General features: G+C 71.9%; 112 protein-coding genes (2 of these 112 running past the window's edge). 55 read left to right on the top strand and 57 right to left on the bottom strand.

Features of this window, described 5'->3' with window-relative positions; all coding sequences use genetic code 11:
- The 4 genes in view from EUA06_RS15900 to EUA06_RS15885 are tightly spaced (at most 48 nt apart) and all read right to left on the bottom strand, a layout consistent with a single transcriptional unit that may run on beyond the window.
- Window positions 1-328 carry the 5' end (the start) of a TIGR03084 family metal-binding protein gene (locus EUA06_RS15900; protein ID WP_129477547.1) on the bottom strand. It extends 452 nt beyond the left edge of the window, so 328 of the gene's 780 nt are visible here — the first part of the coding sequence; its start codon is at window positions 326-328; its stop codon lies off the left edge, out of view.
- Window positions 325-936, bottom strand: coding sequence for a TetR/AcrR family transcriptional regulator (locus EUA06_RS15895; protein WP_340640793.1), 612 nt, complete (start codon window positions 934-936; stop codon window positions 325-327). Before EUA06_RS15895 ends, EUA06_RS15900 begins: the two co-directional genes overlap by 4 nt.
- Before the next feature lie 48 nt (window positions 937-984).
- Complete coding sequence (locus EUA06_RS15890) at window positions 985-2,502, bottom strand: Ig-like domain-containing protein (protein ID WP_129477545.1); 1,518 nt, start codon at window positions 2,500-2,502, stop codon at window positions 985-987.
- Window positions 2,503-2,512: 10 nt separating this feature from the next.
- The gene (locus EUA06_RS15885; protein WP_129477543.1) at window positions 2,513-4,045 is read right to left on the bottom strand and encodes an AfsR/SARP family transcriptional regulator; all 1,533 of its coding nucleotides are present in this window, start codon (window positions 4,043-4,045) and stop codon (window positions 2,513-2,515) included.
- Window positions 4,046-4,300: 255 nt separating this feature from the next.
- Between EUA06_RS15885 and EUA06_RS15880 the strand changes: the two genes are divergently transcribed.
- From EUA06_RS15880 to EUA06_RS15865, 4 genes are all read left to right on the top strand, one after another.
- A complete protein-coding gene (locus EUA06_RS15880; protein WP_129477542.1) occupies window positions 4,301-4,498 on the top strand; it encodes a hypothetical protein in 198 nt (65 codons plus the stop codon).
- 112 nt (window positions 4,499-4,610) lie between these two features.
- Window positions 4,611-4,799 carry a hypothetical protein gene (locus EUA06_RS15875; RefSeq protein WP_129477540.1) on the top strand — a complete coding sequence of 63 codons (189 nt, stop codon included), beginning with the start codon at window positions 4,611-4,613 and terminating at the stop codon, window positions 4,797-4,799.
- 100 nt (window positions 4,800-4,899) lie between these two features.
- Complete coding sequence (locus tag EUA06_RS15870; protein ID WP_129477538.1) at window positions 4,900-7,194, top strand: nucleotide-binding protein; 2,295 nt, start codon at window positions 4,900-4,902, stop codon at window positions 7,192-7,194.
- On the top strand, window positions 7,191-8,030 hold the full coding sequence (locus EUA06_RS15865; RefSeq protein ID WP_129477536.1) for a hypothetical protein: 840 nt from the start codon (window positions 7,191-7,193) through the stop codon (window positions 8,028-8,030). Before EUA06_RS15870 ends, EUA06_RS15865 begins: the two co-directional genes overlap by 4 nt.
- A gap of 6 nt (window positions 8,031-8,036) precedes the next feature.
- Here the strand turns inward: EUA06_RS15865 and EUA06_RS15860 are convergent, their stop codons facing one another.
- The 7 genes from EUA06_RS15860 to EUA06_RS15830 all read right to left on the bottom strand — a co-directional run bounded on the left by EUA06_RS15860 (window position 8,037) and on the right by EUA06_RS15830 (window position 18,124).
- Window positions 8,037-10,685 (bottom strand): ABC transporter permease, encoded by a 2,649-nt coding sequence (locus EUA06_RS15860; RefSeq protein ID WP_129477534.1) that lies wholly within the window; start codon window positions 10,683-10,685, stop codon window positions 8,037-8,039.
- Window positions 10,682-11,404 (bottom strand): ABC transporter ATP-binding protein, encoded by a 723-nt coding sequence (locus tag EUA06_RS15855; RefSeq protein WP_129477532.1) that lies wholly within the window; start codon window positions 11,402-11,404, stop codon window positions 10,682-10,684. The genes EUA06_RS15860 and EUA06_RS15855 overlap by 4 nt, the downstream gene beginning before the upstream one ends.
- Window positions 11,401-12,042, bottom strand: a complete 642-nt coding sequence (locus tag EUA06_RS15850) for a PadR family transcriptional regulator (RefSeq protein ID WP_129477822.1) — start codon at window positions 12,040-12,042, stop codon at window positions 11,401-11,403. The genes EUA06_RS15855 and EUA06_RS15850 overlap by 4 nt, the downstream gene beginning before the upstream one ends.
- Window positions 12,043-12,235: 193 nt before the next feature.
- A complete protein-coding gene (locus tag EUA06_RS15845) occupies window positions 12,236-13,774 on the bottom strand; it encodes a hypothetical protein (protein WP_129477530.1) in 1,539 nt (512 codons plus the stop codon).
- Window positions 13,758-14,456 (bottom strand): ABC transporter ATP-binding protein, encoded by a 699-nt coding sequence (locus tag EUA06_RS15840; protein ID WP_242498189.1) that lies wholly within the window; start codon window positions 14,454-14,456, stop codon window positions 13,758-13,760. The genes EUA06_RS15845 and EUA06_RS15840 overlap by 17 nt, the downstream gene beginning before the upstream one ends.
- 225 nt (window positions 14,457-14,681) lie before the next feature.
- On the bottom strand, window positions 14,682-16,901 hold the full coding sequence (locus EUA06_RS15835) for a 3-hydroxyacyl-CoA dehydrogenase NAD-binding domain-containing protein (RefSeq protein ID WP_129477526.1): 2,220 nt from the start codon (window positions 16,899-16,901) through the stop codon (window positions 14,682-14,684).
- An 11-nt stretch (window positions 16,902-16,912) separates the two neighbouring features.
- Window positions 16,913-18,124, bottom strand: coding sequence for an acetyl-CoA C-acetyltransferase (locus EUA06_RS15830; protein WP_129477524.1), 1,212 nt, complete (start codon window positions 18,122-18,124; stop codon window positions 16,913-16,915).
- Window positions 18,125-18,190: 66 nt separating this feature from the next.
- Here EUA06_RS15830 and EUA06_RS15825 point away from each other — a divergent pair, with 66 nt between their 5' ends.
- Window positions 18,191-18,778 (top strand): helix-turn-helix domain-containing protein, encoded by a 588-nt coding sequence (locus EUA06_RS15825; protein ID WP_242498188.1) that lies wholly within the window; start codon window positions 18,191-18,193, stop codon window positions 18,776-18,778.
- Here the strand turns inward: EUA06_RS15825 and EUA06_RS15820 are convergent.
- On the bottom strand, window positions 18,775-19,482 hold the full coding sequence (locus tag EUA06_RS15820) for a hypothetical protein (RefSeq protein ID WP_129477522.1): 708 nt from the start codon (window positions 19,480-19,482) through the stop codon (window positions 18,775-18,777). The genes EUA06_RS15825 and EUA06_RS15820 overlap by 4 nt on opposite strands.
- A gap of 113 nt (window positions 19,483-19,595) precedes the next feature.
- Here EUA06_RS15820 and EUA06_RS15815 point away from each other — a divergent pair, with 113 nt between their 5' ends.
- Window positions 19,596-20,939, top strand: a complete 1,344-nt coding sequence (locus EUA06_RS15815; protein ID WP_242498187.1) for a cation:proton antiporter — start codon at window positions 19,596-19,598, stop codon at window positions 20,937-20,939.
- 103 nt (window positions 20,940-21,042) lie between these two features.
- Window positions 21,043-21,939 (top strand): NAD(P)H-binding protein, encoded by an 897-nt coding sequence (locus EUA06_RS15810; RefSeq protein ID WP_129477520.1) that lies wholly within the window; start codon window positions 21,043-21,045, stop codon window positions 21,937-21,939.
- Here EUA06_RS15810 and EUA06_RS15805 read toward each other — a convergent pair.
- The 4 genes from EUA06_RS15805 to EUA06_RS15790 all read right to left on the bottom strand — a co-directional run bounded on the left by EUA06_RS15805 (window position 21,936) and on the right by EUA06_RS15790 (window position 26,148).
- On the bottom strand, window positions 21,936-22,622 hold the full coding sequence (locus tag EUA06_RS15805) for a CPBP family intramembrane glutamic endopeptidase (protein WP_129477518.1): 687 nt from the start codon (window positions 22,620-22,622) through the stop codon (window positions 21,936-21,938). The two genes, EUA06_RS15810 and EUA06_RS15805, sit on opposite strands and share 4 nt — an antisense overlap.
- Before the next feature lie 10 nt (window positions 22,623-22,632).
- Window positions 22,633-23,709, bottom strand: coding sequence for an LLM class flavin-dependent oxidoreductase (locus tag EUA06_RS15800; RefSeq protein WP_129477516.1), 1,077 nt, complete (start codon window positions 23,707-23,709; stop codon window positions 22,633-22,635).
- 224 nt (window positions 23,710-23,933) lie between these two features.
- Window positions 23,934-25,481, bottom strand: a complete 1,548-nt coding sequence (locus EUA06_RS15795; protein WP_129477514.1) for a DEAD/DEAH box helicase — start codon at window positions 25,479-25,481, stop codon at window positions 23,934-23,936.
- Between the two features lie 226 nt (window positions 25,482-25,707).
- Window positions 25,708-26,148 carry an ArsI/CadI family heavy metal resistance metalloenzyme gene (locus tag EUA06_RS15790; protein WP_129477512.1) on the bottom strand — a complete coding sequence of 147 codons (441 nt, stop codon included), beginning with the start codon at window positions 26,146-26,148 and terminating at the stop codon, window positions 25,708-25,710.
- Between the two features lie 73 nt (window positions 26,149-26,221).
- Between EUA06_RS15790 and EUA06_RS15785 the strand changes: the two genes are divergently transcribed.
- The 3 genes from EUA06_RS15785 to EUA06_RS15775 are packed head-to-tail and all read left to right on the top strand — an operon-like array spanning window position 26,222 to window position 28,073.
- Window positions 26,222-26,590, top strand: coding sequence for an ArsR/SmtB family transcription factor (locus tag EUA06_RS15785; RefSeq protein ID WP_242498186.1), 369 nt, complete (start codon window positions 26,222-26,224; stop codon window positions 26,588-26,590).
- 23 nt (window positions 26,591-26,613) lie between these two features.
- Window positions 26,614-27,675: an ACR3 family arsenite efflux transporter gene (arsB, locus tag EUA06_RS15780; protein WP_129477814.1), complete on the top strand. Its 1,062-nt coding sequence runs from the start codon at window positions 26,614-26,616 to the stop codon at window positions 27,673-27,675.
- Window positions 27,672-28,073: an arsenate reductase ArsC gene (locus tag EUA06_RS15775; protein WP_129477510.1), complete on the top strand. Its 402-nt coding sequence runs from the start codon at window positions 27,672-27,674 to the stop codon at window positions 28,071-28,073. The genes arsB and EUA06_RS15775 overlap by 4 nt, the downstream gene beginning before the upstream one ends.
- A 33-nt stretch (window positions 28,074-28,106) precedes the next feature.
- Here EUA06_RS15775 and EUA06_RS15770 read toward each other — a convergent pair whose 3' ends face one another.
- The 8 genes from EUA06_RS15770 to EUA06_RS15735 form a co-directional block, all read right to left on the bottom strand.
- A complete protein-coding gene (locus EUA06_RS15770) occupies window positions 28,107-29,132 on the bottom strand; it encodes a LacI family DNA-binding transcriptional regulator (RefSeq protein ID WP_165354417.1) in 1,026 nt (341 codons plus the stop codon).
- A gap of 10 nt (window positions 29,133-29,142) precedes the next feature.
- The gene (locus EUA06_RS15765; RefSeq protein WP_129477506.1) at window positions 29,143-30,615 is read right to left on the bottom strand and encodes a GH1 family beta-glucosidase; all 1,473 of its coding nucleotides are present in this window, start codon (window positions 30,613-30,615) and stop codon (window positions 29,143-29,145) included.
- On the bottom strand, window positions 30,612-31,430 hold the full coding sequence (locus EUA06_RS15760) for a carbohydrate ABC transporter permease (protein WP_129477504.1): 819 nt from the start codon (window positions 31,428-31,430) through the stop codon (window positions 30,612-30,614). The genes EUA06_RS15765 and EUA06_RS15760 overlap by 4 nt, the downstream gene beginning before the upstream one ends.
- Window positions 31,427-32,425 (bottom strand): carbohydrate ABC transporter permease, encoded by a 999-nt coding sequence (locus tag EUA06_RS15755; protein ID WP_129477502.1) that lies wholly within the window; start codon window positions 32,423-32,425, stop codon window positions 31,427-31,429. The genes EUA06_RS15760 and EUA06_RS15755 overlap by 4 nt, the downstream gene beginning before the upstream one ends.
- A gap of 29 nt (window positions 32,426-32,454) precedes the next feature.
- Window positions 32,455-33,735: an extracellular solute-binding protein gene (locus EUA06_RS15750; protein WP_242498185.1), complete on the bottom strand. Its 1,281-nt coding sequence runs from the start codon at window positions 33,733-33,735 to the stop codon at window positions 32,455-32,457.
- Window positions 33,736-33,922: 187 nt separating this feature from the next.
- Window positions 33,923-35,383 carry a flavin-containing monooxygenase gene (locus tag EUA06_RS15745; protein ID WP_129477498.1) on the bottom strand — a complete coding sequence of 487 codons (1,461 nt, stop codon included), beginning with the start codon at window positions 35,381-35,383 and terminating at the stop codon, window positions 33,923-33,925.
- A 49-nt stretch (window positions 35,384-35,432) separates the two neighbouring features.
- Window positions 35,433-36,167 (bottom strand): glutamine amidotransferase, encoded by a 735-nt coding sequence (locus tag EUA06_RS15740; protein ID WP_129477497.1) that lies wholly within the window; start codon window positions 36,165-36,167, stop codon window positions 35,433-35,435.
- 3 nt (window positions 36,168-36,170) lie between these two features.
- On the bottom strand, window positions 36,171-37,319 hold the full coding sequence (locus EUA06_RS15735) for a CaiB/BaiF CoA transferase family protein (RefSeq protein WP_129477495.1): 1,149 nt from the start codon (window positions 37,317-37,319) through the stop codon (window positions 36,171-36,173).
- 198 nt (window positions 37,320-37,517) lie between these two features.
- On the opposite strand from EUA06_RS15735, the gene EUA06_RS15730 reads away from it, so the two are divergent.
- From EUA06_RS15730 to heR, 3 genes are read left to right on the top strand one after another with little or no spacing between them, the layout of a single operon-like run.
- A complete protein-coding gene (locus tag EUA06_RS15730; RefSeq protein WP_129477493.1) occupies window positions 37,518-38,093 on the top strand; it encodes a PadR family transcriptional regulator in 576 nt (191 codons plus the stop codon).
- Between the two features lie 3 nt (window positions 38,094-38,096).
- Entirely contained in the window at window positions 38,097-40,109 is a 2,013-nt protein-coding gene (locus EUA06_RS15725; protein ID WP_129477492.1) for an NADPH-dependent 2,4-dienoyl-CoA reductase, read from the top strand.
- A gap of 27 nt (window positions 40,110-40,136) precedes the next feature.
- Window positions 40,137-40,913, top strand: coding sequence for a heliorhodopsin HeR (gene heR / locus EUA06_RS15720; RefSeq protein WP_129477490.1), 777 nt, complete (start codon window positions 40,137-40,139; stop codon window positions 40,911-40,913).
- A gap of 21 nt (window positions 40,914-40,934) precedes the next feature.
- On the opposite strand, the gene EUA06_RS15715 is transcribed toward heR, so the two are convergent.
- Complete coding sequence (locus EUA06_RS15715; RefSeq protein WP_129477488.1) at window positions 40,935-41,330, bottom strand: hypothetical protein; 396 nt, start codon at window positions 41,328-41,330, stop codon at window positions 40,935-40,937.
- 155 nt (window positions 41,331-41,485) lie between these two features.
- Here EUA06_RS15715 and EUA06_RS15710 point away from each other — a divergent pair, with 155 nt between their 5' ends.
- From EUA06_RS15710 to EUA06_RS15695, 4 genes are all read left to right on the top strand, one after another.
- On the top strand, window positions 41,486-42,130 hold the full coding sequence (locus EUA06_RS15710) for a response regulator (RefSeq protein ID WP_129477486.1): 645 nt from the start codon (window positions 41,486-41,488) through the stop codon (window positions 42,128-42,130).
- Window positions 42,127-43,890, top strand: coding sequence for a sensor histidine kinase (locus EUA06_RS15705; protein WP_129477484.1), 1,764 nt, complete (start codon window positions 42,127-42,129; stop codon window positions 43,888-43,890). The genes EUA06_RS15710 and EUA06_RS15705 overlap by 4 nt, the downstream gene beginning before the upstream one ends.
- Before the next feature lie 112 nt (window positions 43,891-44,002).
- Window positions 44,003-44,770 carry an alpha/beta fold hydrolase gene (locus EUA06_RS15700; RefSeq protein WP_129477482.1) on the top strand — a complete coding sequence of 256 codons (768 nt, stop codon included), beginning with the start codon at window positions 44,003-44,005 and terminating at the stop codon, window positions 44,768-44,770.
- 97 nt (window positions 44,771-44,867) lie between these two features.
- Window positions 44,868-45,227: a hypothetical protein gene (locus EUA06_RS15695; RefSeq protein WP_129477480.1), complete on the top strand. Its 360-nt coding sequence runs from the start codon at window positions 44,868-44,870 to the stop codon at window positions 45,225-45,227.
- Window positions 45,228-45,230: 3 nt separating this feature from the next.
- Here EUA06_RS15695 and EUA06_RS15690 read toward each other — a convergent pair whose 3' ends face one another.
- The 3 genes from EUA06_RS15690 to EUA06_RS15685 all read right to left on the bottom strand — a co-directional run bounded on the left by EUA06_RS15690 (window position 45,231) and on the right by EUA06_RS15685 (window position 46,879).
- Window positions 45,231-46,235 carry a beta-ketoacyl-ACP synthase III gene (locus EUA06_RS15690; protein ID WP_129477478.1) on the bottom strand — a complete coding sequence of 335 codons (1,005 nt, stop codon included), beginning with the start codon at window positions 46,233-46,235 and terminating at the stop codon, window positions 45,231-45,233.
- Between the two features lie 30 nt (window positions 46,236-46,265).
- Window positions 46,266-46,403: a hypothetical protein gene (locus tag EUA06_RS22515; RefSeq protein WP_165354416.1), complete on the bottom strand. Its 138-nt coding sequence runs from the start codon at window positions 46,401-46,403 to the stop codon at window positions 46,266-46,268.
- A gap of 65 nt (window positions 46,404-46,468) precedes the next feature.
- On the bottom strand, window positions 46,469-46,879 hold the full coding sequence (locus tag EUA06_RS15685) for a DUF1810 domain-containing protein (protein ID WP_129477476.1): 411 nt from the start codon (window positions 46,877-46,879) through the stop codon (window positions 46,469-46,471).
- 23 nt (window positions 46,880-46,902) lie between these two features.
- Between EUA06_RS15685 and EUA06_RS15680 the strand changes: the two genes are divergently transcribed.
- Window positions 46,903-47,508, top strand: a complete 606-nt coding sequence (locus EUA06_RS15680) for a DUF998 domain-containing protein (RefSeq protein WP_129477474.1) — start codon at window positions 46,903-46,905, stop codon at window positions 47,506-47,508.
- Window positions 47,509-47,514: 6 nt separating this feature from the next.
- Here EUA06_RS15680 and EUA06_RS23245 read toward each other — a convergent pair whose 3' ends face one another.
- Window positions 47,515-47,649 (bottom strand): hypothetical protein, encoded by a 135-nt coding sequence (locus tag EUA06_RS23245; RefSeq protein ID WP_268928838.1) that lies wholly within the window; start codon window positions 47,647-47,649, stop codon window positions 47,515-47,517.
- 140 nt (window positions 47,650-47,789) lie between these two features.
- On the opposite strand from EUA06_RS23245, the gene EUA06_RS15675 reads away from it, so the two are divergent.
- Window positions 47,790-48,491 (top strand): hypothetical protein, encoded by a 702-nt coding sequence (locus EUA06_RS15675; protein WP_129477472.1) that lies wholly within the window; start codon window positions 47,790-47,792, stop codon window positions 48,489-48,491.
- Between the two features lie 87 nt (window positions 48,492-48,578).
- Window positions 48,579-49,751 carry a nucleotide sugar dehydrogenase gene (locus EUA06_RS15670; protein WP_277985677.1) on the top strand — a complete coding sequence of 391 codons (1,173 nt, stop codon included), beginning with the start codon at window positions 48,579-48,581 and terminating at the stop codon, window positions 49,749-49,751.
- Between the two features lie 4 nt (window positions 49,752-49,755).
- On the opposite strand, the gene EUA06_RS15665 is transcribed toward EUA06_RS15670, so the two are convergent.
- From EUA06_RS15665 to EUA06_RS15645, 5 genes are read right to left on the bottom strand one after another with little or no spacing between them, the layout of a single operon-like run.
- Complete coding sequence (locus tag EUA06_RS15665) at window positions 49,756-51,369, bottom strand: glycosyltransferase family 2 protein (protein ID WP_129477470.1); 1,614 nt, start codon at window positions 51,367-51,369, stop codon at window positions 49,756-49,758.
- Entirely contained in the window at window positions 51,369-53,138 is a 1,770-nt protein-coding gene (locus tag EUA06_RS15660) for a glycosyltransferase (RefSeq protein WP_129477468.1), read from the bottom strand. Before EUA06_RS15660 ends, EUA06_RS15665 begins: the two co-directional genes overlap by 1 nt.
- Window positions 53,135-54,073: a glycosyltransferase family protein gene (locus EUA06_RS15655; RefSeq protein ID WP_129477466.1), complete on the bottom strand. Its 939-nt coding sequence runs from the start codon at window positions 54,071-54,073 to the stop codon at window positions 53,135-53,137. Before EUA06_RS15655 ends, EUA06_RS15660 begins: the two co-directional genes overlap by 4 nt.
- Window positions 54,073-55,116, bottom strand: coding sequence for a sulfotransferase family protein (locus tag EUA06_RS15650; RefSeq protein ID WP_129477464.1), 1,044 nt, complete (start codon window positions 55,114-55,116; stop codon window positions 54,073-54,075). Before EUA06_RS15650 ends, EUA06_RS15655 begins: the two co-directional genes overlap by 1 nt.
- Window positions 55,117-55,138: 22 nt before the next feature.
- On the bottom strand, window positions 55,139-56,485 hold the full coding sequence (locus EUA06_RS15645; protein WP_129477462.1) for a GH1 family beta-glucosidase: 1,347 nt from the start codon (window positions 56,483-56,485) through the stop codon (window positions 55,139-55,141).
- An 18-nt stretch (window positions 56,486-56,503) separates the two neighbouring features.
- Between EUA06_RS15645 and EUA06_RS15640 the strand changes: the two genes are divergently transcribed.
- Complete coding sequence (locus EUA06_RS15640) at window positions 56,504-57,187, top strand: pirin family protein (protein ID WP_129477460.1); 684 nt, start codon at window positions 56,504-56,506, stop codon at window positions 57,185-57,187.
- Between the two features lie 62 nt (window positions 57,188-57,249).
- Here the strand turns inward: EUA06_RS15640 and EUA06_RS15635 are convergent, their stop codons facing one another.
- On the bottom strand, window positions 57,250-58,830 hold the full coding sequence (locus EUA06_RS15635) for an FAD-binding oxidoreductase (protein ID WP_242498184.1): 1,581 nt from the start codon (window positions 58,828-58,830) through the stop codon (window positions 57,250-57,252).
- A gap of 17 nt (window positions 58,831-58,847) precedes the next feature.
- Here EUA06_RS15635 and EUA06_RS15630 point away from each other — a divergent pair, with 17 nt between their 5' ends.
- Complete coding sequence (locus tag EUA06_RS15630) at window positions 58,848-59,450, top strand: TetR/AcrR family transcriptional regulator (protein ID WP_129477458.1); 603 nt, start codon at window positions 58,848-58,850, stop codon at window positions 59,448-59,450.
- Entirely contained in the window at window positions 59,450-60,976 is a 1,527-nt protein-coding gene (locus EUA06_RS15625; protein WP_129477456.1) for a glycerol-3-phosphate dehydrogenase/oxidase, read from the top strand. The genes EUA06_RS15630 and EUA06_RS15625 overlap by 1 nt, the downstream gene beginning before the upstream one ends.
- 103 nt (window positions 60,977-61,079) lie before the next feature.
- Here the strand turns inward: EUA06_RS15625 and glmS are convergent, their stop codons facing one another.
- Together glmS and EUA06_RS15615 are read right to left on the bottom strand one after the other, a co-directional pair.
- Window positions 61,080-62,903 carry a glutamine--fructose-6-phosphate transaminase (isomerizing) gene (gene glmS / locus EUA06_RS15620; RefSeq protein ID WP_129477454.1) on the bottom strand — a complete coding sequence of 608 codons (1,824 nt, stop codon included), beginning with the start codon at window positions 62,901-62,903 and terminating at the stop codon, window positions 61,080-61,082.
- A 23-nt stretch (window positions 62,904-62,926) separates the two neighbouring features.
- Window positions 62,927-63,187, bottom strand: coding sequence for a hypothetical protein (locus EUA06_RS15615; RefSeq protein ID WP_129477452.1), 261 nt, complete (start codon window positions 63,185-63,187; stop codon window positions 62,927-62,929).
- 248 nt (window positions 63,188-63,435) lie between these two features.
- Here EUA06_RS15615 and EUA06_RS23240 point away from each other — a divergent pair, with 248 nt between their 5' ends.
- From EUA06_RS23240 to EUA06_RS15595, 5 genes are all read left to right on the top strand, one after another.
- Window positions 63,436-63,561, top strand: coding sequence for a hypothetical protein (locus EUA06_RS23240; protein WP_277985676.1), 126 nt, complete (start codon window positions 63,436-63,438; stop codon window positions 63,559-63,561).
- 161 nt (window positions 63,562-63,722) lie between these two features.
- Window positions 63,723-64,292, top strand: coding sequence for a YceI family protein (locus tag EUA06_RS15610; protein ID WP_129477450.1), 570 nt, complete (start codon window positions 63,723-63,725; stop codon window positions 64,290-64,292).
- A 144-nt stretch (window positions 64,293-64,436) separates the two neighbouring features.
- Window positions 64,437-64,994 carry a TetR/AcrR family transcriptional regulator gene (locus EUA06_RS15605; protein ID WP_207208383.1) on the top strand — a complete coding sequence of 186 codons (558 nt, stop codon included), beginning with the start codon at window positions 64,437-64,439 and terminating at the stop codon, window positions 64,992-64,994.
- Window positions 64,987-65,331 carry a DMT family transporter gene (locus EUA06_RS15600; protein ID WP_129477448.1) on the top strand — a complete coding sequence of 115 codons (345 nt, stop codon included), beginning with the start codon at window positions 64,987-64,989 and terminating at the stop codon, window positions 65,329-65,331. Before EUA06_RS15605 ends, EUA06_RS15600 begins: the two co-directional genes overlap by 8 nt.
- Window positions 65,328-65,648, top strand: a complete 321-nt coding sequence (locus EUA06_RS15595) for a DMT family transporter (RefSeq protein WP_129477447.1) — start codon at window positions 65,328-65,330, stop codon at window positions 65,646-65,648. Before EUA06_RS15600 ends, EUA06_RS15595 begins: the two co-directional genes overlap by 4 nt.
- Before the next feature lie 16 nt (window positions 65,649-65,664).
- Here EUA06_RS15595 and EUA06_RS15590 read toward each other — a convergent pair whose 3' ends face one another.
- A complete protein-coding gene (locus EUA06_RS15590) occupies window positions 65,665-67,410 on the bottom strand; it encodes a DEAD/DEAH box helicase (protein WP_242498183.1) in 1,746 nt (581 codons plus the stop codon).
- Between the two features lie 106 nt (window positions 67,411-67,516).
- Between EUA06_RS15590 and EUA06_RS15585 the strand changes: the two genes are divergently transcribed.
- The 3 genes from EUA06_RS15585 to EUA06_RS15575 all read left to right on the top strand — a co-directional run bounded on the left by EUA06_RS15585 (window position 67,517) and on the right by EUA06_RS15575 (window position 70,379).
- On the top strand, window positions 67,517-68,425 hold the full coding sequence (locus EUA06_RS15585) for a GNAT family N-acetyltransferase (RefSeq protein WP_129477443.1): 909 nt from the start codon (window positions 67,517-67,519) through the stop codon (window positions 68,423-68,425).
- Window positions 68,426-68,608: 183 nt separating this feature from the next.
- Window positions 68,609-69,454: a response regulator transcription factor gene (locus EUA06_RS15580; protein ID WP_129477807.1), complete on the top strand. Its 846-nt coding sequence runs from the start codon at window positions 68,609-68,611 to the stop codon at window positions 69,452-69,454.
- 166 nt (window positions 69,455-69,620) lie between these two features.
- A complete protein-coding gene (locus EUA06_RS15575) occupies window positions 69,621-70,379 on the top strand; it encodes a response regulator transcription factor (protein WP_129477441.1) in 759 nt (252 codons plus the stop codon).
- Window positions 70,380-70,473: 94 nt separating this feature from the next.
- Here the strand turns inward: EUA06_RS15575 and EUA06_RS15570 are convergent, their stop codons facing one another.
- Genes EUA06_RS15570 through EUA06_RS15555 form a run of 4 tightly spaced genes read right to left on the bottom strand, consistent with a single transcriptional unit; the run spans window position 70,474 to window position 77,534 of the window.
- Entirely contained in the window at window positions 70,474-73,548 is a 3,075-nt protein-coding gene (locus EUA06_RS15570) for an FtsX-like permease family protein (protein ID WP_340640795.1), read from the bottom strand.
- A gap of 5 nt (window positions 73,549-73,553) precedes the next feature.
- Window positions 73,554-75,938, bottom strand: coding sequence for a hypothetical protein (locus tag EUA06_RS15565; RefSeq protein ID WP_129477437.1), 2,385 nt, complete (start codon window positions 75,936-75,938; stop codon window positions 73,554-73,556).
- A 25-nt stretch (window positions 75,939-75,963) separates the two neighbouring features.
- Window positions 75,964-76,650 (bottom strand): ABC transporter ATP-binding protein, encoded by a 687-nt coding sequence (locus EUA06_RS15560; protein WP_165354415.1) that lies wholly within the window; start codon window positions 76,648-76,650, stop codon window positions 75,964-75,966.
- Entirely contained in the window at window positions 76,647-77,534 is an 888-nt protein-coding gene (locus tag EUA06_RS15555) for an ABC transporter ATP-binding protein (RefSeq protein ID WP_242498182.1), read from the bottom strand. The genes EUA06_RS15560 and EUA06_RS15555 overlap by 4 nt, the downstream gene beginning before the upstream one ends.
- A gap of 63 nt (window positions 77,535-77,597) precedes the next feature.
- Between EUA06_RS15555 and EUA06_RS15550 the strand changes: the two genes are divergently transcribed.
- From EUA06_RS15550 to EUA06_RS15535, 4 genes are all read left to right on the top strand, one after another.
- On the top strand, window positions 77,598-78,245 hold the full coding sequence (locus EUA06_RS15550; protein WP_129477431.1) for a response regulator transcription factor: 648 nt from the start codon (window positions 77,598-77,600) through the stop codon (window positions 78,243-78,245).
- Between the two features lie 118 nt (window positions 78,246-78,363).
- Complete coding sequence (locus EUA06_RS15545) at window positions 78,364-79,875, top strand: SDR family NAD(P)-dependent oxidoreductase (protein WP_242498181.1); 1,512 nt, start codon at window positions 78,364-78,366, stop codon at window positions 79,873-79,875.
- A 12-nt stretch (window positions 79,876-79,887) separates the two neighbouring features.
- Entirely contained in the window at window positions 79,888-80,523 is a 636-nt protein-coding gene (locus EUA06_RS15540) for a hypothetical protein (protein ID WP_129477429.1), read from the top strand.
- Between the two features lie 4 nt (window positions 80,524-80,527).
- A complete protein-coding gene (locus EUA06_RS15535) occupies window positions 80,528-80,986 on the top strand; it encodes a GNAT family N-acetyltransferase (protein WP_165354414.1) in 459 nt (152 codons plus the stop codon).
- A 55-nt stretch (window positions 80,987-81,041) separates the two neighbouring features.
- Here the strand turns inward: EUA06_RS15535 and EUA06_RS15530 are convergent, their stop codons facing one another.
- Entirely contained in the window at window positions 81,042-82,769 is a 1,728-nt protein-coding gene (locus tag EUA06_RS15530; RefSeq protein ID WP_129477425.1) for a sulfatase-like hydrolase/transferase, read from the bottom strand.
- Between the two features lie 89 nt (window positions 82,770-82,858).
- On the opposite strand from EUA06_RS15530, the gene EUA06_RS15525 reads away from it, so the two are divergent.
- From EUA06_RS15525 to EUA06_RS15510, 3 genes are read left to right on the top strand one after another with little or no spacing between them, the layout of a single operon-like run.
- Complete coding sequence (locus tag EUA06_RS15525; protein ID WP_129477423.1) at window positions 82,859-83,827, top strand: formylglycine-generating enzyme family protein; 969 nt, start codon at window positions 82,859-82,861, stop codon at window positions 83,825-83,827.
- A 33-nt stretch (window positions 83,828-83,860) separates the two neighbouring features.
- Complete coding sequence (locus EUA06_RS15520) at window positions 83,861-84,667, top strand: hypothetical protein (protein WP_165354413.1); 807 nt, start codon at window positions 83,861-83,863, stop codon at window positions 84,665-84,667.
- Window positions 84,668-84,679: 12 nt separating this feature from the next.
- Window positions 84,680-85,270, top strand: coding sequence for a DUF1349 domain-containing protein (locus tag EUA06_RS15510; protein WP_129477421.1), 591 nt, complete (start codon window positions 84,680-84,682; stop codon window positions 85,268-85,270).
- Between the two features lie 180 nt (window positions 85,271-85,450).
- On the opposite strand, the gene EUA06_RS15505 is transcribed toward EUA06_RS15510, so the two are convergent.
- The 7 genes from EUA06_RS15505 to EUA06_RS15475 form a co-directional block, all read right to left on the bottom strand.
- A complete protein-coding gene (locus tag EUA06_RS15505; RefSeq protein WP_242498180.1) occupies window positions 85,451-86,731 on the bottom strand; it encodes an HNH endonuclease signature motif containing protein in 1,281 nt (426 codons plus the stop codon).
- 191 nt (window positions 86,732-86,922) lie between these two features.
- The gene (msrB, locus tag EUA06_RS15500) at window positions 86,923-87,360 is read right to left on the bottom strand and encodes a peptide-methionine (R)-S-oxide reductase MsrB (protein WP_129477418.1); all 438 of its coding nucleotides are present in this window, start codon (window positions 87,358-87,360) and stop codon (window positions 86,923-86,925) included.
- Between the two features lie 29 nt (window positions 87,361-87,389).
- Complete coding sequence (locus tag EUA06_RS15495) at window positions 87,390-87,710, bottom strand: hypothetical protein (RefSeq protein ID WP_129477416.1); 321 nt, start codon at window positions 87,708-87,710, stop codon at window positions 87,390-87,392.
- A gap of 40 nt (window positions 87,711-87,750) precedes the next feature.
- Window positions 87,751-88,176 (bottom strand): VOC family protein, encoded by a 426-nt coding sequence (locus EUA06_RS15490; RefSeq protein WP_129477414.1) that lies wholly within the window; start codon window positions 88,174-88,176, stop codon window positions 87,751-87,753.
- 299 nt (window positions 88,177-88,475) lie between these two features.
- Window positions 88,476-90,326 carry a serine/threonine-protein kinase gene (locus tag EUA06_RS15485; RefSeq protein ID WP_129477412.1) on the bottom strand — a complete coding sequence of 617 codons (1,851 nt, stop codon included), beginning with the start codon at window positions 90,324-90,326 and terminating at the stop codon, window positions 88,476-88,478.
- Window positions 90,327-90,445: 119 nt separating this feature from the next.
- Window positions 90,446-91,108: an FMN reductase gene (locus tag EUA06_RS15480; protein ID WP_129477410.1), complete on the bottom strand. Its 663-nt coding sequence runs from the start codon at window positions 91,106-91,108 to the stop codon at window positions 90,446-90,448.
- A complete protein-coding gene (locus EUA06_RS15475) occupies window positions 91,105-92,253 on the bottom strand; it encodes an LLM class flavin-dependent oxidoreductase (RefSeq protein ID WP_129477408.1) in 1,149 nt (382 codons plus the stop codon). Before EUA06_RS15475 ends, EUA06_RS15480 begins: the two co-directional genes overlap by 4 nt.
- 160 nt (window positions 92,254-92,413) lie before the next feature.
- Here EUA06_RS15475 and EUA06_RS15470 point away from each other — a divergent pair, with 160 nt between their 5' ends.
- Together EUA06_RS15470 and EUA06_RS15465 are read left to right on the top strand one after the other, a co-directional pair.
- Window positions 92,414-92,809 (top strand): tetratricopeptide repeat protein, encoded by a 396-nt coding sequence (locus EUA06_RS15470; protein ID WP_207208380.1) that lies wholly within the window; start codon window positions 92,414-92,416, stop codon window positions 92,807-92,809.
- Between the two features lie 101 nt (window positions 92,810-92,910).
- Window positions 92,911-93,720, top strand: a complete 810-nt coding sequence (locus tag EUA06_RS15465; protein WP_242498179.1) for a glycerophosphodiester phosphodiesterase family protein — start codon at window positions 92,911-92,913, stop codon at window positions 93,718-93,720.
- On the opposite strand, the gene EUA06_RS15460 is transcribed toward EUA06_RS15465, so the two are convergent.
- The gene (locus EUA06_RS15460; RefSeq protein WP_129477406.1) at window positions 93,680-94,297 is read right to left on the bottom strand and encodes a response regulator transcription factor; all 618 of its coding nucleotides are present in this window, start codon (window positions 94,295-94,297) and stop codon (window positions 93,680-93,682) included. The genes EUA06_RS15465 and EUA06_RS15460 overlap by 41 nt on opposite strands.
- Before the next feature lie 202 nt (window positions 94,298-94,499).
- Here EUA06_RS15460 and EUA06_RS15455 point away from each other — a divergent pair, with 202 nt between their 5' ends.
- The 5 genes from EUA06_RS15455 to EUA06_RS15435 all read left to right on the top strand — a co-directional run bounded on the left by EUA06_RS15455 (window position 94,500) and on the right by EUA06_RS15435 (window position 99,109).
- Complete coding sequence (locus EUA06_RS15455) at window positions 94,500-94,802, top strand: metal-sensitive transcriptional regulator (RefSeq protein ID WP_129477404.1); 303 nt, start codon at window positions 94,500-94,502, stop codon at window positions 94,800-94,802.
- Between the two features lie 28 nt (window positions 94,803-94,830).
- Window positions 94,831-95,037, top strand: coding sequence for a heavy-metal-associated domain-containing protein (locus EUA06_RS15450; protein WP_129477402.1), 207 nt, complete (start codon window positions 94,831-94,833; stop codon window positions 95,035-95,037).
- Window positions 95,034-95,966 (top strand): hypothetical protein, encoded by a 933-nt coding sequence (locus tag EUA06_RS15445; RefSeq protein ID WP_129477400.1) that lies wholly within the window; start codon window positions 95,034-95,036, stop codon window positions 95,964-95,966. The genes EUA06_RS15450 and EUA06_RS15445 overlap by 4 nt, the downstream gene beginning before the upstream one ends.
- On the top strand, window positions 95,956-98,166 hold the full coding sequence (locus EUA06_RS15440; protein WP_129477398.1) for a heavy metal translocating P-type ATPase: 2,211 nt from the start codon (window positions 95,956-95,958) through the stop codon (window positions 98,164-98,166). Before EUA06_RS15445 ends, EUA06_RS15440 begins: the two co-directional genes overlap by 11 nt.
- Window positions 98,167-98,404: 238 nt before the next feature.
- Window positions 98,405-99,109 (top strand): EcsC family protein, encoded by a 705-nt coding sequence (locus EUA06_RS15435; RefSeq protein WP_129477396.1) that lies wholly within the window; start codon window positions 98,405-98,407, stop codon window positions 99,107-99,109.
- Here the strand turns inward: EUA06_RS15435 and EUA06_RS15430 are convergent.
- The 3 genes from EUA06_RS15430 to EUA06_RS15420 are packed head-to-tail and all read right to left on the bottom strand — an operon-like array spanning window position 99,102 to window position 101,802.
- Complete coding sequence (locus EUA06_RS15430) at window positions 99,102-100,436, bottom strand: CotH kinase family protein (protein WP_129477394.1); 1,335 nt, start codon at window positions 100,434-100,436, stop codon at window positions 99,102-99,104. The genes EUA06_RS15435 and EUA06_RS15430 overlap by 8 nt on opposite strands.
- Window positions 100,433-101,209 (bottom strand): polyphosphate polymerase domain-containing protein, encoded by a 777-nt coding sequence (locus tag EUA06_RS15425; RefSeq protein WP_129477392.1) that lies wholly within the window; start codon window positions 101,207-101,209, stop codon window positions 100,433-100,435. Before EUA06_RS15425 ends, EUA06_RS15430 begins: the two co-directional genes overlap by 4 nt.
- Window positions 101,206-101,802, bottom strand: coding sequence for a DUF4956 domain-containing protein (locus tag EUA06_RS15420; RefSeq protein ID WP_129477390.1), 597 nt, complete (start codon window positions 101,800-101,802; stop codon window positions 101,206-101,208). The genes EUA06_RS15425 and EUA06_RS15420 overlap by 4 nt, the downstream gene beginning before the upstream one ends.
- A gap of 86 nt (window positions 101,803-101,888) precedes the next feature.
- On the opposite strand from EUA06_RS15420, the gene EUA06_RS15415 reads away from it, so the two are divergent.
- The 4 genes from EUA06_RS15415 to EUA06_RS15405 are packed head-to-tail and all read left to right on the top strand — an operon-like array spanning window position 101,889 to window position 103,116.
- Window positions 101,889-102,248, top strand: coding sequence for a hypothetical protein (locus EUA06_RS15415; protein WP_129477388.1), 360 nt, complete (start codon window positions 101,889-101,891; stop codon window positions 102,246-102,248).
- Window positions 102,245-102,637, top strand: coding sequence for a hypothetical protein (locus EUA06_RS15410; RefSeq protein ID WP_129477386.1), 393 nt, complete (start codon window positions 102,245-102,247; stop codon window positions 102,635-102,637). The genes EUA06_RS15415 and EUA06_RS15410 overlap by 4 nt, the downstream gene beginning before the upstream one ends.
- A gap of 56 nt (window positions 102,638-102,693) precedes the next feature.
- Entirely contained in the window at window positions 102,694-102,855 is a 162-nt protein-coding gene (locus EUA06_RS22510; RefSeq protein ID WP_165354412.1) for a hypothetical protein, read from the top strand.
- A gap of 6 nt (window positions 102,856-102,861) precedes the next feature.
- Entirely contained in the window at window positions 102,862-103,116 is a 255-nt protein-coding gene (locus EUA06_RS15405) for a CHRD domain-containing protein (protein WP_129477384.1), read from the top strand.
- 60 nt (window positions 103,117-103,176) lie between these two features.
- Here EUA06_RS15405 and EUA06_RS15400 read toward each other — a convergent pair whose 3' ends face one another.
- Window positions 103,177-104,367, bottom strand: coding sequence for a RimK family alpha-L-glutamate ligase (locus EUA06_RS15400; protein WP_129477383.1), 1,191 nt, complete (start codon window positions 104,365-104,367; stop codon window positions 103,177-103,179).
- Between the two features lie 41 nt (window positions 104,368-104,408).
- Here EUA06_RS15400 and EUA06_RS15395 point away from each other — a divergent pair, with 41 nt between their 5' ends.
- Entirely contained in the window at window positions 104,409-104,909 is a 501-nt protein-coding gene (locus tag EUA06_RS15395) for an ATP-dependent zinc protease family protein (protein WP_129477381.1), read from the top strand.
- Here the strand turns inward: EUA06_RS15395 and EUA06_RS15390 are convergent.
- The gene (locus tag EUA06_RS15390; RefSeq protein WP_129477379.1) at window positions 104,896-106,209 is read right to left on the bottom strand and encodes a hypothetical protein; all 1,314 of its coding nucleotides are present in this window, start codon (window positions 106,207-106,209) and stop codon (window positions 104,896-104,898) included. The two genes, EUA06_RS15395 and EUA06_RS15390, sit on opposite strands and share 14 nt — an antisense overlap.
- A gap of 157 nt (window positions 106,210-106,366) precedes the next feature.
- Between EUA06_RS15390 and EUA06_RS15385 the strand changes: the two genes are divergently transcribed.
- The 4 genes from EUA06_RS15385 (at window position 106,367) to EUA06_RS15370 (ending at window position 110,639) form a co-directional block, all read left to right on the top strand.
- Entirely contained in the window at window positions 106,367-107,881 is a 1,515-nt protein-coding gene (locus EUA06_RS15385) for a carbohydrate-binding domain-containing protein (protein WP_129477377.1), read from the top strand.
- Window positions 107,882-107,930: 49 nt separating this feature from the next.
- Window positions 107,931-108,347: a hypothetical protein gene (locus tag EUA06_RS15380; RefSeq protein WP_129477375.1), complete on the top strand. Its 417-nt coding sequence runs from the start codon at window positions 107,931-107,933 to the stop codon at window positions 108,345-108,347.
- Window positions 108,348-108,481: 134 nt separating this feature from the next.
- Complete coding sequence (locus tag EUA06_RS15375) at window positions 108,482-109,429, top strand: succinylglutamate desuccinylase/aspartoacylase family protein (RefSeq protein WP_129477373.1); 948 nt, start codon at window positions 108,482-108,484, stop codon at window positions 109,427-109,429.
- 10 nt (window positions 109,430-109,439) lie between these two features.
- Complete coding sequence (locus EUA06_RS15370) at window positions 109,440-110,639, top strand: cysteine desulfurase-like protein (RefSeq protein ID WP_129477371.1); 1,200 nt, start codon at window positions 109,440-109,442, stop codon at window positions 110,637-110,639.
- A gap of 70 nt (window positions 110,640-110,709) precedes the next feature.
- Here the strand turns inward: EUA06_RS15370 and EUA06_RS15365 are convergent, their stop codons facing one another.
- Window positions 110,710-110,934, bottom strand: a complete 225-nt coding sequence (locus EUA06_RS15365) for a hypothetical protein (RefSeq protein WP_129477370.1) — start codon at window positions 110,932-110,934, stop codon at window positions 110,710-110,712.
- Between the two features lie 223 nt (window positions 110,935-111,157).
- Between EUA06_RS15365 and EUA06_RS15360 the strand changes: the two genes are divergently transcribed.
- Window positions 111,158-111,604: the 5' end (the start) of a DNA polymerase IV gene (locus EUA06_RS15360; RefSeq protein WP_129477368.1), read on the top strand. 594 nt of this gene lie beyond the right edge of the window; the window shows 447 of its 1,041 coding nt (coding positions 1-447); the start codon lies at window positions 111,158-111,160; its stop codon lies off the right edge, out of view.

Genomic DNA, 111,604 nt, shown 5'->3' with positions numbered 1-111,604 from the left:
TCAGCGCCTCGTGCAGTGCCGCGCGGGTGTCGCGCCAGCGCGTCATCAGGTCGGGGTCGCGCGAGACCTCGTGGGCCTGCTGGTCGACGAAATCCTCGGGATCGTTGATCGCGCCGAGCACGACGGTGTCCCAGGCCTCCTTGTCCGTCGCCGCCTTCAGCGCCACCTCGTCGGTCCACGCGAGGTGGGCGACCTGCGTCGCGACGTCCCAGCCGGGTGCGGGCGTCGGGGTCTGCCAGCCGGCGGGGTCGAGGTCGCGGACCAGCGCCTCGAGCCGGTCGCCCTCCGCGGTGAGGTCGGCGAGGACCTGCGTCAGCACGGCGTTCATCGGACCATCTCCTTGTCGAGCACGTCGGCCCACTCGCGCAGGATCCGGCGACGGCGGGCGGAGTCGTCGGAGATGGTGGACGCCAGGCCGAGCCCGCGGACCAGGTCGAGGGTGGCCTGCACGAGCTCGCGCACGCCCGGCTTCGACTCGTCGGCCCCCAGCGCCGTGACGGTGAGCCGGTGCGTCTCGCGGCCCACGCGCTGCTCGAGCGGACCGACTGCCGCCCGGAGCGCCTCGTCGGTGCGGGCGGCCACCCAGAGCTCGAGGGCCGCGGAGAAGACCGGGGACGAGAAGTGGTCGCCGAGCATCTCGAGCACGGCACGGGTGCGCCGCTGCCCCTCAGGCAGCCGCGTCGCCGCCTCGCCGAGCTCGTCCCCGCGCCGCTGCGCCAGGTGCTCGACCGCGGCCACGACGAGGTCGTTCTTGGTAGGGAAGTGGTGCAGCTGCGCGCCCCGGCTCACGCCCGCCCGCTCGGAGACGAGGGTCGTCGACGTCCCGGCGAATCCGCGCTCGACCAGCAGCTCGACCGTCGCCTCCAGCAGCCGGGCCCGCATCGCCCGGGTCCGGTCGGCCTGCGGCACGCGGGCGGGGCTGTCGACGGAGGGCACGGCCACAGCCTGCCGTCGTACAAACAAACAGTCAAGCCTGACTTTTTGTTACTGGACCTGGGTCAGCGTCCCCACACCGCCGCAGGCCGACGTCGCGCCGACCCACAGGTCACCCTCGGGCATCGATGCGCGCCACGCGTACCACCCCGGCTGGTCGACCTGGAAGCTCTGCGACGTGAACGAGCCGTTGCCGGGACGACGCTGGGTGACATCGCGGTGCGTGCCCGTGCATGCGTCCGCCGCGTTCGGGAAAGGCCCGTAGAGGGTGGTGGTGACATCGACCGGACCACCGAACGGAAGACCCGAGACGGTGACCTGGGCCGCGATGACGTCGAAGGGTGCCGCAGCGGCCGGAGCCGTCAGTCCCAACGCCGTCCGCGCGCGCACCGTGACCGGGGCGCCGCAGGACGACACAGGCATCGCGGTGTCGGTGCCCTCGACGCTCACCCTCCACTGGTAGTGACCACCGCCGGCCGGGACGAGGGACGGCATCGCGTAGGTCCCGTCGCCTGCGACTGCGGCCGACACCTGGCCGACCGACGGCCCGGCGCAGTGGACGGCGGCCGCGGAGGCGAAGGGACCATGGAGCGCTGCCGTGGCCGTGCGCCCCACACCGTCACCGGCGATCGTGGCGAGGACCCGTGCCGACGCACCGGCCAGCAGCTGGGCCGGGTCCGCGGTCAGGCCCAGTGTCTGCGGTCCACGTACGGCGGTGCGTCCCGCGACGGCGAACGTGCGACGGACACCGCCCTGGGCCGCCGAGGCCTGGGAGTCACGCTCCGCCGGCAGCAGGTGGAGCCGGTGGTCGGGCACCCGGCTGACGGTCGCGGTGACGTCCTGCCAGCCGCGGGCGTCCGCGGCGAACCTCGCCATCGCCCGGCCGTCGTCGCCGGTGACCGTCGGCGGTGAGGCGACCCCCGCCACCGACAGTGAGACCGGGAGACCGCTTGCGGGCCTTCCGTGACCGTCCGTGACCGCCAGCGTGATCGCCACGGTGCCGTCCACGTCGGCGGTCGTCGCGGTGAGCGCAGCGGTGTAGGCCCCGGCGCTCGCCCGCGACTGGCGCAGCATGATCCTGGCGAACCGCTCGACCGCGGGCCCGTTGCCCGACTGGCGGATCCGACGGGCTCCGCGCGCCCGCGTGATCCGCCAGGCTCCGCCCGCCAGCAGGTGGTAGACGCTCGCGTCGACGGCAGCCGCCTGGGTGGCGTCGCGGTAGCCGCCGTACTTGGACAGGATCCACGCTGCCCGCTCCGTCTCGGCCCGGGAAGCCGAGCGGCCGGGCACGTCGCCGACCTCGTCCGGTGACGCGTAGCCCGCACGGTTGGGCAACTTGTCCGGGGTCGTCAGGAAGACGGGCGTCCCGTCGACCCGGTAGCCGCCGATCCAGCCGCCGGCCGCCCGGCCGGTCGCGGGAATGACATAGCCCGACCACCGCCGGGAGGCCGCGACGCCCGCATCCCCGGTGGCGGGGAGGGGCACGACACCCACCAGGCAGGCGGCTGCGACGAGGAGCGTGACGACCAGCGCGATCGGCCGGTGGAGCGATCGGGCGGACGACTGCATGACGACCTCCTCATCCCACCGGGGTCGGAGCGACGGTGCCGGGATCCGTCGGGGACCCGGTGGGGCTGGACGTCGGCGTGGGACTGGGCGTGGGACTGGGCGTAGGACTGGGCGACGGGGTGGACGTCGAGGACGGGGTCTGGACGACGGGCTGCGGGGAGGGGCTCGGGGCCTGCGACGGCGTCTCGACCGCCGGCGCCACGGTGGTCGAACCGATGGGCGCGTCATCGCGGACGGCCTCCTCCTTCGGGGGCGGTGTCACGGACACCTCGCCGCTGATCTGACCGGCCGCGGGGGCCGAAGCGGACCACTGGTAGGTCCCGCCGTCGAGTCCGTCGACGACGACCTGACGACCGTCCGCGGCTCGGACGACCACGTCGCGTACGACGCGGAGGCCTGCCGGACCACGCACCACGAGGTGCACCTCGGCGGGCAGCGGCGTCGCGCGGACGGCGAACGCGGCGGAGCCGTCGGTGGAGTCGACGAGGCGCACCCGCACGGTCCGGGCCAGCTGCGGACCGGAGAGAGGGCCCGACGGAGCGACCAGCGCGGCGCGGTCACCAGGGTCCGTCGTCGCGGGGAGCCGCGGGTCGGGTCCGGTCGTCGCCATCGCGAGCGCCACGGTCGCTGCGATGCCGGCAGCACCTCCGAGCGCGACCAGCACCCGGCGTACGCCGTGGCCACGCCGCCCTTGCTCGAGCCACTCGTCGATGCGCATGGGGGGTGGCAGCACCGGGATCGACTCGACGACCGGGGACGTGCGCTGCCGCGGCACCGTGACCACTCCCCGCTGCTCCGACGGTGCCGCCGACCTTGCGACCGACCGTGCGACCGACGGCTCGAGCAGGGCGCGGATGCGGTCCGACGGCTCGATACCGAGCTCGTCCTCCAGCACCACGGCGTAGCGCTGGAGCTCGTGCGCGGCGTGGGCGACGTCGCCCCGCCCGAGGTGGCCCCTGATCGCCAGCTCGCGTGCCGACTCGCGCAACGGCTCGATCGCGCTGGCGATCCCGGACGCGTCGACGGCGAGGGCGTGGTCGCCCTGGCGCAGCCCATGTTCGGCGATGCGCTCGAGAGCCTCGACACGCAGGAGCTCGAGCGCGGCTCGCTCATCGACGACCCCGTCGTCGAACCAGCCGGGCAACAGCTCCGGGCCGCGCAGGGAGTCGAGCAGCTCGCGAGCCACCGCGTCGGTCATCGGCAGCCGGGTCAGCCCGGCGGCCCGCCGCAGGTCGTCGACGTCGACGCGCACGCCCGGGTCGAGGGCGACGGTCAGCCGCTTGGCGACCAGCACACCGGGGGACTTCGTACGGCACTGGCGCACGGCCCGGCGGAGGCTGCCCAGTGCGTGCTCGTCGGTGCTCTCGGGCCACAGCACGCTGGCGACCTGCCCGCGACCGGTGAGGTCCGTGAGTCCCAGCAGGGCGACCAGCCGCTGCTCGCGGTGGCCGAGCCCGACCTCCACCCCGTCGACGATCAGCTGCCAGCCGCCCAGCAACCGCAGGCAGGCCGGAGCGACAGCAACTGCGCTGTGCTGGTTCATGACGGCACCCTCCCCCGGAGGAAGACCCACGGCGCCGACGAGACCGCCGGAGCCACTGCAACTCAGCTTTCGACGGTCCTCCTCCTGTGCGCGAACCGGAAGCCCGGTGCCCCGACATCCCCCAAATTCGCGCGCCGGGTCTAGACCGCCGTCGCGCCCGCTCCTCCGATCACGTCGGTGTCACGCAGGAGTCACGGCGTCCCGCGTCCACTGCTCCGGCAAGCACTCGCGCACCACGTGGGGAGGTGAAACACCATGCGCAACGCACTTTCCATCGCCGAGCTCGACTCCGAGCGCACCGAGCTGCTCCCGATCCGGGAGACGCTCACATTCGGCAACACCAACTGGGCCAACGTCTTCGCGTCGAACAGCTCGATGGCCCTCAACGCCGCATCGCTGGGCTCGCTGGCCAACAGCGCCGCCTACCAGGCCATCACGGTCACGCAGGGCTGATGCTCCAGGCGCGTGGTCCCACCGCGGGGGGCCACGCGCACCTGCCGGTCCTCCGGGCCGGCGCCTCGTCCAGGAAAGGGGGTGAACCGGAATGTTCGGACCAGTAGTCACAGTGGCCGATCTCGACGCGGAGGTGGCAACACCCCTTCCCCGCCGCGAGACCCTCAGCTGTCAGTTCGCCTGCGTCAACGTCGCCAACGTGGTGGGCGTCAACCTCGCGATCTCCGTCAATGCCGCCACGATCAACTCGCAGGCACAGGCCCTGGCGATGCAGTACCTCGCCTCGGTCCAGATGCCGTGACCGACCAGGCGGCGGGTGTGTTTGCTCTGGCGCACCCGCCGTCCTGAACCACCCACCACCACCAGAGCAGACCCAGAGCAGACCAGAGCAGGCCGGAGCAATGAGCACCCAGAGCGCACACCAGAGGGACGTCGCACTGCCCACCACAGGGTCGCGGTGGCGACGGGCCCTGGGCGTGCGCCTGCTGGGTCCCGTGCAGGGCTCGGGCCTGCGCGACCCCTCTTTCCTGGTCCGCAGGATCGACGACCAGGTGGTCCAGCTCTCGGAGCTCCTCCACCTGGTCGTCGTGCACGCCGACCCGCCGCGCACCTCCGCCCAGATCGCCGACGCCGTCAGTGCGGCGTACGGCCGGACCCTCACGGCCGAGGGCGTCGAGCACCTGATCGCCACCCGGCTCGAGGGCCTGGGCCTCGTGGTCGCCGACGAGGCCGACGAGCCGCTGCGGCCCACGCGTGCGCGCCCGCTGCTGGCGCTCACCCTCAAGGCCACGCTGCTCCCGGCCCGTCGTACGCGCGTCGTCGCCGGGCTCCTCACGCCGCTGTGGTGGCCGCCGATCGTCCTCGCCGCCGTGGTCGGCATGGTCACCGCCGACGTCGCGCTGCTCGCCGGCGGCGGCTTCTGGCGCGCGGTGAACGAGGTCTTCGCGACCCCGACGACGGCGCTGGTGATCTACGGACTGCTCGTCGTCTCCGCGCTCGTCCACGAGCTGGGCCACGCGTCGGCCTGCCACTACGGGGGCGCCGAGCCCGGTGAGATCGGCGTCGGTGTCTACATCGTGTTCCCGGCGTTCTACACCGACGTCACCGACTCCTACCGCCTCGGCCGCGGCGGCCGGATCCGCACCGACCTCGGCGGGCTCTACTTCAACGTCCTGACGGTGCTGGCACTCGCGCTCGGGTACGTCGCGACCGGGAGCGGGGTGCTGCTGCTCACCGCACTGGCGCTGCAGATCCAGATGGTGCAGCAGCTCATCCCGGTCGTGCGGTTCGACGGCTACTTCATCCTCTCCGACCTCGCCGGGGTCCCCGACCTCTTCGCCCGCGTCGGTCCGGTGCTGCGCAGCCTGCGACCCGGCCACCCCGCGGACCCCCGCGTCACCGAGCTCCGACCCCGCGCCCGGCGGTTCGTGACCGCGTGGGTGGTGCTCGTCGTGCCGCTGCTGGCCGCCGCGGTCGTCTGGTTCGTCTGGGCGACGCCTGAGTTCGTCGCCCGCGGTCGGGCCGGCATCGCGCTGCAGCAGCTCGTCTTCGACGTGGCCTGGGACCGACGGGACTGGCCCGCGATGTTCCTGTCCGTCATCTCGATCGCCCTGATCCTCGTGCCGCTGGCCGGCCTGGCGGTGGTGCTGTGGCGCCTCGTCGTGACCCTGGCCACCGCCGTACGCCAGGCCGCAGCGGTGCGGGTCCGCACCCTGGAGGACCGTGTGCACCGCCTCGACGAACCCCCCGCTCCAGACCCTCCCGTGCTCTCCGCCGCCGACTTCACCGACGCGGTGATGTACGCCCCGCGCGTGCCGGTGCCGCGCCGAGGTTGGCGGCGGGCCGTCTACGAGGGGAGCGGCCACACCGTGAACCTCGGCCCCGGTCCGACCGAGCTGAGCCTGAAGGAGCTCGAGCGCCGCCTGCGGACGCCCATCGAGGGCTCGCGCCGCGTGGTCGTGCTGAGCCGCAAGGGCGGGGTCGGCAAGACCACCATCGCGCTGGCGCTCGGCAGCACCTTCGCGATGCTGCGGGGGGACCGCGTGATCGCCGTCGACGCCAACCCCGATGCCGGCAACCTCGCGCACCGGGTCGCGGCGCCGCACGACCGCACGATCACCGACGTGCTGCGCGACCTCGACACGATCAGCAGCTATGCCGACCTGCGGCGCTACACCTCGCAGGCCGTCGAGTCGCGGCTCGAGGTACTCGGTTCGGACGACGACCCACGGATCGGGATGGCGCTGGACCGCGAGGACTACCACCGCCTCGTCGGCCTGCTCGACCACTTCTACAACCTGATCCTGCTCGACACCGGGACCGGGATCCTCGACAGCGCCAACCAGGGGCTGCTCAGCGAGGCCGACCAGATCGTGCTCGTGGTGCGCGCCGGCCTCGACGGCGGCCGCGCCGGCGCGCTGACCCTGGACTGGATGGACGAGCACGGCTTCGGCGACCTCGTCGCCCGCGCCGTCGTCGTCGTCAACGCCGAACGCCACGGTGCCGCACCTCCCGAGAAGATGCGGCGTCACTTCGAGAAACGATGCCAACGCGTGGTCACCGTCCCCTGGGACGGCGCCCTCGAGCAAGGAGCCCTGACCGACATGTCCTCCCTGAACCGCAAGACCCGGGACAGCCTCGTCGACATCGCCGCGGCGGTCGCCGACACCTTCGTCCAGGTCGGGGCCCGGCCGTGAAACCCCGGTCCGCCGTCGTACCCGTCGTGGTGGCGGCGCTCGTCCTCGTGGCGTCGATCGGCGGTTCCGCACCGGCCGCCCACCCCGGCCCGACCCAGGGCGCCCTGGACCTGCTCGCCAGCGCCCACCCGACCGCGGTCGAACCGGCGGTCACCGACGCCGTGCACGACGTCGGCCGCGCGCGCGGCCGTGAGGTCGAGGCCGACACCGCCGCCCTCACCTCGACCACCTGCGACGGGTGCACCGGCGAGAGCACGGCCCTCCACGTCGTCTACCTGTCCCGGCCCCAGCGGGCCGACCTCGACAACGTCGCCACCGCCTGGGCGCAGGCATGCACGGGCTGCACGAGCACGGCGCTCTCGGTCCAGGTCGTGGTGGTGCGCGGCGCCCCGACGCTCGCTCCCAACAACCGCGCGCTGTCGTTGACCGCCGCCTGCCAGGGCTGTCGTACGTCCGCGCTGGCCTTCCAGGTGGTGCTGGTGGCCGACCGCGCCACGCCGCTCAGCGACGACGCGCTCGGTGAGCTGCGGGCATGGTTCGACGAGCAGGCGGCTGTACTGCGCGCATCGGTGGTCGTGGCTCCTCCGCCGAGCGCCACACCCACGCCTTCGCCGACTCCGACGACCGAGCCGACGACCGGGCCGGTCGAGACGCCCACGCCGTACGCGCTGCCGTCCGACGGCGCGACCACCGAGCCGCCCCCGGCGCAGGCCCGGCCGACGAGTGCCCGGAGGCTGCGCCGCGACGCCACGAGTGCGCTCGGGGTGCTCGAGCAGCTCCTGGCCGACGATCTCGGCGGCGAGACCTTCTCGGCGGACGTCGAGGTGGGCAGCTGACCGAGGTCAGTCGAGGCGCGCCACCAGCGGCAGCCGGGCGCGGGCCGACAGCCCGACGACCGCGGCGGTCAGCAGCGGGAGCGCGACCACGATCGCGACGATCAGCAGCCACGGGATGTCGAGGAACGGCCCGTCGGGGCCCGGGCCGGAGCTCCCGAAGCTCGCCGTCAGCGGCCGCGAGATCGCGATGCCGGGGATGAAGCCCACCCCCGCACCGAGCAGCGCGCCGACGAAGCCGATCACCAGGGCGTACGACCCCGCGACCCGACGGCGGGTCCGTGGAGCCGCGCCGACCGCGGACAACGTGGCGAGGTCGGGCTTCGCATCGGAGAGCGCGAGGAACGTCGCGGTGAGGGTGCCTCCCAGCATCAGCACGCCACCGAGAGCGCCCAGCACGAGCAGGATGATCACCGCGTGGTCCGGGCGCTGGTAGCCGCGCTCGACGTAGACGTATGTGCCCTCGACGGCTCCCTGCACGGCCTCCTTGATCCGAGTCTCGGTGGTGGGGTCGAGGTCGCCGGTGAGGCGGAGGCTGGCGATCTCGAGGTCGAGCCCCAGCCGCTCGGCCATCGCGGGTGGCACCACCGCCTGCGCCGGAGCGGCGCCTGCGGTCGACGTGTCCCACGGCACCAGCCGAGCCCCGACGACCTCGCTCGACTCGACCTGTGGCTCGGTGCCGTCCTCGAGCCACGTCTCCTGGCGGACGGTGACGTCGGCGACGGTGTCGGCGACCGTGGTGAACAGGACGGCCCGCCCGTCGCCCAGCGCGGCATCCACGGCCGCGGCGGTCCCTCCGTCGATGCCGAGCTCGTCCGCGCCGTCGGCCACGGCGACCGTGGGGCCGTAGGTCATGACACCGAAGACCTGGGACTCCAGCTCACGCGGCGGTTCGACCGTGGTCGTCGTGTAGCCGGCCGGGTCGTAGAAGTCCTGCACCCCGCGCAGCGGGCGGACCCCGACGCCCGGAGCGGTCGAACGGACCGTCTCCTCGACGCGTGCCCACGTCGCCGTCGGATCGGGCGGCTCCTCCCCCTCCAGCACCTCCGGCCCCCAGGTGACGTAGCCGGTGCCCAACGCCGCCTGCGGGGTGTACGTCATCTCGTTCTGCCGCTCGTCACTCGCGTTGCCGATGCCGAGCGCGACGACTCCCGCCACCGTCGCGGCGACGGCGGCCACCGCCGGCACGGTCCGCGTGCGGTGCCGTGCCGCGTCGCGGGCGGCGTACCTCGCCGTCAGCGGCAGCCGGCTGGAGAGCCGGGCCACGGTGGACACGACGACCGGCACCACGAGGATCATGCCGAGCACCGAGATGACCGCGGAGGCGGCGATCCAGAGGGAGCCGCCGCCGCCGTCGGAGGTCACCGCGCCGTACGCCGACGCCGCGATGCCGACACCGAGCAGCACCAGCCCGAGAACCGGGGTCGACACACGGGGCCGGCGGTCGCCTCGGCGTCCGGCGAGCACGGCCACGACGTCCTGGCGGCTGGCGAGCCAGGCAGGCACGACCGATGCCAGGAGTGCCGAGACGAGCCCGAAGGCAGCGATGGCGGCAAGGACGGGCCAGGGCAGGTCGAACGGGCCGAACCACTCGCCCTGGAACCGCTGCACCACGGGCAGGAGTGCCCAGCCAGCGACGATGCCGAGCACGAGACCGAGGGCCGAGGCGACGAGGCCGAGGACGACCCCGCTGCCGAGGATCACGCGGCGCGACTGGGCGGGCGTGCCCCCGGACGCGGCGATCAGGGCCAGCGTCCGTGCGTGCCGACGCGCGCCCACGGCGAACGCCGGACCGGCCAGCAGGACGACCTCGATCAGGGCCATCACGACGATGAGCGCGAGGATCGCCAGAGTCTGGTCCTGGCCTTCGTCGTAGCCCAGCTGCTCGGCCACCGACGCGACATCGGGAGGGTCGGCCAGCACCGCGCGTGAGGTGACCACGCCGCCGATCTCGTTGAGGTCGCGCACCGTCGACCACGACACCGGGCCGCCGGCGTCCACCAGCCACTCGCGCCGGTTCGTCGCCTCGTCGGCGAGGTCGGCAGCGGAGCCCAGCACTGTCGGCATCGCGCGGTTGGTCGCGTCCCGACCGGCGCCCGCGATGACCAGAGTGCGGTCGGCGACCTCGATCTCGTCGCCGACGCTGAACCCCTTCTCGAGCATCGCGCCGTTGACCACGACCTCGCCGCGGGCCTCGGGCAGACGGCCGGCCTCGAGCTCGAACAGTCCGGCGGCGAGCGGGTCGGACAGGTCGATGCCGGTCGTGGAGAACTCCACCACCCGGTCGTCGAGCCGGGCGCGCGACCACCCGCTCGTGATCGGGAGCAGGCGGACGTCCCGGCCCAGCACCGCGCGTACGGCCGCCTCGCCGGGCGGGTCCTCGTAGTCGGACTCGCCGTCGAACGCCCAGTCCCCGTCGGTCGGGTCGGGTGCCTGGATGATGCGCCCGCTGCCCTCCGTCAGCACCCGGGCGTCAGCAGCGCCGAGGTGGCGCTCCGCCCCCTCGAGCCCGGTGACCTCGACGGTCCTGATCACCACCGCCGCCGCGCTGACCGCCAGCACCGGCAGGCTGATCATCACCAGGACCAGGATGCTGCGGCCCTTGTGGCGCAGGGCGTCTCGCCACGCGATGCGCAGCGCGGGGCGCCAGCCGTTCACCTCGCCGCCTCGTCGGCGAGCAGCGCCTCGGGCTCATCGGCGCCGGTCTCGTCGACGATGACCCCGTCGCGCAGGAAGACGACGCGGTCGGCCCAGGCGGCGTGCCGTGCCTCGTGGGTGACCATCACCCCGGCCGCACCGGCGTCACAGCGCGCGCGGAGCAGCCGGAGGATCTCCTCGCCGGTGTCGGTGTCGAGGGCACCGGTGGGCTCGTCGGCCAGGATCAGCCGGCGCTCGCCGACGATCGCGCGGGCGATCGCGACGCGCTGCTGCTGGCCGCCCGACATCTCGTCGGGGAAGCGGTCGGCGAGGTCGGCGATGCCGACCTCCTCGAGGGCGGTGATCGCGAGTCGGCGCGCGATCCTCGACTTCTCGCCGTCGAGCTCCCGGGGCAGGGCGACGTTCTCGGCGGCGGTCAGGGCGGGGATCAGGTTGAAGTCCTGGAACACGTAGCCCACCGACGTACGCCGGATGCGCGCGCGCCCGGCGTTGTCGAGCGAGGCGAGGTCGGTGCCCTCGATCCAGACCGAGCCGGACGTCGGGGCGTCGAGGCCGCCGGCCAGGGTCAGGAGCGTCGACTTGCCGGAGCCGGACGGACCCATGACGGCGACGAGCTCGCCGGGGTGGGCGCGGAAGGTGACACTGCGGAGCGCGTGCACCTCGGTGGCACCCTCGCCGTGGACGCGCGAGGCGGCGGCGAGGTGGAGGACGGCGTTCATCGGGTGGCCCCCTCGGACGTCGTCGCGCTCGCGGCCCCCGTGCGTACTTCTCCGCGCTCCATCGCGGCACGCCGCAACCGCGCCTCGCAGTGGTCGAGCCAGCGCACCTCGGCCTCGGCGTCGAAGACGAGCGAGTCAAGGACCAGGCTCCACGCGAGATCGGCGGGGTCCTGGGGTGTCGCGGCGCGACCGGTCCGCTTGAGGCGGGTGTAGTCCTGGAGCGAGGCCATGGTGGCGCTGCGCTGGCGCTGGATGATCGTGCCGACGTCGACGCCGGGCAGCGTCACGGCGATCGCGAGCTTGATGGCGAGCTCGTCGCGCGGGGGCTGGGAGCGAGGCACCGGCGTGGCGAACCACTCCGACACCTCGCTCCGCCCGGCCTCGGTCGCGCGGTAGACGTGCGTGCGATCGGATCCGAGCGGTTCGCCGACACCCCCGTGCCCGGCGTTCCCGCTCCCTGTCTCGTCAACGACGACCTCGACCAGTCCGTCACGCTCGAGCCGGGTGAGGGTCGTGTAGACCTGCCCGACGTTGAGCGGCCAGGTCTCCCCCGTCCGCTGCTCGAACTCCGCCCTCAGCTGGTAGCCGTACATCGGCCCCTGCTCGAGGATCGCCAGCATTGCCTGCCGGATCGACATCCGCGCCTCCGTGGTCACGACCCACTGCCCCCCGTGGGCCGTAGATACCGGGTATGTATACCACGTATGCACGGGCTTGGCTCACCTTCGTGATCCCCGGTCAGCCGGGGATCGCTGAACTTGTCGGCCCGCGCAAGGCCTGACAACTTCAGGAAGAGCCGGTCAGCCGGGGATCACGAAATGGCGCTGCCCGTCAGACAGCGGCGACGGTCAGCACGACACGAGCCCGCTCGGCGGGCGCGAGCCACCGACGGCGGGCCCGGCGCAGCTTCCAGACGGAGTACGTCAGGAACGGGACCGCCATGGCCGGCGGCAGCCAGGCCCACGGGCCGGTCGAGATGGTCGTGAAGACCATCCCGGTCAGCGTGGTGACGAGCGAGAGCTTGCCGGCGTACGCCGCCATCGACGCGTGCGGCGCGGGGGTCGCGCGCGGCGAGGACAGGTCGACGGCGTAGGGGGATCGGACCGACCACGTCATCACGATGGCGAGGACCTGCACGAGCACGACCGCCCAGCACGACAGCACCGCGGCGCCGACGACGAGCGGCGGCATCCCGTTGCGCAGGAGGGCGAGGACGATGGTCACGCCTGACACCATCGCCAGGCACTCCGCGACGACGAGGGTGCGTACGCCGAACACGTCGGCGGCGGACACCGGGAGGGTCTCGCGCCACACCATGCCCTTGCCGTCGAGGCACCACGCGTTGACGCCGAAGAGCAGCGCGGCCCCGCTCGCGGTCAGGCCGGGGAGGAGCATCACCGAGCTCCACTGGAGACCGGCGACGAGCGCGACGAGCCCGGGACCGATGCCGAGCACCATCAGTCCGCGCCGCATCCCGACCGACCGCCAGACCGAACCACGGTCGAGCCGGTGCAGGAGCGCGCGGTCGGGCGAGCCCCAGCGCGGTTCGGGCGCGTGCCGCGCCTCGTGGACGCCGGACTGGACACGCAGCTCCTCGCGCGGCGGCAGCCCGAGGGCCCAGGCCGCGGGGCGGGCGCCGACGACGACGCCGACGGCCGCGAGGGCGAGCAGGACGAGCACGGCCACCGGCCAGCTCGAGGTCTGGGCGGACTCGGCGAGCCAGGTCGTCGGCAGCGAGCGGACCACCGGGCCGAGCACGCCGGCGAGGTGCAGACCGGCGAGGAGGACGACGACCACACCACTGACGACCCGGACCACGACGACGCCGTGGGGCGTACGACGTACGCCCTCCGCGGCCCAGCCGACGGCCTGGCCGAGCGAGGTGGCCGCAAGCACCCAGGCGAGCACCACGAGCTGCGCACCGAGCAGCCGGTCAGAGGCCGTGACGAGCGAGGTGACGGTGAGCAGGCCCCACATCTGGACGAGCCAGGCCAGGTTGAGCGGGGCGAGCAGGAGGGCGCCGAGGTGCTCGGTGACCGGGCTGACCGGATGGATCGCCACCTCGCTGCGCGACAGCAGCTCGCGGCCGCCCCCGCTGCCCATCGAGGAGCTGATGGCGAGCAGCAGCAACCCGAGGAAGGCCCCGCCGAGGTTGTCCTCCAGCGCGGCCACCGCGCGGTCGAGCGCGGCCGATCCCGAGCCGCTGAGCTCGAAGCCGTTGGGCGCGACCGCGAAGACGGCGGTCAGCCCGAGGACCACGACCAGTCCGACGAGCGAGGCACCGCGTCGGCGTACGGTCCGGGCGCGGAACGCGACCAGGTGGCCGGTGTCGCGCAGCGCGTCGGCCCAGGAGTCAGTCGAGGAGCGCACGGTAGGCCTCGCCGGTCAGCTCGCCGGCCTGCATGGCGGCGACACGGTTGCCGCCGCGCAGCACGACCGCGGTGCCGCATGCCTCGAGGGCCAGGTCGCGCAGGTGGGTGGAGAGCAGGACGCAGGCGCCGCGCGCCCGGGCGTCGGCGACGACCTCGAGGGTCGCCTCGACGCCGAGCGGGTCGACACCGTCGAAGGGCTCGTCGAGCAGGAGCACGGTCGGCTCGTGGAGCGCAGCCAGCACGACGCTGAGCCGGCGGCTCATGCCGTGGCTGAACCCGCCGACGACCCGGTGCGCGACATCGCCGAGCTCGAAGCGCTCCAGCATGTCGCGGCCGCGCTCCTCCCACTCGTCCATCCGGCGCAGCCGGGCGCTGAGCTGCAGGTGCTCCCACGGCGTGGCCCGCGGCACGAGGCCGCCGACGTCGGGGCAGTAGCCGACGACCCGCTTCACGCCGAGCGCGTCGGTCGCCGCGTCGTGACCGCCGACCGTGACCTCACCGGCGGTCGGGGGCACGACGCCCGCGAGGACCTTCATGGTCGTCGACTTGCCCGCGCCGTTGCGCCCGAGCAGCGCGGTCGCCTGTCCGCTGTCCGCGGTCAGGTCGACCCCCGACACCGCCTCGACGTCGCCGAAGCGCACGTGGAGGTCGCGGACGACGACGGCGGGGGCCTGGGTCACCGGACAAGTGTCGCCGAGTCGGCGCATCTGCACACCGGAAACGCATCGAGTCGGCGCATCGGTACACCCGAGACCCGTCGAGTCGGCGCATCTGCACGAACCACCCCGCACAGATGCGCCGACTCGGCACGCATCTCGCGAACATTCGCGCCGACTCGGCACGCATCTCGCGAACATTCGCGCCGACTCGGCACCCCCGTCGCGTACAGATGCGCCGACTCGAGGTCAGGCGGGGAAGGACTCGCCCTTCGCCGCGAGGTCGCGGAGGTAGGGCGTCGGGCAGAACCGGTCGCCGTACGCGTCGGCCAGCTCGTCGGCCCGGGCCAGGAAGGCGTCGAGGCCGACCGGGCCGACGCCGTGGCCGGTCTCGTCGAGCGCCTGCCAGCCGGTCATGAACTGCGCCGCGCCGCCGGTGAGCGGCGGGAAGCCGATGCCCATGATCGAGCCGATGTTGGCCGCGGCGGCCGAGGTGAGCACGCCCTCCTCGAAGCACTTCGCGGTCTCGAGCGCCTCGATGAAGAGCATCCGGTCGCGCACGTCGCGGATCGGGACCTGCTGCTCCGCGACGGGGAAGTGCTCGGCGAGCCCCGGCCACAGCGACGTGCGACGTCCGTTGTCGTCGTAGTCGTAGAAGCCGGCGCCCTTGAGCCGCGACGGGCGGCCGAGGTCGATCATGGTCGCGATGACGTCGCCGGCCGGGTAGTCGCCCAGGTCGACGCCGTCGCGCGCGGCGGCGTCCTCGGTGGCCTTGCGGATCTTGGCCATCAGCTCCATGTTGAGCTCGTCGCTGATCTGGAGCGGCCCGACCGGGAAGCCGGCCGAGGTCGCGGCCCGCTCGAGCGACACCGGGTGCACGCCCTCGGCGAGCATCGTGAGGCCCTCGTTGATCTGCGTGCCGATGACGCGTGAGGTGTAGAAGCCGCGCGAGTCGTTGACGACGATCGGCGTCTTGCGGATCTGCTGCACGACGTCGTACGCCTTGGCGAGCGCGAGGTCGGACGTCTCCGCGCCGCGGATGATCTCGACCAGCGGCATCTTGTCGACGGGGCTGAAGAAGTGCAGCCCGATGAAGTCGGCGGGACGGTCGATCCCACCGGCGAGCTCGGTGATCGGCAGCGTCGAGGTGTTGGAGCAGAGCAGCGCGTCGTCATTGATGAACGGCGCGATCTCCGCGAAGACCTTGGCCTTGAGCGACGGGTCCTCGAAGACGGCCTCGATCACCAGGTCGCAGCCGGCGAGGTCGGCGGGGTCGGCCGTCGCGGTGATGCGGCCGAGCAGCTCGTCGGCCTTCTCCTGCGTGATCTTGCCGCGTTCGACGCCCTTGGCGTTGAGCTTCGCGGAGTAGGCCTTGCCCTTCTCCGCGGCCTCGGCCGACACGTCCTTGAGCACGACCTGCATGCCGGCGCGGGCGCACGAGTAGGCGATGCCGGCGCCCATCATCCCGGCGCCGAGCACGCCGACCTTGGTGGCCTGCCAGCGCTCGATGCCCTCCGGGCGCAGGGATCCGGAGTTGATCGCCTGGAGGTCGAAGAAGAACGCCTGGATCATGTTCTTGGACTGCTGGCTGACGACCAGGCTGGTGAAGTAGCGGCTCTCGATGCGCGACGCGGTGTCGAAGTCGACCTGCGCGCCCTCGACCGCGGCGCTCATGATCGCGCGCGGCGCGGGGTAGATCGCGCCCTTGGTCTGCTTGCGCAGCAGCGCCGGGAAGGCCGGCAGGAACTGCGCGAGTGCGGGGGTCTTCGGCGTCCCGCCCGGCATCTTGTAGCCCGCGCGGTCCCACGGGTTCTTCGCCGAGTCCTCGTCCTGGTGCTCGAGGATCCACGTCTTCGCGGCCGGCACGAGCTCCTCGCGCGTCGGGAGCACCTCGTCGATGAGGCCCTTGGCGAGCGCGCCCTGCGGATCGAACTGGGTGCCCGGCATGAGCACGTCCATCAGCGCGGACTGCAGGCCCAGCATGCGTACGACGCGGGTGACCCCGCCGCCGCCCGGCAGCAGGCCGAGCGTCGACTCGGGCAGGCCGATCTTGACCGAGCGGTCGTCGACGGCGATGCGCCGGTTGGCGGCGAGCGCGATCTCGAGGCCGCCACCGAGGGCGGCGCCGTTGATCGCGGCGACGACGGGCCGGGGGAAGGTCTCGAGCTTGCGGAGGCTGGCCTTGACGGCCTCGCCCATCGCGAAGATCTCGTCGGCGTCGTCGGCCGTCGCCTTCACCATGCTCTTGAGGTTGCCGCCGGCGAAGAAGGTCTTCTTCGCGCTGGCCAGCACGACGCCGGTGACGTCGTCCTGCTCGTCGTACAACCGCTCGACGGCCGCCTGCATCGACGACTGGTAGAGCTCGTTCATCGTGTTGGCGCTGGCCGTCGGGTCGTCGAGGGTCAGCGTGACGATGCCGTCGGCGTCGCGGTCGTAGCGGACGGCGGTCTGCGTGGTGGTGTCAGTCATGTGAAGTCTCCTCAGACCAGCTCGACGATCGTGGCGATGCCCATGCCGCCGCCGACGCAGAGCGTGGCGAGGCCGCGCTTCTGGTCGCGGCGTGCGAGCTCGTCGACGAGGGTGCCGAGGATCATCGCGCCGGTGGCGCCGAGCGGGTGGCCCATCGCGATGGCGCCGCCGTTGACGTTGGTGATGTCGTGGCTGATGCCCAGGTCGCGCATGAAGCGCATGGCGACGGCGGCGAAGGCCTCGTTGATCTCGAAGAGGTCGATGTCCTCGACCTCGAGGCCGGCCTTGGCGAGCGCCTTGCGGGCGGCGGGCGCCGGACCGGTGAGCATGATCGTGGGGTCGGCGCCCGACACGGCGGTCGCGATGATGCGGGCGCGCGGCGTCAGCCCCATCGACGTACCAGCCTCCTCGGTGCCGATCGCCATCACGGCCGCGCCGTCGACGATGCCCGAGGAGTTGCCGGCGTGGTGGACGTGGTCGATCGCGGGGACCCAGTGGTACTTCTCCAGCGCGACGTCGTCGAAGCCCGCGTCCTTGCCGATCTGCGCGAAGGACGGCTTGAGGCCGGCGAGGCCCTCGACCGAGGTGTCGGGGCGGACGGTCTCGTCGCGGTCGAGCACGGTGACCCCGGAGAGGTCGCGCACCGGGATGACGGCGTTGTCGAAGTAGCCGTTGGCCCACGCCTTCGCGGCGCGGTGATGGGACTCGGCGGCGTAGGCGTCGACGTCCTCGCGGCTCCAGCCCTCGATCGTGGCGATCAGGTCGGCGCCGATGCCCTGCGGCACGAAGCCGGTCTGCAGCGCGGTGGCCGGGTCCATCGCCCACGCGCCGCCGTCGCTGCCCATCGGCACGCGGCTCATCGACTCGACGCCGCCGGCGAGGATCAGGTCCTCGAAGCCGGAGCGCACGCGCTGCGCGGCCTGGTTGACGGCCTCGAGCCCGGAGGCGCAGAAGCGGTTGAGCTGAACGCCCGCGACGGTCTCGGGGTAGCCGGCCTTGAGGGCGGCGGTCTTCGCGATGTCGCCGCCCTGGTCGCCGATGGGGGTCACGACACCGAGCACGACGTCGTCGACGCGGGCCGGGTCGAGCGTGGGGTTGCGGGTCTTGAGCTCGTCGAGGAGTCCGACGACCAGATCGACGGGCTTGACCTCGTGCAGCGAGCCGACGGCCTTGCCGCGGCCACGAGGCGTCCGGATGTGGTCGTAGACGAATGCTTCTGCCATGCGAGCGATTGTGACACCATTACTGTCACAGTCCAACAGGTGTGTCCGGCGTCACGAGAGGAACCAGTGGAGACCGAGGTGGAGAGCGAGCTGCTCACGCTCGACGAGCTGACCCAGCGCACCGGGGTGAGCGCGCGCAACGTGCGCTTCTACGCCTCGCGCGGTCTGGTCCCCGCCCCCGTACGCCGCGGTCGCTCGGGCTTCTACGGTCCCGACCACGTCGCCCGTCTCGAGCTCGTCCGCGAGCTGCAGGGCCACGGCTTCACGCTGTCCGCGATCGAGAAGTACGTCGACGCCATCCCCGCCAGCGCCACCCCCTCCGACATCGCGCGGCACCTCTCGCTGCTCGCGCCGATCACCGGCGACCGCGACGTCGACGTGCCCGGAGGCCTGTCGGGGATGGGCATCTCGCCGGAGGCCGCCCAAGCCGTCGCCGAGGTGTACGCCGAGCACGGCCGGCAGGTCGCCGAGGAGCTGTCCGAGATCGTCCGCACGATGGTGTGGCCGCAGTTCCGCGAGGCCGGCTACACCGCCGAGCAGCTCCGCGAGTTCATCCACCGCCTCAAGCCGCTCACCATCGCCGGCCTGGTGACGGCCTACGAGCAGGCGATCGACGAGAGCCAGGCGACGTACGACAGCAGGCGAGCCCGCTAGCTTCCTGCCGCCGAGCGCTGCGCCCGGAAGGCCACCGCGGTCCAGGCCAGCACGACGACGGCGAGCGCCGCGCGCTGCCAGCTCACGGTTCCGGCCACGGCGTAGGCGACGACGGTCACGACGGTGAGCCAGGTGTACGACCGGGGCCTGCGCTCTCGCACCAGGTCGATCGCGAGGGCACCGAGGCCGACGACGACGGCGCCCGCGGCCACGACGACCAGGCCCTCCACGGCGGGCACGGCCACGGCGATGAGCGCCAGGTCGACCCCTGGTCCGACTCCCCCGCGCCGGCGGAGCTCGAGCAGCAGCACCACCGCACCGGCGACCGCGAGGAAGTCCCACGTGTCGAGCGCACGGATGACGTCGGCGGGCGCGGATCCCAGCCCGAGGTCGATGCCGAGGACGGCCAACGTCAGCGCCTGGCCGACGGCGTGCATGACGAGACCGAGCCATGTCAGCGGGCCGAGCCCCGCGAGCCGGGCGACGAGCACCAGGGCGGCGAGCAGGGTCACCGCGGCCAGCGCGAGGACGACGTGTGCGAGTACCCACGTGCCCGAGCCGGCGTCGCCGGCCGCGCCGGGACCGCGCGCGGACGGGAGACGGAGGAGCAGCTGGCCGAGGAGCTGCAGCAGCGCCGCGGCGACGAGCAGGACAGCGGGCGGAAGTCGTGGCGTGTGCACCGGCTCATCATCGGGGCGGGTCACGGATCCACGCTGCAGGCGCGACCGCGTACGACGGCAGGCGGCCGCCCGACCAATGACCGCCCATCCGGGTGACGGAAGCGACACGGCGACCGGTGCACTGGGAGTCTGGTGGGGTGCCCGACTCCCTGACCGGCGGTCCCCTGGTCTACTTCGTCCTCGGACTGTCCCTGCTGCTGGCGATCGTCCTGCCGCAGCTGACGCAGCGGATCGCGCTGTCCCCGCCCATGGTGCTCGTCGCCGTGGGCATGGCGGTCGGGATGCTGCCGGCCGCCGACATGGTCAGCCTCGATCCGACGGACCACCGCGACCTCGTCACGCACGTCACCGAGTTCACCGTGATCATCTCGCTGATGGGCGTCGGCCTGGCCATCGAGCGGACCCTCGACCTGCGGTCGTGGCGGTCCTGGCGGACGTGGTCCCCGGTCTGGCGCCTGCTCGCGGTCACGATGCCGCTGACCATCCTCGGCGTGGCGGTCCTCGGCTGGTGGGTCGCCGGGCTGGCTCCGGCCGTCGCCCTGTTGCTCGGCGCGGTGCTCGCGCCGACCGACCCGGTGCTGGCCTCCGACGTACAGGTGGGCGAGCCGCTCACCGAGGACGTCGACGAGCGGAGCGAGGAGGAGCGCGAGAGCCCCGACGAGGACGACGACATCCGCTTCTCGCTGACGGCCGAGGCGGGCCTCAACGACGGCCTCGCCTTCCCGTTCGTGCACCTGGCCCTGCTGCTCATCGCCGGCGGCTTCACGCTCGCCGACGTCGGCACGTGGATCGGCTGGTACGTCGTGGGCAAGATCGTCCTGGGCACCGCTGTGGGCATCGCGATCGGCTGGCTGCTGGGCCGGCAGGCGTTCCACTCCCGCAGCGACAACCTGCGCCTCGCCGACCACGGCGAGCCGCTGCTGGCGCTCGCCGCACTGCTGACGGCGTACGGCGCCGCGGAGCTGGTCGGCGGCTACGGCTTCCTCGCGGTCTTCGCGTGCGCGATGCGCGTACGGGCCTCCGAGCGCGGCCACTCCTACCAGCGCGCGATGCACGGCGTCGTCGAGCGCCTTGAGCGGCTGATGACGCTGCTCGTCCTGCTCGTGCTCGGCATGGCGATGACCCGCGGCCTGCTCGACCACCTGGACTGGCGCGGGATCGCGGTCGCGCTGGCGCTGGTGCTGGTGATCCGTCCGCTCGTCGGCTACGCCTCCCTCGCCGTGCTCGCACGCGACGAGGACCGCGAGGGCGGGCTCGACCGCGGCGAGATGTGGGCTGTCGCGTTCTTCGGCGTCCGGGGCATCGGCTCCCTCTACTACCTCGGCTACGCGGTCAGCCACGAGCAGGTGCCCGACGAGCCGTGGCTGTGGTCGACGGTCGCCTTCACCGTGATCGCGTCCGTGCTGCTCCACGGGGTGACGGCGACGCCGGCGATGGCGCGGCTCGACGCCCGCCGCGGCAAGACCTCCGCGCAGGGATGAATAACACCCCACGACGTTCTTCTCCTCCGCTGCGCTCCCCCGAACAACGCCGCGGGGACCCCGAAAGACGCACCCGGCTGGGCCCTGCTGACAGCATGGGGGCATGGCAACCGTCCTCGTCACCGGCGCGACAGGCTTCATCGGCCGCCGCCTCGTCCCCGCACTGATCGACGCCGGGCACGAGGTCCGCGCGATGACGCGACGCCCCGAGTCGTACGACGGCCCCGGCGAGGCCGTCGGCGCGGACGTCATGGACGCCGATTCCCTGCGTCCTGCGCTCGAGGGCGTCGACGCCGCCATCTACCTCGTCCACTCCCTCGACGACCCCGACTTCGAGCGCAAGGACGCCGACGCGGCGCGCAACTTCAGCGCCGCGGCAGCCGCCGCCGGTGTCGACCAGATCGTCTACATGGGCGGGCTCGGCGACGAGGGCCACGACCTCTCCCCCCACCTGCGTTCGCGGCGCGAGGTCGAGGGGCTGCTCGGCTCCGACGGCGTGCCGGTCACGGTGCTGCGCGCCGCGATCGTGGTCGGCCACGGCGGCATCTCGTGGGAGCTCACCCGCCAGCTGGTGAAGAACCTGCCGGCGATGGTGGTGCCCAAGTGGGTCGGCACGCGCACCCAGCCGATCTCCATCGACGACGTGGTCCGCTACCTCGCCGGCGTGGTCGGCAAGGAAGAGGCGCTGGGTCGGGTCTTCGAGATCGGCGGCCCGGAGACGCTGACCTACCGCGAGATGCTGCAGGGCGTGGCGCTCGCGATGAACGGTCGCAAGCTCCCGATCGTCGTGGTGCCGCTGCTCACGCCCGGCCTGTCGTCGCGCTGGCTGGCCCTGGTCACCGACGTCGACGTCACCACCGGCCGCAACCTCATCGACTCGATGTCGACCGAGGTCGTCGTGCGCGACACCTCGATCCGCGAGGTCGTGCCGGGCGAGCCGCTGACCTACGAGGAGTCCGTGCGCCGCGCGCTGGCCGAGCGGGAGTCAGCCGCCAGCTAGAACAGGAGCGGCAGCAGGAAGAGCATCGAGAGCGACCACGTGATGTGGGTCAGGATCGGCGCGAGGATGCCGCCGCTGGCACGCCGCTCGAGTCCGCACACCAGGCCGAGCACGATGGCGGCGAAGCCCAGCATCACGTTGCCGGTGGCGAGCGTCGCGACGACGTAGGCGAGCGTCGTCCAGAACACCGGGTGCTTCGGGATCGCGGCATACATCGCACCCCGGAAGAACAGCTCCTCGGCGATGCCGTTGAAGAACGTGATGATCGCCAGGACGGTCAGCGAGCCCTCGTCGGCGTACTCCAGCACGGAGCTGACGTAGTCGGCCAGAGGTGGGATCTCGCGGACCACGAGCGAGCCGAGGACGAAGATCCCCACCAGCACGAGTCCCACCAGGATCGGCGCGAGGATGGGCCGGACGAAGACCTCGTTGGCGCGCGCCATCCGGCCCAGGTGGAGCCGCCCTGACAGGAACGCGCCCGCCGCCCAGACGCCGGCGAGCACGACGGCGGCGACGTAGAACGTGTTGCCGCCCGGCTCGAGCCGCAGCGACCAGCCGAGGACGGCGGCCCCGACGAGCACCACGATCGCCGCGACGACCTGGCGTCGCCGGAAGGCCTCGGCGCTGTCGCGCTGGTCGCGCGGGACGACGTCCCACAGCGATCGCCGGATGAAGGTGCGCATGTCACCAAGCCTAGGCAGAGGCCAACAGCTCCCGGACGCGCGGGATGACTTCCTCGCCGTAGAGCCGGACCGACTCCAGCCGCTGCTCGTGCGGGAGCGCGCCGACGGAGTACTTCAGCTGGAAGCGAGACAGGCCGAGGGTCCGGGCGGCCCAGGCGATCTTCTGGGCGACCGTCTCGGGCGAGCCGACGAACATCGCGCCCTGCGGACCGGCGGCCTGCTCGAAGGCGATCCGGCTGTACGGGCCCCAGCCGCGCTCGCGCCCCAGGCGGGTGTAGAGGTCGGCCTGGTGGGGGTAGAGCTGCTCGCGGGCCTCGTCGTCGGTGGCCGCGACGTGGCCGGGCGAGTGCATGCCGATCGGCAGCTCGGCGTGGCCGTACTCGCCGAGCGCACGTCGGTAGAGGTCGGCGAACTGGACGAACGCCGCGGGCGAGCCTCCGATGACCGCCAGCACCAGCGGCATGCCGTACTTCGCGGCACGGACGACGGACTCCGGGGTGCCGCCGACGGCGATCCACGCCGGCACCTTGCCCGCCGTCGTCGTCGGGTAGACCTGCTTGTCCGCCAACGGGGCGCGGATGCTGCCCTGCCAGGTCACCGGCTCCTCGTGCTGGAGCACGGAGAAGAGGTCGAGCTTCTCGGCGAAGAGCCGGTCGTAGTCACCCAGGTCGTGGCCGAAGAGGCCAAACGACTCGATGAAGGACCCGCGGCCCAGCTGCACCTCGGCGCGGCCGTTCGACAGGGCGTCCAGGGTCGCGAAGCGCTGGTAGACCCGGATCGGGTCGTCGGAGGACAGCACGGTGACGCCGGTGCCCAGCCGGATCCGCTCGGTCTGCCCGGCGATCGCGGCGAGCACGACGTCGGGCGCGGAGATCGCGTAGTCCGCGCGGTGGTGCTCGCCGAGGCCGATGTAGTCGACGCCGACGCGATCGGCGAGGACGGCCTCGGCCACGACCTCCCGCAGGGTCTGCGCGTGGTTGCCCGGAGCGCCGTCGAGCGGCGCGTCCCCGAACGTGTCGAGGCCGAGCGAGATGTGCTCGCGCGTGCCGAGCACGCTGTGGTCGAAGCTCTGGTCCGGGCCGGTCATGGATCCTCCTGGGTGGTTGAAGGATGAACCACCAGCGTACGACGCCCATTCCAGGGCGTACTTGTCAGGCTCTCGCTGAACATGTCAGGCCGTGCACGGGCCGACAAGTTCAGCGATCCCCGGTCAGCCGGGGATCACGAAAGACGTACGCACATTGCCGGAACGCACTCGCCCCCGAGCCTGCGTGAGGCGCGGGGGCGAGGCGAATCGTGGAGGTTGCTGCGTCAGCGACCGCGGCTGAACGACGACGCGCTGTGCGCGCGAGCGCCGGTCGAGGCGCCGGCGGACGAGCCGCCGCCGGAGCGACGACGACGGTTGCCGCCACCGCCCTGGCCCTGGCCGCCACCCTGGCCGCCGCCCTGGCCGCCGCCCTGGCCGCCGCCCTGGCCGCCGCCGGAGCGACGACGCTGGCCGCCACCCCCGTTGGACGAGCTGGACGAGCCGGAACCGGGCGTCTCGCTGGTGTACGACGTCGGGTTGCCCCGACGTGACTGGCCGTTGGTCTGGCCCGAGCTGCGGGCCCGCTTGCGCTGGGCGTTGGCGCCGGTCGAACGACCACGCCCGCCACCGCCGGACGAGGCCGGGGCCTCGACGACGAGGCCGCCGGGCAGGCTGCGCTCGCCGGGGGCGAGCTGGACGAGCATCGCGTGGCCGGGGCCGCTGACCTTGGTGGTGGTCGGCTTGATGCCGGCCTGCCGCGTCAGGTCGCGCACGTCGCGCTGCTGCTCGTCGGTCATCAGCGTGATGACGGTGCCCTCGTTGCCCGCGCGCGCCGTGCGGCCCGAGCGGTGCAGGTAGGCCTTGTGCTCGGTGGGCGGGTCGGCGTGGATCACGAGCGACACGTCGTCGACGTGGATGCCGCGCGCGGCGATGTCGGTCGCGACCAGCGTGGTGGCGGTCCCGGAGTGGAACGCCTCCATGTTGCGGGTGCGGGCGTTCTGCGACAGGTTGCCGTGCAGGTCGACCGTGGGCACGCCGCTCTTGTTGAGCTGGCGGGCGAGCGCCTTGGCGCCGTGCTTGGTGCGGGTGAAGACGACCGTGCGACCGGGCGCGCTGGTCAGGTCGACCAGCACGGGCACGCGCTGCTCGCGGCTGAGGTGCAGCACGTGGTGGTGCATGGTCGAGACCGGCGACTGCGCCGAGTCGGCCTCGTGGGTCTTCGGCTGGTCGAGGTAGCGCTTGACCAGGACGTCGATCGCCTTGTCGAGGGTCGCGGAGAACAGCATCCGCTGGCCCTGGCGGGGCGTCTTGTCCATGATCCGGCGCACGCCGGGCAGGAAGCCGAGGTCGGCCATGTGGTCGGCCTCGTCGAGGATGGTGACCTCGATGGCGGACAGGTCGGCGTAGCCCTGGCCCATGAGGTCCTCGAGCCGACCGGGGCAGGCGATGACGATGTCGACGCCCTTCTTGAGCGCGGTCACCTGCGGGTTCTGGCCGACGCCGCCGTAGACGACGACGGACGACAGCCCGGCGGCCTTGGCGAGAGGCTGCAGCGCGGCGTGGATCTGGCCGACGAGCTCGCGGGTCGGCGCCAGGATCAGCGCACGCGGCTTGCGCGGCATGGCCGGCAGCTTGCTCCTGTCGAGGCGGGCGACCAGCGGGAGGAGGAAGGCGTACGTCTTGCCGGAGCCGGTGCGGCCACGGCCGAGGACGTCGCGGCCGGCGAGGCTGTCGGGCAGCGTCGCGGCCTGGATGGGAGTCGGAGTGGTGATGCCCTGCTGCTCCAGGATCTGGGCAAGCGAAGCGGGCACGCCGAGTTCGGCGAAGTTCATGTGAGTTGCTTTCGGTTGGCGTCTCGCCACCGTGTGCCGCGCTTCTGTGATGTGCGCGATCTACGTGCCTCAAGTGCTGAGGAAGGGTGCCGCGTCGATGGAGATGAGCGGCGACCTGCGCCCGGGGCAAGACCGGCCGGGCGTCTGAGTGCTCAACACTAGTGGGACGAGTGGTGTTCCCGTGAATCCCGCACGGTGTGAGGCCGGACTCAGGCGCCCGGACCGGTCAGGCGCAGCAGGGCTGCGCGTCCCCGGTGAGGTGCTCGCGGGACTCCTCGACGACGACATCGCTCGGGCCGGTCAGGTCGTCGGTGATCGTGTAGACCTCCCACCGCTCGCCGTCCGGCGTTCCCTGCACCCAGAACTTGTCCTGCTTGGCGTAGCAGCACGTGGTGTCGCGCTCCTCCGTCGTCGCGAAGCCGGCCGCGGCGAGGCGGGTGAGCTCGGCGTCGACGGTGTCGACGTCCCCGACCTCGACCCCGAGGTGGTTGACGCTCCCGCCCTTCCCGGGGTTCTCGATCAGGACGAGCTTGAGCGGCGGCTCGGCGATGGCGAAGTTGGCATAGCCCGGGCGGAGCTTGTGGGGCTCGGTGCCGAAGAGGGTGGAGTAGAAGGCGATCGACGTCTCGAGGTCGTCGACGTTGAGGGCGAGCTGCAGGCGGGACACGGTGGCTCCTTATATTGATGGTTGTCGATGTGTTGAGATTGCACCAGACATCGACATCTGTCAATATTGATCTGTGTCGAAGTCTCCCGCGACGTCCCAGCTGACCCTCACCCCCGTCGAGACGGCCGCCTGTTGCTCGCCGCTGCTGCGCGAGCCGCTGTCGCTCGAGCGCGCCGAGCAGGTCGTGCCGCTGCTCAAGGCCCTGGCCGACCCGGTGCGGCTCCGGCTGGTCTCGATCGTGGCCGCGAGCGAGGGCGGGGAGGCGTGTGTCTGCGACCTCAACGACGCGTTCGACCTCTCGCAGCCGACCATCAGCCACCACCTCAAGGTGCTGCACGAGGCCGGCGTCCTCGACCGGACCAAGCGGGGCGTGTGGGTCTACTACGGCGTACGCCGTGAGGTGCTGGCCGACATCGCCGCGCTCATCGGCGGCAGCGCGTGAGCGCCGACGACGGCACCGAGGTCATGGAGAAGCTCTCCACCCTCGACCGCCTGCTCCCTCTGTGGATCGGCCTCGCCATGGTCGCCGGCCTGCTGCTGGGACGTACGGTCCCGGGTCTCGACGAGGTCCTCTCGGCGGTCGAGGTCGACGGCATCTCGTTGCCGATCGCCATCGGGCTGCTCGTGATGATGTACCCGGTGCTGGCCAAGGTCCGCTACGACCGGCTCGACTCGGTGACCGCCGACCGACGCCTGCTCGTCGCGTCGCTCGTGCTCAACTGGGTGGTCGGCCCGGCCCTGATGTTCACCCTCGCGTGGCTGATGCTGCCGGACCTCCCGGCCTACCGCACCGGACTGATCATCGTCGGGCTCGCCCGCTGCATCGCGATGGTCATCATCTGGAACGACCTGGCCTGCGGCGACCGCGAGGCAGCGGCCGTCCTCGTCGCCCTCAACTCGGTCTTCCAGGTCATCGCGTTCGCCGGGCTCGGCTGGTTCTACCTCGAGGCGCTGCCCGGCTGGCTCGGCCTCGACGGCGCCGCGCTCGACGTCTCGGCGTGGCAGATCGCCAAGTCGGTGCTCGTCTTCCTCGGCATCCCGCTCCTGCTCGGCTGGCTGTCCCGGACCTACGGCGAGCGGGTCCGCGGCCGCGAGTGGTACGAGTCGTCGTTCCTGCCGCGCGTCGGACCGTGGGCGCTGATCGGGCTGCTCTTCACCATCGTGGTGCTCTTCGCGCTCCAGGGCGAGCAGGTCACCAGCCGTCCGCTCGACGTCGCGCGGATCGCGCTGCCGCTGCTGGCCTACTTCGCCCTGATGTGGGGTGGCGGGTTCCTGCTCGGCCACGCCCTCGGGATGTCGTACGCCCGCACCACCACGCTCGCCTTCACCGCCGCCGGCAACAACTTCGAGCTGGCGATCGCCGTCGCCATCGCGACCTTCGGCGTCACGTCCGGCCAGGCCCTGGCCGGCGTGGTCGGCCCGCTCATCGAGGTGCCGGTCCTGGTGGGCCTCGTCTACGTCAGCCTCGCCCTGCGCCACCGCTTCGCCGCCCCTGCTCCCGCCCCCGTCCAGGAGGACGTCCGATGACCACCCCCACCGTCCTCTTCGTCTGCGTGCACAACGCCGGCCGCTCGCAGATGGCCGCCGGGTGGCTGCGCCACCTCGCCGGCGACCGGGTCGAGGTGCTGTCGGCCGGGTCCGCGCCGGCGGGCTCCATCAACCCCGTCGCCGTCGAGGCGATGGCGGAGGTCGGCATCGACATCGCCGGCCAGCAGCCGAAGCTGCTGAGCGACGCAGCGGTCGAGCAGTCCGACGTCGTCATCACGATGGGCTGCGGCGACGCCTGCCCCTTCTACCCCGGCACGCGCTACGAGGACTGGGCGCTCGACGACCCGGCCGGCCAGGGCATCGACGCGGTCCGCCCCATCCGCGACGAGATCAAGGGCCGGGTCGAGGCGTTGATCGCCTCGCTCGCTCCTCGGTGATCGAGTAGCCCGAGAAACGAGGGCGTATCGAGATCAGGCGCTGTCGCGCTTCACGACCGTCGGCGGGATCACGATCCGCACCGGGTGGCTGCCGTCGACGCCGTCGACCCGCTCGAGCAGCAGCCGGGTGGCCCGCTCGGCCATCTCGACGACCGGCTGGCGCACGGTGGTGAGGGGCGGCGTCGTCCGCTCCGCGACTCCCAGGTCGTCGAAGCCGATGACGGCGATGTCGTCGGGCACGCGGCGGCCCAGCTCGGCCAGCACCTTGAGCGCCCCTGCGGCCATGAGGTCGGACGCGACGACGAGTCCGTCGAGGTCGGGGTGCCGCTCCATCAGGGCTCGGGTCGCGACGACCCCGCTGTCCTCGGTGAAGTCGCCGTGCTCGACGGCGTCGGTCGGCAGCCCGGCCTCCGCCATGGCCTGGCGCCAGCCGGCGAGGCGGTCGGCGGCGGCGGTCATGTCGGTGGGACCGGCGACGGTACCGATCCGTCTGCAGCCGCGGGCGATCAGCAGCTCGGTCGCCTCGCGTTCGCCGGCGGCGTTGTCGACGTCGACGTACGCCACCCGGTCGCCGCCCGTCCACGGCCGGCCGCCGAAGACGCAGGGCAGGCCGATGTCGGCGAGGTGCTCGGCGAGCCGGTCGTCGCGGTGGTGGGAGGTGACGATCGCGCCGTCGACGTGGCGGTTGGTCAGGTAGCGCAGGGTGCGCGCCGTGTCGGCACCGGGCCGCGCGAGCAGCAGCACCAGCTGGATGTCGCGCTCGGAGAGCACGCGGTTGACCCCGCGCAGGGTGCCGGCGAAGAAGGGGTCGGAGAAGACGCGGTCGTCGGGCTCGGGGACGAGCACGGCGATGGAGTCCGTACGACGCGTCACCAGGCTGCGGGCCGCGGGGTTCGGGACGTAGCCGAGCGTGCGCACCGCCAGGTCGACGGCCGACTGGGCGCGGGCGCTGACCCGCTGGCCGCCGTTGATCGCCCGCGACGCCGTGGCGCGCGAGACGCCCGCGACGCGGGCCACCTCGTCGAGGGTCGGCGAACCGGCGGCCGGCGGGATGCTCACGCGCGCCACGCTAGTGGCCCAGTGGGCCGGAAGCGGGCAGGATGCCGGTCCTCGCCAGGTCGGCGTACCAGTGCGCGCTCGACTTGGGCGTCCGCGCCTGGGTGGCGTAGTCGACGTGCACGAGTCCGAAACGCTTGGCGTAGCCGAAGGCCCACTCGAAGTTGTCGAGGAACGACCACTGGTAGAAGCCGCGCACGTCGACGCCCTCCTCGATCGCGAGGTGGACCGCGCGGAGGTAGGAGTCGAGGAACGCGATCCGGTCGGGGTCGTGGACGTCACCGTGCTCGTCGACCCGGTCGTCGAAGGCCGCGCCGGTCTCGGTGAGGTGGATCGGCAGGTGCGGGTAGTCGTCGTGCAGCCGGCGCAGCAGGCGGTGGAGGCCGTCGGGCTGGATCTCCCAGCCCATGGCGGTGACCGGCAGGCCGCGGCTCGGGAAGGTGACGTGCTCCGAGCCGACGAAGGGCGACAGCGCCACCCGGTCGGGGTGGTCGGCGCTGATGCCCACGACGTCGGTGCGCGGGTGCCCCGAGACCTCGTTGCCGTGGTAGTAGTTCACGCCCAGCACGTCGATCGGCGCGGCGATGGCTGCCAGGTCACCGTCGCGGACCACGTCGTACCAGTCGTGGCCCTGCCAGAGCAGGCCGCCGGTGTCGTCGAGCAGGTCCGCGGGGTAGGACCCGCGGAAGATCGGGTCGAGGAAGAGCCGGTTGTGCAGCGCGTCGATCCGCCGCGCGGCGTCGACGTCGACGGGGTCGCTCGGGTCGCTCGGGTCGGGCACGGTGAGGTTGAGGCTCAGCCCGAGCCTGTCGGCGCCGCGGCTGCGGAGCTCGGTCGTGGCCAGGCCGTGCGCGAGCAGCAGGTGGTGCGCCGCGACCAGGCCGGCCGCACCCTCCTGCCGGCCGGGCGCGTGGTGCCCGGCGGTGTAGCCGAGCAGCGAGGAGCAGAACGGCTCGTTGAGCGTCGTCCACGTCGGCACCCGGTCGCCGAGCGCCTCGTGCACCGAGACGGCGTACTCGACGAAGCGGTGGGCGGTGTCGCGGTTGGTCCACCCGCCCGCGTCCTCGAGCACCTGCGGCAGGTCCCAGTGGTAGAGCGTGAGCCACGGCGCGATGCCGCGCTCGAGGAGCTTGTCGACGAGCCGGTCGTAGAACGCCAGTCCGGCCGCGTTGGCCGGACCGGCGTCCGGACGCACCCGCGGCCACGCCACCGAGAACCGGTACGACGTGGCGCCGAGGTCGGCGAGGAGATCCACGTCTGCCGGCATCCGGTGGTAGTGGTCGCAGGCGACCTCGCCGGTGTCGCCGCCCAGGACGGCACCGGGGATGCTCGAGAAGGTGTCCCAGATCGACGGCGTGCGTCCGTCCTCGGCGACGGCGCCCTCGATCTGGTAGGACGCGGTCGCCATGCCCCAGGTGAAGTCCGCCGGGAAGCGGACCTCCTCGCGGGGGCCTGTGTCGACGCGGGGCTTGCTCTGGACGCTCATCCCTTGACTGCTCCTTGCATGATGCCGGCCACGAGCTGGCGGCCGGTGAGGACGAAGAGGACCAGCAGCGGGACGGTCGCGACCGTCGCGCCCGCGAGCACGAGGCTGTAGTCGACGTAGTAGCCGCTCTGGAGCTGCTGGAGTGCGATCTGGACGGTGGGGTTGCTGGCCGGCAGCACGATCAGCGGCCAGAAGAAGTCCGTCCACGTGGCCATGAAGGTGAAGAGCCACAGGATCCCCGCGGCCGGGCGCGCGGCCGGCACGGCGACGTTCCAGAACGTGCGGAAGAGGTTGCAGCCGTCGACGCGGGCGGCGTCGATGAGCTCGTCGGGGATCGCGTCGACGAGGTACTGGCGCATGAAGAAGACGCCGAACGCCGTGACCATGCCGGGCACGATCAGCGCCCACAGCGACCCGACCCAGCCCAGCTTCGCCATCACGATGAAGAGCGGGATCACACCGAGCTGCGTCGGCACGGCCAGGGTGGCGACGAGGAAGACGAGCAGTGGCGTACGCCCGCGGAACGCGAGCTTGGCGAACGCGAACCCGGCCAGGGTGGAGAAGAACACGACCGACGTGGCGACCGTCCCGGAGACGATGAGGCTGTTGCCCAGCGCCTTCCAGAACGGCACGGCGTCGAAGGCGCGCTGCGCGTTGTCCCAGAAGTGACCGCCCGGGAGCAGCGGCGGCACCCGCTTGGTCAGCACGTCGCGGCTGTGCGAGCCGACGAGGAAGGACCAGTAGAGCGGCGCGCACGATCCCAGCACGAAGGCGGTGAGCAGGCCGTAGACGAGGAAGCCGGGGCGACGGTTCATCGCGCACCTCCCCGCAACGCGCCGGTGCGTCGGCTCACCCACAGGTTGAAGCCGGCGAACAGGACGATGATCAGGAAGAGCAACCACGCGACGGCGCTGGCCATGCCGAGGTCGCGCACGCGCCAGCCGAGCTCCCAGAGGTACATCGTCAGGGTCTGGTACTGCCGGTCCGAGCCGCCCAGCCCCTGGGTGTCGAAGAGCCTCGGCTCGGCGAAGATCTGCAGTCCGCCGATGGTCGAGGTGATGACGACGAAGATCAGCGTCGGCCGGATCGTCGGGATCGTGATCGAGAGGAACTGGCGTACGCGCCCGGCGCCATCGAGCGCCGCGGACTCGTAGAGGTCGCGCGGGACGGCCTGCATCGCGGCCAGGAAGATGAGCGCGTTGTAGCCGGTCCAGCGCCAGTTGACCATCGACGCGATCGCCACGTGGCTGGCGAGGGCGTCGACGTGCCAGCGGATCGGGTCGAGCCCGATGCCCTGCAGCGCCTCGTTGACCAGGCCGTAGCGGTCACCGAAGACGTTGCCGAAGATCAGTGCGACGGCTGCCGGCGCCACGACGAAGGGGATCAGGATGCTCATCCGCCACAGCGTCCGGCCCCGCAGCTGGGTGTCGAGCAGTCCGGCCAGCACCAGGGCGATGAGCACCTGCGGCACCGACGAGAGCACGAAGATGCTGAAGGTGTTGCGCAGCGCGTTCCAGAAGTAGCGGTCCTCGAGGACGCGGCGGTAGTTCTCCAGGCCGGAGAAGTCGCCCTGCCCGGAGAGCAGGCCCCAGTCGTGGACCGACACCCACGCGGTGTAGGCCAGCGGGAACATCCCGACCAGCAGGAACAGCAGGAAGAACGGGGAGACGAAGACGTACGGCGTCACCTTGACGTCGAGCAGCGCGAGGCGCTGGCGCCACGGGGCCCGGCCGCCGCCGGGTCGACCCCCGGTCGGGGACGCCACCGTCACACTGGCGTCCCCGACCGGTTGCTCGGTCTTCGTGCTCATCGTCGTCGCTCAGCTTCGTCCGGTACCGGTCAGCCGAGCCGCTCGACGTCCGCGAGGAAGGACTCCCAGGCCTCGTCGGGCGTCTCCTTGCCCTCGTCGACGCGCTGGATCGCCTGCTGGAACGCGGTGTTGATGTCGGCGAACTTCGGGCCCTTGTGCGCGATGAACGGCACGGCCTCGGCCCGCTCGGCAAGGATCTCGCCGGTGGGTGCGTCGTTGAAGAACGCGTTGGTCGAGCCGGTCAGGGCCGGGTCGTCGAGCGCGTCGACCTGGCTCGGGAAGGTGCCCTTGGCCTCGAACGCCTTGATCTGCTGCTCGGGAGCGGTCAGCCAGGCAGCGAGCGCCTTGGCCTCCTCCGGGTGGTCACCCTGGGCGGGGACCGTCAGGTAGGAGCCACCCCAGTTGCCGCCGCCGCCGGGGAAGACGTTGGCGATGTCCCAGCCCTCGACGCCGTCGGCGTTGCCCTCGATGACGCCGAGCATCCAGCCCGGGCAGGCCATCGTGGCGAAGCCGTCGTTCTGGAAGGACGCCGTCCAGTCCTCGCTCCACTGGGTGAGGCCGGTGGTGAGGCCGTCCGCGACGTTGCCGGTCACCGCGTCGAAGACCGCCTTCACCTCGGCGTTGTCGGCCGCGATGACGGTGTTGTCCTCGTCCTCGAAGGAGTACTCGGTCTGGTTGATCATCGCCTGCGCGGTGCCGCCCGAGGAGTCGTACCAGGCAGTGCCCGGCACCTTGTCGACGAACTCGCGACCGGTCTCGAAGTAGGTGTCCCAGTCAGCGAAGAGGGACGCCACCTCCTCGCGGTCGGTCGGCAGGCCGGCCTTCTCGAAGAGGTCGGAGCGGTAGCACATGCCCTCGGGGCCGATGTCCGTGCCGTAGCCGATGAGCTGGCCCTCCGGCGTGGTGGCGGCCTCGCTCTTCCAGTCCAGCCAGCGGCCCTCGACGTCGGGGTCGGAGAGGTCGACGAAGGCGTCCGACTGCTCCATCAGCGCGGACCACCAGTCGACCTCGATCGCCTCGATGTCGGAGAGGCCCGAGCCCGCGGCGAGCTTGGTGTAGAGGTTGTCCTGGTGCTCGTTGGCGGTGCCGGCCTTCTTCTGCTCGACCACCACCTCGTCCTGCATCGCGTTGTACTCCTCGATGAGCTCCTCGTAGCCGAACTCGTTGAAGGTCGCGACGGTGAGCTTGATCTTGCCGTCCGCGGTCGTGCCCCCGTCGTCGCCGCCGCACGCAGCCACCGTCGTCGCGAGGGTGAGCGCCAGCAGGGCGCTCGTGGCGAGTCGGGCTCGCCGGGTCCTGAATGTCTGCACCACTGCACTCCTGCCGTCCTGCGAAGCGCCGGACTGGTTGTCCGGCCGGGAGGTGGACGAGAGGTGAGAGGTGTGAGAGCGCTTCCACTTTCGTCCGCGCCCCACCATGGCAGGCGTCACATCCAGTGTCAACGGCGCGCTCGAAAGTCGTACGACATTTGTGGGAGCGCTTCCACCAGCCGCGTGCTCAGGACCAGTCCAGCACGCCGTCGTCGAGCTTCGCGGTCCGGATCTTCACCGCGTCGTAGAGGTAGTTCTGCCGGAGCGCCCACGGCGCGACCGTGCCCTGGCGCGGAAGGGTGTGCACCAGGCGCTGGACGTAGCCGGCGTCGAAGTCCATCAGCGGCACCTCGGCGACGGACTCGTCGCGAACCGGCACGACCCTGCGGTTGCCGGTGGAACGCATCCGCTTCAGCAGCCGGACGACGTACTCAGCCACGAGGTCGGCCTTCAGCGTCCACGAGGCGTTGGTGTAGCCGATGGTGAAGGCGAAGTTGGGGACGCCCGAGAGCATCATCGCCCGGTAGGCCATGGTCTCGTGGGGCAGGACCCGCTGGCCGTCGACGACCAGCTCGGTGCCACCGAAGACCTGCAGGTTGAGGCCCGTCGCGGTCACCACGACGTCGGCGTCGAGGTGCTGGCCCGAGGCGAGCTCGACGCCGGTCTCGGTGAAACCGGTGACCTGGTCGGTGACGACCGAGGCCGACCCGTCCTTGATGGCCGCGAAGAGGTCGCCGTCCGGCACCAGGCACATCCGCTGGTCCCAGGGGTCGTACGTCGGGTTGAAGTGGGTGTCGACGGCGTAGCCGGGCGGCAGCTGGGCGACGTTGGCCTTGCGGACGACCTTCCGCACCAGCTCGGGACGCGCCCGGCTGAGCCGGTAGAGCGCGGACTGGAGGGCGATGTTCTTCCAGCGGGTGACGGAGTACGCGCGCTCCTCACCGACCATCCGGGTCAGCCGGCCCTTGATCGAGTCGTTGCCCGGCACCGAGACGACGTACGTCGGTGAGCGCTGCAGCATCGTCACGTGGCTCGCGCCGCCCGCGGCCAGCGCCGGGACGAGCGTCACCGCGGTCGCACCCGACCCGATCACCACCACGCGCTTGCCGGTGTGGTCGAGGTCCTCGGGCCAGTGCTGCGGGTGCACGATCTCGCCCCGGAACCGGTCGCGGCCGGCGAGCTCGGGGGTGTAGCCCTCGGCGTAGTCGTAGTAGCCGCTGCACACCCAGAGGAAGTCGGCGGTCGTCGTGCGGCGCTCCCGTCCACCTGCTCCGTCGACCTCGGACGTCACCGTCCACCGCGCGGTCGTCGAGTCCCACGCGGCCGACACGACGTCGTGGCCGTAGCGGACGTGCTCGTCGACGCCGTACTCACGCGCGGTCTCGCGGACGTAGTCGAGGATCGACTGGCCGTCGGCGAGCGCGACGTTGCCGCGCCACGGCCGGAAGCGGTAGCCGAGGGTGTGCATGTCGGAGTCCGACCGCACGCCCGGGTAGCGGAACAGGTCCCAGGTGCCGCCGCTGACGGCACGGCGCTCGAGGACGACGTACGACATCGCGGGCAGGTCCTTGGCCAGGTGGGCCGCCGCACCGATGCCCGAGAGTCCTGCCCCGATGATCAGCACGTCGACGTGGTCGGCCTTCGTCATGGCGTCCAATCTAGGCCGCGCGGGCACAGGTGTAACTATGAGTTACACCTCACGCGCGGGCGTACAGCTCCACGAAGCGCCCCAGCAGCCGCACCGGCTCGGTGACGATCGACTGGCGGGCGGCGGCCTTGAGCGACTCCTGCTCGTGGGGCTCGAAGTAGCCGTGGGCGCTGTAGGCGTCGATGCGGTCGCAGATGGCGACCGGGTCGAGCTCGGGGTGGAACTGGGTGGCGTAGACGTTGAGGCCGAGGCGGAAGGCATGGACCGGGCAGGTGTCGGTCGAGGCGAGCAGCACGGCGCCCTCCGGCAGCCGCGCGACCGCCTCCTTGTGGCCGAGGAAGGCGGCGAACTCCGCGGGCATCGGGCCGAAGAGAGGGTCGGCGCGACCCTCCTCGGTGAGCCTGATCGGCAGGGCACCGATCGTCTCGCCCCAGGTGCGGTCGACGATCCCGCCGCCCAGCCGACCGAGCACGCCGATGCCGTAGCAGGCGCCGAGGAAGGGGAAGTCCTCGGCGACGACGCGGACGGCGAGGTCGTGGAGGTCGGCCTCGGCGCGGCGCTGGGCCGGAGACTTCGCGTCGTCGGCGTCGGACACGTTGTAGGGCCCGCCGCCCAGGACGATGCCGGACCAGTCCGCGAGGTCGACCTCGCCGAGCGGCCCCCGCTCGAGGCGCACCCGCACGAGCTCGTCGGGTCGCAGGCCGCAGCCGGCCAGCACCGCGTCGTACTCCTGCTGGGCGACGGCGTCCTCGGCACGGGTGCCGAGGAAGAGGAAGGGGCGCACGGGCTAAGTCTGGACCGCGGCGCCGCTGTCGATCAGCGCATCCACGTCCTCGATGCCCCACGCGGTCAGCGCCTCGCGGGTGTGCTCGCCGGGCAGCGCGGGAGGGGCGTCGAGGCTGGGCGACGTCCGCGAGAAGCGCGGCGCGGGCGCGGGCTGGGTGACGCCGTCCCGCTCGACGAAGGTCTCGCGGGCAGCGAGGTGCGGGTGGCGTGGCGCCTCGGCGAGGGGTACGACCGGGGCGACGCAGGCGTCGGTGCCGTCGAAGACCTCGGCCCACTCGGCCTGCGTCTTCTCGCGGAACCGCCGCGTGAGGGCGCCGCGGATGGTCGCATGGTTGGCCGGGTCGTCGCGGTCGGGGAGCTCGACGCCGATGCGCTCGACCAGCGCCGCCCAGAACTGCGGCTCGAGCGCGCCGACGCTGACGTGCTCGCCGTCCGCGGTCTCGTAGAGGTCGTACCAGGGCGTGCCACCGTCGAGCAGGCCTCCCGCACGACGGCCGCTGTCGAGGCCCATCGCCACGAAGCTCGACGCGATGGTGTTGAGGTGCGCCGTGCCGTCGACGATCGCGGCATCGACGACCTGTCCCTGCCCGCTGGTGCGCGACTCGAGGAGCGCGGCGAGGACCCCGATCACGAGGTACGTCGACCCGCCTCCGAAGTCGCCGAGCAGGTTGCTCGGGAAGTGCGGGCGGTCGCGGTCCTGGCCGAGGCCGTGGAGGGCTCCGGTGATCGCGATGTAGTTCATGTCGTGGCCGGCGACCTCGGCCCACGGCCCGTCCTGGCCCCAGCCGGTCATCCGGCCGTAGACCAGCCGGGGGTTGCGGGCCAGGCACACGTCAGGGCCCAGCCCGAGCCGCTCGGTCGCGCCGGGCCGCAGCCCTTCGACCAGGACGTCGGCGCCCTCGACCAGTCGCAGCACCGTCTCGACGGCGGCCGGCTGCTTGAGGTCGAGGGCGACGCTCGGGCGGCCGCGGTTGAGCAGGTCGGCCCGGCCACCTGCGAACATCCCGCCGCCCGGACGGTCGACCCGGATCACGTCGGCGCCGAGGTCGGCCAGGAGCATGCACGCGTGCGGCCCCGGCCCGATGCCCGCGACCTCCACCACCTTCACGCCCCGCAGCGGCCCGGTGCCCTGGCCCAGCTCGTACGTCATGCGCCCGATCATGACACCACTGCTGTCACGGTCGCGAGGGTCGTGCTCCGTCTGGAGTCACCGGATATCCGGTGAGTCCTACGCTTGGCAACCCAGATCTCGGCTATCAACCGTGGCGGTCACCGGATATCCGGTGACCGCCGGATCGTGACCTAGCTCACCTTGCAACTCGTTGCATAGGTGCGCCACACTACCGGCATGGCCCTCGAGCACGCACTCCTCGTCGCGCTCAGCGAGCGACCGGCGAGCGGGCTCGAGCTCACCCGGCGATTCGAGAAGTCGCTCGGCTTCTTCTGGCACGCGACCCACCAGCAGATCTACCGCGTGCTCGCGCGGATGGAGGCAGACGGGTGGGTGACCGTCGAGGTGGTCGAGCAGGAGGGCCGCCCCGACAAGCGCGTCCACACGCCGTCGGAGGCCGGTCGCGCCGTCCTCGCCGAGTGGCTGGCCGCGCCGCTGCCGATGGAGACCTTCCGCAGCGACCTGGCCGTCAAGCTCCGCGGGGCGTCGTACGGCGACCGCGCGAGGCTGACCGAGCACCTCGTCGACCTCCGTGCCGACCACGCCACGCGGCTCTCGCACTACGAGAAGTTCGAGCGCGAGCAGTTCCCCGAGCCCGCCGCCCTCGACGGCGCTGCGCTCGACCAGTGGCTGGTGCTGCGCGGCGGCCTGCGGCTCGAGCAGTTCTGGATCGACTGGATCACCGAGTACCTGGACGCCCACCAGGGTTTCGAGGCTCGCTCCGCTCGCACCTCAACCACCGAAAGAGACTGAGAGATGACGCACCCCCGCTACCCCCACCTCCTCGAGCCGATCACGCTCGGCGACGGCCCCGATGCGCTGACGTTGCGCAACCGGGTCGTGATGGGCTCGATGCACACCGGTCTCGAGGACCACCCGTGGGACATCGACAAGCTCGCGGCCTTCTTCGAGGAGCGCGCCCGCGGCGGCGTCGGCCTGATCATCACCGGCGGCTACGCGCCGACCAAGCGCGGCTGGCTCAAGCCGTTCGCGTCCGAGATGACCAACCGGTTGCACGCCAAGCGGCACGAGCGGGTCACCGGTGCGGTGCACGACGCCGGCGGCGCGATCGCCCTTCAGGTGCTGCACGCCGGCCGCTACGGCTACCACCCGCTGTCGCAGAGCGCGTCGGACAAGAAGTCGCCGATCACGCCGTTCAAGCCGAGCGCGATGTCGACCAAGGACGTCGACCACACCGCGACCGCCTTCGCGAAGAGCGTCGCGCTCGCGAGGAAGGCGGGCTACGACGCCGTCGAGATCATGGGCTCCGAGGGCTACCTCATCAACCAGTTCCTGGCCGCCCGCACCAACGACCGCGACGACCAGTGGGGCGGGTCGGCCACGCGCCGCATGCACTTCCCCGTCGAGGTCGTACGCCGCTCGCGCGAGCTGGTCGGCGACGACTTCCCGATCGTCTACCGGATCTCGCTGCTCGACCTGGTCGAGGGCGGCCAGACGTGGGAGGAGACCACCGAGCTCGCCCTGCACCTGCAGGCCGCCGGCGTCACGGTCTTCAACACCGGCATCGGCTGGCACGAGGCACGGGTCCCGACGATCATCACCCAGGTGCCGCGCGGCGCGTGGCGGTCGTACACCGCTCGGCTCAAGCAGGTCGTCGACGTCCCGGTCTGTGCGTCGAACCGGATCAACACCCCCGAGCTCGCCGAGGAGATCCTCGCGAACGGCGAGGCCGACCTCGTCTCGATGGCCCGCCCGCTGCTGGCCGACGCGGCCTTCGTGGCCAAGGCGATGGACGAGCGCGCCGACGAGATCAACACCTGCATCGCCTGCAACCAGGCCTGCCTCGACCACGTGTTCGCCAACCAGCGCGCGTCCTGCCTGGTCAACCCGCGCGCCTGCCACGAGACCGAGCTGGTGCTCATGCCGACGCTGCGCAAGCAGACGGTGGCCGTCGTGGGCGCCGGACCGGCCGGCCTGGCCGCGGCCGTCAGCGCGGCCGAGCGCGGCTTCGACGTGACCCTCTTCGAGAAGTCCCCCGAGCTCGGCGGCCAGTTCCGCCTGGCGATGGCCGTCCCCGGCAAGGAGGACTTCGCTGACACCCTGCGCTACTTCACCCGTCGCCTCGAGGTCCTCGGTGTCGACGTACGCCGCTCGACGGAAGCCACCGCCGACGACCTCGCCGGCTTCGACCAGGTGATCGTCTCGACCGGCGTCGAGCCCCGGATGCCCGACATCCCCGGCATCGACCACGCCAGCGTGGCGTCGTACGCCGACGTGCTGAGCGGCGCGGTCGTCCCGGGCCAGCGCGTCGCAGTGATCGGAGCCGGCGGCATCGGTGTCGACGTCAGCGTCTTCCTCACCCACACCGAGGAGGACCTCGACGAGTGGATGGCGCACTGGGGCGTCGGCGATCCCGCCCTCACCGCGGGCGGGCTGACCGAGGCCAAGCCGCGGACGCCAGCACGCGAGGTGACCCTGGTGCAGCGGAAGACCACGCCGATCGGCATCGGCCTCGGGAAGACCTCGGGGTGGGCGCACCGTGCGGTGCTCAAGCAGTCGAAGGTGACCCAGGTCAGCGGCGCGACCTATGACCGGATCGACGACGACGGCCTGCACATCACGGTCGACGGCGCCCCGCGGGTGATCGAGGTCGACACGGTCGTGGTGTGCGCGGGCCAGGACTCCGTCCGCGGGCTGTACGACGCACTCGACCGCGACGCGCACCTCATCGGAGGTGCAGACGTCGCGGCCGAGCTCGACGCGAAGCGGGCGATCAAGCAGGGGACCGAGGTCGTGGCCGCCCTCTGATGTGGTCCGGTGCCTCATGATGGCGCCATGACCACTTCGGATCTGACCGCGCCCGGGGTCGACGACCGTGCCTTGCGTTCGCTGAGGGTCTGGAACCTCGCCCTCACGGTGCTCCACCTGGCCCAGGCGATCGCCGTCGTGGTGCTCGCGACGGACTTCGCGATCACCCTCACCCAGACGCTGCCCACCGGTCCGCCCGGCACCCCGACGGCCTCGCCCGAGGCGCTGTTCGACCTCCCGGTGGGAGCGACGATCGCGGTCTTCCTGGCGCTTGCCGGGCTCGACCATCTGCTCACCGGGACGGTGCTGCGAGGGACCTACGAGCGCGACCTGCGCAGCGGCATCAACCGCTTCCGGTGGGTGGAGTACTCCTTCAGCGCCACGATCATGGTCGTGCTGATCGCGCTCTACGCGGGGGTCGTCGACATCACGGCCCTGATCGGCATCGTGGGCGCCAACGTGGCGATGATCCTCTTCGGCTGGCTCCAGGAGTCGGCGAACCCGCCCGGCGCCACGACTCGCACCATGAAGCCCTTCTGGTTCGGCTGCGTCGCCGGCGCCGCGCCCTGGATCGCCATCGGCTACAACCTCGTCGCCGCCGAGGAGGTGCCCGGCTTCGTGGTGGGCATCTTCGTGTCGCTCTTCGTCTTCTTCAACAGCTTCGCGCTCAACCAGTGGTTGCAGTACCGCCAGGTCGGACCGTGGCGCAGCTACGCCTTCGGCGAGAAGGCCTACCTGGTGCTCAGCCTGGTCGCGAAGTCGGCGCTCGCCTGGCAGATCTTCGGTGGCTCGCTGGCCACCTAGACCCGCCCCGGTGATCCGACGTCAGGCGCGCTTCGGCGGCGAGAAGATCAGCACGACCATCACGATCGTGAGCACGACGCCTGCCGCGACCATGATCTTGATGGCCGCCGGCACGTCGACGAAGAAGGCCGGCAGGGACGTCAGCGTGACGATGATGAGGCTGGCGGCGGTCAGTCGGGCTGCGGGCCGGCTGCCCGTACGCCACGCGACGACCGCGGCCACGAGCGCGACGGCCGCAAGGACCGAGCAGACGACGAGGATGCCCACCGGCGGGCCCGCCTCCTCGCCGGTGTCCACGGGCACGAAGGCGCTCGGGATGTTGGTGACGGCGTAGAAGATCGCCAGGCCGAGGCCGACCTTGTTCTTCGTGCTCCACGCGGTCGGGGTCGAGCTGCGGGTGGTCGTGGTGGTGGTCATGCTGGCTCCTCGGGTGTGGTGGCTGGTGGCACCACGTTCGCTGCCGCGCAGACCTGCCGGCATCGGCGTACGTTCCCCATGATCCGGGAGATCTCCCGGGCGGTATAGGTGCACGCTCCCGGGACAAGCCTGCCCGCAGGCGAGAGCATGGCTCCATGGACCCGATCCGCGTGGTGCTCGTCGACGACCACCCGGTCGTGCTCGGCGGCCTGCGCGCGCTGCTCGCGTCGCTGCCCGGGTTCGAGGTGGTCGGCGAGGCCATGGACGGTGAGGCGGGGGTGCGCGAGGTGGTCCTCACCCGGCCCGACGTGGTGCTGATGGACATCCGGATGCCGGGGATCGACGGGCTCGAGGCGACGCGGCGGATCCGCGAGGCCGTCAGCGGCGTGGCGGTGCTGGTGCTGACGATGTTCGACGACGACGACACCGTCTTCGGCGCGATGCGGGCCGGCGCGCAGGGCTACCTGCTCAAGGGCGCCGCGCAGGACGAGATCGACCGCGCCATCCGCGCGGTCGTCGCGGGTGAGGCGATCTTCAGCCCGGGCGTCGCGCAGCGGGTGCTCGGCTACTTCGCCGCACCACCGCCGGTCGCCGACCCGTTCCCCGGCCTGACAGTGCGGGAGCGCGAGGTGCTCGACCTCGTGGCCTCCGGCGTCCGCAACCAGCAGATCGCCGAACGGCTCTTCCTCTCCCCCAAGACCGTGGCCAACCACATCTCCTCGATCTTCGTGAAGCTCGAGGTCGCCGACCGGTCGGCGGCGATCGTACGAGCCCGGCAGGGCGGGCTGGGCGGATCGTGACGATCCTCGTGGCAGCCGCCGTGGTGCTCGGCCTGGTGACCACCGGATCGGGATGGTTCGTGTGGCAGAGCCACCGGGCCCGAGTCGCGGCGGCCGCCCTCGTCGTGTCGGGAGTGCTGCTCCTGCTGGGGTCGGCCTTCGTCCTGCTCGACGTCGGTGACGTGGCGGAGCTGGTCTTCCTGCTCGTCGCCTGCCTGACGCTCCCGGTCGCCGTCGTCGCGTACCCACGCCTCGAGTGGCGCGACCCGCTGTCCTTCGTCCTCGTCGTGGTGGTGCTCGGTGGCGGGCTGTTGGCCGCGCTCTGGGAGGCGGCCTTCGAGCCGCTCGCCTTCGCCGTCGCGGGCGCCGTGCTCGTGCACGCCTGGTGGGCCTTCGAGCGGGGCTCGACCGAGGACCGTCGCGCACTCGCGTGGACCACGCTGGCGTGGACCGCGGCCGGCCTCGTCATCGGGTTCGTCACGTTCCTGGAGGAGTCCCTGGACACCGACGGCGGCACGGACATCGAATGGCTCTTCGTCAGCGCACTCGTCCTCGGCCCGGTCGCCATGGCGGTCGGCGTGGTCCGACCGGAGGTCGTCGACGTCCGCGGGCTCGTCACCCGTGCCGTGGTCTCGACGACCGTCTTCCTCGCCTACCTGGCCGTCGCTGTCGGCATCGTCTCGGCGACGGAGCTGGCGAGCGGCCGACCCCTCGCCCCCACTCCTGTGGTCATCGTCTGCGCGCTGCTCGCGTTCGGCGTACGACCCCTGCAGGTGCTGCTGCGCGGCGTGGTCGACCAGCTGTTGTTCGGCGACCGACCCGATCCGCTCACGGCCGCCACCTCGGTCGCCGACCGGATCGGGGAGGACCCCGCCCTCGCGCTCGCCGCCGTCCGCGAGGCGCTGGTGCTGCCCTACGCCAGCATCCGGGCCGGCGGCGAGGTGCTCGCGTCCTCGGGTACCGCGGTCACGCACACGCGTGTCCTGCCCCTACGGCTCGGCGAGGACGAGGTGGGTGAGGTCGTGGTCGGGCTGCGCGCGGGCGACCTCTCGCTCTCGTCGGCCGACGAGGACGTGCTGCGCATCGTGGCGCCGCTGCTCGCCCAGACCCTGCGCGCCCAGGCGATGAGCCGCGACCTGCGGGAGTCGCGCGAGGCCACCGTCACCGCCGTCGAGGAGGAGCGCCGGCGGTTGCGGCGCGACCTGCACGACGGGCTCGGCCCGACCCTCAGCGGCGTCGCCTTCGCGACCGACGCGGCCCGCAACCAGCTCCGCGCCGACCCCGACCGCGCCGACGCCCTGCTCGTCGGACTGCGCACCGACACTGCCGCGGCGATCGCCGAGATCCGTCGTCTCGTCGAGGGGCTGCGGCCGCCCGCGCTCGACCAGCTCGGCCTCGTCGGCGCGGTCCGGCAGCACGCAGCGACACTGCACTCCTCGTCGGGTACGCCGCTGACGGTCGCGGTCGACGTCGACGACCACCTGCCCGCGCTGTCGGCAGCGACCGAGGTCGCGGCGTACCGCATCGTCGTCGAGGCCCTCACCAACGCGGCCCGGCACGCGGCGGCAACGACGGCACGCGTGGAGCTCTGCGTCCGCGACGGAGCGCTCGTCCTCGACGTGCGCGACGACGGCCGGTCCAGCACCGAGTGGACGCCCGGAGTCGGCATCTCGTCGATGCGCGAGCGTGCCCTCCAGGTCGGCGGCACGCTGTCGGCGACCGCGACCGCCGACGGCGGGCTCGTCGTGGCATCGCTTCCCCTTGGTCCGGCCGCGAGCTGACATCGCGACCTCCACACGTGTGCGCGTTGTGGCCCCTGGATCGCTCGCTCGAGGGCCACAGCTCGGACACGTGTCCGGAATGCCACGCCCGCGCGGGCCGTACGGTCGAGCCATGACTCCGCTGCTCGGCCTCACCGGACTCCGCTCGCGGGCGCGCACGGCGGCCGATGTCGACGCCCTCTCGGGTCCGAGCGGTCCGCCGCCTACTTGGGCGACGCTCGGCGAGCTCACCTCGCCGCTGGCCGCCGCGCGCCTCGTCGGTGCGGTCCCACGGCTGGCGTCGGCGCGGCGCGGCGACGGCCACCTCGTGATCGACATCCCCGGCTGGCGGGCACCTGAGCTGTCCGGCGCGCCGCTGCGTGCCTACCTGCGGCGCCTCGGGTACGACGGCCGCGGCTGGGGCTTCGGCACCAACACCGGCGACCCGAGGCGCGACGTCGAGCGGCTGTCCGCCCGCGTGCTCGACCTCGTCGACGCGGCCGGCGCACCGGCATCGCTGGTCGGCTGGAGCCTGGGCGGGGTGATCGCGCGCGAGGTCGCGCGCCGTCACCCCGACGCCGTACGACGCGTGATCACCTACGGCACGCCCGTCGCCGGTGGAGCGGCGCACACCTCGATCGCCCGTGCCTACGGGCGCGGTGCGGGCGTCGACGCCGATGCGGCGAAGGTCGCGCGGAGGCTCGACGCGAGGTCGCCGATCAGCGTCCCGCTGACGGTGATGTTCTCGCGCCGCGACGGCGTCGTCGCGTGGCAGGCCTGCATCGACCGCGCGACCCCGGGCGTCGAGCACGTCGAGGTGTCCTCGACCCATATCGGGATGGGCGTCGATCCCGACGTCTGGGCGGTCGTCGCCGAGCGGTTGGCCGCGTCCTCGTCCTGAGCCACCCCTCCCGAGGGGTGGGCGCCCCGTACCCCTGTCGCCGGATCGGGAGTTGAATGTCGAGAACCCCGCCCCTCGGGATGCGTGAAAGGCCCTCATGACGCCCACCGCTCCAGCCGCCACAACCGCCCCCCTCCTCGCCGCCGGCCTCCCGGCCGTCGCGTGCGCGAGCTGGTGCATCGACGGCACCGGCCACACGGACGCACCGTTCCCCGAGGACCAGGTCTGCCGGGGCGCGACGGTCGAGGTCGAGCTGACCCGCCGTCCACTCGTCGAGGTCGCCGACGACGACTGGCGCCGCGAGACCGTCCACCTCTACCTGCAGCGCCGGCCCGGACACACCCCGGTCGTCGAGATGTACCGCGGTGAGCTCGGCGAGTCCGTCACCTTCACCCTCGACGAGGCCGAGGCGCTGGGCCTGGCGCTCGGGCAGGCCGTCCAGCAGGCCCGGGGCTGACGCTCAGCCGAGCGGCGGCAGCGTCACGACCTGGCCCGCATAGCTGAGCCCGGCACCGAAGGCGATCAGCAGCGCCGTGTCGCCGGGGGCGGCCTCGTCCTGCCGGATCATCGCCTCCATCGCGAGCGGCACGGAGGCCGCCGACGTGTTGCCGGAGTCGATGACGTCCGTCGCGACCGCGACGGAGTCGGGGAGCCCGATGTTCTTGGCGAGGGTCTGGGTGATCCGCAGGTTGGCCTGGTGCGGGATGAACGCGTCGAGGTCGTCGACGCCGATGCCGGCGAGGCCGAGCGCCTCGTGGGCGACCTTCGCCATCGCGAACGGCGCCCAGCGGAAGACGGCGGTGCCCTCCATCTGGACGACGGGGTGGTCGGCGGCGGTGTGGTCGCGAGCCCCCATGCAGCTCGGCGTCTGGGTGATCACGTGCGCCTGCGACCCGTCGGAGCCCCAGGCGGTCGGGCCGATGCCGGCCGCGTCCGAGGGTCCGACCACGACCGCGCCCGCGCCGTCGGCGAAGATGAAGGCGGTGCCGCGGTCGGTCGGGTCCATGAAGCGGCTGAGCTGCTCGACGCCGACCACGAGGACGTGCGACTCGGCTCCCGAGCGCACCATCGATGCGGCCAGGTTGAGCGCGTGGCAGAAGCCGGCGCAGCCGGCGGAGATGTCGAACGCAGCCGCCGTGATGCCGAGCGCGGTCGCGACCTGCGGCGCCGAGGCCGGGGTGTGCTCGGGGTGCGTGGACGTCGCCACGATCACGCAGCCGATCTGGTTGGCGTCGACCCCGGCCGCCGCCAGTGCCCGTTCGGCCGCGCTGATCGACATCCCGATCAGGGTCTCGCCCTCACCGGCGAAACGCCGCGTGCGGATCCCCGACCGGGTCTGGATCCACTCGTCGGAGGAGTCGAGCACCTCGCAGATCTCGTCGTTGGTGACGACCCGCTCGGGCCGGTGGACGCCGAGGCCGAGCATGGCTGCGTGGGTGAGCTCGGCGTTCTGCTGGATGGTCATGGAGCGAGCATAGGCACGCGGGCCGTCGGGCTACAGGGTGCCGTCGGGCCGGGTCTGCGGGTCGGTCTGCGGCTCCGGCGGATCGGGCACTTCGACGGGGTTCACGGAAGGGTCGCCGGACGGGACGACCTGCGGGTCGGACTCGGGTTCCATCGGTGTGGTGGTCATGTTCCAGTCGTACGCCGGATCGGCGCGCGCCACAACGGTGCGCCCACCCCTTGCGGTGGGACGCCTCAGGCCAGGAGCGCGACCGTCCGCTCGTCCTCGGCGCCGTCGTAGTACCGGTCCAGCACTTCGCGAAAGGTGCCCTCCGCCGGGTCGGCGTGCATGAAGAGCGTCATCGACGAACGCAGCTTCATCGCGTCGACCGACCCGAGCACCCGCTCGGCGCTGACGCCCTCGAGGGCGAGCAGCGCACGGCAACACTCGAGTAGGCGCGGTCCGAGGACGGGGTGGTCGAGGTACGCCCGAGCCTCGGCAAGGTCGGCGACGGCGTACGCAGCCGACGTGCTGCTCATCCCGAGCCCGGCCACCTGCGGGAAGATCCACCACATCCAGTGGCTGGTCTTGCGACCGGCGCGGAGCTCGGCCAGCGCCCGGTCGTACGTCCCTGCCTGCGCGTCGACGAAGCGGTCGAGGTCCATGCGGCCAAGGCTAGGTTGACCGCGTGACCGACGCCCCCACCCGCGCCGCGCAGCTCGGTGCGCTCGCGTTCCTGCTGCGCCCGACGTACATCGCGACCGAGGTCGTCACCGCCGCCGCGACCACGGGCGGTTACAGCTTCGTGTCCGACTCGGTGAGCAAGCTGGGCGAGGTCGGCTGCTCGGCGGCGTACTGCTCGCCGCGCCACGAGGTGATGAACGGATCCTTCATGGGCTACGGCGTGCTGCTCGCCGGCGGCGCGCTGCTGCTGATGAGGCCGCTCGGGCCGTGGGTGACCGGCCTGCTCGTGGTGTCGGGCGTGAGCTCGTACGCCACCGGGCTTGCGCCGCTCGACCAGGACGCCACGCTCCACGCGATCGCCGCGACGCCGCTGTTCGTCGGCCAGCCGCTCGCGCTGCTCCTGCTCGGGTGGCGGGTCCGGGAGGAGCGGCCGCGCCTGTCGAGGGCGTTGCTGGTGACGGGTGCGGTGACCGCCGTCGCCGCGGTCGGCTTCATCGTCTCCGGGGAGGAGCGGGCGGCCGGCGCCCTCGAGCGGCTCGCGCTCTGGCCCGTCCTTATCGGGCTGGCCGGCTTCGCCTGGGCGTACCGCCCCGGGCGCCGGCTCCGGTGAGGCCGCTCAGCGCGGACGCTGGCGGCGCTCCTGCACCTTCGCGACCGCACTCTTGATCTTGGCCTGGTTGTGCGGCTTGCGTGCCTCGTCGTAGACCTTCTTGGCGACCGCGAAGGCCCCTGCCTTCTTCATGATTCCCATGCGCTCCAGCCTGCCAGTCGGCACCAACTGCCCCCGCGCGGCACTTCATCCCAAAGTCGACCCATCCGTGACCCGGGTCACTCCGAACCATTGATGAGCCGTCGATCCCCGGCGGCCTTGCCGACGAAGGGTTCGAACCCATGCGCCTCCCCAGTCTCCGCCGCCCCTCCCCCTCCATGGCGGTCTCGATCATGGCCCTCGTGGTGGCCTCCACCGGTACGTCGTACGCAGCCGGCCTGATCGGCTCCGACGAGATCAAGAACAACTCGATCCAGTCCAGCGACGTCAAGGACGGCTCGCTCAAGGGCCGCGATGTCAAGGGCGACTCGATCGGGTCCAACAAGATCCGCAACGGCTCGCTCAAGGAGCGCGACTTCAAGGACGGCGTGCTCACCTCCGGTCCCGCCGGTCCCGCCGGAGTAGGCCGTTGGGCCCTCGTCAGCGCGTCCGGGACCATCCTGTCCCAGTCCGGCGGCTTCACCGTTACCGCGGCCTACCCGGCGGCTCCCGCGGCCGCCAACGGCAACGTCTACATCAACGCCGGCGAGAACCTCGCCAACAACGGCATCATCGCGACCATCGCGCTGCAGAACACGGCCGACCTCAACGGCGACGGCATCGTCAACGGCCGCCAGATCGGCAGCGACTCGAACCCGGAGTTCTCGGGTGAGGTCGCCGCGGCCATGTGCCAGCCCACGGTCGTCAACTGCGCCCCTGCCGGCACCGCCAACTTCAACCACCTGGTCGTGAGCCCGCGCAACAGCGACGGCAGCTTCACCACCGACGGGGCCCGCAAGCGCTTCTACGTGGTCGTCACCGGCGACTCGAGCGACCGCAGCTGACCTCTGGGGAGAGACGGCGTCATGCGGAGTGGCCCTCCCAAGCGCTCCGCATGACGTCCCCCTCCCGCCCTACGGCAGACTGACCGGGTGACCACGAAGATCTCCGTCGCCGGCCTCGGTTACGTCGGGTTGTCCATGGCGGTGCTGCTCGCCCGCCACAACACCGTCGTCGGCCTCGACCTCGACGCCCCGCGGGTCGACCGGCTCCGTCGCGGCGAGAGCCCGATCCACGACGACGACATCTCGCGCTTCCTCGCCGAGGAGGACCTCGACCTCACCTTCACCACCGAGGCCGAGGAAGCCCACACCGGCGCGGACTTCGTGATCATCGCGACGCCGACCAACTACGACCCGGTGACGAACTACTTCGACACCCGCTCGATCGAGTCGGTGATGCGTGACGTCATCCGGTTCGCACCCGACGCGACGATGGTCGTGAAGTCCACCGTGCCGGTGGGTTACATCGAGGACGTACGCACGCGGCTGGGCACCGACAACGTCATCTTCTCCCCGGAGTTCCTCCGCGAGGGCAAGGCGCTGCACGACAACCTGCACCCCGCGCGCATCGTCGTGGGCGAGGACTCCGAGCGGGCCCGCACCTTCGCCGACCTGCTGCTCAAGGGCGCGGACGCCGACGACGTACCCGTCCTCTTCACGCAGCCCACCGAGGCCGAGGCGATCAAGCTGTTCGCCAACACCTACCTCGCGATGCGGGTGGCGTACTTCAACGAGCTCGACTCCTTCGCGATGTCACGCGGACTCGACAGCCGCCACATCATCGACGGCGTCGGGCTCGACCCGCGGATCGGCACGCACTACAACAACCCGTCGTTCGGCTACGGCGGCTACTGCCTGCCGAAGGACACCAAGCAGCTGCTCGCCAACTACTCCGACGTCCCGCAGACGCTGATCTCCGCGATCGTCGAGGCCAACACGACGCGCAAGGACTTCATCGCCTTCGACATCATCGACCGGGCGCCGCGCGTCGTCGGCATCCACCGGCTGATCATGAAGGCCGGCTCGGACAACTTCCGCGAGTCGTCGGTGCAGGGGATCATGAAGCGGGTCAAGGCCAAGGGGATCGAGGTCGTGGTCTACGAGCCCGAGCTCGACGCCGACTCCTGGTTCGGCTCGGAGGTCACCGGCGACCTCGCCGCCTTCAAGGAGCGCGCCGACCTCATCGTCGCCAACCGGATGGTCGACGAGCTGCGCGACGTGGCCGACAAGGTCTACACCCGCGACCTCTTCGGCGAGGACTGACCGGTCAGCGGCGGCGACCGAAGAGCCCGCGCCTGCCCTGGTCGACGTCGTCGGCCTCGTTCGCCGGCTCCGGCTCTGTGCCGTCGGAGCCCTCCGCGTGGGGGTTCTCCTCGCCCGGGCCGGAGACGGCGTCGGCCTTGCGGAGCGCCTTGACCATCCGGTGCTCGGACTTCTCCGGGTCCATCGCGGGCCTGGCCGGGAGGGTGAAGCGCTCGACCTCGCGCTCGGCGGCGGGCACCCAGCCCACCGCTGCGGCCGGGTAGGTCTTGGTGCCGAAGGACTCCTCCAGCAGGGCCTCGCGGTCGTCCCCGGCGTCGGCGACGCGAGCGACCCGCGCCAGGGAGGAGGTCCGCTCGAGGCGCGCCACGGCACCCGAGTCGTACGACAGCAGGCGGGCGCCGTGGTGGGTGCGCTCGAGGTCCTCGAGGAGGGGCGGCAGCGCGTGGCGCACCGGTGCAAGGGTCACGTCGGGCAGCGTCAGGACGATCTCGGCGTCGGAGACCTGCGGGGCAGTGAGCTCGAGCCGGACCCGCGGCTCGTGGAGGTAGGAGCGGTGGACCAGCCGGGTCTCGAGCACCGGGTCCTCGACGGGCTGGACGCGGTCCTCGTGGACCGAGTCCCACGGACCGACGACGGTCACCAGCAGGTCGGGCACGTCGCCGTCGAGCAGCGAGTCGACGACCTTGATCGTCTCGTCGGCGGGGCCGGCCGGCACGACGACCTCGAGGTAGGGCACCTGGTAGGTCCGGCCGCGCTTGTTGCGCTTGGGCCGCATGGTCGGCACGAGGTCGGCGAGGTAGGGGTCGTTGTAGCGGTTGACCTGCTCCGCGCGACGCAGCACCTGTGATCGCCCGAGGTGCCAGCTGCGGGCCTCGCGGTCGACGACGAAGACCCCGCCTGCCTGGGCGAGCGAGTGGCCGAGGTGCATGTCCTCGCCCAGCCGCAGCATGGGGTCGAAGCCGTCGGAGTCGAAGTAGAGCGCCTTCGTCACCGACCCGGTCATCCCGATGTGGAAGCGCTGCGCCCGTGGACCGGCGGTGCGCAGGTCCTCGGTCTTGGCCCAGTAGTCCTCGACCCACCGGTGGGGCTCGTGCTCCTGGCCTGGGAAGAGGTGGGCCGCCTCGCCGGCGGCGATCCGGTCGCGTACGACGGCGGGGTCGAGGTCGAGCAGCGGGGCCGGGTCGACGAAGAGCTTGTGACCGCCGGGAACGGCGTAGTCGACGAGGTGGTGCCAGCGGGCGTGCGCCTCGACCTCCTCGCGGTAGGCCAGCATGTCGGCGTCGTACCAGTGCAGGATGTCGCCCTCGGCGAGGGTCGCGCCGAGCTGGCAGGCATTCGCGCGACCCCAGCCGTGCTCGACCCGGACCAGCCGGGTGTTCTCCGGCCGCACCTCGGGCAGCTCCTGGGTCGGCGAGCTCTGGTCGTCGACGACGAGCACCTCGAGCAGGTGCGCGGGGTAGGACTGGGCCGCGAGCCCGGCGAGGACGTAGGGCAGCTTCTGCTGGTAGTTGAACGTCGGCACGACCACGGTCACCGACATCGTCGGTTCCCACTCGCCGAGGGTCGGCGGGGTCAGCGATCCCCAGTCGTTGTGGCGCACCACCGGCTGCCGAGCCACTACGCACCCCCCTCGGGCCGGTCGAGCGGGTCGACCTCCAGGGCCAGGCTGGGCTGGAACCCCGCCCACTCGGAGGCCACGATGTCAGGTCGGCGGAACTCCTCGTCGTCACGCTGCCAGGTGTGTCCCGCGCCGGTGCGGCGCAGGATGTAGCCGAGCCCGTGGGTGCGGTAGATCCGCCCGCCCGCGGCCTCGACGCCCGACAGCAGCTGCGCGTCGACGAACTTGCGCACCCGCCGGAAGTAGCCGAGCGAGCTCAGCAGTCCGCGGTCGAGCAGGAGCGTCCCGCCGGCGACGAAGCGGGCGAAGAGCTCGGAGGGGTGGTTGCGCCGGACGGTGAGGTCCTCGCGGTGCTCGTTGGCGTGGAGGTAGACGAACTCCGACGGCATCCCGACGACGTCCGCGCCGGAGAACCGCCGTGCCATCAGCAGGTCGTGGACGGCGTCGGGTGAGTACCAGTCGTCGTCGTCCACCTTGAGCAGCACCTCGCTCGACGCGGCGCGCGCGGCGGCGGTGAGGACGTCGCCGAAGAAGTCGCCCCCGTCGAAGGTGAGCACCTGGTGGGGGCGGTCGCCGAGCGCACGGCGTACGGCATCGCGGTCGGGCTCGAAGCCGTGCGCGGCCAGCACCAGCTCGACCTCCGCGCCCCGCTGCCGAGCGACCTGCCGCAGCGCGAAGTCGAGCATCTCGGGTCGCTTGGTGGCCAGCAGCGCACTGACCGGCGGCAGCGCGACGTGGCGTACGCCGGCGCGCGAGGCCAGCGCCGAGCGCCAGGCCAGCGTTGAGTGGTGGTCGAAGGCGGCCCGGCGCACGGCCAGGCTGTGCTCCTCGCGGCGCAGCGCGTCGTCGAGGTCGACCTGGGCCGCGAGCGCGTCGACCAGGCCCGGGGCGAAGCCGGTCTCGGCGAGGCGCGCGGCATCGACGCCGACCAGCGGCACGCCGGACGCGGCCAGCGCGAGCAGGTCGGCGGTCGAGGTGTCGGCGGTGAGCCGGACGCCCTGGTGGGCACGGGCCGCGGCGACGACGTCCTCGGTCACCGGACCGGCCAGGGAGATGACCGGCTCGTCCCAGTCCTTGCGGAAGCCGACGGGGTTGAAGATCCGCTCGTCCACGGGCTCGGGCCCGGGGTCGGTGACCACGGTGGGCGCGCGGTCGATGACGTGGTGCTCGTCCACGGCACCGTCGCGGCGGGCGACGACGACGTCGGGCGGCACGTCGCGCGACTCCTCGCCCGCGCCGGAGAGGTCGGTCAGCAGCACGCTCCGGGCGTCGAGTCCCGGCGCAGCGGGACGACCGGCGTACGCCACGACGACGCCGCCGTGCGTGGTGTCGCCGGGTCCGGCGGCCTGCCTGGCCATCTCCATCACGACGAGCTGGGCCCGCGCGCCGGAGCCGAACCGGACGACCGTGAGCACTCCGCGCTCGCCGGCCGGGCGCGCCACGAGGTGTGCGAGCGGCGGCCACTCCGGACGCGGCACGAGCACCCACGGCGTGGGGGCGTCGGTGAGCCAGCAGGCGACTGCCTTGCACTGGCCGAGGAGGGGTACGGCGCTGGCCATCCGACGCAGCCGCGCGCGGTCGGCGGCGACGACGAGGACGGAGCCCCAGCCCTTGCGCGGACCGTCGAGGGACGACAGCGGGACGATCGTCGGCTCGAGGCCCGGCACGTCCTCGATGCCGTGCAGGGCGTCGAGGGCGAGGCCGTCGGAGTCGTCGACCAGGACCAGCGTCGGTCCGGGCATCCGGAGGTCGTGGAGGGGGTGGCTCATGTCCGCACCCGCTCCCTCAAGGAGGCGGGCAGCGAGTGCTTCACCAGCGGACGGGGCTGGCGCCAGAGCCAGTCGCGGCTGACGTGGTCGATGACGTGCACGCCCGGTGGGGCGGTCACCTTCACCAGCCCGCCGAGCTCCTCGGGCGTGCCGTTGCGGATCGCCTCGTCCACCTCGAACTCGCGCAGCTTGCGGTAGAGCCGGGTGTTGGTGAAGTCGACCCCGTCGCGCCGCCAGTGGGCGTACTCGTCGGCATCGAGCCACTTCACCTCGACGACCAGCCCCTGCTGCAGCACGATCCGCTCGATGCCCGGCGGCTGCTCACGCAGCTCCCAGTCGAAGGCCTTCACGAAGGTGGTGTCCGGGCCCATCGGGTAGACCCACGGCTCGAGGAAGCGCAGCGACAGGTCGAGCCAGCCGGTCGACTCGTCGACGACCGTCAGCGGGTGGCGCGGCATCGCGACGATCGCGCGGGTGGACTGGAGCTGCCACGACAGGTCGCGCAGGATCCCGGCGCCCTCGGGTGTGAGCACCATGTCGCCGTCCCACTTCATCGAGTAGGTCGTGCGGACGTGGGAGAAGCACCAGTTGTAGAAGTGCGTGAGCGAGTGGACGCTCGTGGCCGGCGTCGCGAGGTGCTCGCCGCCTGCCCGGGCGACCGCGTGCGGGTAGTCGAGGACGGTGAGCCGGTCGGCCGCGCCGCACTGCTCCGCGACCCGCTTCGCGACGCCGGCGGTGTCGTCGTCGGAGCCGTTGTCGACGAGCAGCACGTGGTCGACGGCGGAGAAGATCGGTGGCAGCACCCACGGCAGGTTGCGCGCCTCGTTGCGCACCCGGAAGACGCACGTCAGCCCCGGCTCGAGGCGCTCTCCGGAGGTCCACGGCCAGGTCACGTCGAAGCCGGAATCCCCTTCCAGCGCGGCGATGTCGGGCATCAGGCCGGTCGCTCCCGGCCCATGGCCCGGCGCAGCTTCTGGCGGGCGGCCGGCGGCACCATCGCCCGCACGGCGTGCGGGATCCGGTCGGCGCCCGCGGGGCCGGGGGACGTCGCCTCGCGACGCGCGTCGGCGGCAGCCGTACGCCGCTGGGCCACGACCGTCGAGTGGGCGAACGCCTCCGCCTCGGCGTACTGCGCGGCGTAGGCGGTGCGCAGCTGGTCGCACCACTCCCGGGTCTTCTCGGTGTCGTCGGTGGCGATCTCGTCGAGGGCCTGCCAGGTCTCGTCGGCGAGCTCGCGCAGCCGGTCGGGCACGCCGATGTCGTCCCACGTCATCGTCACCCGCCGCAGGGACGGGTCGATGAAGCGGTGCACCTCGGCGATGTCGACGGCCATCGCGGTCTTCACGGCCTGCAGGTCGAACTTCTCGCCGAGGGCGAAGACCGGCTGCGTCCAGTCGTCGAGGAGGTCGGCGTAGCGGACGAACGCGCGCTGCTGGCCGCGGGTGGCTCGCTCGGTGTGGAGCATCATGTTGATCCACGCGGCCGTACGGGTGATCGCGCCCTGGTCGGAGCCGGCGCCCATCTGCCCGTAGTAGGTCTGCTTCGAGCCGACGACCTCGGTCACCGGCCGCAGCATCGTGACGTAGGACGACGTCGCGTCGCAGCGGTCGGCCGCGGCCCGCCAGAGGCCGAGGAACCACGAGGCGCGGGGGTCCTTGATCACGAGCTCGTCGCCGACGGCGAGCTGCTGCTCGAGCCAGGCGGTGACCCGCTCGCGGGTGGCGTGGTCGCCGCTGGTGGTGCCGGTGTCGAGCCAGGCGCGCGGTCGGGCGTCGGACACCTGCACGTTGCTGCGCTGGAGCAGCTCGTGGTGGAGGTCGACCACCCAGCGCGGCTCGCCGAACCCCTTGGGGTTGGTGGCGTCGGCGACGACCTCGGGCTGCGGCACGTGGAGGCCGAGCGTGCGCAGCGTCCCGGCCATCGTGCTCGTGCCGCTGCGGCCCGAACCGACGACGAAGACCACGCGCCGACTACTCATGGAGCGAGCCTATCGGTGGCGCTCAGACGTGCTGCGGCTGCGCGGCGATCAGGTCGGCGTACCAGTGGAAGGAGTTCTTCCGGGTCCGCTTCAAGGTCTCGTAGTCGACGTGCACCAGTCCGAAGCGCTGGGTGTAGCCCTCGGCCCACTCGAAGTTGTCCATCAGCGACCAGCAGTAGTAGCCGCGTACGTCGACCCCGCGGGTGATCGCCTCGGAGACGGCGTTGACGTGGGAGCGCAGGTAGTCGATGCGGGCCTGGTCGTCGACCACGCCGTTCTCGTCGGGGCCGGTGGCATAGCTGCAGCCCGACTCGGTGATGTAGATCGGCGGCAGGGCGGCGCGGAAGCGGGCGCGGAACATGACCAGCCACTCGCGCAGCGCGTCGGGCACGATCGGCCAGCCGAAGTCGGTCGTCGGGTAGCCGATGACCTCGCGGACATCGAACGGGATCTCGGAGTCCTCGTCCGCGGCCGCGATCTTCATCGGGTTGTAGTAGTTGACGCCGTAGAAGTCGAGCGGCTGCCGGATCGTCGCGAGGTCGCCGTCCTGCATGACGTCGTCGAAGAGTGGCATCAGGTCTGCGGGGTAGCGGCCGAGCAGCATCGGCTCCAGGAACATCCCGTTCCACAGGGCGTCGAAGATCTTGCTCATGCCGACGTCGGCGTCGTCGTCGCTGGCCGGCCAGATCGGCGCGTGGTTGTTGGCGCAGCCGATCGACGTGGCGCCTGCCCGGCGCAGCTCGATGGCGGCGCGGCCGTGGGCCAGGAGCAGGTGGTGGGCTGCCGGGAGGAAGTCGAAGAGCAGCTTCTTGCCGGGGGCGTGCGTGCCCATGGAGTAGCCCAGGACCGAGGCCACGTTGGGCTCGTTGACGGGGATCCAGTGCTCGACGCGATCGGCGAAGCGCTCGCCGACGATGGCGGCGTACTCGGCGAAGCGGTCGACGGTGTCGCGGTTGAGCCAGCCACCGTCGTCCTCGAGCGCCTGCGGCAGGTCCCAGTGGTAGAGCGTGACCATCGGCTGCTGGCCGTGCTCGAGGAGCGTGTCGATGAGCCGGTCGTAGAACGCCAGGCCCTTCTCGTTGGCCGGCCCGCGGCCGGTCGGCTGGATGCGCGGCCAGGCGATCGAGAAGCGGTAGCCGCCCGTGCCCAGCTCCTGCATGAGCGCGACGTCCTCGTCGACCCGGTGGTAGTGGTCGCACGCGACCTCGCCGGTGGTGCCGTCGACCACGCGGCCCGGCTCCGCCGTGAACGTGTCCCAGATGCTGGGGCCGCGACCGTCCTCCGCCACCGCTCCCTCGATCTGGTAGCTGGCCGTGCTGGTCCCGAAGCGGAAACCGGGTGGGAGCAGGGGGAAGTCATGCGGGGGCACATCCGCGAAGATATCGGCATGTCAGTGGGCTTGTACGCCGGTTCGCACAGGTCGTCGTCGACGGCGGCGGGCCGGGAGACGAGGCACTCCTTCTCCTTCGGTCCCCACTACGACCCGGCGAACCTCGGGTTCGGTCCGCTGGTCTGCCACAACGACGACCTGCTCGAGCCTGCCGCGGGCTACCCCGACCACCCGCACTCCGAGCTGGAGATCGTGACCTGGGTGCTCGAGGGTGCGCTCGTGCACATCGACTCGACGGGTGCGCGGCACGTGGTCGAGGCGGGACGCGCGCAAGTGCTGTCCGCCGGCTCCGGCATCCGGCACAGCGAGGTCGCCGACCCCGGGTCGGGGCGCTGCCGCTTCGTCCAGGCGTGGCTCGCGCCGACTCGCGCCGGTGGCGAACCGGCGTACGTCCTGGGTGAGGCGCCCGATGCCGGCGCCGGCCTGGCCGAGGTGGTCGGCGGATCGGGCCTGCCCCTCGGAGCGACAGGTGCGCGCCTCCTCGTCGCGCGGCTCGCCGCGGGCCAGTCGGCGACGCTGCCCGACGACCCGCGCCAGCACGTCTTCGCCGCGACCGGTCAGGTCTCGGTCGCCGACGCGGTCCTGCGGGCCGGCGACGCGGCCCGGATCACCGACGAGACCGGGCACGTCGTGCGGGCGAGCGAGCCGACCGAGCTCCTCATCTGGTCCTTCGCGCGGTAGTCCCCATCATCTGGGTCGTCACGGGTCGGTCGGGACAGCCCGATTGATCGGGACTACCGGGGCTAGGGGATCAGCACCCCCGGGTTCAGGATCCCCGCCGGGTCGAGCTCGGCCTTGACCGCGCGGAGCACGCGCACGCCGACCTCGCCGATCTCCTGGGCCAGCCACGGGAGGTGGTCGGTGCCGACGGCGTGGTGGTGGGTGATGGTCGCGCCGGCCGCGACCATCGCGTCGCTCGCGGCTGCCTTGGCGACCTGCCACTGCGCGATCGGGTCGTCGCCCTGGCGCGCGGCGACGGTGAAGTAGAGCGAGCAGCCGGTCTCGTAGACGTGCGAGACGTGGCACAGCACCAGCGAACCCTCGCCGAGCGTCGAGGTCAGCGCGGCCTTCACGTCGGCGTACAGCCGCTGTCGGTTGGACCAGAACGTCGCCGTCTCGAGGGTCTCGACGAGCACGCCGTGGTCGAGCAGGGCATCGCGCAGGTAGGGCGCGCCGAACCGGCCGTGCGACCACTTCTCCCCCGGCTCGGTGCCGAGCGGGGTGCCGCCGAGGCCGGTCAGGACCTCGGTGACCGCCGCGCGGCGGGACGCGACCTGCGCAGCCGTGCCCTCGAAGCCCGTGATCATCAGGCAGCCGTCGCCGGACCCGCCGATCGAGGAGGGGTCGGCGAGGTTGATCGCCGTCTCCGACTCGTCGGAGAGCCGGATGACGGTCGGCAGCAGGCCGTCCTGGGCGAGGGCGCGCATCGCGTCGGAGCCGGCGTCGAACGACGGCCACCGCCACCCTTCGTACGTCGTCTCGGCGGGCGCACGTCGCACGCGCACCGTCACCGACGTGATGACGCCGAAGGCTCCCTCGGAGCCCAGCAGCAGCTGGCGCAGGTCGGGGCCGGCGGCGTTGGCCGGCGACGAGCCGAGCTCGAGCGACCCGGTCGGGGTAGCTGCAGTCAGCGCGACGACCATCGCGTCGAAGCGGCCGTAGCCGGCGCTGGACTGGCCGCTCGACCGGGTGGCCGCGAAGCCGCCGATCGACGCGTGCTCGAAGGACTGGGGGTAGTGGCCGAGGGTGAGCCCGTGCTCCGCCAGCAGCGCCTCGGCCTCGGGGCCGCGCAGGCCCGGCTCGAGGGTCGCGGTCATCGAGACCTCGTCGACGGCGAGGAGCCGCTTCATCCGCACCAGGTCGAGGCTGACGAGCCCGGCGAACCCGTCGCGGCGGGCGGCGAGGCCGCCGGTCACGCACGTGCCGCCGCCGAAGGGGACGACCGCGACGCGGTGTTCGGTGGCCCAGGCGAGCAGGGCGACCACCTCGTCGTGCCCGTCGGGTCGCACGACCGCGTCCGGGGCGTCGGTGAGGTCGCCGGCGCGCGCCCGCAGCAGGTCGGGCGTCGACTTGCCGCGCGTGCGCAGGGCGCGCGTGGTGTCGTCGACGAGGACGTGGTCGGCCCCCACGATCGCGCGCAGCCCGTCGAGCAGCGAGGCGTCGAGCGCGACCGGCGGGGGCGTCGCGCCGGTGACGGCCGGACGGTCCTGGAGCCCGAAGGCGAGGTCGACGAGGCCGAGCGCGGAGTCGGGCAGGACCGTCGCGGCGTCAGGAGCGCCCCAGCGCTGGGGGTGCATCTCGGCGGTGGGCAGGTTCCGGGTCATGCGTTACAGTGTGACATATGTCGTCACTTCGTCACATCTCCGAGCCGCTGAGCGACCCCCGGCACGCGGCGTACCTCGACGCGGCGCGCGACTGCATCCTCGACGTCGGGTGGCGGCGTACGACGCTCACCGAGGTAGCGAAGCGCGCCGGCGTCTCGCGGATGACGATCTATCGCGCATGGTCCGACATGGGCTCGCTGCTCGGCGACCTGATGACGCGTGAGTGGGTCGGCATCGCCGCCGCGACGCGCGTCGCCGCGGTCGACACCACCACCCCGGCCGGCATCGCCGCCGCCGCCCTCTCGACGATCCGGGCGCTGCGCGACAACGCGCTCTTCGTCCGCATCGTCGAGCTCGACCCCGACCTGCTGCTGCCCTACCTGATCTCGCGGCGCGGCCGCTCGCAGGAGGCGTTGGTCGAGATCATGGCCTCGGAGATCGAGAGCGGCCAGGCGTCCGGCGCGATCCGGGCCGGGGATGCCGTGCTGATGGCCCGGTCGCTGACCCTGGCCGGGCACGGCTTCGTGCTGTCGGCCCAGACGATGACCGACGCGAAGGTGGGCTTCGCCGAGCTCGACGCGGAGTACGCGCGCCTCATCACCCGCACGCTGGAGCCCTGATGCCGGTCATCAAGCCAGGGTTGGCGGGCATCCCCGACGAGGTCGACGTCGTGGTGGTCGGCCTCGGCATCACCGGCGCCGGTGTCGCCCTCGACGCCGCCACCCGCGGCCTCTCCGTGCTCGCCGTCGACGCGCACGACCTCGCGTTCGGCACCTCACGCTGGTCGTCGAAGCTCGTCCACGGCGGCCTGCGCTACCTCGCGCAGGGCCAGCTCGCGATCGCCCAGGAGAGCGCCGTCGAGCGCGGCATCCTGATGCAGGTCACCGCTCCACACCTCGTCCACGCCCTGCCGATGCTCACGCCCCTCAACGACGCGATGTCGCGCAGCCGCGCCGCGATGACGTGGGGTGGCCTCCAGGCCGGCGACGTGCTCCGCCGCACCGCCCGCACCAGCACCCGCACCCTCCCGCGCCCCCGCCGCCTCAACGCCACCGAGACCCTCAGCCTGGCCCCGTCGATGCGCTCGGAGACGCTGCGCGGCGGGCTGCTCGCCTGGGACGGGCAGCTCGAGGACGACGCCCGGCTGGTGGTCACGGTCGCCCGCACAGCAGCGTCGTACGGCGCCGAGGTGCGCACGCGCGCCCGCGTCACCTCCGCCACCGGCACCGGCGTCGAGGTGCGTGACGAGCTCACCGGCGAGTCGTACGCCGTCCGCGCGAGGGCGGTCGTCAACGCGACCGGCGTGTGGGCCGGCGACCTCGACGACCAGGTCCGGCTGCGCCCCAGCCGCGGCACCCACCTCGTGCTGCGCGGCTCGGTGCTGCCGCACACGCGGGTCGCGGTGATGGTGCCGATCCCGGAGTCCACGTCGCGCTTCGCGATGGTCCTGCCGCAGCCCGACGGCACGCTCTACGTCGGGCTCACCGACGAGCCGGTCACCGGCCCGATCCCCGACGTGCCGGTGCCGAGCGAGGAGGAGATCGACTTCCTGCTGGGGGTGGTCGCCTCCGCGTTCACCGTCCCGCCGGCGCGCGCCGACGTGGTCGGCGCCTTCGCCGGCCTGCGCCCGCTGCTCGAGGTGGCGGGCGCCGACGCGTCGGCCGACCTGTCGCGGCGCCACGCAATTCTCACCTCGGCGACCGGGGTGACGACCGTCGTCGGCGGCAAGCTCACGACCTACCGCCGGATGGCCGAGGACACGGTGGACGCGCTCGACCTGGGCGCCGGGCCGTGCCGGACGGCGCGCCTGCCGTTGCTCGGTGCGACGGGGACCTCGACCGGTCCCGCCCGACTGGTGCGCCGCTTCGGCTCGGACGCGGACCTGGTCCTCGCGACCGCCCGCGAGGTGTCCGGGCTCGCCGACGACGAGCTGCTGGCTCCGGCGTCGGACGACGTCCCGGTGACGCTGGCCGAGCTCGTCTTCGCGATCACCCACGAGGGCGCGCACGACGTCGACGACCTGCTCGACCGGCGTACGCGGGTGGGCCTGGTCGCCGAGGACCGGGCCGTCGCGCAGCCATTGGCCGAGCGGGCCATCGCCCTCGCGCGTGGAGTGACCCACCCGACAGGCAAAATCACTCGGTAGTTCCGTTGATCCACGGACAGGACGTCGGGCCGGTGACATCGTTCTCCACGGCGCGCCCCTTGCCGACCCCATGCGGCAAGGGGCGCCCAGTCCATTTCTCAGGTCACTCGACGGTGACGGACTTCGCCAGGTTGCGCGGCTTGTCGATGTCGTGACCGAGGTGCTGGGCTGCGTGGTACGCCAGCAGCTGCAGCGGGATGGTCAGCAGGATCGGGTCGAGCTCCGGCTCGTTGCGCGGCACGTCGATCCGGCGGGCGCGGACCTCGCCGAGGTCGACCTCCGCGTGGGTGATGACGACCAGCGGACCCTGGCGCGCGTCGATCTCGTGCAGCGCACCGATGTTGCGCTCGGTCAGCTCGTCGCGCGGCACCAGCGCGACCGTCGGCACCTCGGGATCGATGAGGGCCAGCGGGCCGTGCTTGAGCTCGGAGGTCTGGTAGGCCTCGGCGTGCCGATAGCTGATCTCCTTGAACTTCTGGGCGCCCTCGCGGGCGACCGGGAAGCCGCGCACGCGGCCGATGAAGAACAGGCTCCGCGCCTCGGCGAGCTGGTGCGCGACCTCGACCAGGTCGGCCTCGCCGGCGAGGACCTCCTCGATCTGGGCCGGCAGCCTCTCCAGCCCGGCGACCAGCCGCTTGCCATCGGCGATCGACAGGTCGCGGGTGCGACCGAGCTGCAGCGCGAGCAGCGCGAAGCCCAGGAACATGTTGGTCAGCGCCTTGGTGCTGGCGACCGCGACCTCCGGCCCGGCGTGCAGGTAGATGCCGCCGTCGCACTCGCGGGCGATCGCCGACCCGACGACGTTGACGAGGCCGACGCAGCGCCCGCCCTTGCGGCGTACCTCCTGGACGGCGAGCAGGGTGTCGATGGTCTCGCCGGACTGGCTGACGGCCACGTAGAGGGTGTCGGGCTCGATGACCGGGTCGCGGTAGCGGAACTCGCTCGCGGCCTCGGCGTCGGCGGGGATGCGGGCCAGCTCCTCGATCAGCGCGGCACCCATCTGGCCGACGTAGTAGGCCGAGCCGCAGCCGAGGATCTTCACCCGGCGCACCGCGCGGAGGTCGCGCGCGTCCATGTCGAGGCCGCCGAGGTGCGCGGTGCCGAACCGCTCGTCGAGCCGGCCGCGCAGCACGGCCTGCGACGACGTCGGCTGCTCGAGGATCTCCTTGCGCATGAAGGACTCGTGCTCGCCGGCCTCGTACGCCGATGCGTCGATGTCGACCTCACTCGCGGTCTTGCCGGTGGAGGCGAGGTCGCTGTGGCGCATCGTGGTGAAGCCGGCCGCCGTCACGGTGGCCATCTCGCCGTCGTCGAGCATCGCCACGGTCGTGGTGTGGCGGACGATCGCGGCCAGGTCGGAGGCGACGTACATCTCCTTGTCACCGACGCCGACGACCAGCGGGCTGCCGTTGCGGGCCACGACGATGCGGTCGGGGAAGTCGGCGTGGAGCACGGCGAGGCCGTAGGTCCCCACGACCGAGCCGAGCGCGTCGCGCACCTTGCCCTCGAGGGTGTCGGCGTCGCTGCGCGCGACCAGGTGGGCGATCACCTCGGTGTCGGTGTCGCTCGCGAGGGTGACGCCGGCGTCGGTGAGCCCGGCGCGCAGGGCGGCCGAGTTGTCGATGATCCCGTTGTGCACCACCGCGACGCGGCCGGACTCGTCCTGGTGGGGGTGCGCGTTGCCGTCGGTCGCGGGGCCGTGGGTGGCCCAGCGGGTGTGGCCGATGCCGGTCGTGCCGGTGAACCGCTTCGGCAGCGCCGCGGTCAGGTCGCGCACCCGCCCGGCCTGCTTGGCCACCCGGACGCCGCGCGTGCCGAGCACGGCGACCCCGGCGGAGTCGTAGCCGCGGTGCTCGAGGCGGGTGAGTCCTTCGAGGACGACGGGGGCGGCGTCCTGGCGGCCGATGTAGCCGACGATTCCACACATGTGGGCTGTTCCTTCTCTCGTGTCTAGCCGTAGACGATGCGACGCAGCTGGCGCTCGGTGAGCCCGGGCGCGGCGACGACGCGCTGCTCGAGCTCCTCGGCGATCCGCGCGAAGATCTCGGGGTTCTTCGCGCCGTACGTCTTGAGGTGGGCGTGCCGCGACCTGACGTAGTCCTCCACGGGCTGGGCGTGGAAGGCGATCACGTCGTCGATCACCCGAGCCGCCTCTCCTGGCGTCAGCGACGTGGTGGCGACGACGTGGGAGACGAGGGCGGGGTCGGGCACCAGAGAATGGTGGACGTTCAACCAGCCCGATGCCAACTTCCTGCCCGAAATCGGGCAGAACTTCACATGCGAGGGTCGAACCTCCATCGAGAGGCGGACCCCTTGCGTCCCAAGTGGAGCGTCCCCGCCGCGTGTGAGCCACTCGATGGTGCGCCAGTGGAGGATCACCGCCGCTCTTGAGCGAAATGGGTGCGCACCAGTGGGGACGTGATACCTTGGGTGAACAGAAAGTGAACGGGAGGTGTCACATGAGCAAGCAGACGATGACCGGAGCTCCGGTCTGCACCTGGGTGGCCGTCACCGACGCGTCGGGTCGCACGCGCATGGAGGCGCGCTGGTCGAGCGTCACCGCCGTCTCCAGCGCCGCCGCCTGAGCGCCGGCACACACAGATCACGAGCCACGCCCCGATCGGGGCGTGGCTCGCTGCATGTCGGGAGGCAGGAAAAAGAGTGCAGCGACGGGGAATGAATCCGGACCGCGGTCCGTTACGGTGGTTGAAAGTTGTACAAACACCCACCCCAGGAGCCCTCAGCCATGACCACCTCGTTCGACGCCCCCACCACCGCCATCGACGACATCACGGGTGACTACACCCTCGACGTCAGCCACAGCCGCCTCGGCTTCGTTGCCCGCCACGCCATGGTGACCAAGGTCCGCGGTCAGTTCGGCGCCTTCACCGGCACGGCCCGCATCGACGAGGCCACGCCTGCCAGCTCCAAGGTCGACCTCTCCATCGAGATCGCCTCTGTCGAGACCGGCAGCCCCGACCGCGACGGCCACCTCACGTCCGGCGACTTCTTCGACGCCGAGACCTACCCGACCATGACCTTCACCTCGACCGACGTGACGCGCGACGGCAACGAGTGGACCGTCACCGGCGACCTCACGATCAAGGACGTCACCAAGTCCGTCGTGATCCCGTTCGAGCAGACCGGCTCCGCCCAGGACCCCTTCGGCAACGTCCGCGTCGGCTTCGAGGGCGAGACCACCATCAACCGCAAGGACTGGGGCCTCACCTGGAACGCCGCGCTCGAGACCGGCGGCGTCCTCGTCTCCGAGAAGATCAAGCTCGAGTTCGACATCTCCGCCATCAAGAGCGCCTGACGAGTCGGCGCATCTGAACGCGCCACCCCTCCCGAGTCGGCGCATCTGTACGCATCACGCGAACAGATGCGCCGACTCGGTGCATTTCTGACGAGCAGATGCGCCCGCTCGGTAGTTGCCTGACTGGATGGTAAAGTTCTCGGCATGACCGACGTCGTCCGCCGACCCTCCACCCGCGACGCCATGGTGGCCGCGGCCGAGAGCGAGCTGCGGACGACCGGGACCCTGTCACTGGACAGCGCCGCCCGTGCGGCCGGCGTGACCAAGCCCGGCCTGATGTACCACTTCTCCACCAAGGAGGAGCTGATGACGGCCGTCCTCGACCGGGTGCTCACCCGCTACGAGATCCAGCTCACCGCTGCGCTCGGCGCGCCCGACTTCGCCGCCGCGCCCGTCGCGGACCGCATGCGGGCGTACGTCGAGTGGGCGTGCGCCGGCGAGTGCGAGTCGGGCGACCTGGTGATGTTCGCCGACCCGCGCCTGCGGGACTCGCTCACGCAGCACTGGACCGAGCGCATCGAGCCGTGGCTCCAGGTCCCCGACCACGTGCCCGCGGCACAGCGCTCGGCGCTCCTGGCCGCCCGGCTGCTGGCCGACGGCGTCTGGTTCAACCTCGCCAGCGACCTGCTGCCCCTCACCGCCGCCGACCTTGCCGGGGTGCGCGCCGCCGCGTTCGCGTTGCTGGAGGTCACCGATGCGTAGCTGGGGCCTGCTGGTCGCGGCCGTCGCCAGCGAGGTGACCGCGACGCTGGCGCTCAAGGGCGCCCTCGACCGGCCGGTGCTCTACGTCGTCGTGGTCGCGGGCTACCTCGCCGCCTTCACGCTGCTGTCGCTGGTCTTCCGCGCCGGCATGAGCCTCGGCGTCGCCTACGGCATCTGGGCCGCGCTCGGGGTGGTGGGCACGGCGCTGCTCTCGGCGGCCGTCTTCGGCGAGGCCCTCACGCCCGCGATGCTGGTCGGCATCGCGCTGGTCGTCGCCGGCGTGCTCGCGGTCGAGGTCGGGTCGCACCGCGCCCACCGGGCCGAGGTCGCGCCGTGAGCTGGCTCTTCCTGGCCGGCGCGATCCTGGCCGAGGTCGCCGCGACCCTGTCGCTCAAGGTCGCGTCGACGGGCCGCGTCCGGTGGTACGCACCGGTCGTCGGCGGGTACGCCGCCACGTTCGTGCTGCTGTCGCTCGCGCTCGACCGGGGCATGGCCCTCGGCGTCGCCTACGGCATCTGGGCAGCGGTCGGCGTGGCCCTGACTGCGCTGCTGTCACGCCCGCTCTTCGACGAGCCGCTGACGCCGACGATGGCCCTCGGCATCGTGCTGATCATCGCCGGCGTGCTCGCGATCGAGGTCGGCGCGAGCCACTGACGTACGCAGCGACAGGTCAGCGGGGGTTCTTGCCCTTGTAGCTGCTGCCGCCCTTGCGGTGCCCGCCCTGCCCGCCGTGGCCGCCACCGGGGCGACCCCGGTAGGGCCCCTTGTCGGGCGAGATCTCGATGAGCTTGCCGGAGATCCGGGTGCCGGCGAGCCGCTCGAGCGTGCCGGGCGGCAGGGTCGCCGGGAGCTCGACGATCGAGAAGTCGGGCTTGATCATGATGTGCCCGAAGTCGCCGCGCGAGAGCCCGCCCTCGTTCGCGAGCGCGCCGACGATCTGGCGCGGCTCGACCTTGTGGCGCTTGCCGACCTCGAGGCGGTACGCCGCCATCGGCTCGCCGCTGCGCGACTCCCGCGGGTGGCGGTCGGCCTTGCCGGCGTGGGTCGGCCGCTCGTCGAAGGTGCGGGTGGAGCGCTCGGGCTCCGGCTCGAGCAGCAGCGGCTGCTCGCCGTGCATCACCGCGGCGAGGGCGGCGGCGACGTCGACCTCGGGCACGTCGTGCTCGCTGACGTAGTGGGAGACCACGTCGCGGAAGAAGTCGATCCGCTCCGGCTGGGCCAGCGCCTGGGTGATCTGCTCGTCGAAGCGCGAGAGCCGCGTGGCGTTGACGTCGTCGACGGTCGGCAGCTGCATCTGGGTGAGCGGCTGGCGGGTGGCCTTCTCGATCGAGCGCAGCAGGTGCCGCTCGCGCGGGGTGACGAACGCGATCGAGTCGCCGCTGCGGCCCGCGCGGCCGGTGCGGCCGATGCGGTGGACGTACGACTCCGTGTCGGTCGGGATGTCGTAGTTGACGACGTGGCTGATCCGCTCGACGTCGAGCCCGCGGGCGGCGACGTCGGTGGCGACGAGGATGTCGAGCTTGCCGGCCTTGAGCTGGTTGATCGTCCGCTCGCGCTGCACCTGGGCGACGTCGCCGTTGATCGCCATCGCGCTGTAGCCGCGGGCCCGCAGCTTCTCGGCGAGCGTCTCGGTCTCGTTCTTGGTGCGGACGAAGACGATCATCCCCTCGAAGTTCTCCACCTCGAGGATGCGGGTGAGGGCGTCGACCTTCTGCGGGTAGGACACGATCAGGTAGCGCTGGGTGATCGAGGAGACCGTCGACGTCTTGTTCTTGACGGTGATCTCGACCGGGTCCTCGAGGTACTTCTTCGAGATGCGGCGGATCTGCGCCGGCATCGTCGCGGAGAACAGCGCGACGTGCTTGTCGTCAGGGGTGTCGGCGAGGATCGTCTCGACGTCCTCTGCGAAGCCCATGTTGAGCATCTCGTCGGCCTCGTCGAGGACGAGGAAGCGCAGCTCGCTGAGGTCGAGGGTGCCCTTCTCGAGGTGGTCCATGATCCGCCCGGGCGTGCCGACGACGACGTGGACGCCGCGTCGCAGCGCGGAGAGCTGGACGCCGTAGCCCTGGCCGCCGTAGATCGGCAGGACGCGCACGCCCTTCATGTGGGCGGCGTACTTCTCGAAGGCCTCCGAGACCTGGATGGCGAGCTCACGGGTCGGGGCGAGCACGAGCGCCTGCGGCGTCTTCTGCGACAGGTCGAGGCGCGACAGGATCGGCAGCGCGAAGGCGGCGGTCTTGCCGGTGCCGGTCTGCGCGAGGCCGACGACGTGGCGGCCCTCGAGCAGCGGCGGGATGGTCAGCGCCTGGATCTGCGACGGGGTCTCGTAGCCGACGGCGGACAGTCCCTTGAGGACCTCCGGCGACAGGCCGAGGTCGGAGAAGGTCTGCTCGGGTGCTAGGGGCTCTTCGCTCACGCTCACCACGGTAGGGCCTCAGGGGTGTTTCGGTCATTCCGGGACGTGCCTGCTGAGCGCGGATAAGCGCAAGACAGCGCGCCACGTGAGCGAGCACACTCTCCGCATGTCAGCACGGCTCCCCGACGGCCTCACCACCCGGCCCCTCCAGAAGTCCGATGCCCACGCCGTCTTCGTCCTGATGGCGGCCCAGGAGCAGGAGGACATCGGTGAGGTCGGCATCGAGGAGGCCGACATCGTCAGCGACTGGGCCAGGCCCAGCCACGACCTCGGCGCCCGGTCGGTGGGCGTCCTCGACGGCGACACGCTCGTGGCGTACGCCGAGCTGATGGGCGTCGACCGCGCCGACACCTCCGTCCTGCCCTCGCACCGCGGGCGCGGGATCGGCACCTGGCTCGCGCAGTGGCTCGAGGACCTCGGCCGCCGCGTGGGCTCCCCCGTCATCGGGATGCCGGTGCCGCAGGGCTCGCCGGGCGACCGGTTGCTCGAGGAGCTCGGCTTCCGGGTGAGGTGGACCAGCTGGGTCCTGAAGCTGCCCGCGGGCGCCTCGATCCCCGAGCGCGACCTGCCGGCCGGCTACACCGTCCGCACCGCCGAGCCCGGCGAGCTGCGGGCCGCGCACGACGTGCTGGAGGACGCGTTCCTCGAGTGGTCGGTGCGCGACCGCGAGCCGTTCGAGGACTTCGAGGCCGCGACGGCCGGGCGCCCGGGCTTCGAGCCGTGGAACCTCCGGGTCGCCCTCGACCCGGACGGCGCGGTCGTGGGCGTCTCGCTGGTCCTCGTCTCGGACAACGGCTCGACCGGCTACGTCGACCGGCTCGCCGTACGCAAGGACCAGCGCAACCGCGGGCTGGCCCAGGCCCTGCTGGTGGACTCGTTCGCCCGGGCCCGCGAGCACGGCACGTCGACGGCCGAGCTGAGCACGGACTCCCGGACCGGGGCGCTCCCCCTCTACGAAAGGGTGGGAATGGTCGTAGAGAGCGTCTGGGTCAATCGGGGTCTCGATCTCGCGTAGACCGCGGAAAACGCATCCTGAAAGGGTTACGGCAAAAGTTTCCGTCAATACCAGTGGTCTAGACCTGAGGCTCGCCTTGAGAAACAACGCTCCTCTGGGGACGTTCTTGGCCTTAACATCGACCGACGCCGGATCGGGCGGCGCCACGACAGGGACGTGGGGTCCCTGTTTTCGGCATTTTTAATGTGGGGGTTCCACGTGCAAGATCTACATGCATTGGTCGTCGAAGACGATCCGGACATTTCCTCGGCGCTGGTGGAGACACTGGAGGGCGCGGGCTTCCGCGTGACCTCGGCGCGCGACGGACGGGCAGCAGTGGACGTGGCGGCAGCCGATCCACCGGACCTGGTCACGCTCGACCTCACGCTGCCGCACATGGACGGCATCGAGGTGTGCCGCCGCATCCGGGAGACCAGCGACTGCTACATCGTGATCGTGTCCGCACGGTCCGACGAGGTGGACAAGCTGATCGGCCTGGAGGTCGGCGCGGACGACTTCGTCCTCAAGCCGTTCTCGCCGCGCGAGCTGCGGGCCCGAGTGGCCGCGCTGTTCCGCCGGCCGCGGACCGCGATGGGCGGTGACGACGGCGCCGCTTCGGCGCCGCACGTGCCGAGCCCGTCGCAGCCGGCCGACGAACCGACGACCATCGCCTGCGGTGCCGGGCTGGTCATCAACTCGGCGCGGCGCGAGGTGCAGATCGACGGCACGATCGTCGAGCTGACCCGCATCGAGTACGACGTGCTGGAGTACCTCGCCACGCACCTGTCGCGGGTCTGCACCCGCGAGGAGATGGTCCTGGCCATCTGGAGCAGCGCGCTCACCCACGACCACCACCTGGTGGACGTGCACGTGGCCAACCTGCGCGGCAAGCTGCGTCGGCACTCCGACGCCACGTGGATCCACACGATCCGCGGCATCGGCTACCGGATGGACCGCGAGGACCAGCCGCAGGACCGGCGCGCCGGCGGCGGCCCCTACCTCGTGGCGCGGATCGACTCCGAGGACTGGGCCCGCGGGCTCGACTTCTGAGCGGACCGCCCCGGGTGGCCCGCTGCGCCCGACAGTCGGATAACGGACACGAACCGGGTCACTCGCCCTAGCATCGGGAGTGGCCCGGCTCGTGCGTGCGCACGATCCGGTTCACGGGGGCCCGACCACGTGCCTCCTAGGCTCTTCATCCGGGGGGATGACACACATGGACAACCGACGGACAGCCGTCGTCGTGGAGGACGATCGCGACGTCGGCGACGCCATCTCCGGACTGCTCGCGAAGGCCGGCTTCGAGGTCACTGTCGCGAGCAACGGCATCGACGCGCTTGCGGTGATCCGCGACGAGCGGCCCGACCTGGTCACGCTCGACCTGACCCTGCCCGACATCGACGGGGTCGAGGTCTGCCGCCAGGTGCGCCTGGTCAGCGACTGCTACGTGATCGTGGTCAGTGGACGCACGGCCGAGCTCGACCGGTTGATCGGGCTCGAGGTCGGTGCCGACGACTACCTGGTCAAGCCGTTCTCGATGCGCGAGCTCCAGGCGCGCGTCGCCGCGCTCTTCCGGCGTCCCCGCAGCAGCGACCTCGTGTCGCCCGAGGCTGCCGCCGCCTCCCAGCAGGCGCACGCCGACGCGACACCCGACGCGTTCGACTCGAGGACCGGGTGCGACGACCTGCTCGTCGACTCACGCTCCCGCGAGGTCCGGGTCGACGGCGAGGAGATCGAGCTGACGCGCACCGAGTTCGACCTGCTCGCCCACCTGGTCAGCCACCCCGGTGTCGTCGTCGCCCGCGAGGACCTGCTCAGGGCCGTCTGGTCGACCGACTTCGTCCCCGACAGCACCCACGTCGTCGACGTGCACCTGGCCAACCTGCGCCGCAAGCTGCGCGCGGCCTCGGCCGACGACCAGTGGATCCGCACGATCCGGGGCGTCGGGTTCCGGTTCGACCCCTGCTGCGCCTGACCTGTCAGGCTCTCGCTGAACTTGTCAGGCCGTGCACGGGCCGACACGTTCAGTGATCCCCGGTCAGCCGGGGATCACTGGAGGACGGGAAGGCTCAACGCGCGCTCTCCCGCAGGGTCGCGCCGCGCGCGCCCCGCACGGTCATCGACGCGCTGATCAGGGCGACGGCGCCGAAGACGGCCGCCGCGAGCAGCGCCAGCACCACCAGCCGCAGCGGCGAGATCGTCGCGATCAGGGCAGGGGTCGCCAGGCCCTCGGCGTAGCCCAGGGTCAGCGAGCGCAGGACGACGTACTGGGCGAGCGAGCCCGCCAGGATGCCGGCGATCGCGGCGCTGCCGAGCACCACCGCGAGCTCGCGCACGACGGCGACCATCACCGACGAGCGGGGTACGCCGACCACGCGCAGGGCGGCAGCGTCACGCCGGCGCGCCGGCAGCTGGACGGCCGCGCTGACGAACAGCCCGGCGAGCGCCATCAGCAGCACCAGCGCGGCGACGACGGCGTAGAGCCGCAACGCGAGGGCGTACGCACTCTGGTCGAGGACCCGCCGCTCCTGGGCGAGGGTCGTCTCGACGGTCATGCCGGCGGCCGAGAGGGCCTCGATGACCGCGGCGGGAGCGCCCTCGCGCTGGAGCACGCGGGTGTCGAGGTTGCTGTTGTAGACCGGTCGGTCGGTGATGAACGACGTGTAGTCGACGAGCAGGCCGGCCGGACCGACGAAGGGCATGCCCTCGATCTCACCGACGGGTCCCACCGGGATGAGGCCCAGGCCCTCGTCGAGCTTGGCCAGTGCGGTCTGCTGCACCTTGGGTCCCATCAGGGCCAGCCGCTGCCGGATGATGCCGCCGGAGGTGAGGCGGGCCATGCCGACCGAGTCGCCGGTGTCGAGGTCGAGCTCGAGGTGGCCGTCGGACTCGCGCAGGTCGGTGATCGCGGTGCGGACCGCCGGGTCAGGGGTGGCGACCCAGCCCGCTCCCTCGATCACACCCGGGATCGGCTCGCCGTCTGCGTCGATGGAGAGGACCGTCGCCGAGCCCGACATGGCGGTGTTGGTGCCGGCTCCGCCGCCGAGCGTCATGCCCTCGACGGGGCACGGGAGGTCGCGGCACCACGGGACCTTCGCCGACCTGGTCACCTCACCGGGGCCGTAGGGACCGAGGTAGACCTTGAGCGGGATGCCGTCGCGGCGACCGAACCGCACCTCCAGGGACAGCGGCCGCTCGCTCTCGACGTCGCTGTCGATCGTGACCGAGATGCGTCGGCCGGAGAAGGTCGGAACGACGCCGGGGGGCTCGATGTCGGCGGCGACCTGCTCGACGTCGCGACCCGGGCTCCACGTCGGGGGCCACGTCGCGACCCTGGCCAGTCGGCTGCTGTCGACGACGGCGAAGTGCGCCCCGGGGTTGAGGACGGAGCCGGCCGCCATCACCCAGTCACCCTCCGGGTCTATCCGACGGGTGAGCTCGAGCGTCTCGGCGTAGGTCACCGGCGAGTGCCAGGTCGTGTCGGCAGGCGAGGCGGTGGCGGCGACGCTGGTGCGCCAGGTCGCGGCCGAGTCGTAGACGCCGGCACCGAAGACCGCGACCGCGATCGCTGCGGTGATCGGCAGGATGACGAGGGTGCCCTCCTGGCGGCGCGAGATCGCGCGCGAGGAGACGAAGCCGCTGAGCGAGCGGCCGCGCGAGCGGTTGGTCCACCAGGTGGCGAGGACGGTCGTGAGCCGGGTGGCCGCCAGTCCCGCGACCACCGCGAGCAGCACGGGGAGCAGGAGGTCGGTGACGTCGGGGTCACCACCACCGGAGTCGGACAGCTTGCTCAGCAGGACCGCGGCGGCGAGGGAGACCAGGGTGAGCTGGGCGATGACGGACCAGCGGCGCGCTGCCACCGGACGGCGTACGCCACTGAGCTGGGACGCGAGCGACTCCCGCACCACCAGGCCGATGGCGACACAGGCGACCGCCACCGCGGCCAGCAGCACGAGCGCGGCAGCGATCCAGCTCGCGGCGCCGATCGGCAGGGACAGCCCCGGGACGAGCCACGCGCGGGTCAGCAGCAGTCCGCTGCCCAGGCCGAGGGCGATGCCGATCGGGGTGGCGATCAGCAGGATGGTCAGCGGTTCGGCGAGACCGAGCGCCCACAGCCGCCGGGAGTTCACCCCCCGCAGCGAGGCCAGGGCGAGCTCCGGCACGCGGAGCTCGCTCGCCGCCGTGAGCAACCGCATCAGCAGCGCCAGCGCCACGAGCACCAGCGACAGCACGGCAGGGGAGATCGAGCTGCGGGCGGTGGCCTGCTGCGACTCCACCTCGTCGACCACCGCAGCCAGGTCGTTGGTGCTGTCGTCGGCGAGCGTGCCGCCCTCGACCTCGACCACCGCGTCGTCGGGGATGGACGCGGCCGATCGCGCGGCCACGCCGAGCTCGGCCGGGGTGATGTCGGCGGGCACGTCGAGGAAGGTGTCGACACGCACCGTCCACTGGCCCACGGCCTCGACCGTCTCCGGCGTGGTGATGACCGGCCCGGGCGAGTACGGCGTGTAGGGGCCCGAGATGGACGTCATCTCGTTCGTGATCGTCAGGCGTCGCGGCACCAACCAGTCGGTCGCGTCGGCGGGGGTGACGTAGGTCCCGACGACGGTGACCTCGCCGATCCCGGGGCGCGGCAGTCCCAGCCCCTGGAGCGCGGGCGGCTCGAAGCCGACGAGGTCCAGCGGCTCGCCGATCGTGGCACCGGCCTGCTCGGCCGCCTTCTCCAGCAGCAGCACCTCGCCCGTCTTCTCGGGGCACCGGCCGGTGATCTCGAGACCCTCGCAGGCGTCGTCACGTGCCCAGAGCTCCACGGAGCCCCGCAGCGCCATCAGCCGCTCCGACTGCACGATCGCCACCGTCCGCCGCCACGGTCCCTCGTTGCGCGAGTCGGTGGCGGCCACGGCGTCGCGCGCGGCGTCGGCGCTCGACTGCTGCGAGTCGGGGGTGAAGACCCGGCTGAGCCCGGTCAGCGCGGGCGGCGCCTCGCGGAGCCGGGTGACCAGGTAGGAGTTGGTGACGGCCCCGGCGAAGATCGGACCGAGCACCGCGGACGCCACGGCGAGGGCGGTGAGGAGGACCGACCCCGCACTGAGGAGCGCGCGCGAGCGCACGCCCCGCAGGATCGCGCCGAGCATCCCGAACATGGAGCTCACCCTTCGTCCTCCCGCAGCAGGCTGGGTCGGGTCGTCGAAGCGCGTACGGCGCGGGCGCGCCCCCCGACCACGACGACCGCCACGGCCGCGAGCACTGCCGGGATCACCAGCGGCACGAGGTGCGGTGCGGTGTCGAGCGCGATGCCGGCGACGGGGAGCGAGAGGAGGGGCAGGCCGGAGAGGAGGAGGGTGACGGCGAGCCAGCCACCCGCGACCACGGCCGCGATCACCAGGCCGGTGAGGCTGACGATCTCCAGCCGTCCGGCCTTGCGGACGGTGCCGACGGAGATGCCGACCACGCGCAGGGATGCCACGTCGCGACGGTAGTCGCGGAGGTGGCGGGCCACTCCGGCGCCCAGCGCCAGCAGTGCGACCAGGGCACACGCGAGTGCCGTGAGGGCGTACGCCACGGTCTGCGCACCGCCGTGGGTGTCACCGAGCTGCTCGCGGACCGCCGCGAACGTGCGCCACGACGAACCCGTGGTCTCGGCGACCCGGTCGAGCATTCCCTCGGGCGTGCCGGCGGCTGCGACGATCTGGACCTCGGCGGACGGCACGGTCGGATCCGAGCCGACGGCCGACGTGCGGATGTCGGAGAGGAGGCCGATGCTCCCGAGCAGGGGCATGGTCCGGGCGATCCCGAGGACGTCGGTCGAGCGCTCGTCGCCACCGAGGTCGAGCGCCTGCGGCGCCTCCTCGTCTGCCCCCTCGTCTGCCCCCTCGTCTGTCACGAGCACCGGCACGGAGCCATTGCGCGACTCGTCGACCAGGCGGAGCGGTGTGTTCGGCAGCAGCGAGAGCTCCAACCCGACGGGGAGGTTGACCAGCAGCATCCGGTCGACGCTGTCCGGCGGCAGGAAGCGGTCGCCGAGGGCGGCGGCCACCGACGACGGGTCGGGCAGCCAGGTGGATCGCGCCAGGTCCGTCTCGCCGATCGCGATGGAGCTGACCAGCACGCGGAACGGGTCGACGGTGAAGACGGCGGCCAGGTCGCGGGAGACCTCGAGCCCGGTGACCAGGCAGCCGTCGGCACACTCGCGCAGCCGGACGGAGGACTCGACCGGCACGTCCTCGCGCCGGAACCTCACCGTCGACGTCGCGATGCCGGACACGTTGTCGGAGCCGATGTAGGAGACCCGCACCACCAGCGCGCTCGAGCGGCCGGACCCGAAGCGGGTGCCGTCCGGCGCGGTGAGCACCTGCGGGGGCGGGAGCGTGGTGGCGCTCGCCCTGACGACGAGGCGCTCACCCGTTGCCTGGAGGGGTACGGCGCCGGTGCTGAGGCGACCGACAGCGTCCGACGCCGCGCGGGCGGGTGTGCCGTCGTAGAAGTCGCCCACCACGGCATCCCAGCGGCCGGCGTCGACGTACGCCCGGCGCTCGCCGAGGCGGCCCTCGTTGCGGACGATCGCGGTGGCGATCAGGTGGTCGCCCTCGGGGTCGACCTCCTCGGTGAGGTCCACGGCGCCCATGGCGCCGATCTCGGTCGCGACGATCGTGCGGGCACCGGGCACCTCGACGCCCGCCTGCTCCTCGGTCCACCGGTCGACGCTGACGGCACCGCTCAGGGCGAGCGATCCCACGACGGCTGCGGCCACCACGAGGCGTACGGGCGTGACGAGGTCATCGGCGCGGGCGAGCCGCCGGGCCGCGAGGAAGGCGCCGATGCCGCGCCGCTCGGTGGCCGGCGTGAGGCTGCGGGCGGCGATGCGGATCACCCAGATCGCGACCTGGCCGAGGGCCAGGCCGACGAGCGCCGGGCCCAGCAGGACGAGCAGGTCGGGCTCCCCGGCGGCAGAGCGGCTGCGGTAGGCGGCGACTCCGGCGCCGACCAGCACGAGGACGCTGAGGAAGACGGCGAGGGTGGTGGCGCGGCGCGGCCGGCGGCGCATCGAGACCTGGACGGAGAGCGGCTCGCGGAGCGCGGCGGCCGCGGACAGGCCGACGATGACCAGTGCGGCGCCCGCGATCGCTGCGGCGGCGACGACGGCGGGCCGCTCGAGCGCGTCCGACGCCTCGTCGAGCCAGGTCCTCGTGGTGAGGACCGTGCCGGCGGCGCCCACGGCGAGTCCGATCAGGGTGCCGACGACGATGGCCAGCAGCGGCTCGACGAGGAGGAAGCGCCAGAGCCGGAAGCCGTGGATGCCGCGGAGCCGGGCCAGGCCGATCTCCTCACGCCGGGCGACGGCGAGCTCGGCGCCGATGCTCGGCACGGCGACCGCACCCAGCAGGAGCAGCGGTGCCGTGAGCCAGCGCGACGTGCCTGCGGCCTCGGCGAACTGGAGCACCGTGACCGCGCCCGCGACGACGACTGCGGCCATCAGCACGAGGGTGGTCAGGGCACCGCGACGACTCCAGACGCCCCGGAGGACACGGCTCACTCCGCTGATCCGTTCGCGCTGCCGCTCACCGTATGACCCGGCCCTCGTCGAGCGCGATGTGGAGGTCGCAGGCCTCGACGACGGCAGGGTCGTGGGTGGCGACGACGACGACGGCTCCGCGCGCCGCCTCCTCGCGCAGCTCTCCGAGGACGACGCCCCGGTTGCCCTCGTCGAGCTCGGAGGTCGGCTCGTCGGCCAGCAGGACGTCGGCGCCGACGACGAAGCCGCGGGCACAGGCCACGCGCTGCATCTGGCCGCCCGACAGCTCCTCGACCTGGCGCTCGCCGAGGTCGGCGATGCCGAATCGCGCGAGCGCGGCCTCGGCGGCCTCGTCGGCGTCGGCAGGCGACGTGCCGCGAGCGCGGAGGGCGATGGAGACGTTCTCGCGCGCGGACAGGATCGGGACGAGGCCGTAGACCTGGAGGACGAACGCGACCTCGGAGCGCGGGTCGCCGCTGCCGGTCCACATGTCCTGCGGCCCCTGGCCGACGTCAAGCACCGCGTTGCCCGACGTCGCCTGCAGCAGGCCACCGGCGATCGAGAGGAGCGTGGTCTTGCCCGAGCCGCTGGGCCCGGACAGCGCGGTCACCTTGCCGGCCGGGAACGATACGCTCACGTCGTCGAGCAGCGTGCGGCCGGCGACGTAGGTGATCGAGTCGAGGCGCAGCGCGGCGCTGGTCTGCGTCGGCGCGATGCCGAATCCCTGCGTCACGGGGCGGATCCTTCGCTGCTCGCGCGGGTCACGATGATCCGGCCCTGCTCGTCGTCCTCGAACCGCACCAGCGTCCCCGGCGGCCACTCGGCGGCGATGTGGCCGGGCAGGTGGAGGACGCCGTCCTCGCCCACGACGGCGTACTCCGAGCCGCCGTGGCCCTCCGCACCGACGCGGCCGCCCTTCATCGTGACGGTGCGCGGGAAGGTCGCGGCGACCTCGGGCTGGTGGGTGACGACCACGATCGTGGTGCCGAAGTCGTCGCCGAGGGAGTGGATGAGGTGGAGCACGTGGTCGCGGTCGGCGTGGCTGAGCTGGCTGGTCGGCTCGTCGGCGAGCAGCAGCCGCGGTGCGGTCGAGACCGCGCACGCGAGGGCGAGGCGCTGGCGCTGGCCGCCGGACATCGTCGAGACGACCTGGTCGGCCTGCTCGGTGAGTCCGACCCGGTCGAGCAGCTCGGTGTCGGCCAGCGCCTCGTCGCGGTCGCTGCTGGAGAGCGAGAGCCGGGCGAAGGCGATGTTCTGGCGCGCGGTGGCGTACGGCAGGAGGTTGCGGGTGGCGCCCTGCAGCATCGTCGAGACCTGGCGCGAGCGGATCCGGGCGAGGTAGCGCTCGCCCATCCGCGAGACCTCCTCGTCGCCGAGGAAGATCTTGCCGGCACTGGGTCGCTGGATCCCGCCGAGCAGCGCGAGGAGGGTGGACTTGCCCGACCCGCTGGGGCCGAGGAAGGCGACGCGCTCGCCGGGGCGGATGGTCAGGTCGACACCGCGCAGCGCGACGACGTCGTGACCGCCGAAGGTCTTGTAGAGGTGCACGACACCCTCGCACCGGATGCCGAGTCCCCCGGTGCGGGTCTCCTCGACCGTGGCCGCACGTCCCCGCACGTTCTCCCCTTCTCCGGTGAAACAACGGCCCTCAACATACATAAACTGACGTACGTTGAGCGCATGGTGATTCGTGTGGCCCTGGTCAACGACGACGAGGTCGTCGTCCGCGGGCTCGACGCGATGATGCGCAACTACGGCAACCGCGTCGAGGTGGTCGAGCTCGTGGCCGGAAAGCCCGTCGCGCAGCCGGTCGACGTCGCGCTCTACGACACGTTCGGGATGGGCCAGGGCAACGGTCCCGCCGTGCAGCGCCTGGTCGAGAGCCCCCAGGTGCGCAGCGTCGCCGTCTACACCTGGAACTTCCAGCCGTGGCTGACCCGCGACACCCTCAACACCGGTGTCCGCGGCTACCTCTCCAAGAGCCTGCCGGCCTCCCGGCTGGTCGACGCGCTGCACGCCATCTCGGCCGGCCAGGTCGTGGTCTCGCCGTCGCGCGGACGGTCCTCGCTGGTCGGTGGCGACTGGCCCGGGCGCGAGGAGGGCCTGACCGCCCGCGAGGCCGAGGTGCTCTCGCTCATCACGATGGGCCTCAGCAACCAGGGGATCGCCGAGCGCACCCTGCTGTCGCTGAACTCGATCAAGTCCTACATCCGCTCGGCCTACCGCAAGATCGACGTCGACTCCCGCTCCAAGGCGGTGCTCTGGGGCGTCGAGCACGGCATGCGCGCGGACCGCGTGCGGATCAACGGCTCGCCTGCGCGCAAGTGACTGCTCTGGAGTCACCGCTTGTCCGGTGACTCCCATGGTTAGTAGTCGAGATCTGGGCCGACAAGCGTGGCGGTCTCCGGATATCCGGTGACCGCGGCCGGGCCCGTACGCTTCCCCGGTGAGTGAGCAGCACCCCCAGCACGGCCCCGGCATCGACCCCGCCGACCTCGAGGCGACCCTGCGGGTGCTGGCGACGCTCCACCAGCTGCCCGGCGACCACCCCGACCACGTCACGGTGAAGCGGGCCGCGTCGCACATGTACAAGGCGATCAAGTCCGAGCGGAAGCTGAACAAGCGGGCCGCGGAGCTCGCCCACGACCGCGCGATCATCGAGCGCACGGCGACCGGTTCGCCGATGCGGATCGACGACGAGACCGCCGGCATCCCGCTCGTGTCGACGACGGTCGGCGCCTTCGCCGGCGAGCTCGCCGTCGCGCGCGGCTGCTACATCTGCAAGCAGGACTTCACCCTCGTCGACGCGTTCTACCACTGGCTCTGCCCGGCGTGCGCGGCCACGAGCCACGCCAAGCGCGACCAGCGCACCGACCTCACCGGCAAGCGCGCGCTGCTCACCGGGGGTCGCGCCAAGATCGGGATGTACATCGCGCTGCGCCTCCTCCGCGACGGCGCGCACACCACGATCACCACGCGCTTCCCCAAGGACGCCGTGCGCCGCTTCTCCTCGCTGCCCGACGCCGCCGACTGGATCGACCGGCTCAAGGTGGTCGGGATCGACCTGCGCGACCCGACCCAGGTGATCTCGCTGGCCGACGACGTCTCGGCGGCCGGTCGGCTCGACATCCTGATCAACAACGCGTGCCAGACCGTACGACGTACGCCCGGCGCCTACGCCCCGCTGGTCGAGGCCGAGTCGTTGCCGCTGCCGTCGGGGATCGACCTGCCCGAGCTGGTCACCTTCGACCACATCTCCGAGGCGCACCCCGCCGCGATCGCCGGAGCGCTCACGGACACCGCCGTCGCCCACCACCTCGGCGAGAGCGACGACCACGCCCTGGCAGCCCACAACGCGGCGACGCTGACGGCGCTCGCGCTCAAGGCCGGCCACGCCTCGCTCGACGCGCACCTCGCCGGGACCGCCGTCGACGCCGGCGGACTGCTGCCGGACATGCAGGTCAACAACTCGTGGACCCAGACCGTCGGCGAGGTCGACCCGCTCGAGCTCCTCGAGGTGCAGCTCTGCAACTCGATCGCCCCGTTCCTGCTGGTCTCCCGGCTCCGGCCCGCCCTCGCTGCGGCCGCCGCGAACGCCGCCTCCGGCAGGGCGTACGTCGTCAACGTCTCCGCGATGGAGGGCCAGTTCTCGCGGCGCTACAAGGGGCCCGGCCACCCGCACACCAACATGGCCAAGGCCGCGCTCAACATGATGACCCGTACGTCGTCGGGCGAGATGTTCGAGACCGACCGGATCCTGATGACGGCCGTCGACACCGGCTGGATCACCGACGAGCGCCCGCACCACGAGAAGCTCCGCATCGCCGCCGAGGGCTGGCACGCGCCCCTCGACCTGGTCGACGGCGCTGGGCGGGTCTACGACCCGATCGTGCTCGGCGAGGCCGGCACCGACCTCTTCGGCTGCTTCGTGAAGGACTACCAGCCCTCCCCCTGGTGAAAGACTCGCACCATGAGTCTCGAGACCGCCGAAGAGTTCCACGCCCGGGTCGCCGCGGCGACCGACGACGAGGGTCGGCTGCCCGTCGCGATCGAGCTGATGCCGGGCTGGGACATCTTCCCGTTCGAGCTCGACGGTCTGCGGGTCAAGCCGCTCGAGCCGTTGCTGGACGAGGAGCCCGCCCGCCGCGGCGAGGACCCCGCCGACTGCCTGTGCGCCCAGCCCGCCTCGGCCGAGCAGGAGGCCCGGGTCGCGTGGAGCAACGAGCGGTGGCAGCTGCTCGACGCCGGGATGAAGCTCCCGGTCACCCTCATCCTCAAGCCGCGCGCCCACCACGACCTGGCCGACCTCCCCGACGACCTCGCCTCGGAGATGGGCCGGCTGATGGTCGCGGTCACCGCGGCCGTCGAGTCGCTGCCGAGCGTCGGACGCTGCCACGTCGGTCGCTACGGCGACGGTGGTGCGCACCTGCACCCGTTCTTCTTCGGTCGCCCGGCCCGGATGGGCCAGCTGCGCGGCTCATGCGTCCTGGACTGGGAGGAGAACCTCCCCGACATCCCCGACGACGTACGCCGTGCGAACGCCGCGCACGTCGGGCGCCTCCTGGTCGAACGCCTCGGCGGGTCCGGCCCGGCGTGGGAAGCCTGACCGCGTGGAGGTGACCGTCCGCCCCGCCACCCGGGCCGACGTCGACTTCCTGACGACGGTGGTCATCGAGGCGACGCTGCACCAGGGGCGGCTGCCCGACGACTTCGACGAGGTCGACTACCGCGCGGGCTTCGGCGCGTGGACCGCCGAGCAGGTCGACGGGGACGGTTCCGGTTCGTCGATCTCGGTGGTGGAGGTCGACGGTGAGCCCGCGGGCCGGCTGCGCGTCGTACGCCGTGGTGGTCTCGTCGAGATCGCCGGGCTGCAGCTGCTGCCCGACCACCAGTCCCGCGGGGTCGGACGCACGGTCGTCGACGGCGTCCTCGCACAGGCTCGTGCCGACGGGCTCCCCGTCGAGCTCGGCGTGGAGAAGGACAACCCGCGGGCGCGGGCCTTCTGGGAGCGCTGCGGGTTCGCCTACGTCGGCGAGGACGAGGGAGAGCACCGGATGCGGCTGCGGTGAGGCACCTCGGGCCCGGACGCATCGCGCCCGGGCCCGAGATCCACTCCGCGGCCGGCTACGGCTTCGGCAGCACGAACGGCACGGGGTCGCCGGCCGCGATCGTGAGGGTGTCGCCGCGGTGGCGGGTCACCTCGCCATCGGCGTACGTCGTGCCGGTGAATCCCTCGATCACCCGAGTCGGCTGGCCGGCGCGGAGCGTGGCGAGCGGCGCGTCGGTCTCGTCGAGCCACGTGATGAGCTGCTCACCGAGCTGGTGCACCAGACCCGGCTTCTGCGCCGCGAGGTCGGTCGTCTCGCCGAGGTCCTTGCTGAGGTCGTAGAGCGCGAAAGAGCCGTCGGTGTACTGGTAGTAGAGCTTCCACCTGCCGTCGCGGACCAGCGAGGACGGGCGCTGCACGCCGACGTAGCCGGGAAGGTGGTGGAAGTGCGTGCGGTTGATCTTCGTGCCCTTGCCGAAGGCGGGCGTCAGGTCGATGCCGTCCATCGGTACACCGGCCGGCAGCGCGGCCTGCGCGTAGGACGCGAGCGTCGTGTAGAGGTCGGTGCTGTTGATGATCGTCTCGTTGCTCCGACCGCCACCGCGGACGAGGTCGGCGTTCTTGCTCCACACGATCCACGGCACGCGGATGCCGCCCTCGTACATCTGGCCCTTGTCCTCGCGCAGCGGCCCGTTGTCCGCACCCGAGTTGACCGGGTCCTCCTCACCGCCGTTGTCGGAGGTGAAGATGACCACCGTGTTGTCGGCGAGCGGCTTGCCGCCGTTGCGCGGGTCCGGGGTCTCCTCGAGGTAGTCGACGATGCGGGCGACCGACTGGTCGACACCCTCGGTGAGGGCGCCGTACGACGGCTTGGCCGGGGACTGCCCGGCGGTCTTGGCCTGGTACTTCGCGAGCAGGTCGGACCTCGCCTGGGCGTTGTTGACCGGGAAGTGCGGGGCGAACTCGCTCACCCACGCGAGGAACGGCTCGTCCTTGCTGCGATCCATGAAGTCGAGCGCTGCGTCGGTCTGCGCGTCGGTCACGTGCTTGTCGGTGCCGACCAGGGCGTCGAGCTGCGCCTCGCTGACGCCCACGCTGTAGGGCGCGATGTTCTCGTCGACGTAGGCCTGGGTGTAGTCACCTGCGAACTGGTCCAGCGACGGGGAGACCGAGTCGTTGAACTGGTCGTTGGTCGCGAAGTAGTAGGTGGCGTGCGAGTTCTGGCTGCCGCCCCAGTTCTCGTCGAAGCCGTGGCCGGTCACGATCTCCTCCGCCGAGCCGGCGACGTGGAACTTGCCGGAGTAGCCGGTCGCGTAGCCGGCCTTCTGCAGGGTCTCCCCCAGCGTCTGGTACCCCACCGGCACCGCCGTCCGGCCGTCCTCGCCCAGGCGCCCCTGGGTGACGCCGCGCAGCGGAGCGCTCGCCGGGCCGGTGACGGCACCGACGGCGTAGACGTTGTTGGTCGGACGGGTGGCGTACTGCCCGGTGTGCAACGCGGTGCGCGTCGGGCTGCACTGGACGGAGGCGTAGGCCTCGGTGAAGACCTGGCCCTCCTCGGCGAGCTGGTCGATCCGCGGCGTCTCGTTGTAGTCGTTGCCGTAGCCACCGTTGGTGAGACCGGTGCTCAGGTCGGCCCACCCGAGGTCGTCGGCCATGATGAAGACGAGGTTGGGGCGGGGTGCCTGGGCAGGCGCCGCGGCAGCACTGGCGGTGCTCACCGGGGTGGTGCTGAGGGCGGGCGCGACACTGGCCAGAGTGAGCACGGCCGGCGTGGCGATCGCGGTGATCAACTTCCGAGAGGGCATCGAGGGCTTCCTTCTGCAGGGGTGGATGTCAGAGAAGAGACTATCTGTAGTTCTTTGGTCCACTTACTGTAGTCAGGTAGTTTCGAGACATGACAGGCACCTGCTGCGCTCCCACCGCCGAGCGGACCGCTGAGTCGAGCGGCACCCCCGCCGTCCCGCGCGGAGAACGGAGCACGCGAGGCCAGGTGCGCATCCCTCCTGGCACGTTCTGGATGGGCGACAGCCACGGGGACGGCTACGCCGCGGACGGCGAGCGGCCGGTGCACGAGGTGCGGCTGTCGGCCCACCTCATCGACGCCAAGGCCGTGACCAACGCGCAGTTCGCCGCCTTCGTGAAGGCGACGACGTACATCACCGACGCCGAGCGCGACGGTGTGTCCGCGGTCTTCCACCTCGCGGTCGACGCAGCGCCGGCCGACATCCTCCAGGGCGCCGCCGGCGTGCCGTGGTGGCTGGCCGTACGCGGTGCGGACTGGCGGCACCCCGCCGGGCCCCGCTCGGACATCGCCGACCTGCAGAACCATCCGGTCGTGCACGTCTCGTGGCGCGACGCGCAGGCCTACTGCCGCTGGGCGGGCAAGCGACTGCCGACGGAGGCGGAGTGGGAGCACGCGGCCCGAGGCGGCCTCGATCGCGCCCGCTACCCCTGGGGCGACGAGCTCGGCAGCGGGGGACGCTGGCGCTGCAACATCTGGCAGGGCGAGTTCCCACGCCGCAACACGCTCGAGGACGGCTACCTCACGACCGCGCCGGTGACGGCGTTCCAGCCCAACGGTCACGGCCTGTCCAACACGGTCGGCAACGTCTGGGAGTGGTGCCAGGACGCCTTCCGCGCGACCGAGTACGCCGAGCGCGCGGGCGAGGCCCCCGTCGTCGACCCGGTCGCCGTGGAGCCGACGGACGTGGACGACGCGCAGGTCAGCCGGGTGATGCGCGGCGGGTCGTACCTCTGCCACGACAGCTACTGCAACCGCTACCGGGTCGCAGCGCGCTCGTCGAACACGGCGGAGTCCTCGTCGGGCAACATCGGCTTCCGCTGCGCCAACGACGAGACGTAGCACCGGCTTCGTCCGCCGACCTAGGCTCGTGGCATGGAGCTGATCCTGCTGCTGGTGGTCCTGGGTGTGGTGGGCGCCGCCGCGGTCGTCATGACGCGGCGGAACAAGGAGCGCGAGCTCCAGCGGCGCGAGGACGAGCTCGCCCCGGTGAAGAAGCTCGCGTTCGAGGACATCACCGCGTTCGGCGTCGACCTGCAGGAGCTCGACTACGAGATGAGCGGCCACGACCTGGACGCCGGAGCCAACGCCGACTACCAGCGGGCCCTCGACGCCTACGAGTCGGCCAAGACCGCGGGTGACTCCATCACCGAGCCGGAGGACATCCGCCACATCACCTCGATCGTCGAGGACGGGAGGTACGCCGTCGCGTGCGTGCGCGCCCGGGTCGAAGGACGACCGCTCCCCACCCGGCGACCACCGTGCTTCTTCGACCCGCGCCACGGGCCGTCGGTCGCCGACGTCCTCTTCGCCCCGCCGGACGGCATCGAGCGTGACGTGCCCGCGTGCGCCCTCGACGTCGAGCGCGTCAACGCCGGCGCCGAGCCGGACATCCGCAAGGTGATGGTCGGCGCACAGCGCGTGCCCTACTACCAGGGCGGCCGCGCGTACGAGCCCTACGCAGCCGGATACTTCGGTGCCTTCGGCCCCATGACGTGGATGTTCATGGGCGGGATGATGTTCGGCGACCTCGGTGGTGGCTACGACGGTGGTGGCGACGGAGGCGGCGACGGTGGCGATGGCGGCGGGTCCGACGGTGGTGACGGTGGTGGGTACGACGGCGGTGGCGGCGACGGCGGTGGCTGGGGCGACGGCGGCGGCTTCGACCTCGGCGGCTTCTGAACGCCGGCGACCATGACCCGCACCGTTCCGTGGAGCGACGGATCGTGGACGAACGACCCCGTCGACGTCACGACCTCCGATGACGGCCTCCACGTCACTGCCCGCGAAGGCAGCGACGCCTGGCGCATCACGTCCTACGACTTCATCCACTCCACTGAGCACGCGCTCCTGAGCACTTTCGAACCCGAGTCTGCGATCGAGGTGCAGTTCCGTCTCGACTTCGCCGAGCAGTTCGACCAGGCCGGCATCTTCGTGAAGGTCGACGACGAGTCGTGGATCAAGTCGGGCGTCGAGCTGAGCGACGGAGAGGAGAGCCTTGGCGCCGTGGTGACCAGGGGGACATCGGACTGGTCACTGTCCCCCGTCCCGGGCTGGGCAGGGCGGTTGGTCACCGTCCGTGGCAGCTGGTCGGGCAACGCCCTCACCGTGCGCGCGCGGGTGGACGACGAACCCTGGCGACTCGTCCGCGTCGCGCCGCTGATCGCGGACGGCCCCGTCACGGCGGGGCCCTTCTGCTGTGCGCCGACCCGCGCCGGACTCACTGTTCACTTCACGTCGTGGCGGATCACCCCGCCGGATGCCGGGCTCCACCCGGGCGACTGAGGCCCTTGGCAACTGCGCAGGGCCTTACGCGAGCGCTCTCCTCGAGAAGAACGAGGAGACATACGCCCATCGATGGGCTGGGGCAATTGCGGCACTTTGCAGCGCATCGTCTGCAGGCCCCACCGTCGGTTGCGACACCCTGGTGCGCGTCGTACCGACGAGATCGCCGCACGCGAGCTCCTAAGAGCGTCGGTGGAACCTGAGGTCGCCGCTGGGGAGGCGGTCGACGCGATGACCGGTGTCGTGGATCCGGTGGTGATGGTGACTGCAGAGCAGGACCGCGTTGTCGAGGTCGGTCGAGCCGCCGTTGTGCCAGGGGTCGAGGTGGTGGGCGTCGCACCAGGTGCCAGGGGTGTCGCAGCCCTCCGCGCGGCAGGTCTGGTCGCGGATAAGCAGCGCCTTGCGCTGGGCCGGCGTGAAGAGTCGCTTTGCGCGGCCGAGGTCGATCGGCAGCGAGCGGCCGTCGAGAACGGCGGGCAGGATCTTCGCGGTGCACGCGAGCCGGCGGGCCTGGGCGGCGGTGATCCGGTCGCCGGTGAGGTCGTCGCCAGGCACGAGTCCGGCGCCGACGAGGTCGGCTGCGGCGAGGTCGGTCAGGAGGGACGCGAGGGGGATGGTGACGACCACCGTCGTCGCGTCGCCGCCGTGGAGCGGGAGGCGGTGGGGGTCGACGGCCTCGAGGAACTGGGCGAGCGCATCGCCCATCCGCTTCGGGTATCCCTGCCGGACCACCACGTCACCCCCACCGTCGCCCGTCGCACCCGCTCCTTCGCGGCGGGGGTTGGCGAACGCCTCGAGGTAGGTCGCGAACCGGGTGGCCACGGCGTCGGGGACGCGGCCCGAGATCCGGGTGGTGCCGTCGCCGAGGCGGCGCATGGTGAGGCGAGTCCGCTGGGCGGCGCGGGCTTCCTGCTCGGCCAACCGGGCCGCTTCCGCGGCCTCGGCGATCTCCGGCGCGACGACGTCGAGGATGCGACGCCCGATGCGGCCGAGCTCCTTCGGCCCGAACTCCGCGGCCTGCGCCACGAGGTGCGCCTCGGCCCTCGTCACCGTGTCGGCGTCCACGGATGCGGGCAGGGCGTCGACCGCCCGATGGATCACGTGCGCCTGCGCCAGCGTCACAGACCCGTCTCGCATCGCCGAGGCGACGAACGCCCGGTCGCGGTCGAGAGCGGAGGCAAGCGCGAGGTCGGCCCGAGCATCGGCGAAACGCGTCCGCGTCATCTTCGCCAGCCACCCGGCGGCGTCCTTCGCCGCGGTCTCGTGCGCGAGGTCGCCCGCGTCAGCCAGGATCCGGAGCCGCAGCTCCGCCAGCTGCGACTCGGCGCGGCCGAGCTCCGTGAGCGCGGCAGCCTTGTCGGAGGTGGACATGAAGGTCGGGTTCACGTCCGCCACGGCCTTGAGGGCGGACCGTACGTCGGCGGCCGCTGCCACGATCGGGTGCAACGCCAGCTCGGTCACGGTCGGCCTCCTCTCGACGACGGTCCACCCGCGCGCACGCGCGGCTGGAGAACGGTCGTCGCTCCTGGAGGCCGGGTTCACCGGACACTTACATCCCTCGCAACTCGTCCACATCACAACCGGGAAGGCGCACCGTCTGAACTGGTGGCCCGGAGGCTAGGAACGTGCGGCTACCCTATCGCATGTATACACTATTCGTCAACCTGTTCGATCAGCTCGAATGTCAGCGCCGCACCGTTGATGCACCACCGCTGCCCGGTGGGTCGAGGACCGTCGCCGAAGACGTGGCCCAGGTGGCCTCCACACGTGGCGCAGCTCGCCTCGCGTCGCGGCACGATCAGCTTGAAGTCGGTGTGGACCGCCACCGCGTCGCGGCTGGCGGCGTCCGAGAAGCTGGGCCAGCCCGTCCCTGACTCAAATTGGTCCTCCGCGCGGAACAGCTCGGCCTCGCACCCGGCGCAGCGGTACACGCCGTCCGAGCCGGCCGTCGGGTGCGCATAGGGACTGCTCCCGGGCGCCTCGGTCCCCGACCGGCGAAGCACGCGGTAGGCCTCGGGCGCGAGTCGTTCGCGCCACTCGGCGTCAGTGCGGACTACCGGTGGCTGGGGTCGGGCGCGGCGCTTGAACACACGACGAGCCTAGGCAGCGACGCCTGACCTCAGCAGGAACCTCCGTCGCCCCCGGAACCCCCGCCACCGTCGGAGAAGCTGGCAGCGGCCCCGAGCCCGGTCCAGCCGGCGGCGTGACCAGCGCTCCGGCGTACGTCCGGGTTGCCCGGCACCAGGATCGCGTCGAGGACCGCGGCCGACGCGACGACCAGCACGAGCCAGGTGAACGCCGTCATCACGACGGCCACGCGACCGCCGCCGGCGAGCTCGACCGCCGCGATCGAGACGATGAGCGCGAAGGCCGCCACCGCAGCGAAGGTGAGCCACGACGTGCGGGCGTGCGGGGCGAGGCGACGCGTCAGGCTGCGCATGAATGCAGTGTGCTCCTGCGCAGCCGAGGCCGCCAGCGGTTCAGCCCGGCGAGGCCCCCGCGATGTTGACCAGCCAGCCGATGCCGAAGCGGTCGGTGAGCATGCCGAACTCGTCTCCCCACGGGGCGGCCTCGAGCGGCTGGCGGACGACCCCGCCCTCCGACAGCTTCGCGAACCACTCGCGCAGTCGCTCGGCATCCTCAGGACCGCCGGACAGGCTGACGGACACGTTGTCACCAAAGGTCACCTGCACCATCTCCGGCGGCGCATCGGCGCCCATCAGCACCATCCCGCCGGGCACCTCGAGCTGGCCGTGCATCACCTGGGCGGCCAGTGGTCCTTCGGTGCCCATGTCGCCGAACGTCATCACGGTGAGCTCGCCACCGAGGACGGAGGTGTAGAACTCCATCGCCTCGCGCGCCGTGCCGTCGGGGAAGTTGAGGTAGGGATTGAGGTTGATCGACATCGTCGGCTCCCACGGCTCGGTGTGGTCCGACCACGGTAGTGACTCCGCGCGTGGTCGCGGAAGCATCAGCGGTGTGGACGGCGGGACCTCTGCCCGCCCCAGCCGGATCATGTGCCGTCTCTCTGCGTCATGGACGTCCCTCCCCAGGGTCAGTCGTGCAACTGACGACGTAACCACGGGCCGCGCTGGCTGAGCACCACCCGTCAGGGGGAAGTTGACGAGGCAACCACCCGCAGGAGGGTCAGTCGGTACCGGAGTGGCCCTTGAGGAGTGTGCTGTTTCTCCAGCCTGCTGACTGATCAGGGCACTCGGACTCTCGCAGAGAGCCGCCCGACCCTCACGAGCGCGAGGGCAGACCCCGACCACTTGATCGACACTTCGAGGACACCTCGTTCGTCAACCTTTCCGGAGAAGCACGAGATGGACTTGCCGTTGGGCCTCGTGCAGCTGGTGGGAACACCGTCCGACAACGTCACCACCTTGGGCGACGTCCCCTTTGCCAATCCCGTCGCCACCATCGTCACCTCAGTGCATCCAGGTGCGGCTGGCGTGCACTTCCCAGTCAGCGACAGAGTGAGCGTGGGCCGTTTGCTGCTCCCGCACTGACGGCTTGTGTTGCTCGTCCTGGTGCCGCTGCCGGTGTCGAGTGATGTGCGAGCGAGGATGCACACCTCATCACCGCCGCGCCGGGTTGGTACCACCTGGCGGCCCCCGTAGACCGTTGCCCACGTACTTCCGACTTCGTCCCGTCGGTACTGCACGCTCACGCGGTCTGGCGAGGACGGAGGAATGGTGAAGTCGTAGAGCACGGCCATGTCGAGCGCCCTCGATGAGATGTAGGGCCCGTCGCCCATGTCGATCACCTCCGGTGGCGAGCTGGCGTCGTCCTCGCTCGGCGTTGCCGTCGGGGCCGCGAGTGCAGTGTCTGCCGGGTCGTCATCCCCGCCCACAACGAACGGAAGGGTCACCAGCGCGCCTACCAGCAGCGCTGCCGCAGCGACCCACGCCGTACGCCGCCGGGTGAACCAGGCCGCGGCCGCCGGCCGCGACGTCTGCGGCGGGACCTCAGGAACGACCGTCGCATCCGCGACCGGGACGACGGTGTCGTCAGAGACCGGAGCGACGTCCGCAGGCGTTGGCGCAGGCAGCGGACTCTCCGGCTCGACAGGCGCGGCGACCTCAGGGACGGCCACCACAGGCGGAACCACGGTGTCACCCACCGGCCTCCTGGCCGACGTCGATGCGGGCGGCAGCAAGTAGGTGAGGTCAGGCGGGGCGACCGGAGCCAGGTTCTCCTCGTGCGTGAGGTCGACGATCACGGTCGACTCCTCCGGTTCGCCGAGCCGCAGGAGCGCCGTGCGGAACTCGGCGGCGGTCTGGAAGCGGTCGTCGGGGTCCTTCGCGAGGGCACGCAGCAGCACGTCGTTGATGGCGTCGCCGCCCTCAGGGATCTGCGGCACCGGGTTGTAGAGGTGCCCCATCGCGACCTTGACGTCGGTGCCGACCCAGGGAGCACGCCCCTGGAGGCAGGCGTAGAGCACGCACCCCAGGCTGTAGACGTCGGAGGCAGCGGTGGCGGGCAGACCCTCGTGCCGCTCGGGCGCCATATAGCCGAGCGTCCCGATCACCCCGACCGTCTTCGTGTGCTCGCTGCCCTCGGCGAACGCGATGCCGAAGTCGCAGATCACGGCGCGCAGGCCGTCCGCGCGACGCTGCAGGAGGATGTTGGACGGCTTGATGTCGCGGTGCAGGAACCCCGCCTCGTGGGCATCGGCCAGCCCCTCGGCCACCTGCACCAGGACGGAGACCGACTCCTCCTGCGAGAGGGCGCCGTGCTCGGCGATCCAGTCGCTCAGGTCGCCGTCCGGGAACAGCTTGGTCGCGATGTAGAGCCAGCCGTCGTGCTCGCCCGCGTCGAAGACGGGCACGATCATCGGCGAGTCCACCGCCGCCAGCGCCTGCGCCTCCCGGATGAAGCGGTTGCGCAGCGCCTCGTTGTCGAGCAGGTCCATCGACAGGAGCTTGAGCGCGACCGGCCGCTGGAGGTCGCGGTGGGTCGCCTCGTAGACGACACCCATCCCACCGCGACCGATCCGTCGCGTCAGGTCGTACCGGCCGAACGTCTCACCTGCACCGGGCAGACCTGCCATCCCACGCCCCCTCGAGCACGCACAGCGTGGCCCCCATGTGCCGCGCTGCAGCGAACGCTAGCCACGGCGCGCGCCGTCGGCAGCCGTTCCGGGGCCCACCCCCCGGAAGTGGGGAGGCGTCAGTCGGTGCCGGAGTGTCCCCTGAGCAGGTCACCGAAGGGAGTCACGTCGGACTCGACCTGCGTGCCGGACGTACGCCGAGGGCGGGCCGCGAGGTCGGGTGCGAACCCGCCGACGCCGTAGTCGCCCTGGCTCAGCACCGCGGCGGCCAGCTCGGACGCCGCGCGGGTGATCCGGTCCGACAGCCCGTGGCTGCCGAAGTCCTCGGTCGCCGCGAACACCCCGGTGGGTACGACGACCGCGCGGAGGTAGGCGAAGAGCGGGCGCATCGCGTGGTCGAGGACCAGCGAGTGCCGGGCGGTGCCGGCGGTCGCGGCGATGAGCACCGGCGTACCGGTCAACCCGTCGGGGTCCAGGGCGTCGAAGAACATCTTGAAGAGGCCGCTGAAGCTCGCGTTGAAGACCGGCGTCACCGCGATCAGCCCGTCAGCCGCGGCCACCTGCTCGCGCAGCGCGGTGAGCCGCGGCGTCGGGATGCCGCCGGTCACCATGAACGTGGCCAGCTCGGCCGCGACCTCGCGCAGCTCGACGTACGCCATCTCGACGGACTCGCCGCGCGCGCTGACCTGCGCCGAGGTGGCCTCGGCGATCTGGTCGGCGAGGAGTCGGGTGGACGACGGGACCGTGAGTCCCGCCGTCACCACGACGATGTGCTGCGTCATGCGTCGACCTTCGCGGCAGCCAGCTCTTCCGCGCGGGCGCGGGCGGGCTCGACCAGGTGGTGCGGCGCGTCGGGACCGGCCGCCACGAGCGAGGCGTGGGTGGGCGGGTCGCTCGGGACGTGCGCCGGGCGACGGCGCTCGAACTCCTGGCGCAGGACCGGCACGACCTCGGTGCCGAGCATCTCCACCTGCTCCAGCACGAGCGACTCCGGCAGGCCGGCGTGGTCGGCGAGGAAGAGCTGGCGCTGGTAGTCACCGACGTAGTCGGCGAAGCCGAGCGTGCGCTCGATGACCTGCTCGGGCGTGCCGACGGTCAGCGGCGTCATCTCGCTGTAGTCCTCCAGCGACGGGCCGTGGCCGTAGACCGGCGCGTTGTCGAAGTAGGGCCGGTAGACCCGCTTGGCCTCGGCCTCGGTCGACGCCATGAACACCTGCCCGCCCAGCCCGACGTAGGCCTGGTCGGCGGCCCCGTGCCCGTAGTGCTCGAAGCGACGGCGGTAGAGCCGCACCATCGCCTCGGTGTGCTCCTTGTTCCAGAAGATGTGGTTGTGGAAGAAGCCGTCGCCGTAGTAGGCCGCCTGCTCGGCGATCTCGCTGCTGCGGATCGAGCCGTGCCACACGAACGGCGGCGTGCCGTCGAGCGGCGCGGGCGTCGAGGTGTAGCCCTGCAGCGGCGTGCGGAACTGGCCCTGCCAGTTGACCTGCGGCTCGCGCCAGAGCTTGCGGAGGAGGTGGTAGTTCTCGACCGCGAGCTTGATGCCGTCGCGGATGTCCTTGCCGAACCAGGGGTAGACCGGGCCGGTGTTGCCGCGGCCCATCATCAGGTCGACGCGGCCACCGGAGAGGTGCTGGAGGAACGCGTAGTCCTCGGCGATCTTCACCGGGTCGTTGGTGGTGATCAGCGTGGTGCTCGTCGAGAGCAGCAGCTTCTCGGTCTTCGCCGCGATGTAAGCCAGGTGCGTGGTCGGGGACGACACGACGAACGGCGGGTTGTGGTGCTCACCGGTCGCGAAGACGTCGAGACCCACCTCCTCGGCCTTGAGCGCGACCTTGGTCATGAGCTCGATGCGCTCACCCTCCGACACCATGCGACCCGTGGTCGGGTCCTCGGTGACGTCACCGACGCTGAAGATGCCGAACTGCATGGTGTCCTCTTCCCAGAACGTGTCACAGTGGTTGAAGTTTGTATCATCTCCAACGGGACTGGCAGCCCCAGTATTCCGCGGAATCGCCGGGCACCGTTACGGCGTTGGGACGGTGTCCGGGCGCACGCTCGGAGGAGAGACCCGCTCGAGAGGAGCGACGATGACCGACTTCACCCCCTTCGAGGACCTGTTGCGCGGACACGCGGGGCTGCTCGAGGACAGCGACCACGACCGCTGGGTCCGGGCCCAGGCGCTCTTCGAGGAGCGCGCCTACCGCGAGGCGGCCGTGCTGCTGACCGAGCTGCTCGACGCGGCCGATGCCGCCGACGACGTACGCCACGAGCTCACCGACGTGCGCCTCCTGCTGGCGCGCTCGCTCTACCACTCCGCCCAGCTCAACGGAGCGATCCGGGTGGCGACCGAGCTGCTCGAGCACGACCCCAACGAGCCCTACGCCCACCTCCTGGTGGGCCGGTCGCTCCAGCGCCAGGGCAAGGCCGACGAGGCGCAGCCGCACCTGCGCCTGGCCGAGCTGCTGGGCGGCTACCGGGCCTGACATGTCCGGCGCCGGGCGCCGCGACGACGGTTGGGTGAACACTCGCCCGGACCGGCCGCCGCGGCGCGACAGCGGTCGTCGTACGACCTCATGCTGGTCACGTGACCAGCTACGGCGACCACGCAGGACCGCTCGCCATCGCGCACCGCGGTGGCATGGGCCTGGCTCCCGAGAACACCCTGGCCGCGTTCGGTCGGGCCACCGCGCTGGGACTGACCTACCTCGAGACCGACGTCCACACCACGCGTGACGGGCACGTCGTCTGCTTCCACGACTCCGACCTGCGCCGGGTTACCGGGCACCCCGGGCGGGTCGCCGACCTCGACCTCGCCGACCTGCGGCAACTGCGGGTGCACGGCAGCGAGCGGATCCCGACGCTGGCCCACGCGATGGGGACCTTCCCCCGGGCGCGGTTCGCCATCGACCTCAAGGACGAGGCGTCGATCGCCTCGATGGCCCGGCTGCTGAAGGCCAACCCGAGCTGGGCGCAGCGGGTGCTCGTCGCGGGAGCATGGAGCCGGTGGCTCAGCCGCCTGCAGGACGAGGCGCCGGGCGTCACCACCGCGCTGGGCTGGCGCTCGCTGACCACGCTGATCGCGTGCTCGAAGGGGCGCGTGCGCCCGCTAGGCGTACGAGCGTCGGGCGGTGCCTTCGCCCACGTACCGATGCGGCTCGGTCGTCTGCCGATCCACTCCGAGCGGGTCATCGCGCGCGCCCACGACCTCGGCATCCGGGTGGTCGTGTGGACTGTCGACGACCCCGGCACGATGCGTACGCTCCTCGACGCCGGCGTCGACGGGATCATCACCGACCGGCCCGACGTGCTGCGCGAGGTGCTGGTCGGCCGGGACCAGTGGGCCCGGCCCGACGTCACACCTCCTGGAGGACCTCGACCCGCACTCCGTGGGTGACCGCCCACAGCACGGCCTGGCTCCGGCTCTGGACGCCGGTCTTGCGGTAGGCGCTGCGGATGTAGGACTTCACCGAGTTGAGCGAGATCCGCATCTCCTGCGCGATCTCGTCGTTGCTGCGACCCGTGGCGATCAGGGCCAGGGTCTCGCGCTCACGCGTGGTCAGCATGTCGGCCTCGCTGGGCGTGGCCATGCCCTGTGCCGACGCCCCCGGGAGCGGCGGAGCGACGACGGACTGGCCCTCGTGGATGGCGCGCAGCGCGCGGCCGAGCTGGGCGGCCGTGAGGTTCTTGCCGAGGTAGCCCGCGACGCCACCGACGAGGACCTCGTCGACGAGCCCGGGGTGGTGGTTCCAGGTGAAGACGGCGACCCGACGGATGTAGGGATCGGCGACGGCGCGGGCGAGCGTGGTGTCGTCGAGGGCGGTGCCGTAGGTCTCGACGAGCGCGATGTCGACCGGCGCTCGCATCCTGTCCTTGACGCTGCCCATCTCGAACCCGCCGAGGGTCCGGAGCATGCTCTCCAACCCCCGTCGGACGAGCTCGTCACCACCGAGCATGGCTACGCGGATGTTCATGTGTGTCCTGACGGTCCTGTGGGGAGGGATCGCACGGTGGTGCGCCCTCGACGTCCCCCCGGACCGTCGTCGTCACCATAGGTCTGGACCAGTGGATTTCGGCCACCTCGACCTGCTGCTGAGCGTGGATTGGGTAGCGAACTCCACCCCCACGGGTGAGAGAGTTGAGGAACCATATACCCCCTAGGGGTATGGTTGCACCATGAGCGAGCAGCACGGACACCTCGAGGGAAACGACGAAGCCGTCCAGGCCCACCTCAAGCGCCTGCGCCGGATCGAGGGGCAGGTGCGCGGCATCCAGCGGATGGTCGAGGAGGAGAAGTACTGCATCGACATCCTCACCCAGGTCTCCGCGGCCACGAAGGCCCTCCAGGCCCTTGCGCTCTCGCTGCTCGACGACCACATGGCCCACTGCCTCGTCGACGCCGCCCGCCAGGGCGGGGCCGAGCAGGAGCAGAAGCTCAAGGAGGCCTCCGAGGCCATCGCGCGCCTCGTGAAGTCCTGACCCGACCCCCTCCCGAAGGAGCCGCACCATGAGCGAGACCACCACCTACACCGTCACCGGCATGACCTGCGGCCACTGCGCCGCCTCGGTCACCGAGGAGATCTCCGAGCTCGCCGGCGTCGAGGACGTCGCCGTCGTCGTCGAGACCGGAGCCGTCACCGTCACCAGCGCCGCGCCCCTCGACCCCGCCGCCGTCCAGGCTGCCGTCGAGGAAGCCGGCTACGCACTGGCATGAGTACGTCGCTACGCGTCGCCGCGTTCGTCACCGCCCTGGTCGCCGCCTTCGCGGTCGCCTGGGGTGCGGGTGCCGTCGTGGGGCCGATCGACAGTGAACCCGTCGCCGAGCACGCGGACGCCGGCCACGGCGATTCGGCGGCGCACGACGACTCGGCCGGGCACGGCGCGACCGCTGCTGCCGACGTCGGTGGCCTCACCGCGCGTGCGGACGGCTTCACCCTGGCGCTGACCGACCGGGAGGTGGCCGCGGGCCGCACCCGCCTCGACTTCCAGGTGCTCACCTCCAGCGGGCGGCCGCTGCTCGACTACACGCGCGAGCACGACAAGGACCTGCACCTCATCGTCGTACGCCGTGACCTCACCGGCTTCCAGCACGTGCATCCGGAGCTCGACCGCACGAGCGGCACATGGTCCGTCGACGTCCGCCTGACGCCGGGGGTGTGGCGCGTGATCGCGGACTTCACCCCGGAGGGCTGGGAGGGCATCACGCTCGCCGACGACCTCGCGGTCGCGGGCGACTTCGCACCGGAGCCCCTGCCGGAGGACAGCCGGACGGCGACCATCGAGACCGACGAGGGCACCTACACCGTGAGCCTGGAGGGCGACACCGCTCCGGGAGCGAGCACGGTGCTCACCACCCGCATCGAGCTCGACGGGGAACCGGTGACCGACCTCGAGCCCTACCTCGGCGCCTTCGGCCACCTCGTCGCGATCCGTGCCGGTGACCTGGGCTACCTCCACGTCCACCCGGAGGAGGGCGAGCCCGGGCCGGGGATCGACTTCGCGACCGCCTTCCCCGAGCCGGCGACGTACGGCCTGTTCCTGGACTTCCAGCACCGCGGCACGGTCCACACAGCCGCGTTCACCGTCGAGTCCGGCGGCGCGCCCGCGGGCGACCACGACGAGGGAGGCGACCATGAGCACTGACGTCGAGCTCGCCATCACCGGCATGACCTGCGCGTCCTGCGCCAACCGCATCGAGCGCAAGCTCAACAAGCTCGACGGCGTGACCGCGACGGTCAACTACGCCACCGAGAAGGCCAAGGTCTCCTATCCCGGCACCGTCTCCACCGACGACCTGCTGCGCACCGTCGAGGCCGCCGGCTATGCCGCGGCGCTGCCCAGCACCGAGGTCGTCGACGACGCACCCGAGCGCGACCCGCTGCTCCAGCGGCTGCTCGTCAGCACCGCGCTCAGCATCCCGGTCATCGCGATGGGGATGGTGACCGCCTGGCAGTTCACCTACTGGCAGTGGGCGTCCCTCGTCCTCGCCGCGCCCGTGGTGGTGTGGGGCGCGCTGCCCTTCCACCGCGCCGCGTGGACCAACCTGCGCCACGGCGCGACCACGATGGACACCCTCGTCTCGGTCGGCGTCCTCGCCGCCTTCGGCTGGTCGCTGTGGGCGCTGTTCCTCGGCACCGCGGGCGAGCCGGGGATGACGCACCCGTTCCGGATCTCGATCGACCGCACCGACGGCGCGGGCAACATCTACCTCGAGGCCGCCGCGGGCGTGACGACGTTCCTGCTCGCCGGCCGCTGGCTCGAGCACCGCTCGAAGCGGCAGTCCGGCGCGGCGCTGCGGGCCCTGATGGAGCTGGGCGCGCGTGACGTCGGCGTGCTGCGCGACGCCCCTTCCGGTGGGCAGAGCGAGACCCGCGTCCCGATCGACCAGCTGGTGGTGGGCGACGCGTTCGTCGTACGCCCCGGGGAGAAGATCGCGACCGACGGGGAGGTCGTCGAAGGCTCGTCCGCCGTCGACGCCTCGATGCTCACCGGAGAGTCGGTGCCGGTCGAGGTGCGTCCCGGCGATGCGGTCGTCGGCGCGACCGTCAACGCCGGCGGACGCCTCGTGGTCCGGGCGACCCGCGTCGGCGCCGACACCCAGCTCGCCCAGATGGCGCGCCTCGTCGAGGACGCGCAGAACGGCAAGGCCGAGGTGCAGCGCCTCGCCGACCGGGTCTCCGGGATCTTCGTGCCGGTCGTGATCGGGCTCGCCGTGGCGACCCTCGGCTTCTGGCTCGGCGCCGGCGGTGGCGCGACCGCGGCCTTCACCGCAGCGGTCGCGGTGCTGATCATCGCCTGCCCCTGCGCCCTGGGCCTGGCCACGCCGACCGCGCTGATGGTCGGCACCGGTCGCGGCGCCCAGCTCGGCATCCTGATCAAGGGTCCCGAGGTGCTCGAGCAGACCCGTCGCGTCGACACGATCGTGCTCGACAAGACCGGCACGGTCACCACCGGCGAGATGACCGTCCACGAGGTGGTGGCCGCCGACGGCGAGAGCGTGGACGACGTACGCCGTCTCGCCGCTGCGCTGGAGTCCGCGTCCGAGCACCCGATCGGCCGGGCCATCGCGGCCTCGGTCGACAGGCGGGCCGACGTGGAGGACTTCGCCAACGTCGAGGGCCTCGGGGTGCAGGGGATCGTCGAGGGCCACGCGGTGGTCGTCGGACGACCCCGGCTGCTCGAGGACTGGGCGCAGCACCTCGACGCAGACCTGGCCGCCGCCGTCGAGCGGGCCCAGGGCGAGGGACGTACGCCCGTCGCGGTCGGCTGGGACGGCCGCGCTCGCGGCGTCATCGTCGTCGGCGACACGGTGAAGCCGTCGTCCGCCGAGGCGATCGCGCGGCTGCGCGACCTCGGCCTCACCCCGATCCTGCTCACCGGCGACAACGCCGCGGCCGCGCACCACGTGGCCCAGCAGGTCGGCATCGAGACGGTGATCGCCGATGTGCTGCCCGCCGACAAGGTCGCCGCGGTGCAGCGCCTCCAGGCCGCGGGCAAGGTCGTCGCGATGGTCGGCGACGGCGTGAACGATGCCGCCGCCCTCGCGCAGGCGGACCTCGGCCTCGCGATGGGCACCGGCACCGACGTGGCGATCGAGGCCAGCGACCTGACGCTCGTGCGCGGCGACCTGCTGGTCGCGGTGGACGCGATCCGCCTCGCGCGGCGGACGCTGGCGACGATCAAGGGCAACCTGTTCTGGGCGTTCGGCTACAACGTCGCCGCCCTGCCCCTCGCCGCTGCGGGCCTGCTCAACCCGATGCTCGCCGGTGCTGCGATGGCCTTCTCGAGCGTCTTCGTGGTGACCAACAGCCTGCGGCTGCGGGGCTTCCGCTCCTCCCTCTGATCTCGCGCTGAGCGGTGGTCCACCCACATTTCGTAGCTCGGAAGTGTGGCTGGGCCACCGCTCACGGGCGTGTCGCACTGGACGCGCTCTAGGTCGGTGGTCCACCTACATTCGAGCGGTCAGGAATGTGGGTGGACCACCGCTGCATGGAGCTAGGGGCCCTGCCGATCCCCCGGTGTTCGCCGGGTCCGACTCCAGGGGTGAGCCGTCCCTACCGCTGGGTTCCTATCGTGTGCGCATGGGACTCCTCGACAAGCTCACCCCCGGCCGCTCCGCGAAGACGACGCGGGCCGCGCTCGACGCCGCCAACGACCAGCAGCCCGACTCGGGTGCCATCGACCGGCTCGTCACGATGCTCGTCGACGTCGGCCTCGAGGGCCGCGGACCGATCGACCCGGTCCGCGAGGTCGCCGACCGCGCGCTGGCCAAGGCCGGCGGTGACCGCGAGAAGGCGATCGCGGCCGTGGCCCGCTCGACCACCGTCATGGGCTCGATCGGCGGCTTCGTCACCGGTCTCGGCGGCTTCGTCACGATGCCCGTGTCGCTGCCGGTGAACCTGGCCGAGTTCTACCTCCAGGCGGTGCGGATGGTCGGCGTGGTCGCCACGCTGAGGGGGTACGACGTCTCCGAGCCGCGGGTGCGCACAGCGATCCTGCTCACCCTGGTCGGCTCCGAGTCCGACGAGGTGCTCAAGAAGGCCGGGATGGCGACGGCCGGCAGCCGCGTGACGACGTACGCCCTCAGGGGCCTGCCGCCGGCCGCCCTGATGGTCGTCAACAAGGCGGTCGGCTTCCGGCTGATGCGCGGCGTGAGCGAGAAGGCGCTGAGCCGCTTCGGTCGTGGCGTCCCGTTCGCCGGCGGCCTCGTCGGCGGCGGCATCGACGGCTACATGATGAAGAAGATCGCCGATCACGCGATGGAGGAGTTCCCGGTCGTCAGCTGAGGCTGGCGCGGATCGCGTCGGCCTCCTCCTGAACGGTCGTGGCGTCGACGAGGTCGCCCGCCTGGTCGGTGAGGACGCCGGCCCACCGGTCGAGGACCTCCTCGGCGTACCCGCTGTCGACGAGCTGCTCGGTGAGGTCGGCCTCGGCCTGCTCGACCAGTGCGGCCCACTCCTCGACGGCGGTGAACCGCTCGACGAGGACGTTGGACCCGCCCGGCATCCCGCCGCCGGGGCTGCCCTCCGGCATGCCCTCCGGCACGCCCTCCGGCCGCTCGCCGTCCGGCATCTCGGGCATCCCCTCCGGACGTTCGCCCCGAGAGCCGCCGAACCCGCCCCCGGGACCGCCGCCGATCCCGCCGCCCATCCCGCCGGGCGATCCGCCGAAGGCGAGGTTGTGGTCCCAGGCGACGACCGTGAAGCCGCCGGACTCGGCGTCCCAGCGCAGATAGGCGTTGTTGCCGGGTCCGTCGATGTCGTCGAAGTTGCCGACGAGGTCCTCGAAGGCGAGGTAGCGGGCGAACGACTCGACGTCGAGCCGCTCGGGCAGCTCGGCGGCGAAGTCCTCGTCGCTGCTCTCGTTGACGAACTGGAGGAAGTCGATCAGCGGCGTGAGGTCGTCGTCGCCGGTCTCCTGGTCGAAGACGTCCGTGTACGAGTCGGGGTCGTCGCCGCGGTAGGACCAGTCGCCGCCGGCCTCGGCCTTGTAGAGCAGCCCGTCGGTCGAGAAGTTCTCGGCCTCCCACTCCTCGTCGAGGTTCTGCACGACCAGCCGGAGCCGCGCGTCGGCGCCGTTGACGCTGAACGACGACGGGATCGCGTGCTCGCTGGCGAGGCCCGCCTCGGCGAGCAGGTCGAGCGCGACCGCCTCGTTGAGCGCGGTCTGCGAGCCGTTGGACCGCACGATGAAGTCGCTCCACCCGTCGACGGACTGGTCGTCGACGAACTCGTCGAGCCTGATCAGCCACGGCAGGTCCGTCGGGTCGGCGTCGTCGGTGACGCCGCGCAGGGACGAGTTGCCCTTGAGCCGGAGCCCGGCCCGCTCGTACGTCTCCCCGTCGATCGTGACGGTGGCCTCGATCCACTCCTTCTCGCCCGAGTCCTGGTAGGTGTCGATCATCGCGGCGACGGCGTCCTCGGCGACGTCGACCGAGATCTCGTGCACGGTGCTCGCGTCCCAGACCCCCGTTCCCTCCGCGACGTCCTGCGCCGCGGTGCTGACGCTGCTGCTCGAGGAGGGGGTCGGGTCGGCCGCGCAACCGGTGAGGGTGAGCGACGCCAGCGTGGCAAGGACCGCGAGCCGCTTCGCGCCCGGTCCGTACGCCGTCATGCCGGCACCCCCGCGTCGACGGTCAGTGCGCCGAGGTGCTGCGTCGTGACCCGGTGCCAGCGGTTGCGCTGGAGGTCCGGGGTGAGCAGCGCCAGCCCCGTGCCGTACTTGCTGATCCGGACCGGTCGGTGCCCGAGCTCCCAGAGCCGCCGGTCGAGCGGACCGGGCCGGGCGCTGCCCGCCTTGGTCTCGATGACGAGCACGTCACCGACCGCAGCGGTGCCGTGGGAGGAGGCCCAGTGCAGCTCGCGGTCGATCGTGGCGCGGCCGGCGCCGCCGTCGAGCAGCAGCGTCGTGCGGCGATAGCTGGTGTGGAGCGTGGCGACCAGGCCGCCGGGGTCGACGTCGTGGACGTGCGCGGCGCCGAGCCGGTCACGGACCCAGGCGTCGGCGGCCGCGGGGACGACGAGGTCGTCGGCGCCCGGGTGCGGCAGTCGCTCCTTGACGGTGGTGCCGCGCAGGCCGCGGGTCTTGACCTCCAGCCACCGCTCGCCGGTGTCGGCGTAGGTGCGGGTGCGCACCTTCCAGCGGCGGCGTCGGCGGTGGGCCGACGCGCTCCAGCTGTCGAGGTGGACGGTGTCGAGGTAGGTCGACTCGTAGCGCGAGCAGCGACGGCCGTCGATCTCGAGGACGCGCAGGCTCTGGATGCCGGTCAGCACGGCGTCGAGGTCGGCGGCAGGGACGACGTACTTGCGGTCGATCCGGGTCAGCAGCTCCGCGTCGGCGTTGACCTCGGCGAGCGAGACGGCGGGCAGGTGGTCGACGGCGCTCATCGGGTGACCGCCGACAGCTCGTGCCGCTCCGCCCGCGGCAGGGCCGGGCGGGCCGCGGCGTAGTGGACCTCGACGGTCGTGGTGTCGTTCACGAGGTCGACGCGCACCGGCGTCACGCGGGTGACCCGCGCGTCGAGCAGCAGCTCGAGCCGCTGGACGAGGGTCGCCTCGTCGGTGATCGCGGAGTCGAGGACGACGACCTGGCGCAGGCCGGTGCCGTGCAGCAGCCGGCTGTCGGCGAGGGCGAGAACACCCACCAGGGCGGCCATCAGCGCGACGGAGAGGGCGACGTCACCGGTCCCGAGCCCGCCGATGAGGCCGATGGCGAGGGCGGCGAAGTAGTAGGCGATCTCGTGCTGGCCGAGCTCGTCGGAGCGGAGCCGGATGATCGAGAGCACCCCGAAGAGGCCCAGGCCGAGACCGATCGTGGCGGCGCTGCTCGACAGCACGATCGTGACGGCGAGGACGCCGACGTTGACGGCGATGAAGGCCGTGACGAGGTCCGCGCGCCGGTGGCGCGGGTAGTAGACGGCCATGGCGAGGACGAGCACGGCGACGAGGTCGACGGCGGCGAGGAGGTAGGTCGGGTTCATGGCCCGAGGTTGTCGCGCCGACCTGTCGCCGACCTGCTGCCGACCTGTGCCGACCCTGTGTGTCCGTGCCTGAGAGGATCGGCGGCGTGGACGGACCCCTGCCCCTCGTGCTGCTCTACGGGTCGTTGGCCTTCGCCGCTGTCGTGCTGCTGTACGTCGTCCTCGACCGCACGCCCGACTGGGGCCTGCTCGGCCTCGCCGGCCTGGTCGAGCTCGGGACCCTGGTGCTGCTGGGCGTCGCGATCGCGCAGGTCGGCGACGTCTCCCTGTCGGGCGGCGCGACGGTCACGCTCTTCGGCTACCTCGTCGCCGGGCTGGTCCTGCTGCCGGTCGGCTTCGCGTGGTCCCTCGCCGAGCGCAGCCGCGGGGCCACGGCGGTGCTGATGGTCGCGGGCCTGGCCCAGGCCTTCGTCGTCGTACGCGTCATGCAGGTGTGGCCGTCATGAGCTCCACCAGGTCGGGCATCGGTCGCGCCCTCGTCGCGGTCTACGGCGTCTTCGCCCTCGCCGCGACCGCCCGCTCGCTCGTCCAGCTGGGCACCAAGGCGTCCGAGGCTCCGGTCGCCTACACGCTGTCAGCGGTCGCCGCGCTCGTGTACGTCGCCGCCACCCTCGGCCTCGCCGAGGTCGGCCCGTCCCCGCGCCGGCTGGCGTGGGCGGCCGTCGGCTTCGAGCTCGTCGGCGTGCTCACGGTCGGCACGCTGACCGTCCTCGACCCGGAGCTCTTCCCCGACCAGACCGTGTGGTCGTCGTACGGCGCGGGCTACGGCTGGCTGCCGCTGGTGCTGCCGTTCGTCGGGCTGGCGTGGCTCTGGCACACGCGCCCGCGCACCTGACCAGACCGCACTCGTCCTCCCTTCCCCTGCCGCTCGCGCGGGAGCACCATCGGGGGATGAACCTCGCCACCCGTGCCGCGGCCGCGATCGGTGCCGCCCTGCTGATCCTGCCGGTGTGGTCCGCCAGCGCCCTCCCCGCCCGAGCGACCGTCCTGCACGCCACGCTCGCGCCGAGCGGTGACGCGAACGGCTCGGGCATGGCGATGGTCACGCTATGACCGGTCGTGCGCCGTGTGTGCGCGACCATCTCGTGGTCGGACATCGACAAGCCGATCGCGGCCCACATCCATCGCCGCTCGGACGGTCAGGTCGTCGTGGACCTGACGGGCTCGGTGACGGGAGGGACGAAGTGCGCCACTGCCTCGCGACGGTTGATCCGCCGCATCGCCGAGCAGCCGGGCCGGTACTACGTCAACGTGCACAACCGGACGTACCCCGCCGGAGCCGTCCAGGGCTCCCTCGGCGCGCACCACATGTGACCCCACGACGTCATACGGGCGGGGCATCGGCTTGCCCCGTCCGTATGACCTCCCGAGGCGCTACGGCGTCGTCGGCGGCAGGTGCTTCTTCATCAGCCGCTTGACCCGGCGCTGCTTGCGGTCCGGGATCATCGAGCGCATCTCCTCGAGCTTGCCGAAGCAGAGCAGGCGGTCCTCGCCCTCGAGGACGGTCTTGTGACGCGGGTTCGGGATGACCTGCGGGCCACGGTGAAGCGTGAGCACGGTGATGTCGCGGTCGTCGAGGCCGGAGTCGCCGAGCTTCTTGCCGACCATGTCGGAGCCGGCGTGCACGACGATCTCGGCGACGCCGTAGCCCGTCGAGACGGTGAGCCGCTGGCGGACGTCGATGTCGGGGAAGGCGACCTGGTTGTCGATGTAGTCGATGATCGCGCCGGCGACGTCGAGCTTGGTCGCGGCCTCGATGCCCTCGAGGCCGGGCGAGGAGTTGACCTCCATCACCTGCGGGCCGTTCTTGCCCTCGAGCATGTCGACACCGGCGACGCGCAGGCCCATGATCTGCGCCGACCTGACGGCGACGCGCTCGAACTCCTCATCGAGCTCGACCGGCTCGACGCTGCCGCCGCGGTGCACGTTGGAGCGGAACTCGTCGCCCTGCGCCACGCGCCGCATCGCCGCGACGACGCGGTCGCCGACGACGAGGGCGCGGATGTCGCGGCCCTTGCTCTCCTTGACGAAGCGCTGGATCAGCACGTTCTGCCGGGTGCTCTGCAGCGTCTCGATGATCGCCTCGGCGACCTTCAGCGTCGGCGCGAGGATGACGCCGATGCCCTGCGTGCCCTCGAGCAGCTTGATCACGACGGGCGCACCGCCGACGCTCTCGATCGCGGGGATCACGTCGGCGCGGTCCTGCACGAAGGTGGTCGCCGGCATCGGGATCTTGTGGCGCGACAGGATCTGCGTCGCGCGCAGCTTGTCGCGGCTGTTGGCGATGCCATAGCTGGTGTTGGGCGTGTAGACGTCCATCTGCTCGAACTGCCTCACGACGGCGGTGCCGAAGTAGGTGATCGAGTTGCCGATGCGGGGCAGCACGGCGTCGTACGTCGACAGCTGCTTGCCGCGGAACAGGAGGTCGGGCTCGTCACCGGTGAGGTCGATGCCGAAGCGCAGCGTGTTGAGCACCTTGACGTCGTGGCCACGGTCGACGGCGGCCGTCCGGAGTCGCTGGGTGCTGTAGGAGCGTGGTGCGCGGGACAGGATGGCGAGCTTCACGGGCCTCATACAAGCACGAGGCCACCTGACAGGATGTCGGCGTGCCCACCACCGACGAGACGCCCGAGCCGCTGGTCGTCGGGTGGCGCGAGTGGGTCGGCCTCCCGCAGGCCGGGCTCGAGTGGGTGAAGGCCAAGATCGACACCGGTGCGCGATCGTCCGCGATCCATGCCTTCGACCTCGAGGCCTACGAGCAGGACGGCGCCGAGTGGGTCCGCTTCTCCGTCCACCCCTGGCAGCGGTCCGACGAGGACCACGTCGAGCTGGCCCTGCCGGTGCTCGACCGCCGCGAGGTGAGGTCGAGCAACGGCCAGGTGGAGCAGAGGTACGCCGTCAGCCTCGACGTGCGGCTCGCCGGTCGCACCATCACGACCGTGATGACGCTCAGCAACCGTGACGAGATGGGCTTCCGGATGCTGATCGGCCGCGAGGCCCTCGAGCGCGGCTTCCTCGTCGACTCGTCGAGGTCGTACGCCGGCGGCAGGCCGCGGCGGGCCGTGCGCCGCCGCAACTGGGGCAAGGACGTCGTCAGCGGAGCCTGACCTCGCAGCTCGTCAGCTTCTCCCCGCTGCAGCGGTCGCGGTTGGCGTTGCCGTTGATCGTGTCGCGCCCGGGTCCACCGATGAGCAGGTCCCTGCCGCGGGTGCCGCTGATCGTGTCGCGGCCGGCGTCGCCCCGGACCGTGATGTCGGACTTCCGGGCGTCGCGGCACGAGAGCACATAGCTCGCGTCGCCGGTGCGGTTGGCCACGAGGGTGTCGTTGCCGGCGCGGCCGGCCACCGTGGCGGTGCAGGCATAGAACTGCAGGTCGTCGGCGCGCTTCGTCCCACGCAGGTCGAGCCGGTCGGCGCCGACCCGGACCTGCTCCCAGCCCGCGATCCGGCCCGCGTCGCCCTGCGACGTCCAGGTCCGCCTGCCGAGGTCGACGGCCAGCCGCTTCCCACCCCAGAGGTCGATGACGTCCGCACCCGCACCTCCGACGTAGGCACTGCCGTCGCCGCCCCTGCCGTCGGACGACAGGAGGGTGTCGTCGCCGGCGCCGAGGTCGAAGCGCTGGGCGCCGTCGAAGTCGTCGAAGGAGGTGTAGAGGACCTCGTCCCGCTCGCTGCCCGCGAAGTCCAGCGACCGGGGCGCCTTCGACCCGTAGAGGTTGAAACGCACGAACGGACCGGTCCACCGCAGCATGGTGGCGTCGTCCTCGGTGAGGGTGCCGGCGGCTGCGTCGACCGCCAGCGCACCCGTGCCGAGCCGAGGCGTCAGGGTGCTCTCCGGCCCGACCTCGAGCCGGCCGGCAGCGCTCATCACGCCGGCCCAGTAGACCGTGTTGCCGAGGCCCGTCAGCCGGATGTCGTCGGAGTTGGGCAGGCCGGGCGACCCGGACTCGACCTCGTCGCCCTGGGAGGTGGCGCTGCCACCCGAGGTCGAGACCACCGTGTCGACCTCGGTGTCGAGCGCGTCCCCGCCCTGCCCGGTGATGACCCGGTCCTGCGCAGGTGAGCCGAGGTAGGTGTCGGAGCCCGTGCCGAGGACCGCCTCGACCTGGCCGCGGGTCGCCGAGGCGTCGACGACGTCGTTGCCCGCACCCGTGCCGACGTCCGAACCCGCGTAGACACCACCATCGGTGACGCACACCAGGTCGGCCCCGCCGAGGGTCTCGACCGTCACGGCACCATTCGTCACGACGACGTCGTCGGCCTCGGAGCCGAGCAGGCCGAGCTGCCCGGGAGTGCCGACGACGGTCGCCGGCCGACCCTGGCAGGTCTCGCCGGCGGCGTAGGTCGGGGCAGAGGGCAGCAGGACGACGGCCAGCAGGCCGGTGGCTGCGAGGTGCAGCGGTCGCATGGGAAGTCCCTTCTCGTCGGGCGGACGGATGTCTCCCAGGGTGACGCACGGAGTGGACGAGAAGTTGTGCGGCCTTCACAGGAGGCGCACAACCTCAGCCCATGTCGCCGACAGCCGGGACGTCGAGCATCGGGTCCACACCACCGAAAGGTCCCCCATGCGACTCCTTGCTCCCACCCGGCTCCGCCAGGCACTCGCCGGCACGGCCGCCGTCCTCCTCCTCGCCGGCTGCGGCGCATCCGTGGCCGACACCACCACGTCCAGCTCCTCCACCTCGACGAGCGCGGTCGCCACCTCCGACGGCACCACGGTGGACGACGCGCTCGCCGACGATGTCGCCGTCGAGACCGGCGACACGTCCTACGACGAGGCCGACGCGATCGCAGTGACCCTCGACGGCACCACCGCGACGTCCGACTCCGACGCCGTCTCCGTCGAGGACGGCACGGTGACGATCACCGCCGCCGGCACCTACGGGCTGACCGGCGAGCTGACCGGCCAGGTCGTCGTCGACAGTGCCGGGGACGGCGTCGTACGCCTCGTGCTCGACGACGCGACCATCACCTCCGAGACGACCTCCGCGATCAGCGTCGTCGACGCCGAGTCGGTCGTGGTCGTCCTCGCCGACGGCAGCGACAACGCGCTGGCCGACGCATCGACGTACGCCGACACGTCGGAGGACGCGCCCACCGGAACCCTCTACTCCACCGCCGACCTCACGATCGGCGGCAGCGGGTCGCTCACGGTGACGGGAAGGAGCAACAACGGCATCGTCGGCAAGGACGGGCTGGTCATCACCGGCGGCACGATCGACGTGACCTCCGTCGACGACGGCATCCTCGGCAAGGACTACCTCGTCCTCACCGACGGCACCGTCACCGTCGACGCCGTCGGCGACACCTTCAAGTCCGACAACACCGAGGACGCCGGCTCCGGATTCGTGCTGATCGAGGGCGGCGACCTCACCGTGACCTCCCAGGACGACGGCATCAAGGGCGTGCAGGTGCTGATCAGCGGCGGCACCGTCGAGGTCGCCGGGTCCAACGAGGCGCTCGAGGGCTCGCTGATCATCATCGACGACGGCGACATCGAGCTGCACTCCGCCGACGACGGCGTCAACGCGGCCACCTCCGACGACAGCGCGGCGACCGATGGCACGGCCGGACAGATGGGTGGCGGCGGCGAGATGCAGGCCGACACCTCGCTGAACCTCTACGTCAACGGCGGCTCGCTCGAGGTCTGGGCGAGCGGCGACGGCCTCGACTCCAACGGCAACGCCACGATCACCGGCGGCGACATCCTCGTCCACGGCCCGACCACCGACGGCAACGGCGCGCTCGACGTCAACGGCACGTTCGAGGTCAGCGGCGGCACGCTGCTGGCCACCGGCAGCGCCGGGATGGTGGTCGCCCCCTCCACCGACTCCGCCCAGGGCTGGATCGCCACGACCCTCGCGAGCACGGCCGCCGCCGGGTCGGAGGTCGTGATCACCGACGCCGACGGCACCGAGGTCGCGACGTACGCGATCGAGAAGGACGCCGCCTCCGTCGTCTACTCCGGCTCCGGCATCGAGCAGGGCGCGACCTACACGGTCACCGTCGACGGCACCGACACCACCGTCACCGCAGGCGAGGCGCCGGCCGGTGGTCGCGGCGGCCCGATGGGCGGCTGACAGATGACCACCTCGACCCCTCCCTCCACCCACCACGAAGGAACCTTCCATGTCTGAGAACCAGCTCCCCGCAGCACCAGCCACCGACCCTGCGCAGTCGTCGTACGCCGAGTCGCCCGCTCCCAGGCGCACCTGGCGCGATCGCATCCCGAGCGGCCGCAAGGTGATCACCGCAGGCGCGGTGGTCGCCGGCCTGGCGGTCGGCGGTGCGGGCTTCGGGGCCGGGTACGCCGTCGGGCACGACGACGTCGTGACCACCGGCACCACCCAGACCACCGACGACCTCGACGGCCGGGGCTTCCCGGGTGACGGCCGTGGCCCGATGGGCGACCTGCCCGGCGGGCCGATGGGCGGCACCACCCAGGACGGCACGGGCCAGGCCCCCGACTTCGACGGCGACGGCCAGCCCGACACCGACGACGGCACGGACTCCTCGACCGACTCCTCGGAATCGCTCAACAGCTGACGCCCACCCCCTCGATCCACACAGCCGACCCGCCCCGGACCGCCTCTCCCCCGTGAGGTGTCCGGGGCGGGTCTCGTGACGACTACTGTTGCCCGCGTGATCGCCGAGGCCAGCCCACTCGCACAGGCGGTCTGATGGCTCGGGAGTCCTTTGCCATCGGCGGGGTGCGGATCCGGGCCGGGACGGTGCGGGCACTCGAGCTGCCGATCACCCGGCTGGTCACCGGCGCCGACGTGACGCTGCCGGTGCGCGTCGTGCACGGGCGCGAGGACGGGCCGACGACCTGGATCAACGCGGCCATCCACGGCGACGAGGTCGTCGGTGTCGAGGTGGTCCGTCAGGTGATGGCCGGGCTCGACCCCAAGACCTTCCGCGGCACGCTCGTCGCGGTGCCGATCGTCAACGTCCTCGGCTTCATGACCGGTGACCGTTACCTCCCCGACCGTCGCGACCTCAACCGCTCCTTCCCCGGCTCGGCCCGCGGCTCGCTCGCCGGCCGGATCGCACACCTCTTCATGCGCGAGATCGTGGCCGGCTGCGAGGTCGGCATCGACCTCCACACCGGCTCCGACCGCCGCAGCAACCTGCCGCAGGTCCGCGCCGACCTCGACGACGAGGGCACCCGTGAGCTGGCCGCCGCCTTCGGTGCGCCGGTGATGCTCCACGCCAAGATCCGCGACGGGTCGCTGCGCCACGCCGCGCGCGAGATGGGCGCGAAGGTCCTGCTCTACGAGGCCGGGGAGCCGCTGCGGTTCGACGACTACGCGGTCGAGGCCGGCGTGATCGGCGTACGCCGGGTGCTCGCCACGCTCGGCATGACCGACCCGGTCGAGGAGCTGCCCCCTGAGCCGAGCCTGGAGTGCCGGACGAGCGGCTGGGTCCGCGCGCGCCGCACCGGGATCCTGCACCTCGACGCGCACCTCGGCCAGAAGGTGAGCGACGGCGAGCGGCTCGGCACGCTCTTCGACTCCTTCGGCAAGACGCTGCGTGCGGTCTACGCCAACCGCGACGGCATCGTGATCGGTCGCACCGAGGCGCCGCTCGTCAACTCCGGTGACGCGGTCGTCCACATCGCCAACTAGCGTGCGTCGCATGGTCTTCGACGTCGCTGCCTTCCGCTCGGAGTTCCCGTCCCTCGAGTCCGGGATCGCCCACTTCGACAACCCCGGCGGGACCCAGACGCCGCGCGTCGTCGGCGAGTCGATCGCCCGGACGCTGACCGGACCGCTCTCGCAGCGCGGCGCCGCCACCCTGAGCCAGCGCAACGCCGAGGAGTCCGTCGCCGGCTTCCGCTCGGCCATCGCCGACCTCGTCGGCGGCGTGCCCGAGGGCGTGGTCCACGGCCGCAGTGCGACCGCGCTGACGTACGACGTCTCCCGCACGCTGTCGCGCACCTGGTCGCCCGGCGACGAGATCGTCCTCTGCGAGCTCGACCACGACTCCAACGTGCGGCCGTGGATCCAGTCGGCCGAGCGCGCCGGGGTGTCGGTGAGGTGGCTGCGGCTCGACCCGTCGACCGGCGAGCTCGACCTCTCCTCGCTCGACGTGGTCACCGACCGCACGCGCCTGGTCGCGTTGACCGCGGCCTCGAACCTGCTCGGCACCCGCCCGCCCGTGGCGTCCGTCGCTACGCGGGCGCACGAGGTCGGCGCCCTGCTCTACGTCGACGCCGTGCACCACACCGCGCACGCCGCTCCCGACCTCACGGCGATGGGCGCCGACCTGCTGGTCTGCTCGCCCTACAAGTTCTTCGGCCCCCACTGCGGCGCGCTCGTCGCCGACCCGGAGCTGCTCGAGACGCTGCGCCCCGACAAGCTCCTGCCGTCGAGCGACGCGGTGCCCGAACGCTTCGAGCTCGGCACGCTGCCCTACGAGATCCTCGCCGGTGCCACTGCAGCCGTGGACCTCATCGCGTCGGTCGGCACGGGCTCGTCGCGTCGCGAGCGGCTCGTCTCGGCCGCCGCCTCGATCGCGGAGCACGAGCTGCGCCTGCGGCTCCGGATCGAGGAGGGCCTCGCCGACCTGGGGGATCACCTGACCCTCCACTCGCGCGCCGCCGACCGGACCTCCACGCTCTTCCTCACCCTGCGCGACCGCCTGCCCGTGGACGCGTACGAGGCACTGGCGAAGCACGACGTGCTCGTCCCGGCCGGGACCTTCTACGCCTACGAGACCTTCCGCGCGCTCGGCCTCGCCGTCGACTCGGGCCTGCGGATCGGGCTCGCGGCCTACACCGACGACTCGGAGGTCGACAGGCTGCTCGAGGGCCTCAGCGACTTCCTGAATGCCTGACTCGAAGTCCGCTCGCGACATCCACGAGCGGACTTCGACCTAGATGCGTCGGCCGGTCCGTGTGAGGACGTCAGTCGTCGCGGACCTGCTCCGCGACCTCCTCCGAACCCGCGCCGTCCTCGTGCGCGCTCGAGTCGACGTCGTCGGTGTCCACGGTGTCGCCGACCGTCGCGTTGCCGTCGGGCTCGGCGTCGAGCGCCCGCTGGCGGTCCTCGTCGGACACGCGCTCACCGGCGGCCGGGAAGGCGGACTCCTCGGGGTGGGTGTCGTACGGGTCCCGCTGGTCGTCGCTCATCGTTCGACCGTACGCCGACGGCGTACGGCCGTGCCCGCCCGCAGGGGTGGCGGCAGATCGCAGATCCCAAGGGCCCCCGAACGGCAATGTGCCGCCACCCCCGCGGCAGACCCCTTCAGGGGTGGCGGCAGATCGCAGATCCCAAGGCCCCCGAACGGCAATGTGCCGCCACCCCCGACGGGGAGGCGGACGAGCTGTCGGACGGCTCGGCCACACTGGCGAGGTGACCCACTGGGTGCTCCACGTCGACATGGACCAGTTCCTGGTCGCGGTCGAGCTGCTGCGCCGGCCCGAGCTGGTCGGGCTGCCGGTCGTCGTCGGTGGGCGGGGCGACCCCACCGAGCGGGCGGTCGTGTCGACCGCGTCCTACGAGGCCCGAGCCCACGGCGTACGCAGTGGGCTGGCGCTCAAGCTCGCCAAGCGGCGGTGCCCCGAGGCGGTCTTCCTGCCAGTCGACTTCCCGGTCTACGAGGCGGCGTCCGCGCAGGTGATGGCGACGTTGCGCGCGACCCCGGGAGCGGTGGTGGAGGTGCTCGGGTGGGACGAGGCGTTCGTGGGGATCGAGGCCGACGACCCCGTCGTGGCAGCGCGCTCGATCCAGGCGGCGGTGCTCGCGGCGACCGGGCTGCACTGCTCGGTGGGCATCGGCGACACCCTCGTGCGGGCCAAG

Origin of the sequence: Nocardioides glacieisoli, assembly GCF_004137245.1 — a bacterium.
Classification (GTDB): Bacteria; Actinomycetota; Actinomycetes; order Propionibacteriales; family Nocardioidaceae; genus Nocardioides; species Nocardioides glacieisoli.
This window is presented reverse-complemented; position numbering and strand designations above follow the sequence as displayed.

Coding starts and splice junctions, on each gene's coding strand:
- EUA06_RS15890 (WP_129477545.1), bottom strand. CDS start 2,502: ATGCAGTCGTCCGCCCGATCGCTCCACCGGCCGATCGCGCTGGTCGTC.
- EUA06_RS15885 (WP_129477543.1), bottom strand. CDS start 4,045: ATGAACCAGCACAGCGCAGTTGCTGTCGCTCCGGCCTGCCTGCGGTTG.
- EUA06_RS15880 (WP_129477542.1), top strand. CDS start 4,301: ATGCGCAACGCACTTTCCATCGCCGAGCTCGACTCCGAGCGCACCGAG.
- EUA06_RS15870 (WP_129477538.1), top strand. CDS start 4,900: ATGAGCACCCAGAGCGCACACCAGAGGGACGTCGCACTGCCCACCACA.
- EUA06_RS15855 (WP_129477532.1), bottom strand. CDS start 11,404: ATGAACGCCGTCCTCCACCTCGCCGCCGCCTCGCGCGTCCACGGCGAG.
- EUA06_RS15850 (WP_129477822.1), bottom strand. CDS start 12,042: ATGTCGATCCGGCAGGCAATGCTGGCGATCCTCGAGCAGGGGCCGATG.
- EUA06_RS15835 (WP_129477526.1), bottom strand. CDS start 16,901: ATGACTGACACCACCACGCAGACCGCCGTCCGCTACGACCGCGACGCC.
- EUA06_RS15830 (WP_129477524.1), bottom strand. CDS start 18,124: ATGGCAGAAGCATTCGTCTACGACCACATCCGGACGCCTCGTGGCCGC.
- EUA06_RS15810 (WP_129477520.1), top strand. CDS start 21,043: ATGGCAACCGTCCTCGTCACCGGCGCGACAGGCTTCATCGGCCGCCGC.
- EUA06_RS15805 (WP_129477518.1), bottom strand. CDS start 22,622: ATGCGCACCTTCATCCGGCGATCGCTGTGGGACGTCGTCCCGCGCGAC.
- EUA06_RS15800 (WP_129477516.1), bottom strand. CDS start 23,709: ATGACCGGCCCGGACCAGAGCTTCGACCACAGCGTGCTCGGCACGCGC.
- EUA06_RS15795 (WP_129477514.1), bottom strand. CDS start 25,481: ATGAACTTCGCCGAACTCGGCGTGCCCGCTTCGCTTGCCCAGATCCTG.
- arsB (WP_129477814.1), top strand. CDS start 26,614: ATGGAGAAGCTCTCCACCCTCGACCGCCTGCTCCCTCTGTGGATCGGC.
- EUA06_RS15775 (WP_129477510.1), top strand. CDS start 27,672: ATGACCACCCCCACCGTCCTCTTCGTCTGCGTGCACAACGCCGGCCGC.
- EUA06_RS15765 (WP_129477506.1), bottom strand. CDS start 30,615: ATGAGCGTCCAGAGCAAGCCCCGCGTCGACACAGGCCCCCGCGAGGAG.
- EUA06_RS15760 (WP_129477504.1), bottom strand. CDS start 31,430: ATGAACCGTCGCCCCGGCTTCCTCGTCTACGGCCTGCTCACCGCCTTC.
- EUA06_RS15755 (WP_129477502.1), bottom strand. CDS start 32,425: ATGAGCACGAAGACCGAGCAACCGGTCGGGGACGCCAGTGTGACGGTG.
- EUA06_RS15745 (WP_129477498.1), bottom strand. CDS start 35,383: ATGACGAAGGCCGACCACGTCGACGTGCTGATCATCGGGGCAGGACTC.
- EUA06_RS15735 (WP_129477495.1), bottom strand. CDS start 37,319: ATGACGTACGAGCTGGGCCAGGGCACCGGGCCGCTGCGGGGCGTGAAG.
- EUA06_RS15730 (WP_129477493.1), top strand. CDS start 37,518: ATGGCCCTCGAGCACGCACTCCTCGTCGCGCTCAGCGAGCGACCGGCG.
- EUA06_RS15725 (WP_129477492.1), top strand. CDS start 38,097: ATGACGCACCCCCGCTACCCCCACCTCCTCGAGCCGATCACGCTCGGC.
- heR (WP_129477490.1), top strand. CDS start 40,137: ATGACCACTTCGGATCTGACCGCGCCCGGGGTCGACGACCGTGCCTTG.
- EUA06_RS15715 (WP_129477488.1), bottom strand. CDS start 41,330: ATGACCACCACCACGACCACCCGCAGCTCGACCCCGACCGCGTGGAGC.
- EUA06_RS15710 (WP_129477486.1), top strand. CDS start 41,486: ATGGACCCGATCCGCGTGGTGCTCGTCGACGACCACCCGGTCGTGCTC.
- EUA06_RS15700 (WP_129477482.1), top strand. CDS start 44,003: ATGACTCCGCTGCTCGGCCTCACCGGACTCCGCTCGCGGGCGCGCACG.
- EUA06_RS15695 (WP_129477480.1), top strand. CDS start 44,868: ATGACGCCCACCGCTCCAGCCGCCACAACCGCCCCCCTCCTCGCCGCC.
- EUA06_RS15690 (WP_129477478.1), bottom strand. CDS start 46,235: ATGACCATCCAGCAGAACGCCGAGCTCACCCACGCAGCCATGCTCGGC.
- EUA06_RS22515 (WP_165354416.1), bottom strand. CDS start 46,403: ATGACCACCACACCGATGGAACCCGAGTCCGACCCGCAGGTCGTCCCG.
- EUA06_RS15685 (WP_129477476.1), bottom strand. CDS start 46,879: ATGGACCTCGACCGCTTCGTCGACGCGCAGGCAGGGACGTACGACCGG.
- EUA06_RS23245 (WP_268928838.1), bottom strand. CDS start 47,649: ATGGGAATCATGAAGAAGGCAGGGGCCTTCGCGGTCGCCAAGAAGGTC.
- EUA06_RS15675 (WP_129477472.1), top strand. CDS start 47,790: ATGCGCCTCCCCAGTCTCCGCCGCCCCTCCCCCTCCATGGCGGTCTCG.
- EUA06_RS15660 (WP_129477468.1), bottom strand. CDS start 53,138: ATGAGCCACCCCCTCCACGACCTCCGGATGCCCGGACCGACGCTGGTC.
- EUA06_RS15655 (WP_129477466.1), bottom strand. CDS start 54,073: ATGCCCGACATCGCCGCGCTGGAAGGGGATTCCGGCTTCGACGTGACC.
- EUA06_RS15650 (WP_129477464.1), bottom strand. CDS start 55,116: ATGAGTAGTCGGCGCGTGGTCTTCGTCGTCGGTTCGGGCCGCAGCGGC.
- EUA06_RS15640 (WP_129477460.1), top strand. CDS start 56,504: ATGTCAGTGGGCTTGTACGCCGGTTCGCACAGGTCGTCGTCGACGGCG.
- EUA06_RS15635 (WP_242498184.1), bottom strand. CDS start 58,830: ATGACCCGGAACCTGCCCACCGCCGAGATGCACCCCCAGCGCTGGGGC.
- EUA06_RS15630 (WP_129477458.1), top strand. CDS start 58,848: ATGTCGTCACTTCGTCACATCTCCGAGCCGCTGAGCGACCCCCGGCAC.
- EUA06_RS15625 (WP_129477456.1), top strand. CDS start 59,450: ATGCCGGTCATCAAGCCAGGGTTGGCGGGCATCCCCGACGAGGTCGAC.
- glmS (WP_129477454.1), bottom strand. CDS start 62,903: ATGTGTGGAATCGTCGGCTACATCGGCCGCCAGGACGCCGCCCCCGTC.
- EUA06_RS23240 (WP_277985676.1), top strand. CDS start 63,436: ATGAGCAAGCAGACGATGACCGGAGCTCCGGTCTGCACCTGGGTGGCC.
- EUA06_RS15610 (WP_129477450.1), top strand. CDS start 63,723: ATGACCACCTCGTTCGACGCCCCCACCACCGCCATCGACGACATCACG.
- EUA06_RS15605 (WP_207208383.1), top strand. CDS start 64,437: ATGACCGACGTCGTCCGCCGACCCTCCACCCGCGACGCCATGGTGGCC.
- EUA06_RS15600 (WP_129477448.1), top strand. CDS start 64,987: ATGCGTAGCTGGGGCCTGCTGGTCGCGGCCGTCGCCAGCGAGGTGACC.
- EUA06_RS15585 (WP_129477443.1), top strand. CDS start 67,517: ATGTCAGCACGGCTCCCCGACGGCCTCACCACCCGGCCCCTCCAGAAG.
- EUA06_RS15580 (WP_129477807.1), top strand. CDS start 68,609: ATGTGGGGGTTCCACGTGCAAGATCTACATGCATTGGTCGTCGAAGAC.
- EUA06_RS15575 (WP_129477441.1), top strand. CDS start 69,621: ATGGACAACCGACGGACAGCCGTCGTCGTGGAGGACGATCGCGACGTC.
- EUA06_RS15570 (WP_340640795.1), bottom strand. CDS start 73,548: ATGTTCGGGATGCTCGGCGCGATCCTGCGGGGCGTGCGCTCGCGCGCG.
- EUA06_RS15550 (WP_129477431.1), top strand. CDS start 77,598: ATGGTGATTCGTGTGGCCCTGGTCAACGACGACGAGGTCGTCGTCCGC.
- EUA06_RS15540 (WP_129477429.1), top strand. CDS start 79,888: ATGAGTCTCGAGACCGCCGAAGAGTTCCACGCCCGGGTCGCCGCGGCG.
- EUA06_RS15530 (WP_129477425.1), bottom strand. CDS start 82,769: ATGCCCTCTCGGAAGTTGATCACCGCGATCGCCACGCCGGCCGTGCTC.
- EUA06_RS15525 (WP_129477423.1), top strand. CDS start 82,859: ATGACAGGCACCTGCTGCGCTCCCACCGCCGAGCGGACCGCTGAGTCG.
- EUA06_RS15520 (WP_165354413.1), top strand. CDS start 83,861: ATGGAGCTGATCCTGCTGCTGGTGGTCCTGGGTGTGGTGGGCGCCGCC.
- EUA06_RS15510 (WP_129477421.1), top strand. CDS start 84,680: ATGACCCGCACCGTTCCGTGGAGCGACGGATCGTGGACGAACGACCCC.
- EUA06_RS15495 (WP_129477416.1), bottom strand. CDS start 87,710: ATGCGCAGCCTGACGCGTCGCCTCGCCCCGCACGCCCGCACGTCGTGG.
- EUA06_RS15490 (WP_129477414.1), bottom strand. CDS start 88,176: ATGTCGATCAACCTCAATCCCTACCTCAACTTCCCCGACGGCACGGCG.
- EUA06_RS15485 (WP_129477412.1), bottom strand. CDS start 90,326: ATGGCAGGTCTGCCCGGTGCAGGTGAGACGTTCGGCCGGTACGACCTG.
- EUA06_RS15480 (WP_129477410.1), bottom strand. CDS start 91,108: ATGACGCAGCACATCGTCGTGGTGACGGCGGGACTCACGGTCCCGTCG.
- EUA06_RS15475 (WP_129477408.1), bottom strand. CDS start 92,253: ATGCAGTTCGGCATCTTCAGCGTCGGTGACGTCACCGAGGACCCGACC.
- EUA06_RS15470 (WP_207208380.1), top strand. CDS start 92,414: ATGACCGACTTCACCCCCTTCGAGGACCTGTTGCGCGGACACGCGGGG.
- EUA06_RS15460 (WP_129477406.1), bottom strand. CDS start 94,297: ATGAACATCCGCGTAGCCATGCTCGGTGGTGACGAGCTCGTCCGACGG.
- EUA06_RS15455 (WP_129477404.1), top strand. CDS start 94,500: ATGAGCGAGCAGCACGGACACCTCGAGGGAAACGACGAAGCCGTCCAG.
- EUA06_RS15450 (WP_129477402.1), top strand. CDS start 94,831: ATGAGCGAGACCACCACCTACACCGTCACCGGCATGACCTGCGGCCAC.
- EUA06_RS15445 (WP_129477400.1), top strand. CDS start 95,034: ATGAGTACGTCGCTACGCGTCGCCGCGTTCGTCACCGCCCTGGTCGCC.
- EUA06_RS15440 (WP_129477398.1), top strand. CDS start 95,956: ATGAGCACTGACGTCGAGCTCGCCATCACCGGCATGACCTGCGCGTCC.
- EUA06_RS15435 (WP_129477396.1), top strand. CDS start 98,405: ATGGGACTCCTCGACAAGCTCACCCCCGGCCGCTCCGCGAAGACGACG.
- EUA06_RS15430 (WP_129477394.1), bottom strand. CDS start 100,436: ATGACGGCGTACGGACCGGGCGCGAAGCGGCTCGCGGTCCTTGCCACG.
- EUA06_RS15425 (WP_129477392.1), bottom strand. CDS start 101,209: ATGAGCGCCGTCGACCACCTGCCCGCCGTCTCGCTCGCCGAGGTCAAC.
- EUA06_RS15420 (WP_129477390.1), bottom strand. CDS start 101,802: ATGAACCCGACCTACCTCCTCGCCGCCGTCGACCTCGTCGCCGTGCTC.
- EUA06_RS15410 (WP_129477386.1), top strand. CDS start 102,245: ATGAGCTCCACCAGGTCGGGCATCGGTCGCGCCCTCGTCGCGGTCTAC.
- EUA06_RS22510 (WP_165354412.1), top strand. CDS start 102,694: ATGAACCTCGCCACCCGTGCCGCGGCCGCGATCGGTGCCGCCCTGCTG.
- EUA06_RS15390 (WP_129477379.1), bottom strand. CDS start 106,209: ATGCGACCGCTGCACCTCGCAGCCACCGGCCTGCTGGCCGTCGTCCTG.
- EUA06_RS15385 (WP_129477377.1), top strand. CDS start 106,367: ATGCGACTCCTTGCTCCCACCCGGCTCCGCCAGGCACTCGCCGGCACG.
- EUA06_RS15380 (WP_129477375.1), top strand. CDS start 107,931: ATGTCTGAGAACCAGCTCCCCGCAGCACCAGCCACCGACCCTGCGCAG.
- EUA06_RS15375 (WP_129477373.1), top strand. CDS start 108,482: ATGGCTCGGGAGTCCTTTGCCATCGGCGGGGTGCGGATCCGGGCCGGG.
- EUA06_RS15370 (WP_129477371.1), top strand. CDS start 109,440: ATGGTCTTCGACGTCGCTGCCTTCCGCTCGGAGTTCCCGTCCCTCGAG.
- EUA06_RS15365 (WP_129477370.1), bottom strand. CDS start 110,934: ATGAGCGACGACCAGCGGGACCCGTACGACACCCACCCCGAGGAGTCC.